Here is a 115343-nt window from a genome sequence, read left to right as displayed (position 1 = left end):
TCGTTTTGAATTCATTCATCAAATACGCAACAGTTCCGGTAATTTCTCTAGAATCCGCTACACGACACCCTTTGCAGAGCTTTGCGGATTTAATTACGATTCGTGAAAACTGGCAAAAACCTCAGAAACCGAAAGTAGTTTTATCTTGGGCACCACATATCAAAGCGCTTCCACAAGCAGTTGGGAACTCTTTCGCGGAATGGATGAACGCTTCGGAAGTCGATTTTTGTATCGCAAATCCGGAAGGTTATGATTTAAGCAAAGAATTTACGGGTGATGTAAAAGTATATCACAATCAGGAAGAAGCGTTAAAGGATGCGGATTTTGTGTATGTGAAAAACTGGTCGTCATTTGATGATTATGGCGCAATGCCTGAAGTAAAAGGAAATTGGCTTTTGGGTGAAGAATTTTTAAAAACCAATCCGGAAACGAAATTCATGCACTGTCTTCCGGTTCGTAGAAATCTGGAAATGAGCGATGCGGTTTTGGATTCTGCCAACTCTTTAATTTATCAACAAGCCAATAACAGAACGCTTTCTGCGCAATTAATCATCAAGAAAATTCTCGAAAATTCGTTGTAAAATGGAAGATTTATTCATCATAAAAATTGGTGGCGAAACCATTAATAATCCTGAAACGCTGAAGATTTGTTTAAAAACAATTGCAACATCGGGAAAAAAAATAATTTTGGTTCACGGTGGCGGAAAAAAAGTAACAGAACTCGCCCAAAAACTGCAGATTCCACAACAAATGGTGGAAGGACGACGCATCACTTCTGCGGAAACTTTGGAACTTTGCACAATGGTTTACGCGGGTTTGATTAATAAAAATATTGTTGCGGGTTTATCGTCAAAAAATCGTGTAGCAATCGGACTTTCCGGCGCTGATTTGAACTGTATTGTTTCAAAAAAAAGAGATGCTTCTATCATTAATTATGGTTTTGTGGGCGATATTGTGAATGTTGATGAAATGGTTTTTGATGATTTTATTTCTAAAAATATCATTCCGGTTGTCAATTCGATCAGCATAAGTGAAGAAAGCGAACTTTTGAATACCAATGCAGATGTAATGGCCGCGGAAATTGCAAAAGCAATGTCGGCTACTTATAAAATGCATCTCATTTATTGTTTTGAAAAAAATGGAGTTTTAAAAGATATTGCCGATGAAAATTCAGTTATTGAAGAAATTTCTAAAGCTGATTTTACGCAAATGAAAGAAACCAAACAAATCGCCGATGGAATGATACCTAAGTTGCAAACGGCTTTCAGAGCGTTGTATCATGGTGTGGAAGAAGCAAGAATTCTAAGAAGTGATGCGCTACAAAGTTATTTTAATCAGGAAAAACCGGGAACAAACATCAGTTTACATTAATGGAAATTTTAAAAAAAGACGCCAAAGATTTTTTGAAGCAACTCATCGAAACGCCTTCTTTAAGTAGAGAAGAGAAAATTACGGCATTAATTATTGAAAAATATTTAAGCGAAAAGAATATTCCGTTTCAGAGAAAAGGAAATAATATCTGGGCAAAAAATCTTTATTTCGATAATAGTTTGCCAACAATTCTGCTGAATTCTCACCACGACACGGTAAAGCCCAATTCGGCGTACACATTGGATCCGTTTAAAGCTGTTGAAAAAGACGGAAAAATTTTCGGTTTAGGAAGCAATGATGCGGGTGCAAGTTTGGTGAGTTTATGGGCGGTTTTCACACATTTTTATGATCAGAAACTCAAGTACAATTTGATTTACGCAGCGACGGCAGAAGAAGAAATTTCCGGCGAAAACGGAGTGAAATCGATTCTTGAAGATTTAGGAAAAATTGATTTCGCGATTGTGGGCGAACCTACGAAAATGGATTTGGCGATTGCTGAAAAAGGCTTGGTGGTTTTGAATTGTGTGGCGAAAGGAACGGCTTCTCATGCGGCTCATATCAATAACGATAATTCGATTTATAAAGCGGTTCGCGATATTCAGAGAATTCAGAATTCAAGTTTTGATAAGGTTTCTGATGTTTTGGGAAAAGTAAAAGCAACGGTAACAATTGTCAATGCCGGATCGCAGCATAATGTGGTTCCGGATCAGTGTCATTTTACGGTGGATGTACGGACGAACGAGCATTATTCAAATTCAGAAATTGTGGAGATTTTCAGAAATGAATTGGAGTCCGAAATTCAGCCCAGATCTTTGGCTTTGAATTCTTCAAGTATTAATTTGGATCATCCTTTCGTGTTGGCAGCGAAGAAAGAAAACTGCGAACTTTACGGCTCGCCAACGGTTTCAGATCAAGCGTTAATGCCTTTCAATTCGGTGAAAATTGGTCCCGGAGATTCCACGCGTTCTCATACCGCGGATGAATTTATTTACGAAAAAGAACTCAACGAAGGCATCGAAAAATACATTAAAATTCTCTCTCATATTCTCTAAAAAATGGAAAATAAAAAATTGTGGGCAAAAGATTCCGCGAATCTAAAACACTTAGAAATCATTGAAAAATTTACCGTTGGTAAAGATAAAGATTTCGATGTTTTATTGGCTCAATACGACATTGTCGGGACGAAAGCGCACTGTAAAATGCTCACCAAAATCGGATTTCTGAAAGAGGAAGAGAATGAATCCATTCAAAAAGAATTGGATGAAATGTATATTTTGGCCAAAGAAAATCAGCTATTTATTAAAGATGGAGTAGAGGATATTCATAGCCAAATTGAGTTTAATTTAACGGAAAAATTAGGCGATGCCGGCAAAAAAATCCATACCGGAAGATCACGAAACGACCAAGTTTTATTGGCAATAAAATTATATTTAGCAGCGGAAATTAAATCGATTGCGCAACTTTCAAAAAATTTATTTGACCAATTAATTTCTCTTTCAGAAACGCATAAATCCGCCTTAATGCCCGGTTATACGCATTTTCAGATCGGAATGCCTTCTTCATTTGGGCTTTGGTTCAGCGCTTTTGCAGAATCTTTATCGGAAGATTTGGAGGTTTTGGCAGCGGCTTTATCGGTGGTTCAAAAAAATCCTTTGGGTTCGGGTGCTGGTTTTGGTTCTTCTTTTCCGCTTGACAGAGAATTTACGACCAAAGAATTGAATCTTGAAAAAATGAACATCAATTCCGTTTATGCGCAAATGACCCGCGGAAAATCAGAGAAAATCACGGCGATGGCGATGAGTACTTTGGCAGCAACTTTTGGAAAATTGGCTTACGATATCTGCATGTTCAGCAATCAGAATTACGGTTTCATCAGCTTTCCGTCGGAACTTACGACCGGAAGCAGTATTATGCCTCACAAAAAAAATCCTGATGTTTTTGAATTGATCCGGGCAAAATCTGCGCGAATCCAAAGTATTCCGAATGAATTGACGCTGCTTACGAATAACCTTCCATCCGGTTACCACAGAGATTTTCAACTGACCAAAGAAATTATTTTCCCTGGAATTCAGGATTTAAAAGATTGTTTAAGTATTTTTGAATTCATGCTGAAACATATCAATGTGAAAGAAGATATTTTAAAGGACGAAAAATATGATTATCTTTTCAGCGTCGAAAAAATCAATGAGTTGGTAATGAATGGGGCGAGTTTTCGGGAAGCCTACCGCGAGGTCGGAAATTCCATTGAAAACGGTACTTATCATTACCGGAACGATGATTTAAAGCACACCCACAAAGGAAGTATTGGGAATTTGTGCCTCGATGAGATTTCTGCTCAGTTTGAAGAAATCTTCCAGAAATTTAAATAATTTATGAAAACTTTAGACAGTACAGACCACAAAATTCTCAATTTCCTGCAGGAAGATTCCACCGTTTCCGTGAAAGATTTGGCGGAAAAAATCGGACTTTCGTTCACCGCGACTTATGAAAGAATAAAATCCCTCAAACATCACGGCATCATCCGGAAAAATGTGGTGCTGATTGACGCTGAACTCGCCGGATTTGAAATTATGGCGTACTGTAATATAGTTTTGAAAGAGCAGTCGAACAATAAACTTCAGGAATTCGAACGGAAAATAAAGTCTGAACCTCAGGTTCTGGAAGTGGTGAGTCTTTCCGGGCAGTACGATTATATGATTAAAGTGGTTGCCAAAAACATCAAGGAATACAATAATTTTATGACGACGGTAGTGGCAAATATCCCTAACATCGGCCAGTATCACAGCAATATTGTGCTTTCGGTGATAAAAAATGACACCAAATTTACTTTTTAAAATCAGGAAATTTCCCTGATTTTTTCTTTAATTTTGAATACATTAAACTCTCAAAAAATTCATCATGTCGAAATATAAAATTCAGAAAAATCCGTTTATTGTCCCAACCACCGATGGCAAACTAATTGAGGAAATCTGGGGAAATTCTACCGGAATTACTGATGTTTCCATTGCGCACATGGTGGCGCCGCCGAACTGGAGCGAGCCGCATCAAACTCCCGAATTTGATGAATATACTTACATCATCAAAGGTAAAAAACAGTTTGAAATTGACGGTGAAATCGTTGTCCTGGAAGCCGGAGAAAGTATAAAAATTAATAAAGGTGCCCGGATCCGTTACAGCAATCCGTTTTCAGAATCGTGCGAATATCTCGCCATTTGTCTGCCAGCTTTTTCGATGGAGTTGGTGAACCGTGAAGATTAAAATATCAGACCCAAACTCTTCAATTCTTTTTCCAGGTTGATTTCTTCGATAATGTGTACAGTTGCGAATCCTAAAGATTTTGCGACTTCAATGTTTTTCGGATTATCGTCGATGAAAACAGATTCTTCAGCCTTTAGATTATACCTTTCGAGGAGTACATGCCAGATTTTCGGATCGGGTTTAATGAGTTTCTCAGTACCTGAAACAACAATTTTACCTTCGAAAATGTCGAAGAAATCATAGTTTTCCAGTGCGTAAGGGAAGGTTTCGGCCGACCAGTTCGTGAGCCCGAACAATTCATAATCCGAATGCTGCAGTTTTCTTAAAACTTCTACATTTTCGGGGATATCTGCTCTCAGCATCCTGGTCCAGTTGTCGTAATAAGCACGGAGTTCCTTTTCCCATTCCGGGAATTTCTGAACCTGTATTTCGGTTCCTTCTGATAAACTTCTTCCGCGGTCCTGCTCGGCATTCCATTCATCGTGAGCAATGTATTTCAGGAAATATTCCATCCGCTCATCATCATTGAAATAATCTTTGAAGAAATAGCGCGGATTCCAGTCCATCACCACGCCTCCAAAATCGAAAATAATATTTTTTATCGTTAAATTTTGCTGCATTTTTTGTTGATTACTTTTTACCAAACAGAATACTGATCAGTGTGAAAATTAAGAGAATGTGGAGATAAAATGAATACTGTACGAGTTCGACATAATTCATTTTAAAACTGCTGAGAGAAATCAGAATAAGAATCTGCGCGCCGTAAGGAATCAGTCCCTGTACATAACACGAAAAAATATCAAGTACCGACGCGCTTTGCTGGGGTTTCAAACCATATTTATCGTTGATTTCTTTGGCAACTTTCCCGGAGATAATAATTGAAATCGTGTTGTTGGCGACACAAAGATTTGCTGCTGTTACCAATCCACCGATCCCCAGTAATGCTGTTTTTTTTGAACTGATGACTTTGCTGATTTTTGCGATAAGAAACGAAATTCCACCGGCTTTTTCAACCAACGCGGCTAAACCGCCTGTAAGAAGCGAGAGCAGGAAAATTTCGGTCATGCTGGTAAAGCCTTCGTAAGTTTTCTTTGCGAAACCAAGAAAATCGAAACTTCCGTAACCAAAACCCAGAAGTCCTGCAAAAATAAGCCCTGCGAACAGTACTACAAATACATTTAAACCCAATAAAGAAAGCACAATTACCAAAATATAGGGCAGCACCAACATCAGATTAAAGTCTTTTGCTGTGGCGGCTGCAGCAGCTGTGTTTTCCTGACTGAAGCCCATTACCGTTAAAATGATAATGGCTGCAACCGCTGCAGGAATCGCGATTTTCGAGTTAAAACGGAATTTGTCTTTCATCTGGCAGCCTAAAGTTTGCGTAGCGGCAATTGTGGTATCGGAAATCAGAGAAAGATTATCACCAAACATGGCACCGGAAAGAAGACACGCACCAATTAACCCTAAAGGTGAGCCGCTTTTTTCAGCCAAAGCAATCACAATCGGACCTAAAGTAACAATGGAGCCCACTGAAGTTCCCGACGCAAAAGAAAGAAACGAAGCAATAACAAAAACTCCCACAGGAAAATATGCGGGTGAAATATAGGTGAGTCCGAGATTAACGATAGAATCGACACTTCCGGTGGCGGCTGTTACCGTTGCAAAAGCTCCTGCCAGAAGGTAAATTATACACATGGTGAGAATTTTCCCGTCGCCGCAGCCTTTCAGGAATGTATCAACTTTGCTGTTGATGCTGCCTTTTAAAAGTACAAATGCTGAGGTGATTCCTAATAGAGCAGCAATGGGCGAAGGCAGCGAGTAAAAATCATCGTAGTAAATCCCGAAACCAAGAAATACAAAAACAAAAATCAGCAGCGGAAAAATTGCTACGAGATTCGGGTTAAGTTTAATCATGATGCAAAATTACTCTTCAAAACGCGAAAACACATAATGATTGTCTGAAAATTTCGCATACACGTGATGCAAACCGTTACTCAGAATAATTTCTTCAGCCCCGATAATGGAATTGTATCTTGCGGTCTGTTCGAAAGTTTTTTGGGTAAGCTTTATTTTGGGAGCTTTACATTCGACCAAGATTTTAGGGACAGTTTTTTCGGTTACCAAAAGATCGATTCGCTTGGTGGTTCCGTTAAGTTCCAGTTTTTTTTCTAAAATCAGCGACGAGAGATTACGGCGTTTTTTTACATGAAAATAATGCACCCAATGTTGCCTTACCCATTCTTCAGGCGTAAGGAGAAGCCAGTTTTTCCGGACCAAATCATAAATAAAAAACCTATCTTTGTCTCTCTTGATTTGCAAATCAAAAGTATCCTCAAAATTCAGTTCCGGAAGTTGCATTTATGAAAGAATTAGATTTAATCCTCAAAAATATTAAAAATAAAGAGTTTCAGCCGATTTATTTTTTTCATGGCGAAGAACCTTTTTTTATGGATGTGGCTGTAAAAGCTTTTGAAAACGACGTTCTGGCAGAAGACGAAAAAGCTTTCAACCAAACGTTGGTTTATGGCAAAGATACTACCTTCAGCGAGGTACTATCTATGGCGCGGCAGTTTCCGATGATGGGCGACAGGCAGGTAATTATCCTTAAAGAAGCTCAGGAAATCCGCATGACAGAAAAAGAAGCAGATGCTTTAAAAATATATGCAGAAAATCCTGTAGAATCTACACTTTTGGTCATCGCTCACAAATATAAAAAAGTTGATTCGCGGAAAAGTTTTGCCAAGATGCTTTCCAAAAACAAGATGCTTTTCGAAAGTCCAAAAATGAAGGATTATGAAGTCCCGAAATGGATCGAGCAGGAGCTTCGCAATGTCGGTCTGAAAACAAAACCAGATATTCCTTTATTACTCTCCGAATACCTCGGAACCGATTTGTCAAGGATTTCCAACGAACTCAGTAAACTCAAAATGATTCTGAAAAGCGATGAACTTCTCGACGAAAAAATCATCGAAACCCACATCGGAATCAGCAAAGATTTTAATGTTTTTGAACTCATCAAAGCAATTGGTAAAAAAGATGAAAGCAACGCGCTGCGGATCGCACATTTCATGGGGAAATCGCCAAAAAACAATTCGTTCCCAATGGTAATCGGCAATTTATACAACTTTTTTTCGAATCTGGTGATTTACCACACCATGGCAGGACAATCGCAGCAGGCGATGGCATCCGCAATGGGCGTACACCCTTATTTTGTCAAAAGTTATACTGAAGCTGCACGTTTTTACAACCTCAAACACTGTACGAGAATTATCTCCATACTGCGCGAAATGGACCTGAAAAACAAAGGTTTAGGCGCCGTAAATATGGAAGAAAGCGAGTTGCTGCGAGAAATGGTATACAAAATTCTGCATGTGGACCGCTTAAAGGTGAAAGTGTGATTTTGGGCGACTGTTTCCGCCCTCCGTTCCCGCTTTTTTGCTTCACTCTGTTACGCAAAAAGAGCTCCACTCAGGTCGGGTCGCGGGATATTTTTCAAAAGGAAAAGCAGTTACTCATTAGAGAAGAATTTAAAATAATAATACACCAGATTTCTGCAATCGAAAAAATTCATCATAACATATACTTCAACCCAAAATAAATAACGATTTTTGAAAACTCAAAATCATAAACATTAAGTAAATAATGGAACAGAATATTTTAGACTGCGTGATCGTAGGTTCCGGACCTTCCGGATTTACCGCAGCAATTTATGCCGCAAGAGCCGATTTGAAACCCGAATTATACACCGGCCTTGAACCTGGCGGACAATTAACCACAACCACCGAAGTTGATAATTTTCCCGGTTATCCCGATGGGGTTACAGGTCCCCAGATGATGATGGATCTGCAGAAACAGGCAGAAAGATTCGATACAAAAGTTCATTACGAACTCATCACAAAAGCAGAATTTTCTACAGAAGTAGGCGGGATTCATAAACTCTGGGCCGGCAATAAAGAGATTTTGGCAAAATCTGTAATTATTTCCACAGGTGCTACGGCAAAATATTTAGGTCTTGATGATGAAAAAAAATATTCAGGGGGAGGCGTTTCGGCGTGTGCAACCTGCGACGGATTTTTCTACAAAGGTAAAGATGTAATCGTGGTAGGAGCGGGCGATACCGCTGCTGAAGAAGCTACATATCTTGCGAAACTCACGAATAAAGTTACGATGTTGGTAAGAAAAGATACCTTCCGCGCCTCGAAGGCGATGATTCACAGGGTAGAAAACACACCGAACATCGAAGTGAAATTCAACCACGAATTAATCGGAATTGAAGGTGAAAATGCTTTGGTCGAAAGAGCAGTGGTGATTAATAATCAAACTCAGGAAATTTCAAAAATAGACGTGCACGGAATTTTTATCGCAATCGGACACAAACCGAATACGGATATTTTTGCAGGACAAATCCATTTGGATGAAAACGGATACATTAAGACAGTTCCAGGTTCTACCTTGACCAATTTGCCAGGAGTTTTCGCAGCGGGCGATGTTCAGGATCACAGATATCGCCAGGCGATTACTGCAGCGGGAAGCGGATGTATGGCTGCCATGGATGCAGAAAAATATCTGGCAGAATTAGCACAGTAAAATACTTATAAAAAAGGATGAGAAACTTGGTCTATATATTTCTTGGCGGTGGTTTCGGAAGCGTTTTGCGCTTTGTTGTTTCCAATTACACCCAGAAATTATGGAACATCAACTCTTTTCCGATGGGAACTTTTGTGGTAAATATTATTGGTTGTTTCTTGATCGGAGTCTTCAGTTCTTATTTCATTAAGATCGATAGTTACCTGAAGTTTCTTTTGATCACAGGTTTTTGCGGCGGATTTACCACATTTTCTACCTTTTCGGCGGAAAATATTTCGATTTGGGAAAATGGAAATTATGCCATGCTGATTTGTTATATTCTTTTGAGTGTAATTGTGGGATTTGGCGCAGTTTATTTAGGATTAAATATTGCTAAGAATTAAATTTTTCCCTTTGAATATTAGGTTTTTAAGATATTTTTCAAAGAAATATTTGGTCGGTATAGAAAAGCTCTTTATATTTGCACCACTGAAAATGAGAAATCATTTTACTGGAGGAATGGCAGAGTGGTCGATTGCGGCAGTCTTGAAAACTGTTGACTGTAACAGGTCCCGGGGTTCGAATCCCTGTTCCTCCGCCTTGTAAATTTCACGGTTTACATTTAAACCCTTTAAAACGTAAGTTTTAAAGGGTTTTTTATTTGATTTTTATTTTAGTTTTTAGGATGGTGTTCCCAGCAAATCAAGAAATTGCTGCTCATCCAGAATTTCGATGATACCGATGTCCTGGGCTTTTTTAAGTTTACTTCCGGCTTTTTCACCAACAACAAGATAATTAAGGTTTTTAGAAACCGCAGAAATGTTTTTCCCGCCGTGTTTTTCAACCATTGCTTCAGCATCGTCGCGTGTGAAAAGTGATAGTTTTCCTGTGAATAGAAAAGTTTTGTTTTCTAGAACATTGCTTAAAACTTCATTCGTACTTTCTCCTTTTTCTAATTGAACTCCGTAAGACTTCAAACGTTCAATCATCAACTGATTTTCCGAATTTTCAAAGAATGCTACAATACTTTCCGCAATTTTTCCGCCGATGTCTTCTACCTGAATCAGTTCTGCTGCGGTAGCTTTTTTCAGTTCATCAATCGATTCAAAATTTTTTGCCAGTTTTTTGGCTACCGTTTCTCCAACGTGCTTAATTCCAATGCCGTAAAGGACTTTCTCGAAAGGTATTTCTTTTGACTTTTCGATGCCGGAAATAATATTCTGGGCAGATTTTTCAGCCATGCGTTCCAGCGGAAGAAGCTGCTCCTTTGTTAATGCATAGAAATCTGCAGGATTTTCTACCAGTTTTTCGCGGTACAATTGTTCGATAGTTTCGCTACCAAGATTTTCAATATTTAAAGCTTTTCTCGATACATAATGAATCATTCGGCCGACAACCTGTGGCGGACAATGCAACTCGTTCGGACAAAAATGTATCGCCTGATCTTCAATTTTCACCAGTTCAGTTCCACATTCAGGGCAAGTTTTGATGTATTGAATTTCCGGATTTTCAGGATCTCTTTTCTCTAAATTAACGCCGACAATCTTTGGAATAATCTCACCGCCTTTTTCCACAAATACAAAATCATGTTCGTGGAGACCCAATTTTTTGATGATGTCTTCGTTGTGCAAACTCGCCCTTTTCACCACAGTTCCTGCCAATAAAACAGGTTTCAGATTGGCGACCGGAGTTATTGCGCCGGTTCTTCCAACTTGGTAAGTTACTTTCTCTAATTCAGTTTCGACTTTTTCAGCTTTGAATTTATACGCCATCGCCCAACGTGGAGATTTCGCCGTGTAGCCTAAAGTCCTCTGCTGCGACAAATCGTTTACCTTTATCACAATGCCGTCGATATCGAAGCCTAACTGATGCCTTGCGGTATCCCAGTGCGTGATGAATGCTTTAACTTCATCCAGTGTTTTACACAGTTTTGCCTGTTCTGAAATATGAAATCCCCAGGATTTTGCTTTCTGAAGCAGCTCCCAGTGTGTTTTTGCCGGAAATTCACTTGATATGTACTGATAAAGAACCGCTGAAAGTCCGCGTTTTCTCACTTCTGCAGAATCCTGAATTTTCAGACTTCCGGAAGCTGTATTTCTGGGATTCATGAAGGGATCTAGACCTTCTTCTTCGCGTCTTTTATTGATTTTATCAAAGTTTTTTCTTGTTAAATAAATTTCGCCCCGGATGAAAAACCGATCCGGATAATCACCGTGAAGCTGCATCGGAATTTCTGAAATTGTTTTCACATTTGGTGTAATTTCGTCACCCTGAAAACCGTCGCCACGGGTTACGGCTTCTTTAAGTTTTCCGTTTTCGTATAAGATTGAAATCGAAGCGCCGTCGTATTTCAGTTCTGCGACAAACTCTACAGGCTCATTTAAGGCTTTCTGAACGCGTTTTTCCCAGTCTTCCAGATCATTGAAATCGTAGGAATTATCCAGGGAATACATCCGGAACTGGTGCTGAACCGTCGGAAAATTTTTGGTGATTTCGCCGCCAACACGTGAAGTAGGAGAGTTACTGTCGTAAAATTCCGGGTGTTTTTCTTCCAGCTCCTGAAGTTCTTTCAGTTTCAGATCGAATTCGAAATCTGAAATTGTAGGTTCATCTAAGGTGTAATAATTATAGTTATGTTGATGAAGTTCTTCGCGCAGATCTTCTATTTTTTTTTGAATATTTTCCGACATTTTGAAGGTAGATTTTTACAAAAATACTAATTCTATAGAAACAATAACTTCAATAGCTAATTTTAAATAAAAATAGATAAAATTAAATTTACTCCTAATTTTATAAGGGTTGTGTTTGTAAATTGTATTAATTTTAAAAATAAATACTAATTTAGCAGGGGTAAAAATAAAAAACTATGAAAATTGAGAAAAGATGGATTGCTTCTTTTGTTGTAATTACAATGATTTCAATCGCGGCATTATTCTGGAAAACTGAAATTCCTGTCCCAAACTCCGGCGAATTCCTCAGCGAAGACCAAATCGTAGGCGCTGATGTTGCCTGGATTTTAGCCGCAGCTGGTTTGGTTTTGTTGATGACTCCCGGCCTTTCGTTTTTCTATGGCGGAATGGTGGGTAGCAAAAACGTGATTTCCACGATGTTGCAGAGTTTTATTGCACTGGGTGTAATTTCCATTCTTTGGGTGGTTGTTGGTTTCAGTCTTTCCTTTGGTGAGAGTTTAGGTTTCACTTTCCATGGCATTCATTACGGAATCATCGGTAATCCATTGAGTTACCCTTTCTTCTCTGGGGTAGGTACACTTCCGCATCATCTAATGGCGCCCACAATTCCTTTTATTTTGTTCGCATTGTTTCAAATGAAATTTGCGGTAATTACGCCCGCTTTAATCACTGGTTCGTTTGCTGAAAGGGTTCGTTTTATTTCCTATCTATTATTTATGGTGCTCTTCAGTTTGTTTATATATACGCCACTTTGCCACATGGTTTGGCATCCGGAAGGTTTGCTGAATAAATTTTTCGGAGTAAAAGATTTCGCCGGAGGAACGGTAGTTCACATGAGTGCAGGTTTCGCAGCACTTGCCGGCGCAATTGTTTTGGGACGAAGAAAAAATCCACATCATCAACCTTCTAATATCCCATTTGTTTTATTAGGAACCGGAATGCTTTGGTTCGGATGGTTTGGTTTCAACGCCGGTTCTGCATTGGCGGCTAATGCAACGGCAGCGATGGCTTTTGGTACTACTACGATAGCATCGGCTTCCGCAATGATCACCTGGATATTTTTCGATCGAATTAATGGACGAAAAGTTTCTGCCTTAGGCGCCTCCATCGGTGCGGTTGTCGGTTTGGTAGCAATTACCCCAGCTGCGGGATTTGTAACAATTGCTGAAAGTCTGTTCATCGGGTTTGTCTCTGCGATTGTTTCTAATTCAATGATGCACTGGAAGAAACTCAAAGAAATAGACGACACTTTGGATGTCTTTGCCTGTCATGGCGTAGGAGGAATTATGGGAATGATTCTTACAGCAATTTTTGCGCATGGCGAAAATGCAAGTTTGTTGCATGGCGGCTGGTCGGTTTTTGGGCATCACATGCTGGCTTTGGTTCTGGTTTCGGCGTTTACATTTTTTGGAGCCATGCTGCTTTACAAAATTACCAATTTCATCATTCCACTACGGGTTTCGGAAGAATCAGAGCGCCTCGGACTTGATCTTTCTCAGCACGATGAATCCAATTGTTTTTAATTTTAATGAAAAAAGCACCGTTTCAATCTCGGTGCTTTTAATATTTTAATGACTTAACATTTCCTTTATTTTCTCAGAAACCTTTTCCGCATTGGGAAGCATCTCTTTTTCTAGAATTAAGTTGATTGGAACTGCAGGTAAATTGAGCGAACCCAGTGTTTCTACCGGAGCATCAAGATTTCTGAAACAGTTTTTGGAAATTCGGTGTGCAAAAGCTTCAGCAAAAGAATTATTGAGCTGCTCTTCGGTAAGAACCAAGCATTTGCTGTGGATTTTTACCCTTTCGAATACTAATTTTTCATCGAGTGGAATTAAGGTTCTCAGGTCGATAATTTCTACTATGCCCGGGAAATTTGCTGCGGCTTCTTTTGCCCAGTAAACGCCCATTCCGTAGGTGACAATGACCATGGTTCGGCCTTTTTCGGTTTCGGTTTTATCGGCTTCTAAAAGGATATTGGATTTGCCGAATGGTAAAATGTAATCTTCCGCAGGCTCAATGGTTTTCGCATCTTCGGTTCCCGGAACTTTGCTCCAGTAAAGCCCTTTATGTTCCAGCATTACCACAGGATTGGGATCATAATAAGCGGCTTTCAGCAAACCTTTGAAATCTGCAGCGTTGCTCGGATAAGCGATTTTGATTCCTTTGATATTTGCGAGAATGCTTTCTACACTTCCGCTGTGATAAGGTCCGCCACCACCATAAGCGCCAATGGGAACGCGGATGATATTGCTCACCGGAAATTTTCCGTTAGATAAATAATTTGATTTTGAAATCTCTGTAATGAGTTGGTTAATTCCGGGATAAATATAGTCGGCAAACTGTACTTCGACAATAGGTTTTAGGCCAACAGCACTCATCCCAACAGTGGATCCGATAATATATGCTTCCTGAATCGCGGTATTGAAAACTCTTTTATTACCGAATTTCTTGCCTAAAGTTACTGCTTCACGGAACACTCCGCCGATTCTTTCACCTACATCCTGTCCGTAAAGCAATGCTTCGGGATGTTTCCACATCAATTCCTGAATGGCATGGATGGCCGCATCTACCATCACAATTTTTTCCTGTCCTTTTGGTTCTCTTTCGCCGGATTCTTCAGTAATTGGGGTCGGAGCAAAAATGTGGTCTGTAACAGTTTCCGGTTTCGGATCTTCAGCTGCAATTGCCTTTTCAAATGCGTGTTCCGCTTCGGTCCTCGCGTTTTTTTCAATCTTGTTCAGAAGATCTTCGAGGATGCCGTCTTCGATTAATCTGTTTCTTAAAATCTTTCCCGGATCTTTTGCACGGTGTTTTGCCAGATCATCCTCATCTCTGTAAAATTCACGCCGAACGCCTGAAGTGTGGTGACCAATGAGAACAGTTTTCGCACAAACAAGCATCGGCTTTCTTTCTGACCGCACAAAATCGACGGCTTTTTTCATGGCTTCGAAACTCTCTATAAAATCGGTTCCGTCCACACGCATTCTGTTTAATCCCACAAAACCCGCAGCATAATCGTACGCATCTGAAGTTCTTGCTTCTTCTTTTGTTACTGAAATTCCCCATTCGTTATCCTGAACAAGAAATATAACGGGCAGCTGATGCAGGGCCGCAAACTGAAATGCTTCAGCAACTTCACCCTCGGTCACAGAATTGTCGCCTAAACTGCAGACAACAACAGGATTTTGGTCATAAGTTTTAAGATTGAATTCCTGAATATATTTAATTCCCTGGGCAATTCCGGTGGTAGGAATCGCCTGCATACCGGTGGCGGAACTTTGTTGAATTATTTTTGGTAAATCTTCTTCGCGACTCGACGGGTGTGAATAATAGGAGCGGCCGCCGGAAAAAGGATCATCGGCTTTAGCTAAAAGCTGGAGCATTAAGCGGAAGGGCTCAAAACCAATTCCAAGCAGTAAACTTTCGTCGCGGTAGTATGGTGAAACCCAGTCGTCCTTTGTTAGCTGGTAAGCTGTAGCCAACTGAATGGCTTCGTGTCCGCGTGAGGTGCTGTGAACATACTTGGTGATATTCCTATTTTCTTCATAAATGTCGGCCATTGCTTTTGCCAGCATCATGTGATTAAAGGCTTTTAATAAGATCTCCTCTGAAACGTGTTTTTTTGTGCCTATTTCCATATAAAACAAATATAAAAATTTTAATGAGAATAATAAAACTACTGTTTGTGGGAACTGGATTAATAACTGAGAAAACTGCTATCTGCAATTATTTCACAAAAGTGGTGTAAACACGATCTATTAATGGCTGAAAATATTATGATTTGATAAAAGAAAATCCAAAAAACTAAATTATTCTAAATTTCATTTATTTATTATATATTTGGAAGACAATTTTAAAATAACGACATATGAAAAAATTATTACTTTCGTGCTTACTTGGTTTAGGAGTTGGTGCTCATGCACAACTAAACTACGTAGGCGATTTTGAAGAAGCCACTAATGTGGGACAGTATGCACAGTTCGGAGGTGGAACAATCGCAGCAGCTGCTGCATGCTCGGGAACATTAGGTGGTCAGTTGGCTATTGGTGGCACCGTTACACAAACCGGATGGATGGTTTTAAATGATGTTCTTGAAGAAGAATTTGGTAAAATCAATAACGGCCAGGAAGCGGCTATAAGTTTTAATTACAAAAAGGCAGCCGGAGTAACCGGAACTTTGTACGCAGCAGTATTTACCTATGTTGCAGCTTCTAACGCATGGAACATCGAATATGTTAGCACGGGCACAGTTTTGGGAAGTGCAGCGATTACCACATGTACTCAAAAAACCGGGATAATACCTGCAGGTAAAATGCAGCCCGGGCAATCTTATGGGTATGGTGCATGGTTTGTTCCATCTGGCTCAACCACGGGGAATGTATTTGTAGATGATTTATCAATAGTTCAACAGTCTGTAACTGCAGTTCCTGCTTGTACAACATTTACGAATCCAACATCGGGAGCTGTTTTGCCGTCAGGAACCAATACCTTCACTTGGCCAGCTGTGGCAACAGCAGTAAATTACATCGTTACGGTAGGTACTACACCTGGTGGAAATGACGTTTTTGGAGGTGTGGTGGCAGGAACCTCTCAGAATGTAGCGCTTGCACCCAATACAACTTATTACGCAACAGTAACACCATGGAATACGGTAGGGGAAGCTGTAGGCTGTACAGGAATTACGTTTACTACTAATAATGTTGTTTCCTATTGTGGTCCGTTAACTTCCAGCGCGCCTACGGCTGTAGCACCTATAAAATCAATGAACTTTGCGGGAACTACCAAGACTTCAGATGCTACAGCAACAACAATTGGGGCATTCCCTGCGTATGAAGATTTTACGACAACAATTTTTGAAGTTAAAGATAATGTAACATCCCTTCCGCTGACAGTATTAGGAACCACTAACGGAAATCCTGTAAATGGCTGGGCAATGTCGGTATTTATTGACTGGAACAGCGATGGTGATTTTGATGACGCAGGTGAGTCTTATTTCAATACTACTGCTACAATGATCAGAAAGGTTAATTTGCCTGATAATCCAATTTCATTAACCGGTAATATTGCAATTCCTGCAGGAACTTCTTATGGACAGAAAAGAATGAGGGTTAAATATAATTTCTCAGGAACAGCAATTCATACCTCATTGGTATCTGCCTGCGCTCAAATGGGTAACGGACAAGCAGAAGATTATACAATCAATTATCAACAATTCCTTGCGGTAGACGATCTAAATAAGTCGAATGTTTCTGTTTATCCAAATCCATTTACCGATGTAGTTAAAATCTCCGATATCAAAGGAGTAAAATCAATCAATATCGTAGATGCATCAGGCCGAACTGTGAAAACCTTGGCACCTGCTGCTGAGCTAAACCTCGGGCATCTGAAATCAGGAATGTATTTCGTGAATTTACAGTATGCTGACGGTTCTGTAAAAACAGTGAAGTCAATTAAAAAATAAGATTTTTAATAATTAATAGAAGGCGGCAGATTTATCTGTCGCTTTTTTTTGCACCTGTTTTATAAGAACTGATATCAATTTTTTATTTTTTAGCAGCTTTTTTCTAAACATATTTTACCCTAATTTTACCAAAATTCTTCTTTATAATGTATTTAATTTTCGATACCGAAACTACAGGTTTACCAAAAAATTTCAGCGCACCACTCACTGATTCCGACAACTGGCCCAGAATGGTTCAGATTGCGTGGCAGCTACATGATAAAAACGGTAATCTTATTGAAAATCAGGATTATGTAATTAAACCTGAAGGATACGATATTCCTTTCAACGCTACCCGGATTCATGGGATTTCTACTAAAATGGCTAAGGAAGAAGGTCGTGATCTCGCAGAGGTTTTGGCGGAATTTCAGGAAGTTTTAAAGAAAACTGAAGTGGTTGTAGGGCACAATATTGATTTCGATTATAATATTGTAGGTGCTGAATTTCACAGAAAAGATTTTGAAAATACACTTGAAAAAATTCCATCTGCAGATACCATGGAGCTTGGAACCGATTTCTGTAAACTCGGCGGTGGAAAAAACGGCAGATATAAATCACCAAAATTAGTTGAACTCTACGAAAAACTCTACAACGAAAAATTCGATGAAGCACACAATGCTGCAGCCGACGTAAACGCAACCGCACAGATTTTCTTCGAAATGATGCGGATTGGTGTTATTCCGGCGGAAAAAATCAAAATGTCCGATTCAGAACTTCAGGATTTCATCAGCAATCATCCGAATCCTTTCCCGCCATTTGGGATTATTATCAGAAGGCAGGTGGCGGCTTCCACAAAGAAGAAAAAAGTTGATTTTGGTGATACTGATGAGATTGAAATCGGCGATTACTTCAATTTTCATAACCACAGTATTTACTCATCACTGCAGGCTTCAACGCATATTTCTGATCTTGTAAAAAAAGCCTTATTCAATAATTTTTCGGCGGTAGGATTGGTTGATTTGGGGAATATGATGGGCGCTTTCAAGTTTGTTTCCGAAGTGGAGAAAGCCAATGCAAACATTAAAAAAACATATAAAGAATACGAAGAAAATAAATTAAAAGCCCAGGAAGAAGGCAGGGAATTTACCGACACCGAACCCAGAAAAGACCCGCTGATTCCGGTAATTGGCTGCGAGTTTTATATTTCCGACCGGCCGGAGCAGAAACAGTTTACCAAAGATGATCCCGACCGCAGGACCAACGTGGTTTTACTTGCGAAAAATTTTAACGGATATAAAAATCTGGCAAAACTTTCGAGTTTAGGTTATGTTAACGGCTTTTATTTTGGTGTTCCGAGGATTTCAAGGCAGATGATTGCGGAATATCGTAAAGATGTTATCGCCCTTACAGCCGGAACTTTGGGAGATATTCCCAATACCGTTCTTGAATTTGGTGAACAGAAAGGAGAGGAAATATTCCGGTGGTGGAAAGATACTTTTGGTGACGATTTTTACGTACAGATCCAGAATCATGAAGTGGAGGAAGAGGAGCATTTAAATGAAGTTTTGCTTGAATTTGCTGAGAGATATGATGTGAAGATTTTGGCACAGAATGAAACATTCTACACCGAAAAAGAAGATGCCAACATTCAGGATATTTTATACTGTATTAAAGATGGGGAGAAGCTTTCTTCGCCTGTAGGTAAGGGTTTTGGCAAAAGACGCGGGCTTCCGTCCAACGAATTCTACATTAAAAACAGTGATGAACTGAAGCTGGCTTTCATCCAGTTCCCTGATGCTTTTGAAGCGTATTCAGAATTTTTGGCAAAGTTTGAACCCTATACTTTAAAACGTGACGTTCTCCTTCCCGAGTTCGATATTCCTGAGGAATTTTTAAGTAAAGAAGATAAAATTGACGGCGGAAAACGCGGAGAAAACGCTTATCTCAGACATTTAACTTATGAAGGCGCAGCAAAAAGATATGGCGAAATTACTGATGAAATAAGGGAGCGGCTGGATTTCGAGCTTGAAGTTATTGCCAACACCGGCTATCCCGGATATTTCCTTATCGTACAGGATTTTTGTAACGAAGCCCGCAAAATGGGCGTTTGGGTTGGCCCTGGGCGTGGTTCTGCTGCAGGATCTGCCGTAGCCTACTGCACAGGAATCACCAATGTTGATCCCATTAAATACGATTTGCTATTTGAGCGTTTTCTGAATCCTGAAAGGATTTCCATGCCGGATATTGATATCGATTTCGATGATGAAGGACGCGACAAAATCATCAAATGGGTGGTTGAAAAATACGGTAAAACGAACGTTGCCCAAATTATCACTTACTCAGTGTTAGGCGGGAAATCAGCAATTAAAGATGCCGGAAGAGTGCTCGATATTTCAATTCCTGAAACCAATAACATTGCAAAACTGATTCCTTCAACGCCGGGGATGAATATCGCAAAAGCTTTTGCAAAATTCGATAAATTAAGTCCTGAAGACAAAGTTCTCGCCCAGGAAATGAAAGATATTCTGGAGAACAAACAGGATTCAAGATTCGGAGTGCTTTCTGCAGCACAGCGTATGGAAGGATGTATAAGAAATACGGGAATTCATGCCTGCGGTGTGATTATTACTCCTGAAGATATTTCTAATCTTGTTCCGATAACGATTGCAGCGAAAGATCCGGATATTTTAGTTTCACAGTTCGATAACTCGGTAGCTGAAAGTGCCGGTTTGCTCAAAATGGACTTTCTGGGTCTGCGTACTTTAACCATCATTAAACATGCCATTAAGCTCATCGAAGAACGACACGGCTTAGACATTAATCCAGATGAAATTCCCCTGGATGATCTCAAAACCTATCAGCTGTTCCAGGAGGGGAGAACCATTGGGATTTTTCAGTATGAAAGTCCCGGAATGCAGAAATACATGCGCGAACTGAAACCTACTCAGTTTGCGGATTTAATTGCCATGAACGCGCTTTACCGTCCCGGACCTATAAAGTACATCCCGAATTTCATCAACCGTAAAAATAAGCTGGAAGAAACGGTGTACGATTTAAAGGAAACCGAAGAATTCCTCGCAGAAACTTACGGAATTACGGTTTATCAGGAACAGGTAATGCTTTTGTCGCAAAAATTGGCGAATTTTACCAAAGGTGAAGCCGATACATTAAGAAAAGCGATGGGTAAGAAAGACCGCGCTACACTCGACAAAATGTATCCGAAGTTTATGGAAGAAGGTGAGAAAAATAATCTTGCTGTTGATAAACTGAATAAAATATGGAAAGACTGGGAGGCATTTGCCGAATACGCTTTCAATAAATCTCACTCCACCTGTTATGCGCTGATCGCCTACCAAACCGCGTATCTGAAAGCCAATTACCCAGCGGAATATATGGCAAGTGTAATGACGAACAACCTAAACAATACCAAGCAAATCACCATGTTTATGGAGGATTGCAAAAGTATTGGCGTGGATGTTTTGGGTCCTTCGGTGAACGAATCGCAGTATGAATTCTCGGTAAACGAAAAAGGCCAGATCCGTTTCGGGTTGGGAGCGATTAAGGGAATTGGTGAAGGACCGAGTGAAGCGATTGTAAATGCAAGAAAACCTGAAAGATTCAAAAATATTTATGACTTTTTTGAAAGAATACCATCGTCACTAATGAACAAAAGAGTGGCAGAGAGTTTGGTGGTTGCAGGCGCATTTGATGAGGTTGATCGCTATCACCGTGCACAGTATTTCGATATCGATATTGCCGGGAAAACCAATATAGAAAAGCTTCTACGCTACGGACAGAGCTTTCAGGATACGAAAAATGAAGTCGAAAACTCCCTTTTTGCCGATTTTGCCGACGAGGTGAAAATTGAGCCTCCAAAAATTAATCCTGCACCGGAATGGCAAAGCATGCATAAACTCAACAAAGAAAAGGAAATTATAGGATTTTATCTGTCTGCGCATCCGCTTGATGAGTACAAATTCCAGTTTCAGTTTATTCAGGGTGCTTTAGGTAAAAAAGAAATCCTCGAAGGCAAGAAAGATGAAGTTGCGGAACTCGAAAAAATTATTCTTCCGGTTGATATTGCCGATACGACAGATTCGGATGACGAACTCATCGATATTCCGGGTGAAATTTTAAGCGGAGATGAAGAAGTTTTAATGGAGGAACCCACAAAAAAAGCAGAACCAAAAGGCAGTTTTAATTTCCTGAATCTGGATGAAATAGAAGCTTTCAAAGACAGCGTGTTTGCCAGCCAACAGCCTGATTTGTTCAATGATGAAAAAATGAGCTGGAAGGAGAAACAGGCCATGAAAAATAATTCACCCGAGTATATGGTTGCCGGATTGGTCACCGAATACACCGTACGCGACGGGAAAAACAGCGGCGAAAAAGTTGCTTTCATCACCCTGGAAGATTACAGCGGAAGTTATGGTTTCCGGCTTGGAGACCGCGACTATATGAGGCTTCGTGACCGGATCGATGTACAGCGGTTTGTCATTTTCAAGATTAAATTTTCGCAGGCAAAAGACGGCAGAGTCTTTGTAAATATTTCGGATGTGATTGATCTGAAAGATGCGTTTGAAAAGTTTGCTAAAAAAATGACAATAGTGGTAAATCTGCAGGATCTTCGCAGAGAAGATATTGAGTTTTTCAAAAATAATTTTTCGGAAAACAAAGGTGAACAGAGGCTTAATTTCTTTGTAAAAAATCCCGAAGACCAATCAACCATCGAACTCATGGCAATGAAAGCGCACATTGAAATTAACGGAGATCTGATCGAAGTAATTCACGATATGCAGAAATATGAGGTATTTCTGAATTAAAATTTCACAATAGATTTTAAGACACTTTTAATAGGTAAAGAGTAGGACAGTATCGAACTTCGGTGCTGTCTTGTTTTTTTAAACAAATGTTAATGAGTTGTTAATTTGCTCATAATTAGTAAGTTTGGGTGATTTTACGGTAATCGGAGAGCAATAAAATCATTATTTTCGTAAAACCAAACACAAATTCTATGAAAACTGAAATTATTCTTTTTGATAATCACTGTCTGTATCTTGAGGCGATGGGTTGTTTGTTGGATAAAAATGGCTTTGGTGAAAAATACAGTTACACCATTACCACCGAAGCCGATGAGCTTGAAAATTTAATTAAAGAAGAATCTCAAATTGCCGTTCTTAATATTTTAGGATTCAGTACCAATGATGCGTTGGCTATGATCGAAAAGTTGATGGGTCTTAACGCTCAGTTAAAAATTATTATTCTTTCGGCCAATATAGATGTTAAAAACATCAAGAAATTTTTCGACCGAGGCATTAAAAGTTTTCTCAGCAAAAGTACCGACACCGCAGAATTCGTGCTTGCATTAAATGAAGTAATCGCGGGCCGGATCTTTCTAAATGAAGAAATAAAAAATATACTTTACAATTTTATCTGTAATCTCGAAAATTCAAATGAGAAAAAAATTGGTTCTTTCGAAGAACTTACCGTACGCGAAAGAGAAGTTCTCGACCTCATTTGTGAAGGTTTCCGGACTAAGGAAATTGCGGATAAGCTATTTATCAGTACACATACAGTAGAAACGCACCGCAGGAAAATTATGTTCAAACTTGACGTTAGAAATTCCTCAATGCTCGTGAAATTCGCGGTGGATAATCATCTTGTTAATTAATGAATTAATTCTGATCATACGTAATCTAAAAAATAAAGATCATAAAAACTCTTTTAAATGCTCTACCGCTTTTAGAATGGTCTCTTCTCTTTTAGCGAAACAAAAACGGATTTTTCCCGAATCCGATGGCTCATGATAAAAAGCAGAAATAGGGATTGTTGCAACTTTTGCTTGTTCGGTAAGCCATACTGCGAATTCCTTTTCAGGCTTTTCTGAAATGTTTCCATAGCTCATAATCTGGAAATAGCCGGCTTCTGCTTTTTCTGTAAATGTGAACGGCAGCTCCTTAAAAGATTCGATAAAGAAATCCCTTTTTTGCTGCATGAATTTGCTGTTTTCTTCTGCATCGAAAATTTCTAAATATTTGGCGATGGCATATTGTGCAGGCGCATTCACACTGAAACTCAAATACTGATGTACCCGCCGGTAAGCCCGCGAAAGTTCCTCGGAAGCCAATACATAACCTACTTTCCAGCCGGTAATGTGAAACATTTTCCCGAACGAAAAAATACTGAAACATTTTTCCTTGAGAACAGGATGCTGAAAGGCGCTGTAAAACCTGCGCTCACCGTAAGTGAGGAGATCATACACTTCATCAGAAATTAAAATAATATCGGTATTGGAAATGAGATTTGCGAGTTGATCCCAGTCTTCTTTTCTCCAGACTTTTCCGGAAGGATTATGGGGTGAATTTACAATGATCGCTTTGGTTTTAAGACTGATGGCTTGCTTGAGTGCATCAAAATCAATTTCAAAATTATCCTTCAGCTTCACATATACCGGGATTCCACCGTTAACTTCTATAGAAGGAACATACGAATCGTAGCAGGGTTCCAGTACGATAACCTCATCACCTGGGCCAAGAATGGCCGCCAAGGCTGTGTAAATTGCGTAGCTTGCGCCGGGAGAAACTGTGATATTTTCCTTCGAAACCGAAATCTTACGTTTCAAATTAAATTCAGATAAATTTTCGACAAGTATTGGCAAGCCTGCCATGGGTGCATATTGGTTGAAATTTTTCTCGGTCCCTTCGCATAGAAGTTTTTTCAGTCTGTCGTCAATATCATAATCCGGAAAACCTTGCGAAAGATTCACAGCGTTATATTTCAGCGCTAAAGCCGACATTTCCGAGAAAATTGTAAGGTCACTTCCTGAATGTTTTCTTTTAATCATACTCAAATTTATCATAATTGTTTCGAAACTTAATCTGAAAAAAAATGCTATTTTTAAACTTTACAAAATAAATTTATGAAAAACATCCTGATTCCGCTGCTTTCGGCAGTTTTGTTAACAAGTTGTGCCACGGTAAATTATACGTATGATGGCAATGCTTTCAAAAAATCTATACGCACGATTACCCAAGATGATTTAAAGAAAAACCTTTATGTAATTGCTTCGGACGAAATGGAAGGTCGCAACACGGGAAGTGCCGGACAGAAAAAAGCAGGCGAATACATCATCAAACAGTACAAGGAAATGGGCGTTCCGTACCCAACGCCGATGAGTTCTTATTACCAGACTGTGCCTGCAGAATTTCTCAACGCGAAAAGAGGTAAAGGCCTGCCTGACTCCGAAAATATTCTGGCATTTATAAAAGGCAGCGAAAAACCAGATGAAATTATTGTAATTTCTGCACATTATGATCATGTAGGAACACAAAACGGTGTTGTTTACAACGGTGCAGATGATGATGGAAGCGGTACAGTTGCTCTCATTGAAATTGCTGAAGCTTTTCAGCATGCTAAAAAGGCTGGTCATGGCCCGAAACGTTCGGTTTTGTTTTTACATGTAACCGGCGAAGAACATGGGCTTTTGGGATCTGATTACTACTCGGAAAATCCGGTTTTTCCATTGGCAAATACAGTAACGAATCTTAATATCGATATGATTGGAAGATGCGATCCCGCGAATTGTGGTAAAGATTATGTGTATGTGATCGGTTCGGAAATGTTGAGTTCTGACCTGAAGAAAATTAATGAGGCGGCCAATAATAAAACTACTAAAATGGAGTTGAATTACAAATACGACGAACCTAATGATCCGCAAAGATTATATTACAGATCAGATCATTATAATTTTGCAAAGCACAATATTCCTGTAGCTTTTTTCTTTGACGGAATTCATGAAGATTACCACAAACCCACTGATGATGCTGATAAAATAGATTACGACGCATTGCAGAAACGCACCCAATTGGTTTTTGCCACCGCCTGGGAACTGGCAAACCGAAAAGACCGCATTGTGGTTGACGGTAAAAATAACAGGTGATTTTTTTTGTGTTAAAAAAATAGATCCGTTGCTTTTGCAGCGGATTTTTGTTTTTGTAAATTTGATTTCCGGCTCCATAGTTCAACGGATAGAATAGAAGTTTCCTAAACTTTAGATCCAAGTTCGATTCTTGGTGGAGTCACTTTCCCGAAATAAGAGAATCCGCCGTTTAGCAGCGGATTCAATAGATAGGGATCTCATTTTTTTTAGTTAGACAACAACAAAAAAGAGAAGCCGACGATGCTTCTCTTAAATTTTTATATCAATTTAATGGTATTTCGCTGTGTATTGAAAAGGATAATTGCGCTCATTTCAATTTATTTTCAGAGTAAATGTAGCAATTATTCTGATACACAATGTAAATTTACTGTTAAAATTCACACGTTATCCACATTTTTTTGTGGATAACTCGCCCATTTAAGTTTTTCCAATAGAAATTTCCCTGTATGAGACTTCTTATTATTAACTAAATCTTCAGGAGTTCCCGCGAAAACAACTTCGCCTCCGTATTTTCCAGCTTCCGGACCAATGTCAATAATAAAGTCTGCAGATTTAATAATATCCGGCTGATGTTCAATAACGATAACCGAATGTCCCAACTCAATCAGCGCCTGAAGTGAAGTAAGCAGCTTGTTGATGTCATGAAAATGTAAGCCCGTAGAAGGTTCATCAAAAATAAACAAGGTTTTTTCGGTTGTAACACCTTTTACGAGGAATGATGCGAGTTTTACACGCTGTGCTTCACCTCCGGAAAGGGTAGAGGAGCTTTGTCCCAACTGCAGATATCCCAAACCTACTTCCTGAAGCGGTTTCAGTTTGGCTACAATTTTCGTTTCATTGTTTTCGGTGAAAAATTCCAGCGCTTCATCTACGGTCATATGCAGTACATCTGAAATGTTTTTTTCATCGAATTTAATTTCAAGAATTTCGTTTTTGAAGCGCGTGCCTTTACAGGTTTCACATTCCAGTTCGATATCAGCCATAAACTGCATGGATACGTTAATTACGCCTTCGCCTTTGCAGTCATCACACCTTCCGCCATCCACGTTGAATGAAAAATGTTTCGGTTTCAGGCCCTGTATTTTTGCCAATTTTTGCTTTGAAAATAAATCCCGGATATCGTCATAAGCTTTTAAATACGTCACAGGATTAGAGCGTGATGATTTGCCGATTGGGTTTTGGTCGATCAGTTCAATGTTTTTAATGAGTTTCTTGGGAAATTCAACCGAATCGTAATCTCCTTTTTTGCCGCCCATTCCCAACTGAACCTGAATTTCGTTCGTAAGAACTTCTTTCATTAAAGTCGATTTGCCGGAACCGGAGACCCCTGATATCACCACCAGATTTTCCAGCGGAATATCTACATCAATGTTTTTTAAATTATTTTGTCTTGCTCCTTTGATTTGTATAAATTCTTTGGCTTTTCTGCGTTTTTCAGGAACTTTAATTTCAAGTTTTCCGGTGAGATATTGCGCGGTAAGCGAGTCTGAATTTTTAAGTTCTTTAAAATTCCCTGCAAAAACCAGTTCGCCGCCAAGATAACCTGCTTCCGGGCCGATATCGATGATATAATCTGCGGCTTTCATCACGTCTTCATCATGTTCTACCACAATCACGGTATTTCCTAAATCTCTAAGGTTTTTCAGTACTTCAATCAGGTTTTCGGTGTCGCGGGAATGCAGTCCAATTGAAGGTTCGTCGAGAATATAAATGGAACCCACAAGTGAACTTCCCAAACTTGTTGCCAAATTAATTCGCTGGCTTTCACCACCTGAAAGCGTGTTCGAAGTTCTGTTGAGCGTTAAATAACCAAGTCCTACTTTTTCAAGAAATTCGAGTCTTGTTGTAATTTCATAAAGCAGTCTTTTTGCAATTTCTGCGTCATGTTTACTGAGTTTCAGTGATTTTATGAGCGGTAAAAGTTCATCCAGAGGCATCTCGATCATCGACTGTATATTGTGTCCGTCGATTTTTACCCATTTTGTTTCTTCACGCAGACGCAACCCTTCGCAGGTCGGGCAAAGTGTTTTTCCTCGGAATCGGGACAGCATCACGCGGTACTGGATTTTGTACAGATTTTCTTCCAGCATTTTGAAGAAACTGTTGATTGATGGGAAGTTTCTGCTATTGTCGCCTTTCCAGAGATAGTTTTTCTGGTCTTTTGTGAGCTGATAATAAGGTTTATGAACCGGAAAATCTTTCGCTTTTTTAATGAAATCTTTTTTCCATTCGCTCATGCTTTCACCTTTCCAGCTTGCTACAGCATCTTCAAAAACCGACAAGTTTTTATTCGGAACTACCAAATCCTCATCAATGCCTATTACTTTCCCGTAACCTTCGCATTCCGGGCAGGCTCCGTACGGATTATTGAAACTGAAAAAGTGAACATTCGGTTCCATGAACTCCATACCGTCGAGCTCAAATTTGTTTGAAAATTCGGTGACTTTTCCGCTTTCTGTGTTTTTAAGAGAACAATATCCATGTCCTTCGTAGAATGCCATCTGGATAGAATCTGCCAATCTTTGCAAAAAACTTTCGTTTTCTTCATAACTGAAACGGTCGATCACGAGAAAGATTTCCATATCTTTTTCCGGAATAAATCCGAAACTTTCCAAATCTTCAATTCCAGCTACGTTTCCATTGATTTCGAGACGGGTAAAACCAGATACTTTCAGTGTTTTAAGATGCTCTGAAAACTTAGAAACCTCAAAATGTAGGGGGCTTCTTAAAAGGAAAATTTGATTCTCTGATTTTTGAATGAAATCAATAACATCGCTTACAGAATCTTTTTTTACTTCGTCGCCTGAAACTGGTGAAAACGTGCGTCCGATTCTGGCAAAAAGAAGTTTCAGGTAATCATAAACTTCGGTTGAAGTACCTACGGTTGACCTCGGATTTGAAGAAATAACTTTTTGCTGAATGGCTATTGACGGTGCAAGACCTTTAATATCATCAACTTTTGGCTTTTCGAGTTTGCCCAAAAACTGCCTTGCGTAAGAACTCAAACTTTCCACATATCTGCGCTGTCCTTCTGCATAAATCGTGTCGAAAGCAAGCGACGATTTTCCGCTTCCCGAAACTCCTGTAATTACAATTAGTTTGTTTTTAGGAAGCAGAACATCAATGTGTTTCAGGTTATTCAGATGTGCGTTTTTTACGAAAATCTGTTTTTTAATATCAATATCTGTAGTTGTGGTCATGACTAAAATTAAAGCTCACAAAATTACGGATTTTTTCACCGAAAATGCTGAGAACATTTTTCTTAAATCATGTTAATTGTATAATAAGAATTCAAATATCAGCACATCTTCCATCGTGCATCTGTTAATTTATATATGAAAAATATTGAATTATCATGATTTTCCTAACTAATATTTGTCATAAATATTGCGTTCTTTTTTTGTTGAGTTGTTATTTATATTTGCCGCTTATTTTACTGTAACTAATCATAAATGCACTGTTTTCTGTTCTTTTTATGATTGTTGTTTTCATTCTAAACCATATCAAAATTTAATAAAAGTGAAAAAAGTAGTTTTAAGTATTTTGCTCGTAGGAAACATTCTGCAGTTTGCTGCCCAATCAAAAGAAAGCGAAATTGACGAAGTAAATATCCAGGGGAAATTTCTTACGCTTCCCGTAAAAAAGGTGAATGAAAACGTAACGGTAATCCGTCGCGAACAAATTATAAACTCGCCAGCCAAAAGTGTTGAAGAAGTTTTGGCTCAGTTTACCGGTTTTGATATCCGCCGAAGAGGCGGTAACGGCGTTCAGGCAGATATTTCTTTGCGTGGCAGCAGTTTCGAGCAGGTTCTTATCTTAGTGAACGGTATCCGGATGAGTGATTCGCAAACCGGACATAACTCAATGAATCTTCCGTTCGATTTGGCTTCAGTAGAAAGGATTGAAGTTATAAAAGGTCCGTCAGCAAGAAGTTTCGGGCAAAATGCGTACGCTGGCGTTGTAAACATTATTACAAAGACAAGCGATGAGGAAAAAGTGATTATTTCCGCTAACGGCGGAGATTTTGGAACCTATTCTTTAGGAGTGGGCGCAAACTTTGGGAGTCCGAAAATTTCCAATTTTATTCAGGTGAATACTTCATCATCGGAAGGTTACCGCTACAATACCGACTACAAGATCAATAACATTTATTACCAGAGCGAAATTGCTCTGCAGAACGGAAATTTGAAATTCCAGGCCGGTATTCAGGAAAAGAAATTTGGGGCGAATGGGTTTTATGCTTCACCAAATGCCAAAGATCAGTATGAGGAAACGCAGGCGTCGATTGTAAGTTTGGGGCTTAACCAGAATTTCAGTAATTTTAAATTAAATTCAAATATCTACTGGAGAAGAGGGCAGGATATGTACGAATATGTCCGCAACAAACCCGAAATCTACAGAAACATGCACATTGGGAACAATATTGGTTTTGAAGCCAACGGAACCTATTATTCAGGCTTGGGAAATACTGGTTTGGGAGTGGAACTGCGCAAAGAATTTTTGGCAAGCAACAATCTTGGACATCGCGAGCGGTTTATTACTCAACTTTTCCTGGAGCATCATTTTTCTTTCATTCAGAATAAACTGAACATTTCTCCCGGAGTTTCGTGGGCCAATTATGCAGAAGAAGGAAACTTTTTCTATCCAGGTTTGGATGTAGGATTTGATATTACAGAAAACCATAAAATCTACGGAAACATCGCTAAAGTCAACAGGATTCCAACTTTTACCGATTTGTATTATGTAAGCAAGACCGAAACAGGAAATCCGGACTTGAAGCCCGAACATGCTTTGGCTGCAGAATTGGGTTACCGATATCAGCAAAATAATTTTGTAGGAAAAATAAGCGGTTTCCTCAGAAATTCAAATAATTCGATCGACTGGGTGAAACAAAATACAAATGACATCTGGAAAGCCGAGAATATCGGCGAAATCGATACAAAAGGTTTTGAGATTGAACTGGGCCAGCATTTCGATTCGTTCGTGAAATCTTATTCATTAGGATATACATTCCTCGAAACTAAAAACAGCCAGCCCGAACATTTGATCTCAAGATACGTGATGGAGAATCTTAAACATCAGTTTGTAGGGAAGCTAGAAAATCGTTTTCTTAAGCATTTCACAAGTCAGCTCATTTACCGGTACAATGAAAGGGTAACAACAGGCAGTTACCAGACTTTAGATGAAAAACTAAGTTATGATTTCCGGAATTTGAATCTGTACGTTTTAATCAACAATATCACCAATTCCGATTATACCGAAACATTCGGGATTCCGATGCCGAAACGCTGGTTTCATGTAGGTTTTACGTACAAAATTGTACTTTAAAGCTTTAAATTTCAGAAGCATGAAATTTGGCAGTCTGTATTATATTTTAATAACATTCAGATAATTATTTTAATTTTGCGGGATGAAAAACAAAGTATATTTCATTATTATTTTTCTTTTATCTTTCTCGGCAAACGCTCAGCAGGAGCATGTTTCGAGTTTTAATGCCTTAACGGTAACCTATAAATTTCATCCGAAATTTTTTCTTTATGCTGAAGGCCAACTGCGCGGGATTGAAGATTTTTCTTATCCCGATTACTATGAGATTAAAGGAGGAGTAGGTTATAATCTTACAAAAAATCACAAGCCGTTTATCGGTATTGGGCGCTACGGAAATTACAAAAACCATGTGATGGATAAAGAAGAATTCCGGGTTTGGCTGCAGGATGTGATCGATCTGAAATCTGGCAAATTCAAATTTGAAAACCGTTTCCGAGCCGAAAAAAGCTGGTTTTATGAGCCGTTGAAAGACGTGCATTCCGACAGAATCAGGCTCAGGTACAGGCTTAATATTTCAGTTCCTCTCAATGCTGATACGGTAAAACCAGGGACTGTTTTTGCAAATGCTTACGACGAAGTTTTCTTTGTAACTACAGAAAAACCTTTGTTTGCAAGAAACAGGGTTTATGGAGGTTTTGGCTACCAGATCGATGAAAATTTCGGGATTGCGACCGGTTACCTCTGGCAAAGGGAATTTGCCCAGTCCGGTAACAAAAATCTGCACTTTCTCTATCTCGCACTGAACATTACGATTGACGGTTCCGACGATAAAGACTATCAATTCCCGGGGGCTGACTAATGTTGATAACTTTTAACAGAATTGCTTCTTAATTACAAAGTTTGTTTCCTTTTTTTGCTTCAAATTCATATATTTGTCAAAATAATTTTTTATATGTAACGCTTGCGTTCCATTTGTCCTTTTTTAAAATAAATATATCCAAATGAAATTTATTGTTGCAAGTGGGGAATTACAGAAAGCATTGAACACCGTAAGTGGAGTGATTTCAAGTTCCCAGTCAAGACCAATTCTTGAAAATTACCTGTTTGAAATCGAAGAAAACAATCTTAAAATAACCGCTTCCGATGGCGAAACCACTTTGGTAACTTCACTGGAAGTAAAATCTGATGATACCGGTAAATTCGCTGTTCCTGCCAAGATTTTTCAGGATTTCGTGAAAACTTATGGTGAGCAGCCTTTAACTTTATCGGTGAAGGATTCCGAAGACGGAAACGGGTCACTGCTTGAAATTTTAGATGAAAAAGACAATTTCGCCGTAGCACTTGATAATGCTGAAGATTACCCGGAATTGCCGGAATTTGATGCTTCGCAAAGTGTGAAGATTTCTGCCGGAGTTCTAAGCGAAGCTCTTACCAACACTCTTTTTGCAACAAGCAACGATTCCCTGAGACCGGTAATGACTGGCGTTCTGTTTCAGTTTAAAGAAGACGAAACCAATTTTGTTTCTACAGATTCTCACCGTTTGGTGGTGTATAAAAGAACAGATTTAATCAATCCTGAACCGATAGAATTCATTATGCCAAAAAAACCTTTGGCAATCTTCAAAAATATTCTTGCGAATTCCAATGAAGATGTTACGATTGAATTCAACGAGAACATGGCGAAATTCACTTTCGGAAACAATACCTGGATCTGTAGACTGATCGATGGTAAATACCCGAATTATACCGCGGTAATTCCGAAAGAGAATCCAAATGTATTGACCATCAATAGAAATCTTTTGCTGAGCTCTATCCGCCGGGCTTCCATCATGTCGAATAAATCGACAAATCAGGTGAGATTCAAACTTTCCGGAAATATTCTTCACCTTCATGCAGAAGATACAGAGTATGCAAACAAGGCAGATATGCAGATTCCGTGTGATTATAATGGTGAGGACATCAACATCGGGTTCAGTTCGAAATTTTTAACTGAAATGCTTTCAGTATTAGTTTCCGATGATATTACCATGAAAATGTCGCAACCCAACAGACCTGGAATCATTGAGCCGGTAGATGGTTTGGATGCTGAAGAAAATATCCTGATGCTTTCAATGCCGGTAATCGGGATGTAAGTTGAAGATAAAAACAATATCAATTGAGATTTGAAATTTTTCAGATCTCAATTTTTTTTTAACCTGCAAAATCACGATATTTGCAAACTTATTGGGGGATAAATTCAATCCCTGAATTTCAAATTATTACCGCATGAAAATTTCGAATAACTGGCTCAAAGATTATATTAAAACCGATTTAAAAACCGATAAAATTGGAGAATATCTTACCGATATCGGACTGGAAGTAGAAGGGATAGAAAAATATGAAGCCGTAAAAGGCAGTCTTGCCGGAATTGTCGTGGGTAAAGTTCTTACCTGCGAGCAACATCCTAATGCTGATAAACTAAAAAAAACTACCGTTGATGTTGGAAACGCAAAAATTCTGAACATTGTTTGTGGTGCACCAAATGTTGCTGCCGGACAGACCGTTCCGGTTGCCGTGGTAGGAACGCCAATATATACAAAAGACGGTAATTCCTTTGAAATAAAAGAAGCAAAAATCCGCGGAGAAGTTTCTCAGGGAATGATTTGCGCCGAAGACGAACTTGGTCTGAGCGATGATCATGGCGGAATTATGATCCTCGATGAAACAAAATACGAAGTAGGGAAGAACTTTGCAGATTACTTCGATCTTGCTACGGACGAAGTTTATGAAATCGGTTTAACGCCAAACCGAACCGATGCAATGTCGCACTACGGAGTTGCAAGAGATTTAAATGCTTTTTTGACTTCAAATCAAATGAAAGCTGATTTCGCAAAAGTAGCCTCAAAACCATTGGATATTGAAGGAAGTACCGATTTTCAGCTCGAAGTTGAGGATTCGGCATTATGTCCGAGGTATATTGGCGCTGTAATCGAAAATGTACAGGTTGCCGACTCGCCGCAGTGGTTACAACACCGCCTTAAAGCGATAGGGTTAAGTCCAATTAATAATATTGTTGATATTACAAATTACATTCTCCACGGTTTCGGCCAGCCACTGCACGCCTTTGATGCCGGTAAAATTACCGGTAAAAAAGTGAAGGTTGGAGTAAATCCTGAAGGAACCAAATTCACCACTTTAGACGGTGTAGAAAGAACTTTGAATGGTTCCGAAATCATGATTAAAGACGGCGAAAACAACCCGATGTGCATTGCGGGAGTTTTTGGCGGCCAGAATTCGGGAGTTTCTGAGAAGACCACCACAATATTTTTGGAAAGTGCATATTTTAATCCGGTTGCGGTTAGGAAAGGTGCCAAATTCCATGGTCTTAATACCGACGCTTCCTTCCGTTTCGAACGTGGCGTGGATCCCAACAATACCCAAACTGCGATGACTCATGCCATTAAAATGATTGAAGAAATTGCTGGTGGAAAATTAAGTGGCGTACTCCTGGAACATTATCCGGAAAAAATTGAAAATAACTATGTGATTTTAAGATTTTCCAAAGTCGATCAGATTTTGGGAACCATTATGCACAGAGAAAAAATTAAAGAAATTCTCAAATCATTAGAAATTGAAGTTTTAAATGAAATTCAAAACGGTCTGGAGATTTCCGTTCCTGCTTACAGAGCTGATGTTACAAGAGAAATTGATGTGATTGAAGAGATTCTGAGAATCTACGGTTATAATAAAATCGATTCTCCGCAGAAGATATCTTTTACGCCTGTAAAACTTAGTTTCGATGATCAGGATGCTTTGGAAAATTCATGGGCGAGAACTTTACAGAGTAATGGCTTCAACGAAGTAATGAACAATTCGCTGACTTCTGTTAAAGACGAAACCGATGCAGTAAAACTCCTCAATCCACTGAGCGGTGATTTGGCGTTTATGAGGAAATCATTATTGGAAGGACTTCTGGAGAATGCCGACTACAACATCAAAAGAAAAAATCAGGACATCAAATTCTTTGAACTGGGCAAGATTTATCATAAAAAAGAAAAATACGAGGAAAGAAAGCAGCTGGCAATATTGGTTTCGGGAAGAAATTCCGCCGAAAACTGGTTACAGCCAAAATCTGCTACAGATTTCTATTATCTTAAATCTTACGTAAAAATTCTTTTTGATAAACTGAATCTTGATATCGAAGAGAAACCTTTGGAAGATTCGCGATTTTCTGATGCGCTGGAACTGGCTTCAAACGGCAGAATTCTTGCCAGAGTAGGCAAAGTTTCTCCGGAATTGCTGAAAGATGCCGACATCAGTCAGGAGTGTTTTTACGCAGAAATAGAGTTGGAGACTTGCCAGGAACTTCGTTCGAAAGGCAATCTGAAATTTGTAGACATTCCAAAATTCAATAAAATAAGAAGAGATTTGGCGTTGCTGATTGATAAAGAAATATCTTACGCCGAACTTTACAAAGCAGCGAAGAAAAATCCGTCGAAATATCTGAGAAACATCAATCTTTTTGATGTGTATGAAGGTAAAAATCTTCCGGAAAACAAGAAATCTTATGCGATGAGTTTCGAACTTTTAAATGAAGAAAAAACTTTGGAAGAGAAAGATATTACAGAGGTGATGAATTCGCTGATCAAGACTTTCCAGAAAGAATTCTCAGCAGAATTAAGATCTTAAAGAATTATCAAAATTAGATAAAAGCATCTCTTTTTAGATGCTTTTTTTATGCTTCAGAAACAATAATTCTTCTTTATAGAGGTTAAATAAATATTATTTACTTAAATTTGATAAAATAAATAAAGAAGATGAAGCATGTTTTTTTAGCAATATTTGCTGCTGCAGTAATGGGTTCCTGCTCTACAATGTCGAGTTCGAAGGTTGGGAGTTCGCAGGTAAATATCGCGAATACAAAATGGACTTTGGCGGAGCAGGTAAAAGGCAAAACTCCAACCCTGAATGTAGAATCAAATAAAATTACGGGAAACGGCGGCTGCAACAGCTATTTCGGAGAACTTTCACTGGATCCAACTGCAGGAAATTTCGTGGTGAAAAATGTAGGAGCTACCAAAATGGCCTGCCAGAATATGGAAGTTGAAGATAATTACTTCCGGATGCTGAATGAAGCTACAAAGTATGTTGTGAACGGCAATACGCTGGAACTTTATAAAGGAGATCTTCTTCTGATGAAGTTCAATAAACAGTAAATTAATTTCGAAAGACAATAAAAAAAGGAACTCAAATCGGGTTCCTTTTTTATTTCTTATTTATTCTTCGTCTTCTTCTTCATCGTATTTTGCGAGTTCTTCATCGCACCATTTGAAGGCCGCTTCTACAACTTTGGTAGCTTCATCTGCCATTGTTTCCTCATCGTCACCTTCCAAATCATCCAACCATTCAACTTCTTCCTCTTCTACATTCAGGATAAATCTTGGATATTCTGTATGAACAACAAATAAATCTTCAGGAAAATCTGAATTGTCGGCTAATAAAAATTTTGGTACTTTCATAATAATTAATTTAACTACTCAAAAATAGTAAAAATTATTGGAACTGGTTGGTATCGATCTTTATTTTTTGCAAAACTTTATATTGTGTTAACGTGTTCTTTTTCAAGGTATCTTCTGTCTTGAAAGTTACATTAACTCTTGGGTTTACGGTGCTGATGAGTTCGGCGATCTGTATTTTATCAAGTTCTTTTTCATTTTCCATATAGAACTTCAACGGAATGTCTTCCATCTTTTCAGATTTCAGGAATTTAGTAATTTCCCGGCGGTTTTCCAGATAATTTCCTCTCGATAACCAGGTGAAAACAAAGCCGGTCATTAAACTTAAAACCGTAATTCCGTAGGTGAATTTTCCTAAAACCGAATAAAGTTTTCTGAAATAAACAAGCCAGATCGGAAATGAAAATGGCGCCATAAGCCGGTAATCAATCGCATTCACCGAATAAAAATACTGCACGAAGTAAGAGCAGATAATTCCGCTAACTCCTATAAATACAAGAAACTTTTCGGTCTCGGATAAATTGTTTTTAATGAAAAGTAAACTCAGCAGCAAAATATTAAGCAAACCAATTCCATAAATCCCGTAGTTGATGATTCCGCCGGCCGGATTGGCAATATGGATAAAGGGATTGAAGGTTGTTGTCATTCCCTGGAAAAGTTCTACCAAAAGCTTTGAGGTAGGATGAAGTCCGATATTCAAAAACTGTTCAACGTACGTTTCATTAAAATAATCGATGAATAGGAATTTATACAGCACTACGAAAATAAGTCCGGTAATCCCTGAAAAGATAAAGGTTTTGCCGTAATGCTTTCTGAAATTTAAAAGACCGTACAGCAGAACTCCACCGATGATGAACAGCGCCGGATAACGGATATTGTACAGAAGAATAAGCATTAAACTGAGATAAACAAATGCTTTTGCGCCCTTAATCTGTCCAATGATAATTTGTCTCGCCACATAAAGAAATACAAAAACAAAAGGCAGCATCAGCGATTCGCTCATCGTATACGAAAAAATAGAAACAAAACTGAAAAGTCCGCCAACCAGAATGGTTTCTTTTAGGTAAAATTTCTTTTTCCAGGCGAAGTAAACAATAAAAAAATAGGCCAGAAGTCCGATGATTTTACTCGCCCAGAATTCATCAAACCCGAAGAACGTGAAGAGTTTTAAACTCAGCGGATAACCCAGTGGTGTCGTGGTATTATCAATAACGGGAAACACCTTGGAAGTCCGCATAAAACGGATGGAATCAGGATTAGTGCGGCCTTTTTCATTCAGCAGAAAACGAAGAATGGTCATCACAACAGTTGCAATGACCAAAAAAATCTGTATCCTGTTTTCGAATAATTTTCTACGCATTTATCTTGTTTTTAATGCATCAAAATTTACTTAGAAAACATTTTCGATACTTTTTCTGCTTTTTTACTTTCGGAATAATCATAGAATCCTTCGCCGGATTTTATGCCTAATTTCCCTGCGGTTACCATATTTACTAAAAGTGGATTGGGAGCGTATTTCGGATTTTTAAAACCGTCATACATCACATTCAGAATCGCAAGGCAAACATCAAGACCAATGAAATCTGCCAGCTGCAGCGGTCCCATCGGGTGCGCCATTCCCAGTTTCATTACCGTATCGATTTCTTCAACGCCGGCAACGCCGTTATATAAAGTCTCAATGGATTCGTTAATCATCGGCATCAGAATTCTGTTCGCCACAAAACCCGGATAATCGTTTACTTCAACCGGAACTTTTCCTAAAGTTTTGCTCATTTCATAAACTGCATCGAAAGTTTCTTTAGAAGTCGAGTAGCCTTTGATGATTTCCACGAGTTTCATAATCGGAACTGGATTCATAAAATGCATACCGATTACTTTTTCCGGTCTTTGGGTAACCGACGCAATTTTTGTGATTGAAATTGACGAAGTATTGGTTGCCAGGATGCAGTTTTCAGGCGCCAGTTCATCCATCTGACGGAAAATTTTCAGTTTTAGATCGATGTTTTCTGTCGCAGCTTCCACAATCAAATCTGCATGTTTTGCGGCATCTTCAAGTTGAGTGAATGTGGATATGTTATTTAAAGTTTCGTTTTTCTGCTCTTCGGTCAGGTTGCCTTTCGCAACAATTCTGTCGAGATTGGTAGTGATGCTTTTCATACCTTTTTCCAGTGCTTCAGCTGAAACATCAACGAGGTTTACAGTGAATCCTGTTTGTGCAAAAGTGTGTGCGATTCCGTTGCCCATTGTTCCGGCGCCGATAACTACGATATTCTTCATAAAAATTTATTTTTTTAGGTCTTAAATCCTGCTTATTAATCGTTTCTGGTATAAGTTTTTCCTTCCTCCAGCAGAATTCCTTCGCCCTGGGAAGTTTTAAATTTTGTCTTGATAAATGTTCTGGAGCCATCAATTCTGTTGATGAAGACGCCAAAATGTAAATGCGGCCCACTTGAAAAGCCTGTGTTACCGCTGTAACCGATAAGCTGACCTTTTTTTATTTCGTCACCTTTTTTTACGGCAACACCTTTATATTTCAGATGTGCATAGTCAGCAAAAGTACCGTCGCTGTGCATGATCAGAACTTTATTATTGAATTTTGCACAGGAAATCGTAGGACAACCATGGTGGTTAGAATCTTCGGTGAGAACAACAGTTCCTTCTCGGGCAGCGTAAACAGGGTCTCCTATTTTTAGATCAAAATCCAGGGCGGCATCTTTCTGGTGCGAAAATTTTCCGTAATAGCCCTGGAATATCAAATGTGTTTTTCCTTTCGCAAAGGGCAGGGCATAAAGATAATCTTCATCAAAATCTTCCTGAATCGCATTCCCAAAATTAAATGTTGTGGTATATGAAAACCGATTGCCTTCGCTGGGATTTACAGGCGTAATTTTTGCCACGAAAAATCTTTTCGTATTGGCTGGAACTAAGATAATTTTGTCGTTTGCAAGTGAGCTTTTAAGATTAGTCATTTTAAAACTGAACTTTACCGACATAGGCATAACTTCGCTGTTATCAGCGTAAATTACATATTCGCTGCCGACAAGTTCGTTATAGAATTTAAGGTCCCATTTTTTCTGCGACAAAACTAAAACAGAAAAGAAAAACAGGAATAGTGCGAAAATCTTCTTCATCAAAAGTATTTTTTGCTAAAATAATCAAAAACTATTTTAGAAATATCTGCAATCATTTTAGTGTTTGTGGCTTCGCTTTCCATGGAATCGGAAACAAAAACGCTGATGGCGTAGTGCCTTCCATCCGGAAGGGTTACAATTCCGATGTCGTTTTCAGCGATAGTTAAACCTTTTTCATTTTTTCCCGAAGAGCCGGTTTTGTGGGCAACAGGAATATTTTCAGGAAGTTGGGCAACGATTTTATTTCTTCCTGTGGAAGTTTCCAGCAGGGTGGTCATAAGAAAGTCCGTGGAAGTTTTCGAAACAATCTTTTTATTGAAAAAATCTTGCAGCAATTGATTTGCGGAATTGGTCGTTGTGGCATTCAGATACATGAATTCAAAACCTTTGTGCATTTGTTCCTCATTCACTTTAATGGTGAAATTTCTGATGCCTTTGCTGTTGATGAATTTCTGAACGGTTTCCGTTCCGCCGATTAATCTAAGTAAGATATCGCAACCGTTATTATCGCTTTCTGCTACGGTATATTTGATGAGTAAACCTAAAGGCATTTCGATATCTCCTTCCGGAAATCGTTCCCGGATCGGACTCCAGGTATTTTCTAAGAGATCTGATTTTTTTATGAAAATGTTCTTGTCCAGACTTAGTTTTCCTTGGTCAACTTCATTTAAAACCGCCAGAGCGATGTGAAATTTAAAGACACTGAGCATCGGAAGTTTGGCGTTTCCTCTGATGTGCACCGATTTATTATTGTCAAAATCGAGTACGGAGACAGCTACGGTAGCGTTTTTACCTTTGGTGATCTGGAGAATTTCCTTTTTTAAATTTTGTGAGAAACAAAACCCCGAAACTAAGATTATGGTGAGTAAAAGATATTTCCTCATGGTTTATAGGTTGGTATAAGTATGTTTTTCCGAAAGGTAAACAGGCGTACTGCTTTCAGCTACTTTAAATTTGGTTTTTAAATACTTTCGGGTACCGTCAATATTATTTATGTATACGGAAAAATGAAGGTGGGGGCCTTTAGACCATCCTGTGTTACCACTGTAACCAATAAGCTGACCAGTGGCTACATCTTCCCCAGGTTTAACGACGGATCCGCCGTACTTTAAATGTACATATTCTGCTAACGTTCCATCATCATGAAGGATTACAATTCTGTTGTTATATTTTGCGCATTCTTTGGTCAGGCAGTTTTTAGAGTTTGCTGTCAGTACCGATACCACTTTACCTCCTCTTGCAGCGTTCACCTTTTCACCATCCTTTAAACTGAAATCGAGAGAAAATGCCTTATGATGAGAAAAAAGACCGTTGTAACCTTGGTATATAATATGTTTTTTGTTTTTGTCTAACGGAAGAGAATACACAAAGTCGTGGGTAGCCGCAGTTGTATTTACATCACCAAGTACAAAATAAACATCATAGTTGAATTTTGTACCCATGTTGGGATCTACTGCTTTTAATTCGGTTATCTGATGTCTCTTCTTACCTGCAGGAATTACCAAAAGACTTTTATCTGCAAGGGAAGAACTCATGTTTTCTGAGGTAAAAGTGTACTCGAGTGAAACCGGAGCAAACTCTTCATTATCGGCGTACAGGTAGTAGGTTTTCCCTATGTTTTCCCTATAAATTTTTAAATTAATGGAGTCCTGTGCAAAAGATGTTGTATAAAAAACAGCCAATAGGATAAAGAATATTTTCCTCATTTTTCTCAATTTCAAGGTTATGAAATCAATTTTACAATTTCCAGTGCGACTTTCAGGGCTTCAGTACCGTCTTCCAGGGAAACTTCTACATTTTTATTTTCAGTAATGGCGTCAGCAAAACTTTCGAGCTCGTCTAAAATAGCGTTATTGGCCTGGATGTTTGGATACTCAAAAATAATCTGGTTTTTTTCGCCTTCAGCATTTTCAATGATCATATCGAAATCGGTAGGATGTTCGGGCGCTTCTTTCATGCGGATAACCTCCGCTTTTTTCTCCAGAAAATCTACAGAAATATAAGCGTCTTTCTGGAAAAATCTGGACTTGCGCATCGATTTCATTGATATTCTGGAGGTCGTTAAATTTGCTACACAGCCGTTCTCGAACTCAATTCTTGCGTTACAGATATCGGGAGAGTTTGATACTACTGCAACTCCGGACGCATGAATGTTTTTCACCTTAGATTTTACGATGGACAGCAGAATATCCAAATCATGAATCATTAAATCCAGAACTACAGAAACATCAGTTCCGCGCGGATTGAACTCCGCCAAACGGTGGATTTCGATAAACATTGGGTTGTGAATGTAGTCCCGTGAACCGATGAAAGCAGGATTGTATCTTTCAACATGCCCAACCTGAGCCTTGATGCCGAATTCGCGGCATTTGTACAAAATCTCTTCTGCCTGCTTAAGGGTTTGGGTCACGGGTTTTTCGATGAAGAAATGTTTGTGGTTTTCAATCGCTTTCATCGCATAATCATAATGATATAGCGTAGGAGTTACGATATCGAGCATATCGATTTCCTGGAGAAGCTCCTCAAACCGTTCGAAATATTTATAACCGAACTCTGCTTCGATTTTTTTTCCGTTTTCAGCGTCGGCATCATGAAAACCTACGAGTTCATATTTTTCCGACTGATTTAATAATCTTAAATGAATTTTACCGAGATGTCCGGCACCCACTAAACCTGCTTTAAGCATAGAAAATAAATTTTGGTAAAGATAATAATTAGATGGCAGATATCTGAATGCGGCGTTCTGTTTTATCAAATCTATTCAGTATTTTTGTGCGATGCAGGATTCATTTTTACATAAAGGAAAACGAAAAATTTTAGTAGAATATCTCCGGGACAAAATTGGGATTAGTGATATAAACGTGTTGAAAGCGATGAACGAAGTCCCGCGGCATCTCTTTCTTGAAAGCATCTTTGAAGACTTTGCGTACCAAGACCGCGCATTTCCGATTCTTGCCCAGCAAACCATTTCTCACCCTTCCACGGTAGCTGAACAGACGGAACTTCTGGAACTTCAGGAAAAAGAAAAAGTCTTGGAAATTGGCACCGGAAGCGGTTACCAGACTGCAGTGCTGGTTGCCATGAATACCTGGGTTTACACGGTAGAACGCCAAAAAGACCTGCATGATTTTGCGCATAAAAAATTACGCGAACTCCATTTGCGCCCGAAATTCCAGAGTTTTGGTGATGGTTTTGCGGGATTACCGACTTTTGCTCCATTCGATAAAATTTTAGTAACCTGCGGTGCCGAGATTTTGCCTACCGAACTTCTGCATCAGTTAAAAGTAGGCGGAAAAATGGTAATTCCTTTAGGAAAAACCGACGAGCAGATTCTTACAAGGTTCACAAAAAAATCTGAAAAGGAATTCGAAAAAGAAGAATTCGGAGCTTACAAATTTGTCCCGATGCTTAACAGTACGAATCAATAAATCACAGTGAAAAAGACAGTAAAGTGCTGTGTTTTTGTGTGAAAAAAATAATTTAACCTGACAAAAAACATATCCCAGATTCGCTATTTCAGAATTTTGAATGTATTTTTGCAGCTATTTGAACTTATATAAATCTGATAGTTTCTTAAAATGAAAAAAATCCAAAGTATTCTTATTTCTACCCGTACAATGGCGGTTCTGTTGCTGGTTTATGCCTTTGCCATGGCCTACGCGACCTTTCTCGAAAACGACTACGGCACCCCTACCGCGAAAGCGTTGATCTACGAAGCGAAATGGTTTGAAGCAATAATGTTGCTGCTGATTCTTAACTTCATCGGGAATATTTCAAGATACCGGCTTTGGAAGAGAGAAAAATGGCCTGTTTTGGTATTTCACCTTTCATTTATTTTAATTTTCATCGGTGGTGCAATTACCAGATATATAAGCTACGAAGGAATTATGCACATTCGCGAAGGCGAAACTTCCAACGAAGTAATTACGGATAAAAATTTCTTTAAAATTCAGATCGAGGAAAAGGGTGATATTCTGAATTATCAGGATGTTCCTTACCTCATGTCGCCGCTTCACAAAAACTTCAAAGCAACTTACGATTACCACGGCAAGCAGATTTCTGTAAAAGCGGTTGATTTTATTCAGAGAAAAAAAGACAGTTTAATTGTGGGAAATACCGGAACCGAATATCTGCATGTAGTTTCCACAGGACAGTCGGGCCGCGAAAATATTTATATTAAATCCGGCGAATCCAAATCGATCAACGGAACATTGGTGACCTTTAACCGCCCAATCGAAGGTGCGGTGGAATTCAGCAACACGAACGGAAATTTAATGATTAAAACACCAGTCGACGCTGAATATATGACGATGGCAACCCAGGCAACAGGAACCACCAAAAAAGATGAAGCACAGCCTTTGGTTCTTAGAAGTCTATACACGGTAAATGACTTGAAACTGGTTGTTCCGGAAGGTCTGAAGAAAGGCAAACTTATCGCCTATGAAGGCGACCGGAAAAAAGACAAGGATGCGGCTGACCAGCTTACCGTAGAAGTACAGGGACCCAAAACCAAAATTCTGGTAGATTTACCGGTAGAAAAGGGAAATCCCAACGCTTTTAAGCAAATTTCTTTGGATGGGATGAATATGATCCTCGGTTTTGGGCCTAAGATATATAACACGCCATTCTCACTAAAATTAGATGATTTCGTGATGGAAACTTATCCGGGAAGTTCGTCCCCAAGTGCCTACGAAAGCCATGTTCAGATTATTGACGGTGGCAAACAGACTCCTTACAAAATTTATATGAATAACGTTTTAAATCACGGCGGATACCGATTTTTCCAGGCAAGTTTCGATCCGGACAGACAGGGAACCGTGCTTTCGGTTAACCACGATTTCTGGGGAACGCTGATTACTTATATCGGATATTTCTTCCTGTTTTTGGGTATGTTTGTGATTTTCTTCTGGAAAGGAACTCATTTTTGGAAGCTTAATAAAATGCTGAAAGATGTAAACCGGAAAAGAAGTGCAATGGTAATTCTGTTGCTGTTGAGTTTAAATCTTTCTGCACAGAAAATCGATACCCACGGCACGGATGGAGCGCCTAAAACCACCCATTCCGCAAACGATGGACATAACCACGGCAGCGATGCAGATTTGCTTTTAGAAGAACCAACTCCGAAAAAACAGCAGAATTCTTTAGCTTTAAGATCGCCGCGCCCGATTACGGCCGATGAAATTATTGCCAGAAACACGATTAGTAAAGAACATGCAGATAAATTCGCCTATCTTTTAGTTCAGAATTACGAAGGACGTATTGTTCCAATGAACACGCAGGCGCTTGATGTTTTAAGAAAACTTTACAAAAAAGACGCTTTCCGCGGAACTGATGGCAAGCATTTAACGGCAAACCAGTGGTTTTTATCAATTAATACCGATACCGCAAGCTGGACAATGGTTCCTATCATTAAAGTTGGTACAAAAGGCGGCGACGAACTGAAGAAAAAAACCAAAGCCAATGAAGACGGCTATACCACATTGATGTCGCTGTTCCCGGCCGATCCGCAGGGAAATCTGCATTACGTTTTAGAGCAGGATTATCAGGAAGCTTTCCGAAAAAAACCTGCTGAGCAGTCGAATTACGATAAAGAGGTAATTGCCGTTAACGACCGTGTGCAGGCATTTAACGAGTTTTTCAGCGGGCAGTTTATGCGTATTGTTCCGGTACAAAACGACCCGAACAACACTTGGCATTCATGGCTTGACCAAAATTTCGAACCGGATATGGAATCCCAGAAAGTGATGGGTCCGTATTTCTCCGAAGTGCTGGCCGCGCAAAAATCCGGAAACTGGAGTAAAGCTGATGCCGAACTTCAGAAGCTTTCACAATACCAGCAGACATGGGGTAAAAACGTAGTCCCTTCAAAATCTAAAGTTGATCTGGAGGTGTTCATGAACAAAGTGAATATCAATTTTCACTTGTTGATTTTCTATACCATAATTGGAGGTTTACTACTTGTTTTAGGATTTATTGAGTTATTCAGACCAAACAAAATTTTCAGCAAGATCATCAAAGGTCTTATTCTAATAGGTCTTGTAGGATATTTCTTCCAGTTTTTAGGTTTGGTGGCAAGATGGTATATTTCAGGACACGCACCGTGGAGTAACGGTTACGAAGCGATTATCTTCATCTCATGGGTCGGAATTACTGCAGGTTTGATGCTTTACAGAAATTCCAACGCACTTATTCCGGCAGCCGGATTTATGGTAGCGGTAATTATGATGGGCTTTGCGCATGGCGGTTCGGCGCTTGATCCGCAGATTACGCCTTTGGTTCCTGTACTTAAATCGTACTGGCTTATTATTCACGTTGCGATTATTACAGCGAGTTACGGATTCTTCGGACTTTCCATGGTTATCGCGATTATTGTTTTGATGTTTTATATTTTTTCTAACAAAAAAGTGTACAAAACTCATAATGATACTACGATTAAAGAGCTTACGATTGTATCTGAAATGTCGCTTACCATTGGTCTTTACGCCTTAACTGTAGGTACATTTTTAGGTGGAATATGGGCAAACGAATCCTGGGGCCGTTACTGGAGCTGGGATCCTAAAGAAACCTGGGCATTTATCTCGGTAATGGTTTACGCATTTGTACTTCACATGCGATTGGTTCCGGGGCTGCGCGGTAGATGGGCTTTCCATGTAGCAGCACTTTTCTCCATCAGTACGATTGTAATGACCTATTTTGGAGTGAATTATTACCTGAGCGGTCTGCATTCGTATGCTGCTGGTGATCCGGTTCCAGTTCCGGCCTGGGTATATATCGGTACAGCGTTTATGTTTACCCTTGCGGCGGTTTCTTATTTCCGTTTCAAGAAGATAGAAAAATCTTAGCAATAATTTTAATATCAAAATCCCGGAATTATTTCCGGGATTTTTTTATGAATTTTAAAAAAGTAAATTGTTCATAAATCCGCTGGCCATTCTGTTTTCATTTGGTGAAAAATCACCAAATAATCATTAGATTTGTACTTCTGAAATTCGAAAACTAATATCTATTCACAGTTTTGAGCACCTATCTTACTATTCTCGGCTTTAATTCGGCAATTCCTACAGTGAATTCCGCGCCTACAGCACAGTTTCTGGAAATGGAAGAACGTGCTTTTTTAATTGATTGTGGTGAAGGTACGCAGGTTCAGCTCCGCAAAGCGAAAGCGAGATTTTCTAAGATCAACCATATTTTTATTTCGCACCTTCATGGCGACCACTGTTTTGGGTTGCCCGGACTTATCGCCTCTTTCAGGCTTCTTGGAAGGGAAACACCACTGCATATTTATGGTCCCAAAGGCATAAAGGAAATGCTGGAAACCATCTTCAGAATTACCGAAACACACAAAGGTTTTGAACTTGTATATCATGAGCTTGAAAGCAAAAAATCTGTTAAAATTTTTGAAGACAGCAGGATCGAAGTCTTTACGATTCCACTCAACCACAGGATTTATTGTAACGGTTACCTTTTCCGGGAGAAAGTAAAAGAGCGTCATCTTAACATGAAGGAAATCGCAAAATATCCCGAAATCGAAACCTGCGATTACCATAATTTAAAACTCGGTAAAGATTTTATTTTAAGCGACGGTTATGTTTTAAAAAATGAGGTGTTGACCACAGAACCTTCAAAGTCTGTATCATACGCCTTTTGCAGCGATACACGATATCACGAATCTATTCTGCCCATTATCGAAAATGTAGATGTACTTTATCACGAAGCTACTTTTCTGCATGAACTTAAAGAAATGGCTGATTACACCGGACATACAACTGCGTTGGAAGCTGCAAGAATTGCGAGAAAAGCCAACGTCGGGAAATTAATTCTCGGTCATTTTTCCAACAGATATCACGATTTGAATGTATTTACAGACGAAGCGCGTGAAGTTTTTGCAAATACCTTTCTTCCAAAAGCGCTGGAAGCAGTTAAAATAGGATAAGAATGACTTTTTCAGAATTAAAGAGTTTTCTGGATGAAAAAGCAGATTTTTACAATGCTCCTGAATTCATAGATAACGATCCTGTCCAGATTCCGCACCGTTTTTCTCTAAAACAGGATATCGAAATTGCCGGTTTTTTAACAGCAACCATTTCGTGGGGAAACCGTAAAGCAATCATCAACGATGCAGAGAAAATGCTCGATTTTATGGAGCAAACACCTTATGATTTTATCCGAAACGTTTCTTTGAAAGAACTGCAGACCTTAGAAAACAGAAGTATTCATCGTACATTTAATGGTGAAGATTTTAAAGAATTTATTCTCAATCTTAAGAGGATTTATAACGAAAATGAAAGTCTGGAGCATCTTTTTTTAGTTGAGGAAAACGAAGGAAATTTCTACCATGCGCTCGAACGCTTCAGACAGAATTTTATTGGAAATGTTCAGCACCGCAGTCACAAACATGTGAGTTCAACCTATAAAAATTCTTCCGCAAAAAGGCTGATGATGTTTCTCCGTTGGATGGTAAGAAAAGACAGAAAAGGCGTGGATTTCGGCATTTGGAAAGATATTGATCCCAAAAATTTATCTGTTCCTCTGGATGTGCATACCGGAAATATATCGCGCAAACTCAACCTGATCCAGCGGAAACAAAACGACTGGAAAACGGTGGAAGAACTCGATACGGTATTAAGGAAATTTAATGCGGTTGATCCTGCAAAGTACGATTTCGCGCTTTTTGGTTTGGGTGTTTCAAAGGATTTTTAAGTAAATTTGCTCAAAATTCATGAGATGGGCAGAAAAGAAGAACGCGAAAAGAAAATTCAGTTTCTGGAAAAAGTAACCGATGGCGTGATGTGGTGGATTGGCTCTATTCCTTCGCTTCTCGTACATTCCTTAGTTTTTCTTACTGCATTTTTGCTGCCGGTTTTTGGAATCGTAAGCGTTGATAAAATGCTGCTCGTTTTAACAACCGTTCTTTCTCTGGAAGCTATTTACCTCGCTATTTTCATTCAGATGTCGGTGAACAGAAGTCAGGAACATATTGATGATATCCGCGAAGATATTGAAGAAATTCAGGACGATATCGAAGAAATCAGCGAAGATATTGAGGAGATCAGCGAAGATATTGATGATATTCAGGAAGATATCGAGGACATCGCCGAAGAAGAAGACGATGAGGATCACAACGAACGGGCGAAAAATGTAATGCTGAAAAGCAACGTTTCTTCAAATAAAAACGACATCAAAGCTTTAAAGGAAATGATTGCCAGTCTTCAGTTGCAGCTCGAAAGTCTAAAAAAAGAAGATGAAGCATTAAACAATGGAGAAAAAACGCCTGAGAATTAAGCGTTTTTCCATTCGTTTGTAAATGAAATAAAATCCTGAACAGATAGTTCTTCCGCACGTTTTTCAAGAAAAGGATGATTTTGCAGCGCTTCAGGAATCTCCAGAACTTTCAGCGAATTCGAAAGTTTCTTTCTCCGCTGGTTAAACCCGGCTTTTACAATCTTTTTGAAAAGAACTTCGTTACCCGCCAAACCTTCTTTTGGATTTCTTGTAAGTTTTATAACACCGGATTTTACTTTTGGCGGCGGATTAAAAACGTTTTCGTGAACCGTGAAAAGATATTTTACATCGTAAAGCGCCTGCACCAAAACCGAGAGAATTCCGTAATCTTTAGTGCGCGGAATTGCAGCCGTTCTTTCGGCAACTTCTTTCTGAAACATGCCCACCATTTCCGGAACATCATCATAGAAATCGATTATTTTAAATAAAATCTGTGAAGAAATATTGTAAGGAAAATTCCCGATAACAGCCACCTGATCCTTGAAAACGTCGGTGATATTGATTTTAAGAAAATCTCCGGTAAAATGCTGGTCTTCGAGTTTTGGGTAATGGTTTTTAAGGTAATCGATAGATTCTCGGTCGATCTCAGCAACGAAAATTTCAGCCTTTTTATCCAAAAGATATTTGGTCAGCACGCCCATTCCGGGACCTACTTCCAGTACTTTACTGTAATTTTCCAGACTTAGTGCGTCTACAATATTTTTTGCAATATTTTCGTCGGTAAGGAAATGCTGCCCTAGATGTTTCTTAGCTCTTACGCTCATAAAATCGTTATTCTTAAACTGAATTCCGGTGCTGAAAAGACTTTCTTTATGTTTTTTTTAACACCGATTTTCTTGGATTCTCCGCAAATTACGGAAGTTTTTTTCTATTTTAGCAGAAATTTTTTATTTAATGGCAAAGACAGTTGAGGATTTTAACAAAAGACGCCTGCGCTCCAGCAATATTACCGTTGTCGTGAGTATTGCACTGGTTTTATTTTTGTTGGGATTAATGGGATTGATTTTGATTAACGCTCAGAAATATTCCGATTACATTAAGGAACAGCTTGTGGTAAACGCTTATTTTGATGAAAATTTTGATGTGAAAGATTCTGCAAAAACTGTAAAAAGAGAACAGGAAACTTTTAAAAAAATTCAGGCGTTGGGTCCTGTAAAAAGAGCAACCTATATCACCCGTGAAATGGCTGCTCAGGAAGCGAAAAAGAGTATGGGTATTGAGTCCAGCGCACTTTTTGAAGAAAATATTTTTCCATCCTCTGTGGAAGTTGCGTTAAAACCGGAATATGTAGACCCTGCGAAAATTGATGAAGCCATAAAACAGATTAAAGCAACTCCCGGAATTGTGGATGTGAAGAACAACAGCACACTGATGGTAGAAGTTTATAATAACCTTAACAATATTCTTAAGTGGATTTTAGGATTTTCAATCCTCTTCTTAATTTTGGCGGTAGTTCTTATTAATAATTCCATACGCCTTAAGATTTTCTCTAAGCGTTTCATTATCAAAACAATGCAGCTTGTGGGAGCAAAACGCAGATTTATTTTAAAGCCTTTTATTCTCGAAGCTGTAATTTTAGGTGTTATAGGTGCAGTGCTCGGTTTGGTCGTACTTTTCGGTGCCTGGTATTACTTTATCACCCAAATCGGAACTCCTTTCGCACAGGATAATAATCAACTTGTTATTTTAGTGGCCGGGATTTTCTTATTGGGTGTTCTCATCACCGTTCTAAGTACGATTTTTGCCACCTGGAGATTCCTAAGATCAAATGTTGATGATTTATACTATTCTTAAAAAATGAGTAAAAAAAATAAAAATTTCTCAGCAGAAGCTTTCGGCAAAAAAGAAGCTGATCTTCCACAGGAAAATTCCTTTTATTTCGGTCCGCAAAATTACAAACTCATGCTCATCGGATTAGCGCTGATAGTAGTTGGTTTTTTGCTGATGATGGGAGCTGATGCCAATACGGTGGACGGAAAATACGATCCGAATTCCTGGAACGAGGGAATTTTTTCCATCCGAAGAATCCGTATTGCACCTTTGCTGGTGATCGCGGGTTTTGCAGTTGAGGTGTACGCGATTTTGAAAAGAAACAAATAATATTTACAACAATACATATCAGACTTTGTCAAAGCTTTTTTTGTAGCCTTTGACAAAGTTTTTTAATTAAAAGTTTACCTATTTCATGGATTTAATCAGAGCAATTCTTATTGCAATTATCGAGGGATTAACCGAGTATCTACCGGTTTCCTCAACTGCACACATGATTTTCACCAGTTCAATTTTCGGTATTCAGGAAGATGAATTTGTGAAGATGTTTCAGGTTTCCATTCAGTTTGGAGCCATTCTGGCGGTTGTTTTTCTTTACTGGAAAAAGTTTTTCAATTTCAAGAATATTAATTTCTATTTAAAACTTGCCGTTGCGGTAATACCAGCCTTGGTTTTGGGAAAACTTTTCGATGATAAAATCGAAGCCGTTCTCGGCGATCCGGTTCCCATTGCCATTGTTTTAATTCTTGGCGGAGTTGTTCTTCTTTTCATCGACAAACTCTTCAAAGTACACGTCATTGATGATGAGAAAGATGTTTCATATAAAAGTGCTTTGATTATCGGGTTTTGGCAGTGTCTGGCAATGATGCCGGGAACAAGCCGAAGTGCCGCATCAATCATCGGTGGAATGCAACAGCAGCTTACCCGTAAAGCTGCGGCAGAATTCTCCTTTTTTCTTGCCGTGCCTACGATGCTTGCAGTTTCTGTATATTCAATATTCCTGAAAGACTGGAATCACAAAGGTCTGGAGCAAAAAGGTTACGAAATGATCATGCAGGGCGATAATCTGATGTATTTTCTGGTAGGAAACGTAGTGGCATTTGTGGTTGCGGTTATTGCCATTAAATTTTTCATCGGCGTTTTAACAAAGTATGGTTTCAAACCGTGGGGCTGGTACCGCATCGTTGTAGGAATTGTGTTGCTGATTTATTTTACACAGTTTCAGTAGCATTTTAAACCAGTTTTAGTTATTAAATGACATCAGAAGATTTTCTTGAAGGACAAATCATATTACTCGACAAACCTTTGGATTGGACGAGTTTTCAGGCGGTGAACAAACTCAAGTATAAACTGAAAAACGAATTTAATCTTCCGAAAAAATTCAAAATCGGTCACGCAGGAACTTTAGATCCGCGTGCTACCGGTCTGCTGATTGTGTGTACCGGAAAATTCACCAAGAAAATTCAGGAAATCCAGGATGCACCGAAAGAATATTTAACCGAAATAAAAATCGGTGTGCAAACCGAATCTTACGATACCGAGAAACCCGAAATTCTCCATCAGGATTATTCACATATTACAGAAGATTTTATCCATGAAACACTGAGCAAATTCGTTGGCGAAATCGACCAGAAACCACCGGTTTTTTCAGCAATTAAAATCGACGGAAACCGTGCGTACGATCTTGCCCGAAAAGGAGAGGAGGTAGAAATGAAATCCCGTAAAACAACAATTCATTATCTTAAAGACATCGAAATCGACTTGCCTTTTGTGCGCTTCACCGTGGGCTGTTCGAAAGGTACTTATATCCGAAGTCTGGCCCACGATATTGGTCAGGAATTAGGTGTCGGAGCTTATCTTACCAATTTAAGGAGGACAAAAATCGGTGATTATTCGATTGAACATGCTTCTTCACAATATTTGGAAAATGAATTTAGCTTTAAAGAAAATTTATAGATGAAGAATTTTTATCTTTTGTTTTTAATTTTTCCGTTTCTTAGTTTTGGTCAGGAAAAAGCCGCAAAACTGGGGACTTTCAGTACACTTGAAATCAATATCGGTTTAGACCTGGCACAAATGATACGGGATGGCAGAGCAAAAACCGATTACGAAAAGAGCCAGCTACCGCCTGGTAAATATAATTATGGTTTTACTGCACAGATTGGTGTTCAGCCATTGAATTGGTTTGCCCTTGGAGGTGGTTTACGCTACAGTTATATTGATCCTAATTATCATCTTCTGTATGCGATGGTACAGCCGAAATTTTTCCTTGGCGATCCACGGGATGAGGAATTTTTCTATTTATTTGGAAGCATGGGAACAAAAATCAACCGAACTGCTGCTGATAATGCAGGTTTTGTGGGTATCGGAGCCGGGATGGTTGAACCGTTAAGCAAAAGATTTGGGCATCTGTTCAGTGTCGCTGTAGAAGATCAGATTCTGGATGGTGAGGGCAGTATATTTATCAGTCTGTCCTATGGAATCATTATTTTTAGCAACAAAAATCTTTAAGTTTTGGAAAAAACACGCATCAATAAATATCTTTCTGAAGTTGGATTCTGTTCCCGCCGTGAAGCCGATAAAATGCTGGAGCAGGGAAGGATCACAGTGAACGGCACAATTCCTGAAATCGGAACGAAAGTTTCGGAAGAAGATGAAATTCTTGTCGACGGAATTTCCATCCGGAAGCCTGAAGAAGAACATGTGTACATCGCGCTGAACAAGCCTGTTGGGATTGTCTGTACTACCGATACCAAACGCGAAAGAAATAATATTGTAGAATTCATCAATCATCCGAAAAGGATTTTCCCTATCGGTCGGCTCGATAAACCGAGTGAAGGGCTCATTTTACTGACTTCCGATGGCGATATCGTGAATAAAATCCTCCGCGCGAGAAATAACCACGAAAAAGAATATATCGTTCGGGTAGATAAACCCATTACGCCTCAGTTTCTGCATAAAATGAGAAACGGAATCCCGATTTTGGGAACCGTGACCAATAAATGTGAGGTGGAACAGATCGATACACTCTCCTTCAGAATTATCCTTACTCAGGGATTGAACCGCCAGATCCGAAGAATGTGCGAATATCTGGGTTACGAAGTAAAGAAACTGAAGCGCATAAGAATCATGAACATTAAACTGGATTTACCGGTGGGTAAGTGGCGTGATCTTACCTCAGCTGAGATGAAAGAACTCGAGGATTTACTCGGAGATTCCGAAAAAACGGTGGATTAATATTTTTCCTTTAGATAGAGATAAGCTGTAAGGTATTTGTTCAGTCTTTTCGCATCTTTCTCTGTCAGTGGTTTTGTAAACCTTGTTAAATCCATATTGTCGCGCAGATCATTCAGCTTTACCGCCACAGCAAGCGCAGATTTCTCGGTCTGTTTAATAAATTCTGTATAATCCTGATCGGTCGGATTTTTGGTAAGGCATTCTATCGCAAAAACAATCTCATTCGGAAAACCTTCCTGCAGAAGATAGTCGTAGGTGATTTTTGGGCAGTCTTCAATTACGTCATGCAACACACCCACAATTTTTTCATCATACGTTTTTCCGTAATTCATAACGCGGATGATGTGGCCGATATACGGTGTGTCAACCTTATCCGTTTGTCCGCGATGTGCTTTTTCGGCTATTCTTATGGCTTTGTTTAAAAGTTCTTCTTTGCTCATCATTAGATTTCGATGTTCAGTTTTTCAATTTTCTTTCGGTTTCCTACGACCCATACAATATCATCAACCTGAAGAATTTCAGATGAATCCGGATTCAGGATTCTTTCATCGCCACGCCGTATCGCGATTACCAGACCATCGGTTTTATCGCGGATGCCAGATTCCCGGATGCTAAGACCCTTTTTCGGTGAATGGTGGTTGATGAGAATTTTGCCGAGTTTAATGTGATTAATGTCTTCTTCAACAACAATTTCCTGGCTGTCGAAAACAGGTTTGAAGATCTGGAGCTGGTCATCGGTTGCAATAATTCCCACTTTATCGTAAGGCATCAGCACTTCCGACCGGCCGGGCGTGTGAATAAGCTTTTCGCCTCTTTTAATGTAGCCTATGTTCACTCCGTATTTTTCTCTCCACTGCAGATCCACAAGGGTTTTTCCGATATATTCTGCCAGCGGTTTCACTTCGAGTTCCACAATATGTACATCCCAGGCAGCCAGGTTATTGGTGACTTCAGAATTGCCAGCAAGGCGGGTAATGGCTTCGCTCTGTTGGTTGTCGGACCTGTCATTAAGGTTGGTGATGAATCTTTTTTCAATTCTGTTATAGAATTTGTTGATTCTTTTAGAAAATACAACCATAAGAATGATGGCGACCGGAATCGTAATAAAGAAGGAAATGGTGGTGGAGGCAAACCGGTCCAGGAAAAAGCCCAGAATTCCAATACCTAAGATAATTCTTATAATTTCGATAATAAGCAGCGGTCCGCGGTTATATTTAGTTTTTGTCCAAAGTTCTTTATACGCTACCGAACTTGGTCTTTTTACCATTAAAGCCCACAGGAACGGAAGAATAAAGAGAACCGGAAGTGCGTTCCCAATGATATTTTTAATACCGTTACTTTCCAGATTTTCATTGATGGCCGGAATTATAAAACGGGCGAAGAGGAGATAAATCGCAATGATGATGATACCGTTGATCAAAACGATTCTGCCGTAATTCTTCAGAATAGTCTGCCAGCTGGTTTCAGCCTGAATGTTCTGGGTATTGGTAGAATATTTATTGATTTTGGCAATGTATTTTGGCGGAACCACCTTCACAAGCCAGTTGTAGAAAGGCTCAGACAGTTTGATGAGATAAGGCGTAGTAAACGTAGTTATTGCCGAAACACCTACCGCCACAGGGAACAAGAAATCTGAAATTACCCCCAAAGATAGCCCAAGCGTAGCCACAATAAACGCAAATTCCCCGATCTGAGCCATACTCATTCCCACCTGAACCGACTGTTTCAGCGGCTGCCCCGAAATCAGCGCTCCTAAAGTTGAACTGAAAAGCTTGCCGAATAAGGTGAGCAGCGTAACAGCAAGAATAGGCCATGCATAGGTGATCATTGCATCGTAATCGATCATCATCCCCACCGATACGAAAAACACGGCAGCAAAAAGATCCTTCACCGATTTGAGTGTATGTTCTACTTTTTCAGCCATGGTAGTTTCCGCGATGATGGATCCCATTACAAATGCACCGAGTTCTGCAGAGAAGCCCGCATTTACAGCAATCAGAACCATACCAAGACACAGCCCGATCGATAAAACGAGTAGGATTTCTTCGTCGATTAAGGGTTTTAATTTCTTAAGTAAAGTCGGCAAAAGGAAGATTCCCAGCAGGAACCACAGGATAAGGAAAAACAGCAGCTTAGCCACCGTAAACAGGATTTGTGTACCTTCAAATTCTTTGGTGACAGCAATGGTCGAGAGTAAAACCATGAGGAGAATCACCACAATATCTTCCACCACCAGAACACCAAATACAATTTTTGCGAAGTTTTTCGTCTTTACACCCAATTCGTCGAACGCGCGGATGATAATGGTGGTAGAGGAACTGGCGAGCATACCGCCCAGGAACATACTGTCCATGGTACTCCAGCCGAGCATGCGGCCGGTGTAATAGCCGGCAATGGTGATGAAAATAATCTCCACAAAAGCGGTAATCGATGCCGAACCGCCCACATTCATGAGTTTCTTAAAACTGAATTCGAGACCCAGACTGAAGAGCAGGAAGATGACCCCGATTTCGGCCAGCGTCTTAATATTGGTCATATCAACCACCGAAGGAAAGATTTTGAAATTGGGGCTTACCAGAAAACCAGCAATAATATATCCCAGAACCAGCGGTTGCTTGATTTTTCTAAAAATCAAAACAACAAAAGCTGCTACGATTAATATTAATGCCAGATCCTCAATTAACTTTGGTAAATGTCCCATAATGCGTGTTTCGTGGTTTTTCCCAAAAATAAAGAAATGCTTTAATTATTCAAAGCATTTCTAATTTAATTTCTATTCTTTTTCCTCTTCCACTGTGGCGTCGGGGGCGTTTTTTTTCACGGATTCTATTCCGTTTTCCATTCCCGCGGTCGATTCGTACATTTCACTCGAGCCAATGATCTGGTTGTTGCCGGCTTTCAGGTTGAAGTGGAACTTGCCGCCTGCTGATTCTTTTCTTTCGTACTTCGAGTCGTCGGATGCGTTTTTCTTTACCGATTCTACACCGTTTTCGCAGGCGGCTTTGGTGGAATATCCTTCACTTGCCAAAATGGTCTGTCCGTTTCCGGCTTTCAGATTAAATTGAAATTCGCCGTTTTTCCTTTTTGAAATTACAAATTTGCCCATAGTAAGTATTTTTAAGTTCCTTAAAATTAAGAAAATTATTGATATGCAGGTAACGTTTAACTTTAATTTTCAATGATCTGCTGTCGGATCTTTATTGCCCGTTACCTAGAAAACTTCCCGGTAAAACGTAACCCGAAACTTGCCGAACTGGAAAAAAAAGTGGAGATTTTGAGGGGTTTGTTGAGGAGATAGTGGATTTATAGGTTTCCACGCGAAACGATTGGTGTGGTAGAGGAGGGAAGTATTTTATTTTCTTATTTTTCATTTGATTTTCGAATAAGTTCTTCTACCAATTTTGTTCTTTCTGTTTTTCGTTGCTTTTCAATTTCATCCAACGCATTTAGAACGTATCTCAAGTTTGAATGAGCTGAATTTCCCATTTCAAATTCATAGTGAGTATCAAAGACTTCAGTGTAAATATGAAATATTATATTTTGACAGAGATCGAAAAGTTCTTCTGTTTCATCAAGAGTGATATCATTTACTATTCCTTCATTATTAGAATCCTCATGAGCAAAGATTTTATCTCTCTGTAATTTAATATCATCAATTAACTTTTTTTTAGCAGTAATTCTACTCAATTCGTTATTGAAAAATTCTTGACTAATATTTAGTGATTTATAGTAGCCACCTTTTTTACAATTTTCAAGTATTTTAATAATATTAAATTCTTCTCTTTCAATAAATAATTTTGAAAGTTGAAGAATGATTATTCTCCAGTAGTTAACTTTGGTTAAAGTAAAAAAACTACCCTTAAATTTTAAATCTATTAGATATTCTGAGCAATCATTTACTTTATACAATTCTCTTAACACCAAGTATGATTCCTTACCTAAGAAGAAAATTTTTACAATTTTTTCCAGGTGAGTTTTAAATTGATTTCTTTTTGACATATCGATTGTGCAAACTTGTTACTATCGGAAAGAGGTTTTATCTAAGTGTAAATGTAATAGTTTATCATTCTTATTATTCGCTTACTTTCCGGAGTCTATTCCCAGGGATAATCTTGTATAACCTTTATATCCCCAATTAATCCTTTTTTTGTTTCACTTAGCTCTGTGATTCCTATACATATACTATTAGTATTCAATTTATCAATATGTTTGGTTGAAATTAATTGTGTGACTTGAGAATCATCTTCAAATGCGATATTATTTAAACAATCCAAAATACTTTTTGCTAAATTATCGACATCAACCTCTTTGAATCTCTTTTCTGTTTTTGTAGAAATGCTTATGTAAACCTCTACATGATTTGGTTTATAGATTTTTTTTATTTTTTTATCAGCAAAATGGTCTTTTATAATTTTATCAAGCATTTTTACTGAAACTTTATCGTCCTTCTTATATATAAATTTTCTAATACCAAATCCTCCTCACTTTGTTCATTTTTTAAAACTACATTATCCAACTTCGAAAATTTGTCTTGTTTTGTAGGAACATCATCAATATTAAAATATATCATTAAATAATCAATTTTAGGATTTTTATAAAATATTTCTTCCATTAATATTTAGTTGTGAGAATTGTTTAAAATTTCGATTGACTCTCAAATATACGCAAGTTTATTAGTTATAATATTTACATCAAAAAAAAACGCCCGGGTTTCCCGAGGCGTTTTAAGTGCAGTTTAAAAACTGTGTTTAGTAATGACCTTTCTCTACATAATGCGCTGCGATTTTCTCGGTAAGTGCAATGATGTTCGGCTGGTTGGTGTATTTCGTAAATCTTCGGAGGCCTGAAAGCATCATGCGCTGCTCGTCGCCTTCCGCGAAAGAAATAATTCCTTCTTTGGCCGCTGCGATGATTTTTTCAACGGCTTTGTACAGGTTCAGCTGAGCCATGGCAACTTCCACAGAATCTGCGCTGAAATGTTTCTCTGCTCTTAAAATTGCAGATTCAGCCATATAGATTTGGTTCAGGATTTCTGAAGCGTTTAATAATAAGTGCTGCTGTTTCTCCATTTCCATCATGTATTTCTGAAGCGCAGCTCCGGAAACCATTAAGAATACTTTTTTCAGGTTCGCAATTATGGCTTTTTCTTCGCTTAACAGTTCAGAATAATCGGGCACATCGAAAGACGGAATTCCCATCAGTTCTTTTCCTACTGCCATGGCTGGTTTCAGAAGATCAAGCTGGCCTTTCATGGTTTTCTTGATCAGCATTCCTACCGCAAGAAGACGGTTGATTTCGTTGGTACCTTCGTAGATTCTGCCGATTCTGGAGTCTCTCCACGCTGCTTCCATAGGTGCGTCTGCAGAGAATCCCATACCACCGTAAATCTGAATTCCTTCATCGGCAGTATTCTGCGTTAAATCTGAAACAAAAACTTTAAGGATGGATGCTTCTACCGCAAATTCTTCAACGCCTTTTAGTTCAGCTTCCTGATGGTTCATTCCGCCTGCAACAAGCTCGTCAATTTTATCCTGAACATCTTTCGCGGCACGGTAAGAACCGGCTTCTGAAACGAAAATTCCGGTCGCCATTTCAGCAATTTTTTTTCTGATCGCTCCGAAAGTAGAGATTGCTACACCGAACTGTTTTCTTTCGTTGGCGTATTTTGTTGCGTGAGCTAAGATTCTTCTCTGTCCGTCAAGGTTTGCTGCAGCCAGTTTAATACGGCCAACATTCAGGGAATTTAAAGCGATTTTGAAACCGTTGTTTCTTTCGCCTAAAAGATTTTCCACAGGAACCTTCATGTCGTTGAAGAAAACCTGGCGGGTAGAAGAGGAACGGATGCCGAGTTTGTGCTCTTCTTCGCCGAAAGTTAAACCTTCGGTATCTCTTTCTACGATAAATCCGGTGATGTTTTTGTCGTCATCAATTTTCGCGAAAACGATGAAAATCTCTGCAAAACCTGCATTCGAAATCCACATTTTCTGTCCGTTGATGATGTAGTGTTTGCCGTCTTCGGAAAGTTTGGCTTTGGTTTTCCCCGAGTTTGCGTCTGAACCTGCATCCGGCTCAGTTAAACAGTAAGCGCCAAATTTGGTTCCTGTAGCTAAATCCGGAAGGTATTTATTTTTTTGTTCTTCAGTTCCGTAAAGCAGGATCGGAAGAGTTCCGATTCCTGTGTGGGCACCGTATGCAGTCGCCAATGAACCGTTACCGCCGGAAAGATAATCGCACGCCAACATGGTGGTTACGAAACCCATCCCAAGACCGCCGTACTGTTCAGGCACTGTTACGCCGAGGAAGCCCATTTCGCCTAGCTTGCGCATGGTTTCTTCGGTTAATGCGTAATCTTTGCTTTCGAATCTTTCGTGGTGCGGAACCACTTCTCTGTCGATGAATTCTTTCGCAGAATCGCGCATCATCTTTTGTTCTTCAGACAGCTCTTCAAGCGTGAAGATGTCTTTTGCAGGAGTTTCTGTAATCAGGAAGTCTCCCCCGATAAGTGTTTTTTGTGTTGTATCGCTCATGATTTTGGTTTTTAATTTAAAGTAATTCAAAAATTGAAGCAGCTCCCTGACCTGTTCCTACGCACATGGAAACCATTCCGTATTTGTTGCCGCGTTTTCGCATCTCGTCTAGAAGCTGAACTGTTAATTTGGTTCCTGTACAGCCGAGTGGGTGACCTAATGCGATTGCACCACCGTTAACATTAAGAATATCTGGATTTAGATTTAATTCTTTTTTTATCGCAACGGATTGTGAAGCGAACGCTTCGTTAAGTTCTATCAAATCGATGTCTTTAAGTTCCAGACCTGCCTGTTTCAAAGCTTTTGGGATGGCATAGATTGGTCCCATTCCCATGATTCTCGGTTCTAAACCTGCAGCTGCATAAGCTACTAATCTTGCTTCCGGTTCCAGACCTAGTTCCTTTACCATTTCTTCGGACATTACAATCACGAATGCCGCGCCGTCACTCATCTGGGATGAGTTTCCTGCTGTTACCGAACCTCCGTTTGCGAAAACCGGACGAAGTTTTGCCAAACCTTCAATCGAAGTATCTTTTCTTGGCCCTTCATCAACATTGAAATCGAATTTTTTGGTCTGCATTTTCTGGTTTTCGTCCAGGAAATTATACTCTACAGGGATGGAAACAATCTGGTTTGCGAATTTACCTTCTTCATTGGCTTTTAAAGCTTTCATATGAGATTCGTAAGCAAACTGATCCTGCTCCTCACGGGAGATTTTGTACTGATTGGCCACTTCTTCCGCGGTATAACCCATTCCCCAATAGTAATCAGGGTTTGTTTTTGCGATTTCAGTTTCAGGAACCGGTTTGTAGCCGCCCATTGGGATATAACTCATGGATTCTGTTCCACCTGCAATGATACAGTCGGCCATTCCTGCTTGTATTTTTGCTGATGCAATGGCGATGGCTTCAGAACCTGAGGCACAATAACGGTTTACGGTAACTCCGGGAACTTTGTCGGTATTTAATCCCATTAATGAAATTAAACGGGCAACATTCAGTCCCTGTTCGGCTTCCGGCATTGCGTTCCCTACAATAAGGTCATCAATCCTGTCTTTATCGAGTTGTGGAACAGCAGCCATTAATTTCTCAATAACTGTTGCAGCCAGAACATCTGGTCTTGTAAATCTCAGACTGCCTTTTGGCGCTTTGCCTACGGCGGTTCTGAAACCTTTAATGATATATGCTTGTCTCATTTAGATTATAGATTTTTAGACAAGAGACATTAGACTCTTGCGTTGTTAATTATTTTTTATTTACATTTTCTTTAAACACGTAAATCATTTTTTGAATTTCATCCAATTTGCTTAAGATTGGCTCATTTACCTCTTTAGTGATAAAGTTTAACCGTTCAGAAATTATGAGTTGAGTCTGGAGTTCGTAAGATGAACCAAACGCAATATTTAGAAATTGATTAAACTGAGGGGACGAATCTCTACCAGCTCCTTCAGCAATATTTGATGGAATTGACACAGCAGATCTTTTTATCTGTGATGATAAACCATATCGCTCATCATTAGGCATGTTCGCTACTGCTTCGTAAACTTCAACACATAAATCAATGGAAGCGTTCCAGATTTTTAATTTTCCAATATTATGCATGTTTGTTGAATTTTAATTTTGTGATTCTATCTCTAAGTCTAATATCTCTAAGTCTCCAGTCTAATTCCTCAACGGTTTTCCGTTTTGTAGCATGTACTGAATTCTTTCCAAAGTCTTTCTTTCGCCGCAAAGCTGTAAGAATGTTTCTCTTTCAAGATTCAATAAATATTGTTCTGTGACAACAGTTGGTTCAGAAAGATTTCCTCCGACCAAAACGTTGGCTAATTTGTCGGCAATCAGTTTGTCGTGTGCGGAGATGAATTTTCCGGTCAGCATCTGATCGGTTCCAACGTAGAACATACCCAATGCATCTTTACCTAAAACTTTCACTTTCTGTTCAATCGGTTGCGTGTAACCTTGGTCAGCCATCAGTTTTGCTACTTTTTTAGCTTCAAGAATCTGCGTGTTTTTGTTTACTACTACAATGTCTTTATGGTTTTCTAAAATTCCCATATCGTAAGCTTCGTACGCTGAAGTCGCCACTTTACCCATCGCGATATTCATGAAAGCATCACGAAGACGGTTATTCTTAACATCGTCACTGTGGAATTCTCTTGAAGTTCTTAATGCAAACTCTTTAGTACCACCACCACCAGGAATTACTCCAACGCCGGTTTCAACAAGACCGATGTAAGTTTCAGCTGCTGCAACTACTTTATCAGCGTGCATGGTCATTTCGCAACCACCGCCCAAAGTCATACCGTGCGGAGCAACTACAACAGGAATTGAAGAGTAACGAACTCTCATCATGGATTTCTGGAAGTAAGCAATTGCCATATTCAAATCGTCCCAATCCTGTTCGATCGCCATCATTAGAATCATGGCTAAATTTGCTCCAACAGAGAAATTAGCTCCCTGATTACCAATTACCAAACCGTCGTATTCTTTCTCAGCCAAGTCGATTGCTCTGTTCAGACCATCTAAAACTTCACCGCCTAAGGAATTCATTTTGGAACGGATCTCGAAATTGATAATTCCGTCGCCTAAATCCTGAATGGCAGAACCTGAATTGCTCCAAAGCGTTTTGTTTTTTCTGATATTATCAAGAATGATAAATGCTTCTTGTCCCGGAATATTGCTGTAGTTTCCTGAGTTTTTGTCAAAGAAAATACTCTGCCCTTCGTCATTAACTTTATAGAACGTTTCAACATTTTTAACCCAGTCAGAAACTTCATAACCAGCTTCTTTAGCCAGTTCGATTCCTTTCTGAACACCAACCGCATCCCAAATTTCGAACGGACCGTTTTCCCAGCCGAAACCGGCGCGCATTGCATCGTCGATTTTATATACTTCGTCAGAAATTTCCGGAACTTTATGAGAAACGTACGCAAACAAAGCACCTAAGGATTTTCGGTACAATTCACCTGCTTTGTCTTTTCCGCCAATCAGCACTTTGAAACGGTCGATCGGTTTGTCGATGTTTTTAGTCAGTTCAAGGGTAGGGAAGCTTGATTTACCCTGAAGCTCGTACTCCATGGTATTGAGGTTCAGGCCGTGGATTTCGGATTTTCCTTCTGCATTTTTAACTTTCTTGTAGAAACCCTGCTGAGATTTGGAACCCAACCAGTTATTATCCACCATTTTCTGGATGTATTCCGGAAGTGAAAATACGTTGTTGAAATCATTGGCTTCAACACCGCTTTCGCGGACACCGTTTGCCACGTGAACCAAAGTATCCAAACCAACCACATCTGCAGTTCTGAAGGTTGCAGATTTCGGACGGCCGATTACCGGACCTGTCAGTTTATCGATATCGGTAACATTTAAACCTAACTCTTTTACTTCATGCAAAAGGTTCATCATGGAGAAAACACCGATTCTGTTGGCGATAAATGCAGGTGTGTCTTTTGCTAAAACTGTAGTCTTCCCAAGAAATTTAGCCCCAAAATCCATATAGAATTTAGCGATTTCCGGATCTGTTTCCGGAGTTGGAATCACTTCCAGCAGCGGTAAATATCGCACTGGATTGAAAAAGTGCGTTCCCGCGAAATGTTTCTTGAAATCCTCGCTTCTTCCTTCAATTAAGAAGTGGATGGGAATTCCGGAAGTGTTGGAAGATACCAGTGTTCCGGGTTTTCTGAACTGTTCGATTTTTTCGTAAACTGATTTTTTGATGTCGAGTCTTTCAACCACCACTTCAATAATCCAATCGGTGTTTTTGATTTTTTTAAGATCATCATCGAAGTTTCCTACGGTGATCCGGTCGGCAAATTTCGGGGAGTAGAGTAGTGCCGGGCTTGCTTTCTTCAATTTCTCGAAATTTTCAGCGGCAATCCTGTTTCTTACGGCTTTGTCTTCTTTGGTTAAGCCTTTTTTCTGTTCAGCTTCCGTAAGTTCAAAGGGAACAATATCGAGCAGAAGCACTTCAACACCAATATTGGCAAAGTGTGCTGCAATACCCGAACCCATTATTCCTGAACCAAGAACCGTAACATGTTTGATTCTTCTTTTCATCTCTAAAATTTTAATTATTTTTTATTGATGCAACCTTTTGGTTTTATCCTTTATTTTTATTGTTTAATTCGTTTGCGATTTTCAGAATATCCTGCATTACTTCCTTGAAAATTTCCATTTTCTCTGAAGAAATTTTTTCAACTACTTTTTTATTGAAATTCATCACCACTTCTTTTGAAAGGTTTCTGCTGTTCAGCCCTTTATCGGTTAGTTTGATGATGACCTCTCTTTTATCGGTTGGAGTTTTTTCTTTGTAGATATAGCCGTTATCTTCTAAAAGTTTGATGATTCTGGTTAAAGAAGTAGGCTCTATAGCCATTTTAGGTCCAAGATTTGTGCTTCGGGTTCCTTCTTTTGGATCGATTTTTAAAAGTGTAAGTGCCTGAACAGCAGTAGCATCGTGATCCTGTGCAAATTCAGAGTACATTTTTGAAACTGCGAGCCAGGTAGACTTTAAAATCAGGTCAATATTTTCAACTCTTTCAATATTTTTTTGTTCCATTGTGTTATAAGTTGTGATTTAGACAAATATAACAAAAAATACTATGCATGCATAGTATTTTCGCCTGTTTCTGTAATTGATTGTAAATCAGTTTAATAATTAATATGAAAAGCATAATACTATGCATGCATAGTAATTTAAACAGATGCTGTAAATATCGAATTATCCGATGTTTGCAATTAAATCTGATACTTCGTTAAAGGAAAAGCATTTTTGTTGAAAATTGTCACCGGAAATCAACCAAAATCCATCTTTAAATTCAAATTTTATAGATGAAAGGTTTTTTGAAGTGTTTTTTTGGAGAAAAGAATAGAGCATTTCTTTCTGTAAAATAGGTGCAATGATTTGTGGCGGGACAAAACTGTCGGTAAAATGAAAAATTTTGGGATTCAGTAATTCGTCATGTTTTAATAAAATATCTTCCGTAATTCCGGCATCCAGTGTTTCTTCGTTTATAAGCCAGATCCGGTCAGCAAATTCTTTTGCTAAGCGCCAGTCGTGCGACGAAAACAGGATAAGTTTATTCCGTGTTTTGGCTAGTTTCCGGAGTAATTTCAGAATGACGATTTTATTTTCCTCATCCAAATGTGTGGTTGGCTCATCGAGAATAATCATCGGTGAATTTTGCGCCAAAGCCCTTCCAATAAAAGCTTTTTGAAGATTTCCGTCCGAGAGTTTCTGCAGAGGAAAATGTCGGTATTGGTTTAGATGTAAACTTTCGATGATTTCGTCAACTTCATTCTGATCCTGGGCATTCAGTTCGAAATAATAAGGATAATGTATATATTTTCCCAAAGAGACAAGGTCTGTAAGCGTATAGTTTGCAGGAATCTGCGATTTGGAAAAAACCACTGCGACGCGTTCGGCGATTTCTTTATTGCTGAGGGTTTTTATGTTTTTTCCGTCAAGTAAAATATCCCCCGAAATTAGAGATGTTTGATTTAAAATGCTTTTAATTAAAGTGGTTTTCCCAACACCGTTGTTTCCGATGAGTAGACAGATTTCGCCTAAATCCAAATCGGTTTCAATTCCTCTTATTAAAGGTGTTTTGTATCCGACTGCTGTATTTTTAAGCTCCAGAAACATTTTAAGCAATTTTTTTATTCTTCATCATCATTGCCAGAATTACCGGAATTCCGAAAAGTGAAGTAATTACATTTAGTGGAAACTGTGTAGTTTCGGAAATAACAGAGAAAAATTCCATGATGAAAATTCCTAAAATCATGTTCAGAATCCACTGTTGCCAAAGTTTTGCAGGATTATAAATAATTCTGCAGAAATGCGGAACTACAATACCGATAAAGAGAATAGGTCCTAAAAATGCCGTTACAGAAGCCGATAGTATAGAAGAGGCTACAATAACGAAAAGTTTCAGTTGATTAAGATTTACACCCAGGCTTTGTGCGTAAGCTGCTCCCAGAGAGTTTCCGATGAGAGGCTTTATTGATTTAAAGCTCAAAAATATTCCAATCAAAACAATTATTGTCAACACCCAAACCTGATTTGTAGAAACCTGATTGTTCGCACCGAAACTCCAGAGAATATAATTTTTCAGACTCTGGTTTTCTGCATAAAACTGCAGAATCGAAACAATTGCGCCCGCCAAAGCCGATACCAGAAATCCAAAAATAATCAGGAAAGATTTATCCTGAAATCTGTTTGAAAATGCCAGTAAAATAAGCATCAGGATCAAGCTTCCGCCAATTGCCGAAATGCTCAGGAAGCTGTTCTGTAAAACTTCGGGAAGTACGAGATTCTGTGCAAAAAAAATGTAAAAAGCAACACTTAAACTCGCCACCGAAGTAATTCCCAAAACCGAAGGCCCGGCCAATGGATTCTGAAAATATTCCTGTAAAAGAAAACCAGAAGTGGGAATTGAAATTCCTGCCAAAGCCATCGCCAAAACCCTGTTGATCCTTAGCTGCGCGATTTGAGAATTATCCGTATCCGAAACAAAAAAATCGGCAAAATTCAGTTTCATAAAACCAATATTCAGGTTTACAGCAACCGAAATCATAATTCCGACCGTGATGAAAAAGGCAATGATCTTGAATTTTTTGGACATTATACTAAGCCCTGAAGCTTTTAACCTTCGAATTATTTAAATGAATTAATCTTTTCGTCCAACATTTCTTTGCTCATCATTCCTATGGTTTCGTCGGTTTTATCGCCTTTTCTCATGAACGTAAAAGGAATTGAGCCACCGTCCCACTGTTTGAAGTTTTTAGGAAAAAATTCAGGCGTAAGTTTTTGTCCGTCAACCAGAACAATATGTTTTGAGAGGTTGTTTTCTTCAGCAAAAGCCTTTACTTTGGTTTCCCAGTCTTCTTTCGGATCCAAACCTACAAAAGTAAATTTCACCGGCTGCGATTCCATTTCTTTTATTTTTTCTTTAAAATGCGGCATCTCGCGCATGCACGGTCCGCACCAAGTTGCGAAAAAGTTGGTAACATATAAAGTGTCGTTATCTTTTTTGGCAAGGATTTCCGAAGTTTCTTGGGGGCTTAATTCGATCTGTTTGAAAGGAATAATGGCTTCAGAAATCTCATTGGATTCCGGAACAGTGACAGAATCACCAGTCGTACTTTCAGTATTTTCAGTGATTATACTTTCTTTTTTACATGCAGTGACTGCAACCAGAATCATCGCGCTCAGAAGGAGTTTTTTCATTTTATTTTTATTATTTTTGAAGGATATTTGATATGGAAAAACGATTACCCAAAGCGAAGCAAGGAGAATTTCACCGGCTAAAATTAACGAAAAAGCAGCAACTTACCAAAAACACATTTGCACTGGAGTTTGAAATTCCGGAAGCTTTAAAATTAAATTATGAGTTTGAAGCCGGCCAATATGTAACGATAAGATACCCTTCAAAACGAGGGGTTTTTCAGAACGATTTTTCAATGACGTCCGCGCCGTATGAGGAGAAGATTGCGCTTGGTATAAAGATCAATAACGAAGAAAGTTCCACAAAAGATTTAATCAATGACTTCGAAGTTGGTGATGAAGTAGAAATTTCTGAACCGAAAGGAAGATTTACGCTGGTTTCAAAACCTCACGAATTTCGCACAATTATTGGTTTTGCGGGCGGAATTGGGATTACTCCGCTGCTCAGTCATTTTAAAAATATTCTTCATAAAGAACCAAGAACCAGACTTTTTATGTTTTACGGCAACCGCAAATCTGAAGAAATTGCTTTTAAAAATGAATTGGACAGTTTAGCGAAAAAATATGCCGACCGGCTTCAGATTTTCTATTTCTTTTCGCAGGAACCAACGTCAGATAACTTATTTCACGGGCGTTTAGATGAGAGAAAACTAAAATTAATCATCAACCAGATTCTTCATTTGGATGATACCGATGAAGAAAACACCATTTGGGATGCGGTGGATGAAGTGTTGATTTGTGGAAAAGGTGAGATGATAAAATCACTGGCAAATGCCTGCTACAATAGCGGAATTCCCAAAAAAAATATTCATTTCGAACTTTTCGAAGAATATAATGAAGATATTTATCCCGTAGAAAAAGATTTTCCGCGTGTGGAGAATATTGAAGTTGATTTTAAACTGTTCAACAAAAATTATTCAACAACGTTAAAGAACAATGAAGTAAAACTCCTGCAGCAACTTTTAATCCAGGGGTTTCCTGTGCCTTATTCCTGTAAATCAGGCATTTGTGGCAGCTGCGAGTGTGTGCTGGAAGAAGGTGAAGTTGAACTTCTTGAAAACGAATATTTAACAGAAAAAGAAGAAGCCTCAGGAAAAATCCTTGCCTGCATGTCGGTAATGCTAAGTAAGAAAATAAAAGTTAATTTTGATCTTGTTTAAGTAAGGTTTGAAAAGAATTTTAAACATATTAAAATCTTTTTTTACGCTGGTAGAAATTGGTGTTTTGCTGATGATTTTGGCAAATGTGTGGGTGTATGCATTAACTAATGGACGTACCTACACCAGAATTTCTAAGATTCCGCCGCGGGAAACAGCATTGGTCCTGGGAACTTCCCCGAAGATGAAATCCGGACTCTCAAACCCCTATTTTACTTCTCGGATGGATGCTACCGCTTTGCTTTACCATCACGGAAAAATCAAAAAAATTATTGTGAGTGGCGAAAAAAGTCCGGGTTACGATGAGCCTTTTGCTATGAAAAATTATCTGGTTTATCAGGAAGGAGTGCCGGAACGTATCATTATTGAAGACCCCAAAGGTTTTAAAACCCAGGCCAGCATCAGCAATTGCAAAAATATATACCAGCAGAACGATGTGATTATTGTTTCGCAGGGTTTTCATAACCTTCGTGCGCTTTTTTATGCGCGGAATAATGATATGAATGCGCTGGGATTTGATGCGCAGGATGTTTTAAGCAACCAGAGTTATTACCGCAATCAGTCGCGGGAATTTTTGGCCCGTGTGCTGGCGGTGGTTTATTATGTGTTTGGAATTGAAAGAAAAGGGTGATTTTCCCGGAAAATTGTGTAAATTCATAACTTTAATTTTTATTAAAACCCATACATAATCTTATATTTGCAGAAATTATAATTTATGCTCGTTATCGGAATTGCAGGAGGTACAGGCTCCGGGAAAACTACCGTTGTAAACAAAATTCTTCAGCAACTGAATGCTGAAGGTGTAAACGTTCTGTCTCAGGATAATTATTATCATGATAACCAGCAGCTTACATTGGCAGAACGCGAAGTTTTGAATTACGATCACCCAAAGTCCATCGATTTCGAACTTTTGATTTCACATGTTAAATCTTTGAAAAATGGGGAAGCGATCGAGCAGCCAATTTATTCGTTTGTAACCCATTCCAGAACCGGTGATCATGTACAGATTGAGCCAAAAAATGTACTGATTGTTGAGGGAATTCTTGTACTGACAAACCCTGAACTTTTAAAGGAATATGATCTTAAAGTTTTTGTTCATGCAGATTCCGACGAAAGGTTGATCAGAAGAATTCGCCGCGACACTCAGGAACGGGGCCGCGATCTGCAGGAAGTTCTGCACCGTTACCAAACCACGCTGAAACCCATGCACATGGAATTTATAGAACCATCGAAAAACGAAGCTGATCTTATCGTTCCCAACATGAAACAAAATACAGTGGCGATTGATTTCCTTTCAACGGTAATCAACAATACGCTGAAAAAAACACATTAATTATGAAAGAATTAATTAAAGACATCAAGCCGAAAACGCCTGCTTTAAAATTCATTCAAAAATACGTTCTGAATAAATATTTCATTACCATTTTCCTTTTTTTGGTTTGGATGGTCTTTTTCGACAGCACTTCATTTCTCGTAATCAACGAAATGAACGGAGAAATAAACAAGTACGAAAAGCAACTGGCTTATTACAAAGAAGAGTACCAAAAGAACGATGCTTTCTACAAAAAGCTCATGAACAACAAATCTGAAAAGGAAAAATTTGCCCGCGAAAATTATTTCATGAAGAAGCCCAATGAAGAAATTTTTATTTTAGTGGTAGATAGTACGAATATTACGAAAACACAGTAAAAAATGTTCACAAAGACCACACTTTCCGATTGGGAAAATCTCGTTCAGAAACAGCTGAAAACCGAAAATATTTACGAAATTCTTTCAAAAGAAAATCTCGAAGGAATCATTGTGAAGCCTTTTTACGCCTCAGTAGAAAAACCGCTGGAGAATTTACCCAAAATTGAGGAATCTGCCCAGTTGGTTGCAAAATACCGCGAAGATCTTGAAGAAAATGTTTTTGCTTTTCTCCTGAACGAAAACGTAGAAAATCTTGAAGAAAAAGTACTGTTCATCAATAACAAAGACCTTGCTGAACATATTTCTGCCGATGAAAATAACCGCTGTCTTTCGCTCATTGACATTTTTTCTGAAGAAAACGGTGAACTTAATGAACAGCTGGGAAAAGAACTTCTGGCCAAAGATTTCGAAAGAAATATCTGCATTGACGTAGCCTTTCAGCAAAATTCCGGTGCATCAATTGTACAGCAGCTTGCTTTTGCACTGGCCAAAACGAAAGACCTAACGGAATTTTTCGGTGCAGAAATCTTAAACAAGCTCGTTTTCAGATTTGCGGTAGGCGCGAATTATTTCTTTGAACTGGCTAAAATCCGCGCATTTAAACTTCTTTTTATTCAGCTTTCAAAAGAATTCGGTAAAAATGAAGTTCCCTATATTTTTGCTGAAACTTCTCTGAGAAACAAATCAAAAAATGAACCTGAAAACAACCTGATTCGTTCTACATTAGAGCTTTCCGCGGCAATGATTGGCGGTGCAGATGCAGTTTTCAGCAATGATTTCAGACTTGAAAATGCTACTGCGCTTTCCGAAGAAATTTCGTTCAAACAGCAGATCGTTCTGGCTTACGAAAGTATTATCAATGTTTTTGAAGACGGCGGAAACGGCAGTTATTATATTGAAAACATCACGCAGCAGTTTGCAGAAAACGCCTGGAAATTATTTTTGGAAATAGAAAATAACGGTGGTTACTGCGAAAATCTAAAAGCTGGCAAAATTCAGCAAATGATTTATGAGCAGGCTGTTAAAGAACAGAGTTGGGTTGAAACAGGTAAGATAAAACTCATCGGCATAAATCTTTATCCGAAACACGAAAAAACAAAATCGGTGGAAGAGCTTTATGATTCGTCAGTGATTAAACCGGTGCGCTGGGCTGAAATGTTTGAATAATATGAGATGAAAACAGGCATAAACCCTTCAATTCTTACTGAAGAAATTCAAAATTATATCAATGCAAATCTCACGGCTGATTTGCATTCTTTGTTACTGAAAAAGTCGCCGTTTCCGGACGTTTCGATGCACGAAATTGCGCAGCAGATTAAAGGAAAAAAAGTTGCACAGAAAAAGTTTCCGTTTCTGCTTCGGGATGGCATTATTTTTCCGCCAAATCTTAATCTGGAACAGGCTTCGTCGCAATCAACAGCAGAATTTAAAGCCAAAAATTTAAAAGGGAAAAATTTTCTTGATCTCACTTCAGGATTTGGAATTGATGCGTATTTTTTATCTCAGAATTTTGATGAAGTTACGCTTGTTGAACAGAATACCGAACTCCTGGAAACAGTAAAACACAACTGGAAAATTCTCGGCAGAACCGCAAATTTTCTCAATCAAAATTTGGAGGATTTCCTTACTAAAAACACCAATAAATTTGATTTAATATATCTTGATCCGGCGCGGCGCGATGCTAAGAAAAACAAAAAATTCCTTCTGGAAGACCTATCGCCGAATTTGCTCGAAATTCAGGAAAAATTGGGAGAGATTTCAGATGAAATCATCATTAAACTTTCACCGCTCATCGACATTTCATATCTGCTTTCTGTTGTAAAAAATGTTTCGAAAATTGAAATTATAGCGGTGAAAAATGAGGTGAAGGAACTTCTAGTTTTTATAAACAGGAAAAATTCCCACACCGATACAGAAATTAAATGTGTAAATCTTGAAAGTACAGATCCGGATTTTGTTTTTGTTTTTAATGATGAAAAAAATGCGGTTGCAGAATATTCTGATCCGCATAATTTCTTTTATTTACCGAACAATGCGGTTTTAAAATCGGGGGCTTTCAATACTGTTGCAAAAAAGTTTAAACTTTTAAAGCTTCATGCGAACACCCATTTTTATACATCGGATGAGGTGGTTGAAGATTTTCCGGGAAGAGTGCTGAAGGTTGGTGTTACTGCGCCAAAACAGATTCTAAAAGGCGAAAAATTTAATATTATTTCGAAGAATTATCCGCTTTCACCCGATGAAATTAAGAAAAAATATAAGATTTCAGATGGCGGAAAAACCTATTTAATTTTTACCCAAAGCCAGAAAGGGAGAATTATTTTAAGATCTGTTGAATAATCTTTTAAATATTTGGGGCAAATCGTAATATTTCTTACTTTTGGCCAATCAAAAAGTTGATCTGGGATCGCCATGGTTCATAATGCATATTCAGCGGTTGCATAAGACTTTATAAAAAAATAGAAATTACTTATGAAAAAAATTATTTTAGTTTTTGCATGTGCAAGTTTTGTGGTGAGCTGTAAAAAAATTCAGGCAGGTTCCAATAAGGGAGTTCTGAAAATGGAAGAAGGTGCAGAAAGATATTCTGATGATGTAAAAGGCACTTATATTGAAGCTCCTGCCGATAACGTTGCCGAATCTGCAGTGGCTCAGGATTCAGTGAGAACTGCTGAAGTAAAAGAAGTACAAATTACGGCAGACAGTACAAAAACAGCTGTAAAATAGTACACCGTATTATATAAAAAGAAGAAGATGTCTTGCTTATGCAGGACATTTTTTTTATTTTTACAAGATTCGATTTTTAATAATTTAAGTAAAAATAAAATGCAAGAAACCCTAAATTACATCAACGAAAATAAACAGCGGTATGTTGATGAACTCTTTGAACTGCTGAAGATTGCATCGATTTCTGCAGATCCTGCATACAAAGACGAAGTGCTGAAATGCGCTGATGAAGTTGCCAAACACCTGAATAATGCAGGTGCAGATCATGTGGAAGTTTGTCCAACCGAAGGTTATCCTATTGTTTATGGGGAAAAAATCTTAGATAAAAATTTACCAACTGTTCTTGTGTACGGTCACTACGATGTGCAGCCGCCGGATCCGCTGGAATTATGGACAAAACCACCATTTGAACCTTATATCGAAAAAACGGCACTCCATCCGGAAGGCGCTATTTTTGCCAGAGGGGCAGCGGATGATAAGGGCCAGTTTTTCATGCATGTTAAGGCGTTTGAAGCCATGATGAAAACCAGTACTTTGCCATGCAACGTGAAATTTATATTAGAAGGTGAAGAAGAAGTAGGCTCTAAAAGTCTGGAAGGTTTCGTGAAACAAAACACCGAGAAACTTGCCTGCGACACGATTTTGATTTCCGATACGCATATTTATTCGAACGAACAGCCTACAGTAACTACCGGTTTGCGCGGTTTGAGTTATGTTGAAGTGGAAGTAGAAGGACCAAACAGAGATCTCCATTCCGGACTTTATGGCGGTGCGGTTCCAAATCCAATTCATGTGCTTTCCCGAATGATCGCCAATTTAATTGACGAAAACGGACACATTACCATCGACGGATTTTACGATAACGTAGATGTGGTTTCCCAGGAAGAAAGAGCAGAAATGAACAAGCTGAAAGATGATCCCGAAGGTTTCAAAAAATCAATCGGATTGAACGGAGTAGAAGGGGAAACAGGTTATACGACTTTAGAAAGAACTTCGATCCGCCCAACTTTAGACTGTAACGGAATTTGGGGTGGCTACACCGGCGAAGGTGCGAAAACAGTAATTCCAAGCAAAGCTTTTGCGAAAATTTCCATGCGTTTGGTTCCTTACCAAACTCCGGAAGAAATCACGGAAAAATTCACCAAATATTTTGAAAAAATTGCTCCTGCCAACGTAAAAGTAAAAGTGAATCCACATCACGGCGGAATGCCATACGTTTTACCAAGCGATACCAAAGAATTTCTGGCAGCGAAAAAAGCGATGGAAACGGCTTTCGGTAAAGAAGTTTTACCGTACAGAAGTGGCGGAAGTATCCCCATTACAGCGATGTTTGAGCAGGTTTTGGGATCTAAATCTGTTTTGATGGGATTCGGTTTAGATTCCGATGCAATCCACTCGCCGAATGAGCATTATGGATTATTTAATTTCTATAAAGGAATCGAAAGTATTCCGCTTTTCTTTGAAAATTACGCGAAAGCATAACATTATAATGCCTCATTTTGAGGCATTTTTTTAACAATTAAAAATCAGAAAAAGATGAAAGATAAAGTAGCGTACATTACAGGAGGAACCAAAGGAATCGGTTTCGGAATTGCCCAGGTTTTACTGAAACACGGAATTAAAGTCGCGGTTTCCGGCAGAAAACAGGAAGACGCGGAAGAAGCAGCAAGAATATTATCGGAAGATGATACAAAAGTTTTTGGCATTGCCTCTGACGTTAAAAATTTTGAGGACGAAAAAACTGCAGTTTCAGAAATTGTTAAAAAATTCGGCAGATTAGATTATGTGATCGCAAATGCAGGTCTCGGAATTTTCAAACCTGTTGACGAACTTTCGTTAGAGGAATGGAATGATATGATCGATACTAACCTTAGTGGTGTTTTTCATACGCTGAAAGCCTCGGTGGATGAAGTCAAAAAATCTGAGGGTTATTTCATCAGTATTTCAAGCTTGGCCGGAGCCAATTTCTTTGAAAATGGTAGCGGATACAACGCTTCTAAATTCGGAGTTGTAGGCTTCACGCAGGCTGCAATGATCGATTTGCGTAAATACAACATCAAAGTTTCAACCATTATGCCTGGTTCGGTTTCCACTTATTTTAATGGTAATGACCCTTCTGATAAAGATGCATGGAAGATTCAGCCTGAAGACCTGGGCGAACTGGTTGTTGATATTTTCAAAATGAATCCACGTGCTTTGCCAAGTAAGATCGAGATCAGACCTTCCAAACCAAACAGTTAATTATGTATAAAATATCAAATTTTTGCTAAATGCTATGCATGCATAATATATTATTTTTATCTTAGCGAAAATTACAACCGTATATTTTATTAAAAAACTTAGGCTTAAAAACCAAAAATCAAAAATAATAAACACATGAAAATATTAGTTTGTATCAGTAGTGTTCCGGATACTACTTCAAAAATTAATTTTACAGCAGATAAATCTGCGTTCGACAAAAACGGAATTCAGTGGGTAATTAATCCTCTTGACGAATTCTCTTTAACAAAAGCTGTTAAGCTACAGGAATCTCAGGGAGCTACGGTTACAGTTGTGAATGTAGGAGACGCTACAACAGAGGCTGTTATCAGAAAAGCACTGGCTATTGGAGCAAATGATGCCATCAGAGTAAATACCGATGCGAAAGACAGTTTTTCGGTGGCGACAGAGATTGCGAATATTGCTAAAAATGGCGGCTACGATTTAATTCTTTGCGGTAAAGAATCTATTGATTACAATGGTGGAGCGGTACCGGGAATGGTAGCGCAGATTCTGGATCAGGTTTTCGTAAATGCATGTGTAGGTCTTGAGGTAAATGGTTCTGAGGTAAACGCAGTAAGAGAAATTGAAGGTGGAAAAGAAACTATTTCTGTAAAATTACCGGCGGTAATCGCAGGACAGAAAGGATTGGTTGATGAAAAAGATTTAATCATCCCGAACATGAGAGGAATTATGTCGGCAAGAACAAAGCCATTGCATATTCAGGAGCCGGTAGGTTCTGAAGTTAAAGTAGAAGGTGTTTCTTACGATGCTGTGCCGGCAAGAGCCGCTGTGAAAATGGTTGCTGCGGATAATATCGACGAATTGGTGAGGCTGCTTCACGAAGAGGCAAAAGTGATTTAATCTAATTTCAACATTTAAAATTCAAAAAAAATGGCAGTATTCGTATACGCAGAAAATATAAACGGAATTTACAAGAAAGCGGCTTTCGAGGCGGTTTCTTATGCAAAAACAGTAGCTGGTCAGCTTGGTGAAACAGTGACTGCAATTTCCGTGAACCCTACAGATTCATCAGACCTTTTGTATAAATATGGTGCAGATAAAGTCATCAATATCAAGGATGAAGGGTTGAAAAACTTCAGTGCAAAAGCTTACGCAAAAGCAGTAAGTGAAGTTGCTGACGGAAATATCATTGTGTTTCCTCACACGACCGACGCTTCTTCTGTTGCACCCATGTTGGCGATTATGAAGAATTATTCTTTAATTACCAATGTTTTAGAAGCTCCGGAAAGCGTTACGCCTTTCCAGGTAAAGAGAAGAGCATTTTCAGGAAAAGGATTTATGCATGCTAAAGCTGATGCGTCGGGCGTTATTGTAACCGTTTCACAGAATGCTTTTGGTGTGAAAGAAAATCCTGCTTCAGGAACTGAGGAAGTAAAAAATCTGACCATCGAAAATGAAGATACCAAAGTACTTTCTCACGAACAAAGTTCAGGAAAACTTGATCTTAAAGAAGCTGAAGTAGTAGTTTCTGCCGGACGTGGAATGAAAGGACCGGAAAACTGGGGAATGATTGAAGATCTTGCAGCGACTTTAGGTGCAGCAACTGCATGTTCGAAACCTGTTTCGGATATCGGTTGGAGACCGCATTCTGAGCACGTTGGGCAAACCGGAAAAGCAATTGCTCCGAATCTTTACATCGCAGTAGGTATTTCGGGTGCAATTCAGCATTTGGCGGGAGTTAACTCTTCTAAAACCATTGTTGTAATCAACAGCGATCCCGAAGCGCCGTTCTTCAAGTCAGCAGATTACGGAATTGTTGGCGATGCGTTCCAGATTATTCCGGAACTTACTCAGAAAATTAAAGCATTGAAAGGTTAATTTAAGCCTCAATAGTTGTTACTGAAAACGCTGAAATTTTTTCAGCGTTTTTTTTGTGTTCATGAAAGTAATTTCTTAAAGATTATTTTTTAACATATTCCTCATCAAAAAATAAGTAAATTTACTTTCAAAAGAGATTTCAGGTTAACAATTATCAGGATGGAAGTGTTTGTTTGGAACATGGCTATATCTTTCCAATTGCTGTTCATTATTGTCAGTGGAGTGATCTTTTTGTACCTGCGCGACAAGAGTTTCAAGTATTACGGACTTTATAATATTTTTCTTATTATTTATGTGCTGAGCCGCTCCGATACAGTCTACTACGGATTTGAAGACCTCTTAAAACCAATTTTCGGCAGCGAGGACGCTGAGATGATTACGACCATTCTTAACTTCCTTGTTCCAATCATTTTTTACACCTTTTATTCAATCTTTGCATTTTATTTCCTGGATTTTGATAAGAATGCCAAGAAATATTTTAAACGTACAAAGTGGGTTGTTAACTTTATGGCTTATCTGTTCGTCGGATTCGCTGCATTGTGTATGGCGATGCGGAATGCCGAATTGTTTGTTACGCTTTACCTTTATATTTATGTACCGGTAATGCTTGTTATCTTTGTTCTTACTCTTTTGCGGGCGATACAGCGTTCCGGAGAGCACAAATTCTTTTTTCTAATTGGTGTTGTGGTATTTGTTCTCTGTGCTTTAATAGCGCTGGCCGGAAGTTTTATTCCGTCGCTCGGTATGGAAAATCCAATCACATTTTTCTTCATCGGAAATATTATTGAAACTATTTTTTTCAGCCTTGGTTTGGCCCACAAAGTAAAACTGATAAATGAAGAAAGAAACCGCATTAATGTTAGCGTAACAAAACACCGGCATCAGCAGCAAATCAGCAAACTCCAGGGACTGCTGGAAGGTGAAGAGAAAGAAAGAAAAAGAATGGCAGAGGAACTGCATGATGGTATTGCCGGGGATTTATCGGCGATAAAATATAACCTGGCCTATCTGAAACTCAGCAACAAAAACCCCGAAAATGAAGAGATCCTCCGGGATGTAACACAGATAATCGATAAATCCTGTATCCAGATCAGGGAAATTTCGCATAACCTTTCGCCATCTTCTATTACCAATTTTGGCTTGATTACCGCCCTGCAGAATTTCTGTATGAAAATTGAAAATATTTATGGGATTCCGATAAAATTTACTTCTACGGGGGAACGTATTGAACTTGATAAGGTCATAGAAACTCACATTTACAGAATTGTGCAGGAATTGGTAAACAATATCATCAAACATGCAGAAGCCAAAACTGCTGAAGTAATGATTACGCACCGGCATCCTCATATCACAGTATCAGTGAAAGATAACGGCAAAGGTTTCGTCATGCGGAAAAACAATAAAGGAATAGGATTTGGAAATATCGATTCGCGTATTCGTTTTATGAATGCTAAATTCAGTAAAACAAAGAGCGAAACCGGCAGTTCGTTCCTCATCGAAATCAATATTGATAATCTCCCCCAAACCTGATGAAAAATGCTGTTTTTAATCAAGTATTTCAATAAATATTTTTAAACTAATTTCAAATCTAAAAATTCAATTATATTTGTAGCTATGGATTATAAAAGATTAATCATACGCGGAATTTCTTACAGCCAAACCCAGTCCGGTGCTTATGCTCTGCTTTTGGAGCATGAGGAAACCAAAGTAAAATTGCCTGTAGTGATAGGAAATTTCGAGGCACAGTCGATTTCTTTGGGATTAGAGAAAGATATTCATCCGCCGAGACCTTTAACTCACGATTTATTCGCCAAATTTGTGTCGATCACCAATTATGAACTGGTTTCTGTGATCATTTACCAAATTATCGACGGCGTGTTTTTTTCAAATATCAATTTCAAGAACAAAGCCAATAACGAAGAGCTGATCATGGATGCACGGACTTCTGATGCTGTGGCCATGGCAGTACGTTTCGATGCGCCTATTTATACAACTCCTCAGGTATTGAACGAAGCCGGAATCCTTCTGGAACTTGAAGAGCCTGCACAGCAAGACAGCGATTCAGAACAAATATCTGCAGAAGGAGATTTGGCTTCGCTCACTTTACAGGATCTTCAGAAACTTCTCGAAGAAGCGGTGAAAGATGAAGATTTCGATGCCGCGATGGAACTGCAGCAGGAAATTAAAAAGAGAAACAAGAAGATTGAATAATATTGATAATTAAACTATGAATTTAAAATTAAGACTTACCATTGTTAGCTTTCTGCAGTTTTTTGTGTGGGGAGCTTGGCTTACGACCTTAGGAACTTATGGTTTTGCTTATAAACAATGGAGTGGGGCTGAGTTTGGTGCCGTTTTTTCAACTTTAGGAATAGCTTCCATCTTTATGCCTGCATTAATGGGAATTATTGCAGACAAATGGATTAATGCTGAAAAACTTTACGGAGCTCTCCACATTTTGTATGGTGTCACGCTTTTTCTTTTGGCTAAAACAGACGATCCTACAACCTTTTTTTGGATTTTATTAATAGGAATGTGTTTTTATATGCCGACGCTTTCACTCTCGAACTCGATTTCCTATAAACTTTTAAAAGACAGTCATTATGACGTGGTAAAAGTGTTTCCGCCTATTCGGGTTTGGGGTACAATCGGCTTTATTGCCGCCATGTGGACTACCAATATTTTTAGTGATGAACAATCATTTTCTGATTTTGGAATCAGCGTAGGTTATTCAATTGCCAATATTTTTGGAAACTCACTGAATGCAAACCAATTTTATCTTGCGGGAATTTTTGCCATCATATTAGGAATTTTTGCTTTCTTTCTACCTAAATGTCCGCCGCCAAGATTGATAAGTCAAAATGCTACACTTACCCAGAAGCTTGGTCTGGACGCGTTCAGTCTTTTTAAGCAGAGAAAAATGGCGCTCTTCTTTATTTTTTCAATGTTCTTGGGTGCAGCGCTTCAGCTGACCAATATGTACGGAGACACCTTCCTGAAAGATTTCGGTAGTGTGGAAGCATTTAAAGACTCTGCAGTGGTGCAGTATTCTACGATGATAATTTCGATTTCGCAGATTTCAGAAACCTTATTTATCCTTGCAATTCCGTTCTTCCTTTATAAATTTGGAATTAAGAAAGTAATGCTGATCTCGATGTTTGCATGGGTTCTTCGTTTTGGATTTTTCTCAGCGGGAGCTCCGGAAGGGTTCGGTTTGTTGTTAATTATTCTATCCAATATTATCTACGGGATGGCATTTGATTTCTTTAATATTTCAGGCTCTTTATTTGTTGAGAGTACTACCGACAGTAAGATACGTTCCTCTGCTCAAGGTCTGTTTATGATGATGACCAATGGTTTCGGAGCAATCCTTGGAAGTGCTGTGAGTGGTTGGGCTATTTCAAGCTTCTTTACTACTCAAGATGGTGGAAAAGCTTGGCACGAAATCTGGCTTGTTTTTGCCATCTACGCTTTTGTCGTTGCGATATTATTTGCAATATTGTTCAAACACAAACATAATCCGGAAGTTTTAGCCGACGTAAAACATTAAAATTTCGCCCTGAAATAAAGCAAAACACACTTTTTTTAAAGTGTGTTTTTTTTTGTAATTTGCCGTATTAAAATTTTAAAAATTACACATGCAAGAAGTATTCATCGTATCGGCAGTTCGTACGCCAATGGGCAGTTTTCTGGGCAGTTTATCAACCGTTCCCGCAACAAAATTAGGTTCGGCGGCTATTAAAGGAGCGTTAGAAAAAATTAATCTTGATCCGAAAATGGTTCAGGAAGTATATATGGGGAATGTTCTTCAGGCAGGCGAAGGACAGGCGCCGGCACGCCAGGCAGCTTTGGGAGCAGGTTTGTCTAATGAAACGCCTTCTACAACAATCAATAAAGTTTGTGCTTCCGGGATGAAAGCGGTAATGATGGCTGCACAGTCTATTAAAGCTGGAGATCAGGATGTAATCGTAGCAGGTGGAATGGAAAATATGTCTTCAGTCCCACATTATTTTAACGCACGTAATTCAACCAAATTAGGAGATGTTAAAATGCAGGACGGTTTGGTTTTCGATGGTTTGACAGATGTTTACAACAAGGTTCACATGGGTGTTTGTGCAGAAAAATGTGCAGCAGAATACGAAATAACAAGAGAAGACCAGGATAACTTCGCGGTTGAATCATACAAGCGTTCGGCAAAAGCGTGGAGCGAAGGTAAATTTAATGATGAAGTAGTTCCGGTTGAAATTCCGCAGAGAAAAGGGGAGCCGCTTATTTTTTCAGAAGATGAGGAGTACAAATCAGTAAACTTCGACAGAATCGGTACTTTACCAACAGTGTTCCAAAAAGAAAATGGAACCGTAACTGCGGCAAACGCTTCAACATTAAACGACGGTGCTTCGGCTTTAGTTCTTATGTCTAAAGAAAAAATGGAGGAATTAGGTTTAAAACCTTTGGCGAGAATTGTTTCATACGCTGATGCCGCGCACCAACCGGAATGGTTTACCACAGCTCCGTCAAAAGCTTTACCAATTGCGCTTAAAAAAGCAGGTCTTGAAATTTCAGATATTGATTTCTTTGAGTTTAATGAGGCTTTTTCGGTTGTAGGCTTGGCAAACAATAAAATTTTGGGACTGGATGCTGAGAAAGTAAATGTAAACGGAGGTGCGGTTTCGCTGGGTCATCCGCTCGGAAGTTCAGGATCGAGAATTATTGTTACTCTAATCAACGTTCTTAAACAAAACAACGGAAAATATGGTGCCGCCGCAATATGCAACGGTGGCGGCGGTGCAAGTGCGATGGTGATCGAGAATCTATAAACTGTAATCTGCACATTCGCTTTAATAATGAAGCCATTAAGAATTATTAATGAATTTTTTCATCAGATTCTTAATGGTTTTTCTATTTTTGTTCATTAATAAACTATTCCGATGCCCGATAACGATAATCTTACGAACCAAAACATTAAGAATAATCCCAAAATCATGAAAGCCTGGGCTTATTATGACTGGGCCAATTCCGTATATTCTTTGGTAATAACTTCTACCATTTTTCCGATTTATTATTCGATTCTTACCACTGCGACAGAAAAAAGCGAATATGTTGCAGAAACCGGGCAGTGGATAAAAGTTCCGGTAAGACATATGATTACGTTATTTGGTAAGCAATACCAGCCAGATGCGATTTACGGCTATTCGCTTACGATTTCGTTTCTGATTGTAGTTTTGCTTTCACCAATTCTCTCTTCTCTTGCCGATACCATCGGGAACAAAAAATCTTTTCTGCAGTTTTTCTGTTATTTAGGTGCAACTTCCTGTATGGGATTGGCCATGTTTACAGGTATGCAGAATGTTTTTCTCGGACTGCTGTTCAGTATTACGGCGAGCGTAGGTTTTTGGGGCAGTTTGGTATTTTATAACTCATTTCTCCCCGATATTGCAACACCGGACAAACAGGATGCGCTTTCTGCCAAAGGATATGTTTACGGATATTTAGGATCTGTAGTATTGGTCGTAATATGTCTTGTTTTGATTCAGGTTTTCGCAAAAACTCCGGAGGAAGCTAAAATGTACACCCGCATTTCTTTCCTTCTTACAGGAGCCTGGTGGTTTGGGTTTGCACAGTACACCTTCAAGCATCTGCCACAGTTCGGGAATGTAAAAGACCAGTTGCCGAAAGATCTGGTGTTGCTCAATTATAAAAATATCTTTAAAAAACACGAAGAACAGGGCGGTTTCTGGGAAGTTTTAAAAGACAATATCGATTTCTATATTGATATTGCGCGACAGAGTTTCCGCGAACTCTTTAAAGTCGGAAGATCTTTGTTTGCAGACCGCAATCTGAAATTTTTCCTTTCCAGTTTTTTCTTTTACAGTGTCGGTATGCAGACGATTTTTTTAATGGCTACGCTCTTCGGCAAAAGTGAAATTAATCTTAAACAAGACAAATTAATTCTTACATTGTTAATAATTCAGATCGAAGCGATCTTTGGTGCTCTGTTCTTCTCATGGTTATCAAGAAAAATCGGAAATAAAAATGTAATATCAATAGCAATTATTCTGTGGATTGTTGCATGTTTATCCGCTTATTATCTTAACAAGGAAAACCCGAATGTTGAATATCAGTTTTTCGGAATTGCCGGAATTATCGGGCTTGTAATGGGTGGTTTACAAGCAATGTCCCGATCTACCTATTCAAAATTACTGCCGGAAGATTCCATGGATAACACTACCTTTTTCAGCTTTTACGATGTTTTGGAAAAACTGGCGATCATTTTAGGAACTTTCATTTTTGCGACAATGATCGAGAAGTACCATAATATGAGGTTTGCAGCCCTCTCAATGTCGATATTTTTCTTTGCAGGATTAGTACTGATTCGCTTTTTAAAGGTTAAAATGGTAAAAGAAAAATAAGTATTTGATTGTTTAAAAATATTGCAGTATTCTGGCGCTATTTTTGAATATCACACAATATATTTCTAAAGATATTTTTTGTAAATTTGCAACTGAAAATCAACGGATTAAATTAAAGAATGACAAATCCACTTTTTTACGCTAAAATCCTTTTGTTCGGTGAGTATGGTATTATCGAAGATTCTCAGGGTCTTACGGTACCTTATAGTTTCTATAAAGGAACGTTGAAGTTTTCTGATTTAAGCAGCGAATTCGAAAGAAAATCGAATTTATCCCTTAAAAAATATTCAGATTATCTAATGAATATTGAGTTGGATGAAAAATTTAAACTCAACATCGCTGATTTTCAAAAAGACATTGCTGGTGGACTTTTCTTCGATTCGAATATTCCACAGGGATATGGCGTTGGAAGTTCAGGTGCTTTAGTCGCTGCAATTTTCGAAAAATATTCTTTCATAAAATATACACCCGAAAGTATTTCCAAAAGTGAACTAAAGGAACTTAAAAAAGTTTTTGGAGTCTTAGAAAGTTATTTTCATGGTAAAAGTTCAGGCATCGATCCTTTAATTTGCTACATGAATCTTCCGATTCTTATCGAAAATAAAGAAAATGTTGACCGGGTTTCTATTCCGAAAAGTGAAGAGGGCAAAGGCGCGATTTTTTTAATCGATTCCGGAATGACTGGCGAAACGGGACCCATGGTTCAGATTTTCTTTGAAAAAATGAAAACCGAGGGCTTCCGTAAAACCATGAAAGAAGAATTTATCCGCTACAACAATGCCTGCATCGATGCTTTCCTGAAAAAAGAAATGAATCCGTTTTTCAGAAATCTTAAAAATTTATCGGTTTGGGCTTATGAACATTTCAAACCAATGATTCCGGAAAGCATTTATAAAGCCTGGAAAAAAGGCCTCGATACCAACGCTTATTATCTTAAACTTTGTGGCAGCGGTGGCGGTGGTTATATTTTGGGTTTCACCAAAGATTACGCAAAGGCGGAAAAAATGCTGGAAGGATATCAGAAAGAAGTCATCTACAGATTCTAAATTTCACACCGTAAAAAATAATTGTTTTTATCTGAAGCGGGCTTAAATGAAGAAAAAACCTATTTTTTACAGAATATCGCAGCTTGTTGGCTTTCTCCTCGGGGCACGTATTTTCGTCGCGGTATTACTTACGTTTGCATTATACGTTTCCACCTTTTTTCTTTTTAATCAGGAAGAGAGTCTGAGGGATTTTGTTTTCGATTTCAAAGTTCACGGGATTATTTTCTGCACCGTTTTAAGCATTTTGGCGGGCGGAATTATCAACCAGTTCTACGACCGTGAAAAAGATCAACTTACAAAGCCTTTCCGAACTAAGATTCAGAATTTCTTAAAGCAGAAATATTTTCTTTATGCCTATTTAATTTTAGTCGCAATTTCGCTTACCACGGCGTTTCTTATTTCGCAGCGGGTTTTCTACTTTTTCCTGATTTATCAGTTTTTTATGTGGTTTTACAGCCATAAACTTAGTAAAATTCTTATACTGAATAACATCACTTTTGTAAGTTTAACACTTTATCCTTTCTTTGGGATGATGGTTTATTACCATACATTTTCGGGAAAAGTATTTCTTATGGCAGTTTTTCTGTTTGTGATGCTTTTGATGATCGATATCGTGAAAGATATTTTAACCAAAAATGCGGATAAAATTTTTGCTTATACGACGATTCCCAATACTTTTGGAACGCACAATGCAGTGAATGTTGTGGTGGCTCTTTCCGTCCTGTTATTTACTGTTTCAATGCTGATTATCAACAATACCGGAATTCACAGCATTTTGCCACTTTATTTTGCCGCCGGGTTATTTGTAATCATTTTGTCGGTTTATCTTCTCTTAAGTTCAGTGAAAAAGTCGAATTTTATTGTACTCAATATTTTTAGGATCTGGGTTTTTGTAGGAATTATTGCCATGCTGCTGGATGGTATCATTGAAAGATTTTAAAAAAAATTACTTCTCTTTAAATGTATTTATTTCAATACTTAATGGTTGAATCTGAGCCGTTTAAAAAGAATTGTCGATATATCAGCGAATTAGTTTTATCTTTGCAAAAATTTTTCAGACAATGAGCCGAGACAGAAACAGCAACAACAAACCCAAAAAAGTAAGAATTTCTAAAATTTCCAACTCTGGAAGTTCCAGACCAGCTCCTTCACGTGCCCGCGTCTCAAAGCCTGAAAATACTGAGGATAGAAAACCTGCAAAAGAACCTAAGAAACCTAGAGAACCGCGACTGATGTCACAATCTGAGGCGAAATCTTTCGAAAAAACATTTGATAAACCCGCCTCCCGCAAACAGGCAGGAAAAAGGTCCGGAAAATCATTCGATACCCGCGATAAATACGAAAAAGGAGACCGGAAATCTGGAACTAAACTTTTCAAAAATTACGAGAGACCACAGGGTGAAAACGAGAAAACCAGATCTTTTGTTCAGAAAAGAAGATTCGATAAACTCGCCAAAGAAACGCCAAAAGAAAGCATCCGTTTAAATAAATATATCGCCAATTCCGGAATATGCTCCAGAAGAGAAGCCGATGAACTGATCACCCAGGGATTGGTTCAGGTGAACGGAAAAGTAGTCACAGAAATGGGCTATCAGGTTCAAAAAACCGATAAGGTGATTTTCGACGGACAGGGAATTACACCGGAGAAACCCGTGTATGTACTTTTAAATAAGCCAAAAGGTTACATTTCAACTACAAAAGATGAAAAAGCCAGAAAAACAGTAATGGATTTGGTGGCAAATGCCTCACCGTACAGACTTTTTCCTGTGGGTAGGCTCGACCGTTCTACCACCGGAGTTATTCTGTTGACCAACGACGGACACATGACCAAAAAATTAACGCATCCTTCCTTCAACATGAAGAAAATTTATCATGTTACTTTAGACAGAAAACTCGACAGAGCCGATCTTAACGCCATTGCAGAAGGAATCCGTTTGGAAGAAGGTGTCGCTGAAGTCGACAGTATTTCCTACATCGAAGGAAAACCGAAAAACGAAGTGGGAATTGAAATCCACATCGGCTGGAACAGGGTAGTGCGAAGAATTTTCCAAAGGTTAGGTTACGAAGTTGAAGCACTCGACAGGGTAATGTTCGCAGGATTAACCAAGAAAAATATTAAGCGCGGACACTGGAGAATTCTTACCGATCTCGAAGTGAACAATCTTAAGATGATGTAATATTCTAATGATTGATTACTAATTACAAAGCCTTTCTGTTGTTTGCAGAAAGGTTTTTTTTTCGTTCCCGCAGAATATTTCTGTAACAAATATTTTAAATTGCTACTTACTTCACAGATTACTTAATGATGCCAACACTGGAAAAAGAATTTTTAGAGAGAATAGAAAAACACAAAGGGGTGATTTTCAAGATTTCTAAGATGTATATGGATAATTTCGACGACCAGAAAGATCTTTTCCAGGAAATTACATTCCAGGTTTGGAAGGCTTATCCATCTTTCGAAGGCAGAAGCGCTTTTTCTACCTGGCTTTACAGGATCGCGCTGAATACCGCAATTGTATTTTTAAAGTCTGAAAAGAAAAGAAGTTTCATTAAAAACGATGAAGTCGCAGATTTTAAAATAAAACATGAAGATTTTAACGATGAAGAGGAACTGAAACTCCAGAAAATGTACCGTGCGATTAACCAGCTTAATACCATCGATAAAGCCCTGATTTTTTATTACCTGGAAAACTATTCCGGAAAAGAAATGGCCGAACAGCTCGGGATTTCCGAAGTAAATGCAAGAGTAAAACTGAACCGCGCCAAAGAAAAACTAAAAGAACTCATTAATCACTAAGGTTATGGAATTAAATCACTTAAAACAACTGTGGAGCAACGAAAATATCGCTGAAACTCCCGAAATTTCAACCGAAAAACAAAACGAAATACATCTTCCGCTTGAAAAAATACGGAAGAATATGCGACAAGAGTTTTACTGGACCGCAGTAATTTTTGTACTCATAATTCTGTTCTTTCTGCTGGTCGATATGCATTTTTTCAAATTCAAAGTCTATATTATCACTTTGGTGGCCACCATGATGCTGATTACAAGTTTCTATTTCTTTAAATTCTTTCAGCTTTATAAAAATATCAGTACCATTAACCTGAACACATGGGATGCACTCAAGGATTTAAAATACCAGTTTAAGCTTAATGAGCAATATTATATGGCTTTTTATATTGCGTTTGCACCGTTTGTGGTGTGCGAGATGCTGTTGGTTTTTGAATATTCGCCGCCTCTGAAGGAGATTACAGGTCTGAGATTTATCCTTACGTTTCTGGCCACCTGCATCGGGACATTAGGTGCGCTGTATTTTTTCGGTAAGTTTTGGTTTCAACGGTATTATGGAAAATATTTCAACCAGATTTATAAAATCATTGATGAGCTGAAATAAAAAAAAACTTCCCGGAAATTCGGGAAGTTTTTATTTTGAGTCTGAGGCAATTAAATGGCCAAACTTATATTGTTTTGATGATCTCGTTCAATGTTGCGCTTGGCCTCATCGCTGCATCGGTTTTGCCGAAATCTGGCTTGTAGTATCCACCGATGTCCTGTGGTTTACCCTGAGCTCCGATTAGTTCTTCATTGATTTTAGCTTCGTTTTCAAACATCGCTTTTGCAATTGGTTGGAAAATTGCAGCCATCTCAGCATTTTTAGTCTGGTTGGCTAAAGCCTCTGCCCAGTACATCGCCAGATAGAAGTGTGAACCTCTGTTGTCGATAGATCCCACTTTTCTTGCCGGAGATTTGTCTTCCGCAAGGAATTTTTCGTTCGCTACATCCAGTGAATCTGCTAAAATCTGTGCTTTTTCATTGTTTTGAGTCTGTGCTAAATGCTCTAAACTCGCTTGTAAAGCCATAAATTCACCCAGAGAATCCCAACGTAAATAACCTTCTTCGATAAACTGCTCGACGTGTTTCGGTGCAGAACCTCCGGCTCCGGTTTCGAAAAGTCCGCCGCCATTCATCAACGGAACAATAGAAAGCATTTTTGCGGATGTTCCAAGCTCAAGAATAGGGAAAAGATCGGTCAAATAATCTCTTAATACATTTCCTGAAACAGAAATCGTATCCAAACCTTTTCTGATTCTTTCTAAAGTTAAAGTCATGGCGTCAACAACGCTCAAAATCTGAATATCGAGGCCTGTGGTATCGTAATCTTTTAAGTATTTCTCAACTTTTTTAATCATTTCGCGGTCGTGCGCTCTCTGATCATCAAGCCAGAAAATTGCCGGAGTGTCGGAAAGTCTTGCTCTGTTTACGGCAAGTTTCACCCAATCCTGAATTGGTGCATCTTTCACCTGGCACATTCTGAAAATATCACCTTTCTGAACATCCTGTTCCATGAAAATATTTCCGTCCGCGTCAGAAACTTTTACTTTTCCGTCCGCGGTCATCTGGAAGGTTTTATCGTGAGAACCGTATTCTTCAGCTTTCTGCGCCATTAAACCAACATTCGGAACCGAACCCATGGTGCGCGGGTCGAGTGCTCCGTTTTTCTTCATATCGTCAATTGCAGCCTGATAGAATCCGGCGTAATTACGGTCCGGAATCATGGCGATGGTATCTTCTTCCTTGCCTTCTTTATTCCACATTTTACCGCCACCTCTGATGAGTGCGGCCATAGAAGCATCTACAATAATATCGGAAGGTACGTGGAAGTTGGTAATTCCTTTATCCGAATTTACCATCGCTACAGCCGGTCCGTTAGCCAAAGCTTTTTCGATGTCGGCCTTAATTTCAGCTTCCTGAGAATTGCCTGCGATTTTATCAAATAGATCCTGAAGTCCGTTATTCGGATTGATATCAAGTTCATTGAACAGGTCTGCATATTTTGTGAAAACGTAGTTAAAGAAAACCTGAACCATCGCTCCGAAGATAATTGGATCAGAAATCTTCATCATGGTCGCCTTTAAATGTCCTGAAAGTAATACGTTAGCTGCTTTGGCTTCAGCAATTGTATCTGCAACGAAACTTTTCAGCGCTGAAAGATTCATTACGGAAGTGTCGATGATTTCTCCCGCTTTCAAAGGCGAAAGTCCTTTCAATTCTTTCACAGAACCATCGTTTCCAAAAAATTCGATTTTGAACTGAGAATCGTTTTCTACAGTTACCGATTTTTCTGTTCCGTAAAAATCGCCGCTGTTCATATGGGCAACTTTCGTTTTAGAATCTGCTGTCCACATTCCCATTCTGTGTGGGTTGGCTTTTGCGTAATTTTTTACTGCTTTTGGTGCTCTTCTGTCAGAATTTCCTTCTCTCAGTACGGGATTTACCGCACTTCCTAAAACCTTTGCGTATTTAGCTTTAATGGCTTCTTCTTCTGTATTTTTAGGCTCAGCCGGATAATTCGGAACCGCAAAACCCTGCTTCTGCAATTCTGCAATTGCTTCATCAAGTTGTGGTGCTGATGCTGAAATATTCGGAAGTTTAATAATATTTGCTTCCGGCGTTGTTGCTAATTTACCAAGTTCTGCCAAAGCGTCTTCAACCTTTTGTCCGTCATTCAGAAATTCCGGGAAATTGGCTAAAATTCTTCCTGAAAGTGAAATGTCTTTGGGCGAAATTTCAATATCTGCAGTTTTAGTAAAAGCTTCAACAATCGGTAAAAAAGAATGGGTGGCCAACATCGGCGCTTCATCGGTCCAGGTGTAGACGATTTTGGATTTTTCTGACATTATGCTAGTATTTATTATTTAATTTAAGAAACACAAATTTAAGGAATTTTAAAGGAGTACGAAAGTGCGCACGAGTGAACTTTAAGATTAATTTAACCTTTGTTTCAAATATTTTTAAGCTTAATATCGCTATTTTTGAGAAACAAAAAAATAATATTATGGCACAGATTACATTAAAAGGAAATACGGTACACACCATCGGCGATTTGCCTGAAAATGGATTGACAGTGAAAGATTTTGCTTTGGTAAATGATAAACTCGAGGTAAAAGTATTATCTGATTACGACGGAAAAAAGAAAATCTTTAATATTTTCCCAAGTATTGATACAGGGATTTGCGCAGCGTCTGCAAGAAAATTCAACGAGAGCGCCGGCGCTTTGGAAAATACCGTGGTAATCAATGTCTCCAAAGATTTACCTTTCGCACTTGGAAGATTCTGTGCAGCTGAAGGTTTGGATCATGTAGAAACGCTATCAGATTTCCGCGGAAGTTTTGGTGATGATTTCGGCGTAACAATTACCGACGGACCAATGAAAGGCCTGCTAAGCCGTGCAGTGATTGTAACCGATGAAAACAATCATGTTATTTATTCCGAACAGGTTCCTGAAATCACAACCGAACCTGATTACGATGCTGCGTTAAACGCGGTAAAGTAACCTTTCGACTAAATTTATGCTTAGAAATCAAAGATTTTCTCCCTGAGAATCTTTGATTTTTTGTCTACGCAAAAAGCGAGATGAGAATTAAACCACCAAACAAATAAAATGAAACGCTCCGGTTCAGCAGATTTGCCGCTTCATTATGGCTATGTTCCGCAATGGCTGTACGAACGCATGTCTAAACTTGGGCTCGCTGTTTTCGAGGTAATTCTTGCCGACTATGGGAAAAATGAAATCATTCGCCGGATGAGTGATCCGTTTTGGTTTCAGAGTCTGGGAGCGGTGATGGGCATGGACTGGCATTCATCGGGGGTCACGACTTCGGTGATGGGCGCGCTAAAAAGAGCAATTAATCCAAATTCCAAAGAACTAGGCATCTACATCGCCGGAGGAAAAGGAAAATTTTCCAAAGAAACCCCAAACGAACTGTTGAAAATTGCACATCTTACCGGCCTTAATGGAAATGAGCTGGTAAAAGCAAGCAAACTGTCTGCTAAAGTCGATAATACTGCAATACAAGACAGTTACCAACTTTATACACACAATTTTATTCTTAATGATGAAGGCAGTTGGACGGTCGTGCAGCAGGGAATGAGCGGAAAAGATAAAACCGCACGCCGGTATCACTGGCATTCTGAAAATTTAAAATCTTTTGTAGATAAACCACACTCGGGGATTTGTGGTAAAAACCAGGGGATTATTCTCGATTTGACTGCCAAATCTGCAGTTGAAAACCGAAAAGGCATCATCGAAATCTCTCACGAGCCTCCAGAAAAAATCATGAAGGAAGTTTCGCTGATTCTTCCTGCCCATCATGATGTGCAGGCCTCGGATGTAAATTTAAAACGTCTCGGGGCAATCCTGTCCATGACCCGCGAAATGCAGCCCGAAAATTTCGAAGATTTACTTTTGCTTAAAGGTGTTGGTCCGCGAACGATGCAAAGTCTGGCCTTGGTTTCCGAAGTAATTCATGGTGCACCGTCCAGATTTCAGGATCCTGCGAGGTTTTCCTTCGCTCATGGTGGGAAAGACGGACATCCTTTTCCGGTTCCTACCAAGATTTATGATGAAACGCTGGATATTTTAAGAACCGGAATCGAAAGATCAAAACTGGGAAATTCAGATAAAATGCAGGCCTTCAAAAAACTTCACGAAATTAATGTCAAGCTGGAGGAAAACTTTACGCCGGATTTTGATATTCAAGAAGTAATTGAAGAAGAACGGAACAATTCCTGGCGTTATGGCGGCAAAACTGTTTTTGGCGATGCGAAACCGCCAGGCAACAGAAAACCTGATGGCGGAATTCAACTGTCGTTGTTTTAAACAAAAGTTCAATAAATCAATAAGAAATCATGGCAAAAACATTCGAAAAAGCAACAGTTCTTAATTTCAATGAAATGATTGATTACGCGCAGGGTGGCGTAGTCAGCAAACAGGTGCTGAAAAACTCAGCCGGGAATATCACACTATTTTCGTTTGATAAGCACGAAGGGCTCAGTGAGCATAGCACTCCCTATGATGCGTTGGTAGAAGTAATTGAAGGAGTGGTAGAAATTACCATTGGTGGTGAAAAATTCACGCTTTCCGAAGGTGATTCTGTCATTATGCCCGCAACGGTTCCTCATTCACTACACGGCGTGGAGAGATTCAAAATGCTGCTGACGATGATTAAAGGATAATTATTCTGGAATATTTACCTTTAAATTTTAATTAATGTTTTTATTCTTTAAAGAAACTTATTAAAAATAAATTATGGAACCTATAAAAATAGATATCGCAATTTTAGCACCTGTACAGAAAGTCTGGGATTATTTCAATAAGCCTGAGCATATTGTGAACTGGAATTTTGCAAGTGAAGACTGGCACTGTCCAAGAGCCTCAAATGATTTACGCGTTGGCGGTAAACTTGAAACCAGAATGGAAGCCAAGGACGGGAGTTTCGGATTCGATTTTGTGGGAATTTACGATGAAATTATCCCGCTGCAACTCATCCGGTATTATTTGGAAGACGGCAGAAAAGTTGAAGTCTATTTTCAGGAAATTGATGCCAATACCACGAAGGTTACAGAAGTTTTCGATCCTGAAGCGGCCAACTCTGCAGAAATGCAGCGCGAAGGTTGGTATGCGATCCTCGATAACTTCCATAAGTATGTAGAGAATAATTGATTTGTAATATTTTATACAAAGATATTTCTGTTATTGATGCAGTCATGATTTTAGCAGGTAGGGGCTCGGTCATCATATGGAAATTATTCCTTAATTTTAGGAAAATTAAAAAATCATGACTTATCCGATTACCATTAAAATTACCATTTTGCAACCTGTACATAAAGTCTGGGATTACTTTTATAATCCTAAACATATCGTAAAATGGAATTTCCCGACAACCAATTGGCAATGCACCAAAGCGCTGAGTGATTTCCGAGAAGGTGGGCGTTTCGATTACCGCCTCGATTATAAAGACAAAAGTTTCGGGTATAGTTTTTCAGGCTATATCGATGAAATAAAACTTTTGCAATACGTAAAAAGCCACCTTGATGATGGCAGAAAAATTGAAGTTCTATTTAATAAAATTGATGAAAATACTACTGAAATTATCGAGATCTTCGAGCCGGAACTGCACAATTCCATCGAAATGCAGCGCGTGGGCTGGTACGCCATTCTCGACCGTTTCCATAAATATGTGGAGAAAAACTAAACGCGTTTTTCCAGTCTTATTCCTGATTTTACTCTTGTCTGCATGCAGTAAGAAATCTGAACATCAGGATGCTAAATCTTTACCCCAAAAGGATGCTGTGCCAGCAAAACCAGCACCCGAAGAGCCGCCAATTTCTTATAAAAAATATAAAGGAGCATGGTTTGACATAGCGTATCCCTTTTCATTCAAAGCAGAAAATTCTCAAAAATCTTCAACCAGTATTAACGGTTTCGACAGCGCTGTTTTCACTTCCGCCGATGGCAGCGTTCAGTTTTACATATTCTCGCCTCAATGGAGCGGTGACGCAAAAGATATCGCTCTGAAGTCCAACGAAATAAAAACCGATTCGTCAACTGAAATTATAAACGGATTAACTGTTAGAAGATGGACAATTCAGGCGAAAGACGGCAGCTATTTCCGGTCGTATGAATCAACTTCAGAAACTGAAAGTAAAATCAACAAGATTTTCGGGATTAAATATTCTTCGCAGAAAGAACTTGATCGATACAGGCAGGCTTATCTGCATTTCAAAAATTCATTGCAGCAATATGCGGACTAAATATGAACGAAACAGAAAAATATATCGCCCAGTTTCCGGAAAATGTGCAGGATATTTTAAATGAAATCCGGCAGATTATTCTGGAAGAGGCTCCCGAAGCCACAGAAAAAATTGCTTACGGAATGCCGGGTTTTTATTTAAATAAAAAACCTTTGGTGTATTTTGCAGCCTACAAAAACCATATCGGATTTTATGCAACTCCTACGGGCCATGAAGAATTTAAAAAAGAACTTTCAGTCTATAAACAGGGAAAAGGTTCAGCACAGTTTCCTTTAAAAGATGAAATACCTTATCAGCTGATTCGTAAAATAGTGAAATTCAGAAAAATATAAATCTCAAAAATCATAAAAAAACAACATATTAAAAATGAAAAATAACATATTCCCATGTCTCTGGTTTGATGCAACCGGCAACGAAGCTGCAAAATTTTATACCGATGTTTTCGGAGGAAAAATCACAGCAGATACACCGGTAGTCATCAATTTCGAACTTTTTGGGCAGAAATTCATGATCCTCAATGCCGGTCCGCAGTTTGAAAAAAACGCTTCAGTATCATTCATGGTTCTTTGCGAAACAGAAAATGAGGTTGAAAAATACTGGAAACCGCTTTCTGATGGCGGAATCGTACTAATGGAACTCGGCGAGTATCCCTGGAGCAAAAAATACGGTTGGGTACGCGACAAATACGGTGTTACGTGGCAGGTTTACCTGGGGGAAAAACAGGGCGCGCAGAAAGTAATTCCGACGCTGATGTACATTCACCAGAATAATGGTAAGGCAATGGAAGCGATGGAATTGTACACAAAAATTTTCCCGGATTCAAAGATTGGCAGCGTCCTGAAATATGGAGAAGGCGTAGGAAACGAAAGCCATGAAGTTCCGGAAAATATTCAGCACGCGCATTTCGAAATCGACGGTTACAGTTTTTTCTGTATGGATAATTCTTATGACCATAAATTTGACTTCAACGAAGCGATTTCTATCGTCGTGATGACCAATGACCAGGAAGAAACAGATCATTTGTGGGACTCACTGATTGGCGATGGCGGAAGAGCAAGTATGTGTGGTTGGCTGAAGGATAAATTCGGTATGAGCTGGCAGATTGTTCCTAAAAAACTTATTGAACTTATGAACGATTCGGATCCCTTTAAATCACAAAAAGTAATGCAGTCGATGATGACGATGCAGAAAATTGTAATTTCAGATCTGGAAAAGGCATATCAATCTTAATAAAAGTCATGAAAATACTCGAATTTAAAACTCAGATTAATGCACCCGCTGAAAAAGTATGGAAGGTGCTTTTTACCCAGGACGCAAACAAAAACTGGTCCTCTGCGGTTAATGAGGGCACTTATTTTGAAGGAACCTGGGAAGAAGGCAGTGTGATGAGGTTTCTGGATGATGAGAACAATGGAATGTACAACAGCGTAGAAAAAAACATTCCCAACAGAGAACTCACCATGAAACATCTGGGCTGGATTTATGATGGCGAACTCAGTCCTCAGGATTGGGAAGATTCTACGGTAACTTATCTTCTTGAATCCAACGAAAACGGCACACTTCTTACTGGAAAAATAAATGCTTTGGATGAATTTGTGGATTTCTTTAATTCTAAATATCCTTCAAATTTCGAAAAGTAAAAAAACTATCAGAATCATTAACTTAAACTCCTAAATCATGGAAACACTTAGTTATAAAACCACAGTAAAAGCACCCATTCAGAAGGTTTGGGATATGCTTTGGTCACCGGAAACTTATACCGAGTGGACCCAGTTTTTTTCACCAGGCTGCCAGTTGAAAACAGACTGGGAAATCAATGGGAAAACCTATTTTCTTGATGGTACCGGAAACGGAATGGTGTCTACCATAAAAAGTATAAACCCTCCTTTTGAAGTGGTTTTCAGTCATTTAGGAACATTTAATAATGGGATAGAAGATACCCAAAGCCGCGAAGTAAAGCAATGGAGCGGTGCAGAAGAACAGTATTTCCTGCGTGCTATGGATGAAAATACTACAGAGATTCAGGCGATTGTACACGCAGAACAGAAATATGAGGACCATATGAGCAACGGTTTTACCAAAGGTTTCGAAGTGCTCAGGAAATTAGCAGAACAGTAGTCAGCAACAAAACGGAAACAGAAAATTTCCGTTTTTTCATGAAGAACTGTTTTTTTTAAATCCTTACTTTTACAGCCCAAAACCGAATCCGGTATCTTATAATGAAGAATTACTATTATTTTCTGAGCGTAAAGGAAAATGCTTCTGAAGAAGACATTAAAAAAGCCTACAGGAAATTATCCCTAAAATATCATCCCGATAAAAATCCCAATGACGAGTTCTTTGCGCACCGGTTCATGGAGATTCAGGAAGCTTATGAAACGCTGGGTGATAAAGAAAAAAGAAGAATTTACGATGATAATTTAAGCCATCAGCAAAGAACATTTCGTCCCAACCTCCCGCCGGTGATTAAATCTTTTGCAGTAAACAAAGTGAATGTGCAGAAAGGCGAAGAAATAATTATCACGTGGCAGACTCAGCATGCAGATGTGGTAAAAGTGTTGCCATTCGGGCTCGAAAAAAGTTATGGCGAGAAAAAAATTAAGATTACCGAATTCAAGGAGGGCAAATTTCAGCTGCTGCTGCACGCAACCAATACGCTGCTGAATAAAACCGTAGTCCGCGGCATCACCGTGAATCAGGTTTTCGAAACGGATAAAGAAAAATTCAGAAATGAGGTAGAAGAACTTTTCAAGCCTCAGCGACCGTCGCCTACAAATCCCGGTGGGCAGCCCAAAGCATTAAAGATTGTTTTGGCGGTTATCTTTCTTGTAGTTGCGATCCTTCTTTTAGTGAAAACTTTTGGTGGGTAATTTTTCAGAAACGTAAAACTTTTCATTAAAATATTAAGCCATTTTAAGCCTTCCAGGACATTTTTTACAGCGCTTTCCTTTCTTAAATTTCTTACAGCACTTTTTCTTATCACAGAACATTTCTTCTGTTTGATGGTAAAACGGAGTTAAAGGCGCAATTTTGAAAGGGATGATTGGTGAATTCATGGTGCAAATGTAATTCTAATTTAGAATAAATCAAAATAACATGAGGTATTTTTTATGGTCTGCACATGAAAATTATCAATTGTACTGTTCATCAAAAAATTGTATTTTTACGAACCTTTATTTCTAAATAAATCCAGTAAAAATAATGAACACTACACAGTTTGTAAACCGCCACATTTCTTTAAACGAAGCCGATAAACAGGCAATGTTACAGGAAATTGGTGTTTCGGGTATTGATGAACTAATTGCCCAAACCATTCCAGATTCTATCCGTTTAAAAGAAGAATTAAACATTTCACCTGCACTTTCGGAGTACGAAATGTTGGCACATTCTAAAGAATTGGCAGCCAAAAACTCCCTTTTCGATAACTACATCGGATTCGGTTATCACAATACCATTTTGCCGAGCGCAATTCAGCGTAATATTCTCGAAAATCCATCCTGGTACACCGCTTACACTCCTTATCAGGCAGAAATCGCGCAGGGAAGACTGGAAGCGCTGCTCAACTTCCAAACGGTTGTTTGCGATTTAACAGGTTTCAAACTGGCAAATGCTTCTCTCTTGGATGAATCTACTGCGGCCGCGGAAGCAATGCACATGTTCTTCGAAAGCCGAACCAAAGACCAGAGAAAATCTGAAGCCAAAAAATTCTTCGTTTCAGATTTGGTACTTCCTCAAACGGTTGCTGTTTTGAAAACTAAAGCTGAAGGGCTGGGAATCGAGATCGTTGAAGGTGATCATGAGAATCATAATTTTGATGAATCTTATTTCGGAGTTTTGCTGCAGTATCCGGGTAAAAACGGAATTGTACTCGATTACACCGAAAATATTAAGAAATATAAAGAAATCAACCTGCAGGTTGTAGTTGCCAGCGATCCAATGGCGTTGGTAAAACTGAAGTCTCCTGCTGAGATGGGCGCTGACTGTGCTGTGGGAACAACCCAACGTTTCGGTATTCCGATGGGTTATGGTGGTCCACACGCTGCATTTTTTGCCTGTAAAGAAGATTATAAGAGAGATATTCCGGGAAGAATCATTGGTGTTTCCCAAGATGCGTACGGCAAACGTGCGCTGAGAATGGCACTTCAAACCCGTGAACAGCACATCAAAAGAGAAAAAGCCACCTCGAATATCTGTACAGCACAGGTGCTTTTAGCCGTAATGGCCGGAATGTACGCCGTATATCACGGTCCGAAAGGTCTTAATTTCATCGCAGACCAAATCCATTTCAAAGCCAATGCACTTAATGCAGGCTTGAAAGCTTTAGGTTATGATATTGTAGAAGAGCCGGTTTTCGACACCGTAAAGTTCAGAATGAGCGAAGAAGAGAAAAAATCTTTGATGTTTCTGATGCTTGATCGTAAAATCAATCTTAATTATTTCACCGATGGATTTGTGAGCATCGCCTTAAATGAAACCACAACTTTAGAGAAACTGCAGTCGCTGTTTGATGCTTTTGCGCAGTTTAAAGACAAGCAGAGCTTCAAACTTACGCTTAAAGAAGAAATTCTGATTCCTGAACAGTCTTTAAGAAATGATGAAATTCTGAAAGAAGATGTTTTCAATAAATATCATACAGAAACCGAGCTGATGCGTTACATTAAACGTTTAGAAAGAAGAGATCTTTCTTTAACACATTCGATGATTTCTTTAGGTTCTTGTACCATGAAACTGAATGCCGCTACACAAATGTTGCCGATTTCCTGGCCCGAGTGGGGCAATGTACATCCGTTTGTTCCTACAGAACAGGCCGGTGGATATCAGCTTCTAATTAAAGAACTGGAAAAAGATCTTGCCGAAATTACAGGTTTTGCCGGAACTTCGCTGCAACCTAACTCAGGCGCTCAGGGCGAATATGCTGGATTGATGGTGATTCGTGAATACCACAAATCCCGTGGAGAAAGCCACAGAAACATCGTTCTTATTCCCCAGTCTGCACACGGAACCAATCCAGCTTCAGCGGTAATTGCCGGAATGAAAGTAGTAGTGGTAAAAAATCTTGAAAGCGGAGAAATCGATTTCGAAGATTTGAAAGCCAAAGCAGAGCAGCACGCGGAAAATCTTTCTGCGGCAATGATTACTTATCCGTCAACTTATGGATTCTTTGATGATAACATTAAAGAAATCACAAAACTGATCCACGACAACGGCGGTCAGGTTTATATGGACGGCGCGAACATGAATGCGCAGGTAGGTTTCACTTCTCCGGGAAATATCGGGGCAGATGTTTGTCACCTCAATCTACACAAAACCTTTGCTATTCCTCACGGTGGTGGTGGTCCGGGTGTTGGCCCGATTTGCGTTGCGGAACATTTGGTGAAGTTTTTACCATCAAACCCTAACATTAAAATCGGTGATAAAGAAGCCATCGACGCTATTTCTGCTGCGCCTTACGGGTCATCACTGGTTTTAAATATTTCGTACGCCTACATTAAAATGCTGGGAACTGAAGGATTGAAAAAATCTACAGAGCACGCAATCCTGAACGCCAATTACCTGAAAGAAGTTTTGGCAGAACATTTCCCAATTTTGTACGCCAATGCAGCGGGAAGAGTTGCTCACGAATGTATCGTAGATTTCCGACAGTTTAAACCGCTTGGAATTGAAGTTGCTGACGTCGCAAAACGTTTGATGGATTATGGATTCCATGCGCCTACAGTGAGTTTCCCTGTTGCCGGAACCCTGATGATTGAGCCAACAGAATCTGAAAGCAAAAGAGAAATCGACCGTTTTGCAGAAGCATTGATTTCCATTAAAAAAGAAATCGAAGAAATCGCCGAAGGAACTGCCGATGCCGCAAATAATGTATTGAAAAATGCTCCTCATACCGAACAGGTAGTGATTTCAGACGCGTGGGACAAACCTTACAGCCGTGAAAAAGCTGCGTATCCTCTGGAATGGGTGAGAGATCACAAATTCTTCGCAACGGTTTCCCGTGTTGATGAAGCTTACGGTGACAGAAACTTAATCTGTACCTGCGCACCAATTGAATCATATATGTAAACCTTCATTTATAAATAACGAATCCCCTTCAAAACTGAAGGGGATTTTTTGATTAAAATAGATTGTTCAATGGGCTTTCGTTTATTGTCATGCACACAAACAGAAACGAGGCTGGGCCGAACGGAGCGAATCTGAAGCTTAATTATTAGCTGCAGTCTTTTTTTCTCCAATTAAATAACATTAATCTTTTTCGATTGTCAATATCATTAATTTTAAAACCGGTAATATCTTCAATTTTGTATAACGCGTTTCCTTCATCTTCTCCAAGTGAACCAATTAATTTGATAACAAAATTACTCTCATCCGTATCTTCTATGAATCCACAAAAATATTCATCATTAATTTCTACGCTTGTAATTATTTCTGTTCTATGTTTCAATTGATTTAAAAGAATAGTTTTCCAATTTTCACTTTCAAAATAGTCAAATTTGAATTCATTTTCTCTTGCCAATTCTTCGGAGTTCTCAATAATAAAAGTCATTGCTTTTCCATAATTATCATTAAAATCTATGCTAATTATTTCGGAGATTTTTGTAACAATGATTCCATCTTTCTTTCCATATTTTGTATAATGTTGAATGAAAACCAATTCATCATTAAAATCCAATACTTGTCCAAACCAAAACTTATCGTCATCATTGTAAGTCCAAAAACTTAAAAACGATTTATTTTCTTTTGATTGTACTAATAATTTTGTTGTTAAATCCATTACTATCGGTAGTTTTGATAAGATTGCAGGTAACTTACTTGTATATTACAGTAATATATACCAAGATCGGGGATATAGCTCTCATTAATGTGACAAGTTGTTGATCATTCAAATATAACATTTATCTTCTTATCATAAATCTATTTCATGATTTTTACTAATGAACGTTTGGGTTGGCTTCCGTTTTTATCTTTTCGAGATCTTTCATCAGTAATAAAAAATTCCCAAACTTCAGTTCGGGAATTTTCTGTCATATTTTAGATCATTCAGGCTAATTATTCTTTAATAAATTTAGAAGAATAAGAAATTCCTTTCGTACTGTTAACGGTAATAATATAGGTGCCGGCTTTCAGATTCTCAAGATTTAGAGTGGCATCTGATGTGTTTTTTGTGAATACATTCTGGCCTACCATATTATAAATCTGGATGGTTGAAACTTTTTCACCATTCGGAAGATTGAAGTGCAGATTGGTTTTTACAGGATTAGGATAAACCGCAAGGTTTCCTTTTTTCACATTGCTCACCGCCATATTTGCTTCATTGATTTTAATGTTGTCAATATAGGCATCACCACCGAAATTATCATGTAGGAAATTCATCCCTTCCAGATTGATCTGTGTGAAGTTTGGAGTCGTATAAATTAATGTCCCGTCAATGAAATACTTGATTTCATTTGCAGATACTTTTACCGTTACCTTGTACCATTGGTTAGGCTGCCACGAAATCCCCGTGTCTTCCATGTCGTAATCTATGCTGGTGATAACATGTAGAGTACCGGAATAATCAAAAGCTAAATCAAATACCGGATAGTATTCTTCATCAGCACTGATTCCGTAGGCTGACATTTCAAAAATTGAACCGTCAGTTTCTGTAACCAAAACATCAAAAGAGATGGTAGTGTCATTATAATCTAATGGCTGATCAAAACTTTTCTGTGCACCAATAATCGGGAACATCTGTCCACCATATGCATCGGTATATCCATTTTTAAATGAGTAGATTCCTGCACTGAATTTTTCAGCAGAAACTACCTGGTTTTCAACAAAATTACCTTCGCCATCATCAGTGATTTGCCAGGAATTCTGTCCGTTCAAACTTCCCAACTGGTAACCTTCAGAAGTTTCGAATGAAATTTGGTTTTGTGCAGAAATACTGCTGCAAAAAAACGCAGCAGCAAGAAAATATAAATTCTTCATAAATAATTTTTTGCAATGATAGAACAACAATGTTGCACATGCAAATGGGAAATCAAAGAAAATTTCCGTATGTAAGTGGTGTTTGATGCCATAAACATGGAATTTAATAAACCACGATTAGTCATTTTACGAATAAAGTTTCTGGTCTTTTATGCAAAAGAACTACGCTTTTACTGAAATATAAATCATTTTATCTACACAATAAAAAATGTATTTTTGAAGGATGGATTTAAACCGTATTTTTACCCACCAACGCACCGGGAACCTTGCTGCAACTTCAGCTTCCAGAACCGATTTTCAAAGAGATTTCGACCGTATTATTTTCTCGGCAGCATTTCGCAGGCTGCAGAATAAAACCCAGGTTTTTCCGCTCCCCGGAAGTGTTTTTGTTCATAACCGTTTAACGCATTCACTCGAGGTTTCTTCTGTAGGACGCAGTTTAGGAAGTGCCGCAGGTGAATTTATTTTTACGCAGTTCGCTAATGATCTGGATGATCAGGCGAAAGTTTTTTACCAGCACAATCTGCAGAACGTAATTGCCGCGGCATGCCTCTGTCATGATGTTGGGAATCCTGCTTTCGGGCATTCCGGTGAAGATGCCATTGCCAGTTATTTCGAAAAAAACGAAAACGATTTAAAAACGAAATTTACAGAAAAAGAATGGGCAGATCTGGTGAATTTTGAAGGAAATGCCAATGCAATAAGGGTTTTAACCCATCAGCAGAACGGCAAAGATGAAGGCGGAACCCAGCTTACTTTTACCACGCTGGCAAGCATCGCCAAATATCCCTGCGAAGCCATCGCCAAGAAAAAAGGAATCATCCACAGAAAAAAGTTCGGGTTTTTTCAGAATGAAAAAAATACATTTCTGGAGATTGCCAAAGGCGTGAATTTAATCCCGGAAAATGAAGAACCTTCCATCTTTAAAAGACATCCATTCGTTTGGCTGGTTGAAGCTGCCGATGATATCTGCTACAACATTATCGATATGGAAGACGCGCACCGGCTGGGGATTGTATCGACTTCAGACTGTGAAGATCTTTTTCTGGACCTCATTAAATCTGAAAATCAAAATATCGGAAGGGTAGAAGACAAACTCACGATCCTGACCAATTCGAACGAAAGAATTTCCTATTTAAGAGCGAAAGTCATCAACGCACTCATCAATAAATCCATTGAGCTTTATCAGCAGAACTTTTCTAAAATTTTAGACGGCAGTCTAGACAGGGCTTTGCTCGATATTTATAAATCAGATAATCCTGCTTTACAGGAAATTGAAGATTTTTCGATCGCTAAAATTTACAACCACAAAAATGTCATCGAGATTGAAAACGCAGGTTACAATGTAATGTATGAATTACTGAATCATTTTATACCACCGGTTTTAAAACCAAAAGATCAGCGGAAATCTTATGATAAAATGGCGCTGAAGCTTTTGCCGCAACAGTTTGTGTATGATGAAGAGACAGATTACCAGAAAGTATTGGGCGTTATAGATTTTGTATCGGGGATGACCGATAATTTTGCGACCGATCTTTACCGTAAAATTAAAGGAATAGATATTGGCATGACCGTGTAGTTTCGGTAAAATTTACTATCTTTCAGAAGTTCTTTATTAACCATAAAAAAATTAAACAATGACATTTTTTGGCGTACTTATTTTTCTGGGCCTCGTGGTCCTTTTCGCATCATTTTTTACCGTCAAGCAGGCCACAGCGGCCATTGTAGAACGCTTGGGGAAATTTCATTCTGTCCGCCATGCCGGACTCCACCTAAAAATTCCCTTTATCGATCAGGTGGCTAAAAGAATGAACCTGAGGATTCAGCAACTCGATGTAATTATTGATACCAAAACACTCGATAACGTGTTTATCAGAATGAAAGTTTCTGTGCAGTATCAGGTAATCAAAGAACAGGTAGCGGATTCTTTTTATAAGCTTGAAAATCCCGAAAACCAAATTACATCATACGTTTTCGACGTGGTAAGAGCTGAGGTTCCAAAACTGAAACTTGATGATGTCTTTGTGCGTAAAGATGATATTGCAATTGCCGTGAAAGGTGAACTTCAGGAAGCGATGCAGAGTTACGGATACGATATCATTAAAGCCCTTGTAACAGATATTGATCCTGATGAACAGGTGAAACACGCCATGAACAGAATTAATGCTGCCGAACGCGAAAAAACCGCCGCCGAGTACGAATCTGAAGCTCAGAAAATCAGAATTGTTGCGGTAGCAAAAGCAGAAGCAGAATCTAAAAAACTTCAGGGGATGGGTATTGCCGACCAAAGAAGAGAAATTGCCAAAGGTTTGGAAGAATCGGTAAAAATGCTGAACGAAGCTGGAATAAGCTCTCAGGAAGCATCTGCACTGATTGTTGTAACCCAGCATTACGATACGTTACATTCAATTGGAGCCAATAACAGAAGCAATTTGGTGCTCCTTCCTAACTCCCCAAGCGCAGCAAGTTCTATGCTGAATGATCTGGTGGTTTCAATGGCCGCCACCCAGAAAATGGAAGAAACGGGCAAGGGCGATTATCCGCCAACTGGTAAGCATTTGCATTAAAAATCAAATTCCCGAAATCAAATTTCGGGAATTTTTTTATTTTAAATCTTTCGTTTTATACGGAAATCGAACTGCTGCCGCTTTCATCAGTGAGTTGGTGAGTTTTTCTGCTGATACAAATGTTCCACCCGTTTGCCAGTTATAATTCCAGAACATTTTTCCGCTTACTTTGTCGGTTAGTGATAAATCTACAGTTGTAATTTTTGATGGAGCAGCGTAGCCCGTAAGCAGACTGGTGAAAAAGGCTTCTCCATTGGTAAGTGGCTTAGCCAGGGAAACTCTGGAACTTACCACCGCATCAACTCCCAATAAAACGGCCAGATCCTGATAGCTTCTGCCTGCTAAACTGGTGACATTATTATCTGTGAGAATCTTATTGGTTTCCTCGGGATTCTGTGTCTTAATGAAGATTTTATTGTTAATTTGGTTAGCATTAAGATAGTTTACCAATGCACTCTGAAACCTCTCGCTTTCAATTACCTCCTGTTTTTTAATAGCGGCCGCTTCTTTTGCTGATTTAATCTCAATAATTACCTTCGGCGGAAGCACTGCAATAAGGCGGTGTGTGTTGGCGGTCTGTTGAAAGTTTGTAGCCTTATACACAGGTTCACAGCTTGTTAGGGCAAGGATGCCTACAAGTAAAAAAGGTAATATTTTCTTCATTAATTATTTTTATCAAAAGTAATTTAATTTCTCAGAAATTTATATATTTAGCAAAAATAATTATATGACAAAACTGCTTACTTTCTTATCCCTCACGGCTTTTGCTTTAGGATTTTCCCAAAATTTTAATCCAGCACAATATCCGAAAGGAGTTTACGAGACCTATGAAGATTTCAGAACCAAAACACCAAGTGCCAGCCCAAATCTTTCTTCAGCAATTACTGATGATCAGATTGCGTTCCGCTTCAATAATTTAGATGATAAAGGAAAGAAACTGAAAAAAGCTTTTGCAGTATCCGATGGGCAGAATGTTTATATCCACGTAGTAAACCTTATTAAAAAGTTTAATTCTGAAGATAAAGGACAGGGTTACGATGGTGGGATTTACTACCTCAAAGCTGAAAACAAAGGCGGTTATTTATTTGTAAGAGATTATTTTACAAGTAACAGCGCAGCCATGTGGGGTGGAATAATTGCTGCTGCCGCGGCAAGAAGAACCAAAGGCGTAATTTATGACGAAGAGAAAGAATCCTTCAATCTATTCAAAAATATTGAGGAGTTTAAGACTTTTATGCAAGTTAATCACCCTAACATAGTCCTCGATCTTGAAAAAGGAAAAGGAGATGCTAAACTTGATGAAGGTGAAATTGAAGCTAAAAACCTTGAACTTATTAAAAGCGCTTAAAACCACATTAAACTCCCGATCGGGAGTTTTTTTATTCGTAAAATTTCAACTTTCCGGTAAGCAGTTCAAAGAACATCTTAAAGTCGGCAATCAATGTAAACAAAGGATTAGTAAAACTGGTAGGTTTATTCTTTTCAAAAACGTAATGACTGAAGGCTGAAATACCCCACCCGAAAATCGGGATATACCAAAGAAACCGTTCCTTTCCCGATTGCAGTACATAAATAATTACAGCAAAAACCAAGAACGTAGCCGCAAAATGAAATATGCGGGTTACTTTTTTATTGTGTTGACTTAGATAATAAGGATAAAATTCTTTGAAGGTTTTTATTCGCTCGCGCATTTTTTTTAATTTAAATCTCCGTTCAGGTCGTTATTCAGTTTACTGTTTTTGAACCCGTAAGAGAAATAAATAATCATGCCAATGGCAAACCACAGCAGAAACCAAAACCAGTTGTTATGCGTCATTCCCGTAAGCAGATAAAGGCATGAACTGAGACCGATAAGCGGAATAAGCGATAAATTCCTTACAAACGCCAGAACGCATAAAACCAGGTTAATCAGAATATAAACAATAATCGAAATACGGAATTCACCTTCTGCTGGATCATGCCAATCGGTTAGGTTATGGAAGAATTCCGGCTGCCACCAGTAGAAGAAAAACAGGCCTCCAAGGAAGGTTACCGGAAATATGAATCGCGCATTAATATAAGGCATATGGAATCTTCCTTTCAGTTTTTCTTTCGCCGGAAGTAGCAATACGCCGCCGCAGACCAGAACGAAAGCGAAAATTGTCCCGATACTCGTGAAATCCAGGATAAACGATTTATCGGTAAAAAGAATCGGAACTCCAACCACGAGCCCTGTAACGATGGTAGCGTAAGACGGTGTTTTATGTTTCGGGTGAATAGTCATGAATTTCTTTGGCATCAGTCCGTCGCGGCTCATGGCGTACCAGATTCGCGGCTGCCCCATCTGGAATACGAGTAAAACAGTGGTAATCGCAATAATGGCTCCCAGAGACACTACAAACTCCATCCATGGAACATTAGCATTTGAACCAGCGAAAATAAAAGCCAGCGGATCGCCGATACCGTCAAATTTGCGGTAATCTACCATTCCGGTGAGTACCAAAGTCAGAAGAATATAAATTACCGTGCACAATACCAGCGAGATAATCATTCCGCGGGGCAGATTTTTCTGAGGATTTTTAGTTTCTTCAGATAAAACACTTAAAGCATCAAAACCGATATAAGCAAAGAAGACTCCCGAAACGGCGCTCATAACTCCGGTAAAACCATTAGGCATAAATGAAGGAACTCCAGTGTCAGCACTTGCCGGAAACCAGTTATCGGTGTTAAGATAAGCGACGCCCACCGCAATCACGAGCAGGATGATAAAAAGCTTGAGAAGAACAAAAATATTATTAAAATTTTTAGATTCCTTCACGCCGACATAACACAGCCATGTAATCAAACCATTGATGACCAATGCTGGAACATCCACAATAAATTTCAGGTTACCTATGAGTGGCGCACTTTTCCAGGCATTCAGAAGTTCCTGATTTTCAGAACCACCGAAAAAGGCTTTTTTGGCTTCGGTATAGGAGCAGGTTAAATAATCAGGAATGTGAATCCCGATTCTTTCCATAAAGCTCGTGAAATAATCGCTCCAGGAAAAGGCAACATAAATGTTTCCGAAAGAATATTCCATAATTAAAGCCCATCCGATAATCCAGGCAATCAATTCACCGAAACTCGCGTAGGCATACGTGTACGCAGAGCCGGCCTGGGGAATCCGGCTGGCAAATTCGGCATAGCAGAGTGCTGTAAAACCGCAGGCAAAACCGCAGATGACATAAAGGATAATCACGCCGGGCCCGCCACGGAAAACCGCTTCGCCCAAACTGCTGAAACTTCCTGCACCAATGATGGCCGCAATTCCGAAGAATACAATATCCCAAACTCCCAAAACACGCAGCAACCCCGATGAGTGCTCGCTTTCACTGTACTGTTTTCTTCTGAAAAGCTGATTCATAAAAAAGATAATTTACACAAATGTAAAAGAAAATTCTAAAAATCATATTTTTTTTGTTTCAGGATAATAAAAATGGTAAATTTTTGGTTCTTAATAATGTCGTAATTTTGACCAAACATTTTTTTGATGCGGAAGATTTATTTTTTACTCTTTATTTTATCATTTGTCTCAGGCTTTACCCAATCTGTAAATCTTATTAATCTTGCGGATAATGCAGCATATCCTGCGCAGCAGTATTTCTGTACCGGGGAAAGTTTTGATCTGAAGGTTGATGCAATAGCTACTTCTACGGGGGATTATAGCATTTCACCAGTTACAGGTTTTAATGTACCTGCGGCAAGCATTAATGTTCCTTTTTCAAATAAAGTAGGGAATGATCATTTTAGTGAACCGATTACCATTCCTTTTACATTCGATTTCTATGGTAAGCAATATTCTAAATTGGTAGTTGGCTCAAATGGAAGACTGCTTTTTGGATCTGGAACCGATTTTGATAATTTGCATACCTCTCAATATGTAGATAAAATACATAGTGGAAATGATAGTAGTTCTACCAATATTAAACTTCCCAATACCGCTTATAACCAGATTGATTCTGCCGATCCTTCAAGAATATTGAACTTTGCTCAGATTTTCTTTGGTTATACGGATATTGGTTATTATAACACTAATTATTATAACAAATTAACTTACGGACTTATAACCTACTTAGGAAAGCAAGGCTTACTTATTAATTTTAATCAAGTTTCAGAAAGAACCGTTTCCGACGGTTATAGTTCTGCCATTACCAGTCAGGTGCTTATTTTAGAAGATCATAAAATCTACATTAAAGTTACAAAAACCAATAACACAGGAAAGGCAATCATTGGTTTACAAAACGAAACCGGAGATCAAGCAAAATGGCCAGTCAATTCAGAAACAACTTCAATCTATAACAATGGCCAATGGAGCAACACCGGAAATCAAACTTGGCTCTTCACGCCCAGCCAAAATCTCACTCCAAAATTCAAATGGTATCAAAATTCAACTTTATTGAGTGAAACTAGCAATACCTTAAACAATTTTTCTCCGAATGACGGTGAAATTCTGAAAGTGGAAGTCACTTTTTATGATCCGTCAGGAGCTCAGGTTGGTGCAGCGGTTACGGATCAGGTAACTTTTAAAAAGGTGAATACACCGGTAATTGAAGCTACTTTGGATTGTTCTTATGAAATGAAAGTTTCTGCTGCTACTTTTGACCCTGCTTTAAAATATACTTGGTACAAAGTAGGAGATCCAACGCCTATAAGGACTGATCGGGTTCTTCCAATTCATCGTACTACACAAACAACTGGAGATTATTATGTGAAAGTCGCTAAGACGGATGGTTCACCAATTTGTTCTTCCGGTGATGAAAGTAACCGATTGACCTATGACAAACAACGTTTCCCTGAATTTATAAACACTAGCTATATTTTATGTGATAATACAGGATTAACTTCGAAAACCATTAATTTATATGATATTTATTACCCGAAATATAAACCGGCTACGGGTAGAGAACCTTATATCATTAAATTCTATACGAGCATAGGTGGCGGTACAGGAGTAGAAGTTGCTGATCCAGAGAATTTTGTACTTCCAGCCAATAGCAATATGTATTTGGGATTTTCGGTTTTCGAAGGTTCCGGTATCAATAGTTGCCATTCCGGGCCTTTGACCATTGGTTTTCTGAGCATGCCTGCTACTGAAAATATTTCACTCTGTGCATCAGCGACGACCTTCGATTTGAAAGCGTATTTCCAAAAACCTTCGTATCCGTTTTACTCTTATCAATACAATTATGCGGCCGGAAGCACTGTAAGCGATCCGAGTGCGGTAGATGTAAACAAACAAGTTGTAGTAAAAACTACAATTCCCGGTGGATGTTCGGTAAATACTACCGTGAGTTTCACCCGAGGAGCAGCCACTGTTTTGCCAACTGTACCAATGCAAGAGCGTTGCGCAGGTGCCGATAATAATACGAACCGTTTTGATTTTAATGCCATCAAATCTATTTTAGATCCAACCGACCAATTTGATATTAAATTTTATAAAAAGTCGGACAATACTGAAATTATTCCAGGAGCATCAGGAGGCGCAAATCTGAACACATATGGCTACTTTTGGACAGGAACGACAGGTGATTATTTCGTTTACGCAAAAGCATTTAACAAAGTTGATCCTAGCTGCTTTGCCGTATCCGATGATATTGTTTTAAGAGTTTATTTAAAACCCGCCAAAAGCAATTCTGCTGATTCATTTTTAAATAAAATAGCATGTGGAATTAGTTCGATAGACCTTACCATAAATAATGTTTTTGATGTAATTAATTCGAATACTGTTGGTCAGATTCCATCCATGAAATATTTCGATGCAAGTGGAGTAGAACTTGCAGGTACTGAGATCACCAGTTACCCAATCAGCAGAGGAATCCCTTATCTTGAAATCCAAAATGGTGTTTGTTTGCCACCATTAAAATTAAATTATAACATCGTAAGTCAGCCATTTCCATTAATGAATCCCGCTAATGAAACCATTTGTGATGATAACGACGGAAATGCGGATGGAAAAGTTTCTATCAATATTGCGGCGGATAATTTTAAGCAAAAATTTACTTCTAATATTAGCAATGCTACTTTCAAATTTTATGATGGTGCAACGCTAATTTACAGCAGTACTAACACCGGAGATACTTTCAATTATTCGGTTTCCAATAACAAAACGATTACAGTTTCGGTTTCTAGCGCAACTTATTGTCCGGCAAATGCGGAGATTACCTATTTTGTAAATACCCCAAATTCGATACAGTTTTCCGGCAATACTGACCTTTGTTTTGGAGATGACCTGAATTTTACCATCGAAAATTTCAGTGATTTTTCGTCGGTTAAACTCCTTTCTCCTGACGGAACTGAAATTCCTATTAACTCGAATCATACAATTCCTTATTCGGAAGTTCGTTTTGGAGAAACTTATACCTTAAAAGCGGAAAATAGTTTAGGTTGTGTATCGGAATTCTCATTTAAACCTTCCGACAGCAATCAGCCTAAAATAGAAGTGGTAAACCAAACCAACAGTTCCATTGAAGTCATCGCAAATGGCGGTGTGAAACCCTATAAATATTATTTCAATGGTGTTGCGCAGTCTTCAAATATTTTGATGAATCCAACCGCTGCTTCTTACGAAATACAGGTGGAATCCGCGACCGGCTGCCTTGGAGAACCCAAAACCATCTATTTTATTAAAATCAACAATGCATTCAGTCCAAATGCTGATGGAATTAATGATGTCTGGAAAATTGATAATCTTGACAAAATGGAAAGTGTTTCCGTAATCATTGTAGACCGGTACGGAAATAAAGTTTTCGAATCAACGGATAATAGAACTGTAGAGTGGGATGGTAAGTTTTCGGGCCGTTCGCTGCCAACTTCAACGTATTGGTATACGGCGACATGGTTCGATCCGGTGACGCAAAAATCTGAACAGCGGCAAGGCTGGATTCTGATGAAAAACCGTAATTAAGACGATTGTTTTTTAACTCATTTTCAATAGACTCCGGTTAAAAAATATAGTTATCCACATTTCCACAATATGTAATTTATGTTGTGCAGGCAATAAGTTTTCCTTATTTTCGTTGACTAAATGTGGAAAGCGGTAAGGATCCTCTTATCCTTTAAACAAAGCTCCCGATTCAATTCAACACCTTTCTGAAAACCAGGATTAAATGAATTCAAAAAAAATTATTATTGCGGCAGCCATTTTCTATTACGGATTATCTGATGCCCAGCAATCCCAATATTTCAGCGACCGCGAAAATTACCGTTTCAGTTTCGCCGAAAATCTTTACCAGAACAAAATCTACAGCGCTTCTCAGTTCGAATATGCCCGCCAGTATTTCTACAACGGCGCACTTTCTAAATCAAGAAAAGAAGCCTCGCAGTTTTTTGACAATGTGATTGGGGTGATTTTAAGAAAAAATCATGCAGAACAGGGCCTGGAAGCTTTTATTAAAGAATATCCGAACTCCGCTTATTTTGCGCAGGCAAACCTACCGCTGGCAGATTATTATCTGGCGCAAAAAGATTTTGATAAAGCACTGGAAACATTAAATAACGTTAACCAGTACCAGCTTTCGAAAGACGAAAATACGCAGTATATCATGAAACTCGGTTATGCAAAATTCATGACCGGAGATTCTGCAGGTGCCATTGAAGCTCTGGAAGAAGCTTATAAAAATGCAGAAGACACCGACAAATCTGATATTGCGTATATGCTCGGCCACCTTTATTATGCTGACGGGCAGAATGATGAAGCTTTCACTTTTTTTGATCAGATTAAAGACCACGAAAAATATGCACGTTTGGTAAAACCGTATTACGTGCAAATGTACTTCAACGAAAAAAATTACGAAAAAGCTATTGAAGAGGGAAATTATCTGCTGAGAGAACCAATTTCAGAAGATTATAAAAGCGAAGTCCACAAAATTATCGGCGAGAGTTATTTCATGAAAGGCGATTACGCATCGGCTTATCCGCATCTTAAAAATTATCTGGAAAGCAAACCAAACCCTTCAGAAAGCGATTTGTACGAAATGGGATTTGTGTCGGCGCAGCTTAAAAAATACGACGAAGCAGTTTCTTACTATAACCAGCTCATCAACAGCAATTCTGCCACTTCTCAGAACGCGTATTATCAATTGGGTAACGCTTACCTTGAAGTCGGTAAAAAGCAGGAAGCACTTTCTGCGTTCCGTTCGGCGTACCAGATGAGTTACGATCCGAAAGTTCAGCAGCTCGCTCATGTGCAGTATGCAAAACTTAGTTATGATATTGGAAATCCGTTCGAATCTGCGCCCGTAGTGATTCAGAGTTACATCAATAAATACCCAAGAAGTTCAGAAACCGAGGAAATGAAATCACTTTTAGTGAAATCTTACCTTTACTCCGGCGATTACAGAGGAACTTTGAGCGCCATCGATAAAATGCCGAATTCCACCCGGGAACTCAATAAAATTGATCAGGAAGTGTCATTCTTATTGGGAACAGAAGAATTCAACAAAGGCAATTTCGATGAGGCCGAGAACTATTTAATGCGAAGTCTGGAATTTAATATCAATAAAGAGTTCAATACCCGCGCGACGTATTGGTTAGCCCAGACGTATTACCAGAAAGGGAATTATCCTTCAGCAATTGTACGCTACGAAAAACTTCTGAATCAGGATTTCCCTGAAAAACAGCAACTGACCTATGATTTGGGTTATGCTTATTTCAAGTCAAAAAAATTCGATAAAGCGAAACAGTATTTTACAGAATACCTGAAAAACCCGAAATCAGATTTTAAAAATGATGCAGAATTGCGTTTGGCGGATACGTATTATGCAGACAATCAGCTGAATGAAGCAATCGCAATTTATGACAAGGCGGAAAATGCAGACGATTATACCTTATTCCAAAAAGCCATGGCGCTTGGTTTTAAAGGCGATACTGAAGCGAAAATTTCTTCACTTAAAAAGCTGATTTCGCAGTATAAAAACTCTGAATATATTGATGACGCGCAGTACGAAATCGCTACAGCGTATGCTGCAAACGACGATTACAACAGCTCCAACGATTATTTTTCACAGGTGATCCGTAACAGTTCTGATAAAGATTTGGTTGCCAACGCACAAATTTACCGCGCACAGAATTATATCGATCTCAACCAGAACGACAAAGCGCTTTCTGAATTAAAATCACTCGGAAACCAGTACAGAAACACGGCTTATGCCAGTAAGATTGTTCAGGCTTCGCGTCCAATTTACGTGAAAGACGGTGATACTGCAGGTTATGAAAACTTTGCGCGAAGTTTAGGAGTGAAGATTGATGCTTCCGAACTTGATGAAATCAACCTGAATAGTGCCAAAAACTATTACGCAGCCAAAGATTACAAAAAGGCAATTCCACTTTACGAAAAATATTTAACCCAGAATCCTACGGGAGATGGCCTTTACCAGGCACAGTACGAGCTGGGAGAAAGTTATTACCAGACTGCAAACGCTGCTAAAGCACTTTTGGTGCTGCAGGAAGTGGCGACTGTACAGAACGATTATCAGGAAGATGCGCAAACAAGACTTGCACAGATTTATCTGGAACAGAATAATACCAACGAAGCCAAAAAATATCTGGAGCCACTTTCGAATTCCACCAACGTGAATCTGAAAAACTTCGCGAATCTGGAACTGATGAAAATTTTTGCGGCAGAGAAAAACTTCACCAAAGCAGAAGTTTTTGCGGATTTGGTGCTTGCCAATTCCAAAAATCCAGCATCTGTGACCGAACAAGCCAAAGTGATTAAAGCAAGAAGTCTGATGAACAGAGGGAAAGACAGTGAAGCTAAGTCGGCTTACACAGCCCTTGAAAAATCATCGAATACCGAAGTTGCCGCGGAAGCTTTGTATGCAAAAGCATTTTACCAGAACAAAGCCAAAGCCTTTAAATCATCCAACGAAACCATCTTTAAACTGGCCAACAACTATGCTTCCGAAGAATATTGGGGTGCAAAATCGCTGGTTCTGATGGCCAAAAACTACATCGGTCTGAAAGATAATTACCAGGCGAGTTATACGGTCGATCAGATTATCGCAAACTATCAGGATTTCCCTGAAATTGTTGCCGAGGCCAAAGAAGTGAAAAGTCAGATTAAAAAATAATACTAAACTCAAAAGGTTTTAAAACAGTCAATATGAATTTAAGAATTCAAAATATATTTTTATTGGGAATGTTGGTTTCTTCTACCGCTGTTTTTTCGCAGATTAAAGAAGAAAAACTCATTCTGGACCGCAAACGCGAACCTGAAGTGAAGAAAATCGAAAAGAAAAAAACTTCAGTGGAAGCCGAGAAAAATTATCCGCCAAAAGAAAAGAAAACCCAGGATTCGCTGAACCTGAAATACAATATTACCAACGTTCCGGCTGCTTCAGATTTTAAAACTTCAACCATTCAGGGCGAAGATATTTCACCGAAATTCGATGCGAGTTATCAGGACAATTATTTTCAGATCGGAATGGGGAATTTCGGGAAAATTCTGGCCGACGGTAATATTTCTACAACGCTTGAGAACGATATTCAGGTTGGTGCTGATCTCCATTTTCTTTCAACCAAAGGACTTACGAAAGAATACGACTGGACTTCAAAACAAAACACCGGAAACTTTGGCCTTTATTTAAATTCTTATGGCGACAAAGGAAAAATCAACGTGAATGCTGATTACGGGCTGAATGATTATAATTATTACGGAATTTATGCCCTAAAACCTGCTTCAGATATCGATATTAAACAGAAAACCAATCGTTTCAAAGTCAACGGATATTACGATTTTTATTCCAATGAAATCCTGAACGACATCCGTATCAAATCATCTTTTCTTGGCGATCAGTTCGATGCTAAGGAAACCCAGGCAGAAATTTTGCTAAATCTTGCGAAACATGGAGTAGAGCTGCCC

104 protein-coding genes and 2 tRNA genes (2 of these 106 only partly in view) are annotated in these 115343 nt (G+C 38.8%); 71 read left to right on the top strand and 35 right to left on the bottom strand.

Annotated features, from left to right (window positions below; genetic code table 11):
- From OK344_RS10535 to OK344_RS10510, 6 genes are all read left to right on the top strand, one after another.
- Positions 1-581: the 3' portion of a Rossmann-fold NAD(P)-binding domain-containing protein gene (locus OK344_RS10535; protein WP_088468870.1), read on the top strand. Its footprint begins 373 nt before the window's first position; only the last 581 of its 954 coding nucleotides appear in the window; its start codon lies off the left edge, out of view; the stop codon is at positions 579-581.
- Between the two features lies 1 nt (position 582).
- Positions 583-1371, top strand: a complete 789-nt coding sequence (argB, locus tag OK344_RS10530) for an acetylglutamate kinase (protein WP_265144746.1) — start codon at positions 583-585, stop codon at positions 1369-1371.
- Positions 1371-2423 carry a M20 family metallo-hydrolase gene (locus OK344_RS10525; protein WP_265144745.1) on the top strand — a complete coding sequence of 351 codons (1053 nt, stop codon included), beginning with the start codon at positions 1371-1373 and terminating at the stop codon, positions 2421-2423. Before argB ends, OK344_RS10525 begins: the two co-directional genes overlap by 1 nt.
- Positions 2424-2426: 3 nt before the next feature.
- Positions 2427-3740, top strand: a complete 1314-nt coding sequence (gene argH, locus OK344_RS10520) for an argininosuccinate lyase (protein ID WP_265144744.1) — start codon at positions 2427-2429, stop codon at positions 3738-3740.
- Positions 3741-3743: 3 nt separating this feature from the next.
- Positions 3744-4205, top strand: coding sequence for an Lrp/AsnC family transcriptional regulator (locus OK344_RS10515; RefSeq protein ID WP_088468874.1), 462 nt, complete (start codon positions 3744-3746; stop codon positions 4203-4205).
- 64 nt (positions 4206-4269) lie between these two features.
- A complete protein-coding gene (locus OK344_RS10510; protein ID WP_265144743.1) occupies positions 4270-4629 on the top strand; it encodes a cupin domain-containing protein in 360 nt (119 codons plus the stop codon).
- On the opposite strand, the gene OK344_RS10505 is transcribed toward OK344_RS10510, so the two are convergent.
- The 3 genes from OK344_RS10505 to OK344_RS10495 are packed head-to-tail and all read right to left on the bottom strand — an operon-like array spanning position 4626 to position 6990.
- Entirely contained in the window at positions 4626-5249 is a 624-nt protein-coding gene (locus tag OK344_RS10505; RefSeq protein WP_265144742.1) for an HAD family hydrolase, read from the bottom strand. The genes OK344_RS10510 and OK344_RS10505 overlap by 4 nt on opposite strands.
- 10 nt (positions 5250-5259) lie before the next feature.
- Positions 5260-6546 carry a Na+/H+ antiporter NhaC family protein gene (locus OK344_RS10500; RefSeq protein WP_265144741.1) on the bottom strand — a complete coding sequence of 429 codons (1287 nt, stop codon included), beginning with the start codon at positions 6544-6546 and terminating at the stop codon, positions 5260-5262.
- Positions 6547-6555: 9 nt separating this feature from the next.
- Positions 6556-6990, bottom strand: a complete 435-nt coding sequence (locus tag OK344_RS10495) for a type I restriction enzyme HsdR N-terminal domain-containing protein (protein ID WP_265144740.1) — start codon at positions 6988-6990, stop codon at positions 6556-6558.
- Positions 6991-6992: 2 nt separating this feature from the next.
- Here OK344_RS10495 and holA point away from each other — a divergent pair, with 2 nt between their 5' ends.
- From holA to OK344_RS10475, 4 genes are all read left to right on the top strand, one after another.
- Positions 6993-8030, top strand: coding sequence for a DNA polymerase III subunit delta (gene holA / locus OK344_RS10490; protein ID WP_265144739.1), 1038 nt, complete (start codon positions 6993-6995; stop codon positions 8028-8030).
- 244 nt (positions 8031-8274) lie between these two features.
- Positions 8275-9219, top strand: coding sequence for a thioredoxin-disulfide reductase (trxB, locus tag OK344_RS10485; protein WP_088468879.1), 945 nt, complete (start codon positions 8275-8277; stop codon positions 9217-9219).
- Between the two features lie 17 nt (positions 9220-9236).
- Entirely contained in the window at positions 9237-9602 is a 366-nt protein-coding gene (gene crcB / locus OK344_RS10480) for a fluoride efflux transporter CrcB (RefSeq protein WP_265144737.1), read from the top strand.
- Positions 9603-9711: 109 nt separating this feature from the next.
- Positions 9712-9796, top strand: a tRNA-Ser gene (locus OK344_RS10475).
- Between the two features lie 82 nt (positions 9797-9878).
- Here the strand turns inward: OK344_RS10475 and ligA are convergent.
- On the bottom strand, positions 9879-11888 hold the full coding sequence (gene ligA, locus OK344_RS10470; protein WP_265144736.1) for an NAD-dependent DNA ligase LigA: 2010 nt from the start codon (positions 11886-11888) through the stop codon (positions 9879-9881).
- Positions 11889-12064: 176 nt separating this feature from the next.
- On the opposite strand from ligA, the gene OK344_RS10465 reads away from it, so the two are divergent.
- Positions 12065-13411 (top strand): ammonium transporter, encoded by a 1347-nt coding sequence (locus OK344_RS10465; protein ID WP_265144735.1) that lies wholly within the window; start codon positions 12065-12067, stop codon positions 13409-13411.
- Between the two features lie 45 nt (positions 13412-13456).
- On the opposite strand, the gene OK344_RS10460 is transcribed toward OK344_RS10465, so the two are convergent.
- Positions 13457-15529 (bottom strand): alpha-ketoacid dehydrogenase subunit alpha/beta, encoded by a 2073-nt coding sequence (locus OK344_RS10460; protein ID WP_265144734.1) that lies wholly within the window; start codon positions 15527-15529, stop codon positions 13457-13459.
- Between the two features lie 230 nt (positions 15530-15759).
- Between OK344_RS10460 and OK344_RS10455 the strand changes: the two genes are divergently transcribed.
- The 3 genes from OK344_RS10455 to OK344_RS10445 all read left to right on the top strand — a co-directional run bounded on the left by OK344_RS10455 (position 15760) and on the right by OK344_RS10445 (position 23002).
- Entirely contained in the window at positions 15760-17352 is a 1593-nt protein-coding gene (locus OK344_RS10455) for a T9SS type A sorting domain-containing protein (RefSeq protein WP_265144733.1), read from the top strand.
- Between the two features lie 146 nt (positions 17353-17498).
- A complete protein-coding gene (dnaE, locus tag OK344_RS10450) occupies positions 17499-22154 on the top strand; it encodes a DNA polymerase III subunit alpha (RefSeq protein ID WP_265144732.1) in 4656 nt (1551 codons plus the stop codon).
- 191 nt (positions 22155-22345) lie between these two features.
- Positions 22346-23002, top strand: coding sequence for a response regulator transcription factor (locus tag OK344_RS10445; RefSeq protein WP_265144731.1), 657 nt, complete (start codon positions 22346-22348; stop codon positions 23000-23002).
- Between the two features lie 39 nt (positions 23003-23041).
- On the opposite strand, the gene OK344_RS10440 is transcribed toward OK344_RS10445, so the two are convergent.
- The gene (locus OK344_RS10440) at positions 23042-24175 is read right to left on the bottom strand and encodes a methionine aminotransferase (RefSeq protein WP_265144730.1); all 1134 of its coding nucleotides are present in this window, start codon (positions 24173-24175) and stop codon (positions 23042-23044) included.
- A gap of 75 nt (positions 24176-24250) precedes the next feature.
- On the opposite strand from OK344_RS10440, the gene OK344_RS10435 reads away from it, so the two are divergent.
- Positions 24251-25270: a M28 family metallopeptidase gene (locus tag OK344_RS10435; protein WP_265144729.1), complete on the top strand. Its 1020-nt coding sequence runs from the start codon at positions 24251-24253 to the stop codon at positions 25268-25270.
- A 70-nt stretch (positions 25271-25340) separates the two neighbouring features.
- Positions 25341-25412 (top strand) — tRNA-Arg (locus OK344_RS10430).
- A gap of 235 nt (positions 25413-25647) precedes the next feature.
- On the opposite strand, the gene uvrA is transcribed toward OK344_RS10430, so the two are convergent.
- On the bottom strand, positions 25648-28470 hold the full coding sequence (uvrA, locus tag OK344_RS10425; protein ID WP_265144728.1) for an excinuclease ABC subunit UvrA: 2823 nt from the start codon (positions 28468-28470) through the stop codon (positions 25648-25650).
- 319 nt (positions 28471-28789) lie between these two features.
- Here uvrA and OK344_RS10420 point away from each other — a divergent pair, with 319 nt between their 5' ends.
- From OK344_RS10420 to OK344_RS10400, 5 genes are all read left to right on the top strand, one after another.
- A complete protein-coding gene (locus OK344_RS10420; protein ID WP_265144727.1) occupies positions 28790-30598 on the top strand; it encodes a TonB-dependent receptor plug domain-containing protein in 1809 nt (602 codons plus the stop codon).
- Positions 30599-30680: 82 nt separating this feature from the next.
- On the top strand, positions 30681-31397 hold the full coding sequence (locus OK344_RS10415; RefSeq protein WP_265144726.1) for a DUF2490 domain-containing protein: 717 nt from the start codon (positions 30681-30683) through the stop codon (positions 31395-31397).
- 142 nt (positions 31398-31539) lie between these two features.
- Positions 31540-32670 (top strand): DNA polymerase III subunit beta, encoded by a 1131-nt coding sequence (gene dnaN, locus OK344_RS10410; protein WP_265144725.1) that lies wholly within the window; start codon positions 31540-31542, stop codon positions 32668-32670.
- Positions 32671-32803: 133 nt separating this feature from the next.
- Positions 32804-35206, top strand: coding sequence for a phenylalanine--tRNA ligase subunit beta (gene pheT, locus OK344_RS10405; RefSeq protein WP_265144724.1), 2403 nt, complete (start codon positions 32804-32806; stop codon positions 35204-35206).
- Between the two features lie 128 nt (positions 35207-35334).
- Positions 35335-35733, top strand: a complete 399-nt coding sequence (locus OK344_RS10400; RefSeq protein WP_265144723.1) for an META domain-containing protein — start codon at positions 35335-35337, stop codon at positions 35731-35733.
- Between the two features lie 60 nt (positions 35734-35793).
- Here OK344_RS10400 and OK344_RS10395 read toward each other — a convergent pair whose 3' ends face one another.
- The 7 genes from OK344_RS10395 to OK344_RS10365 are packed head-to-tail and all read right to left on the bottom strand — an operon-like array spanning position 35794 to position 41850.
- Entirely contained in the window at positions 35794-36036 is a 243-nt protein-coding gene (locus OK344_RS10395) for a DUF8828 family protein (RefSeq protein ID WP_088468896.1), read from the bottom strand.
- 34 nt (positions 36037-36070) lie between these two features.
- Positions 36071-37393, bottom strand: a complete 1323-nt coding sequence (locus tag OK344_RS10390) for a hypothetical protein (RefSeq protein WP_265144722.1) — start codon at positions 37391-37393, stop codon at positions 36071-36073.
- 26 nt (positions 37394-37419) lie between these two features.
- A complete protein-coding gene (locus OK344_RS10385; RefSeq protein WP_265144721.1) occupies positions 37420-38310 on the bottom strand; it encodes a 3-hydroxyacyl-CoA dehydrogenase family protein in 891 nt (296 codons plus the stop codon).
- 35 nt (positions 38311-38345) lie between these two features.
- Positions 38346-39164 (bottom strand): M23 family metallopeptidase, encoded by an 819-nt coding sequence (locus OK344_RS10380; protein WP_306400494.1) that lies wholly within the window; start codon positions 39162-39164, stop codon positions 38346-38348.
- Positions 39164-40048, bottom strand: a complete 885-nt coding sequence (gene bla, locus OK344_RS10375) for a class A beta-lactamase, subclass A2 (RefSeq protein WP_265144720.1) — start codon at positions 40046-40048, stop codon at positions 39164-39166. The genes OK344_RS10380 and bla overlap by 1 nt, the downstream gene beginning before the upstream one ends.
- A 3-nt stretch (positions 40049-40051) precedes the next feature.
- On the bottom strand, positions 40052-40870 hold the full coding sequence (locus tag OK344_RS10370) for a M23 family metallopeptidase (RefSeq protein ID WP_306400492.1): 819 nt from the start codon (positions 40868-40870) through the stop codon (positions 40052-40054).
- A 17-nt stretch (positions 40871-40887) separates the two neighbouring features.
- Complete coding sequence (locus OK344_RS10365) at positions 40888-41850, bottom strand: Gfo/Idh/MocA family protein (protein WP_265144719.1); 963 nt, start codon at positions 41848-41850, stop codon at positions 40888-40890.
- 91 nt (positions 41851-41941) lie between these two features.
- On the opposite strand from OK344_RS10365, the gene OK344_RS10360 reads away from it, so the two are divergent.
- The 5 genes from OK344_RS10360 (at position 41942) to OK344_RS10340 (ending at position 48446) form a co-directional block, all read left to right on the top strand.
- Entirely contained in the window at positions 41942-42592 is a 651-nt protein-coding gene (locus tag OK344_RS10360; protein WP_265144718.1) for a protein-L-isoaspartate(D-aspartate) O-methyltransferase, read from the top strand.
- A gap of 150 nt (positions 42593-42742) precedes the next feature.
- The gene (gene ccsB, locus OK344_RS10355; protein ID WP_265144717.1) at positions 42743-46006 is read left to right on the top strand and encodes a c-type cytochrome biogenesis protein CcsB; all 3264 of its coding nucleotides are present in this window, start codon (positions 42743-42745) and stop codon (positions 46004-46006) included.
- Positions 46007-46179: 173 nt separating this feature from the next.
- Positions 46180-47097 (top strand): ribonuclease Z, encoded by a 918-nt coding sequence (locus tag OK344_RS10350; protein WP_265144716.1) that lies wholly within the window; start codon positions 46180-46182, stop codon positions 47095-47097.
- A gap of 2 nt (positions 47098-47099) precedes the next feature.
- Positions 47100-47864: a TIGR02757 family protein gene (locus OK344_RS10345; RefSeq protein WP_265144715.1), complete on the top strand. Its 765-nt coding sequence runs from the start codon at positions 47100-47102 to the stop codon at positions 47862-47864.
- 24 nt (positions 47865-47888) lie between these two features.
- Positions 47889-48446, top strand: a complete 558-nt coding sequence (locus OK344_RS10340) for a DUF1003 domain-containing protein (RefSeq protein WP_265144714.1) — start codon at positions 47889-47891, stop codon at positions 48444-48446.
- Here the strand turns inward: OK344_RS10340 and rsmA are convergent.
- Positions 48443-49210, bottom strand: coding sequence for a 16S rRNA (adenine(1518)-N(6)/adenine(1519)-N(6))-dimethyltransferase RsmA (gene rsmA, locus OK344_RS10335; protein WP_265144713.1), 768 nt, complete (start codon positions 49208-49210; stop codon positions 48443-48445). The genes OK344_RS10340 and rsmA overlap by 4 nt on opposite strands.
- A gap of 130 nt (positions 49211-49340) precedes the next feature.
- Between rsmA and OK344_RS10330 the strand changes: the two genes are divergently transcribed.
- From OK344_RS10330 to rluF, 6 genes are all read left to right on the top strand, one after another.
- The gene (locus OK344_RS10330) at positions 49341-50240 is read left to right on the top strand and encodes a cell division protein FtsX (protein WP_265144712.1); all 900 of its coding nucleotides are present in this window, start codon (positions 49341-49343) and stop codon (positions 50238-50240) included.
- 3 nt (positions 50241-50243) lie between these two features.
- Positions 50244-50546, top strand: a complete 303-nt coding sequence (locus tag OK344_RS10325; RefSeq protein ID WP_088468909.1) for a DUF3098 domain-containing protein — start codon at positions 50244-50246, stop codon at positions 50544-50546.
- An 85-nt stretch (positions 50547-50631) separates the two neighbouring features.
- Positions 50632-51444 (top strand): undecaprenyl-diphosphate phosphatase, encoded by an 813-nt coding sequence (locus OK344_RS10320; protein WP_088468910.1) that lies wholly within the window; start codon positions 50632-50634, stop codon positions 51442-51444.
- Between the two features lie 26 nt (positions 51445-51470).
- Positions 51471-52172: a tRNA pseudouridine(55) synthase TruB gene (gene truB, locus OK344_RS10315; protein ID WP_265144711.1), complete on the top strand. Its 702-nt coding sequence runs from the start codon at positions 51471-51473 to the stop codon at positions 52170-52172.
- The gene (locus OK344_RS10310) at positions 52173-52727 is read left to right on the top strand and encodes a hypothetical protein (protein WP_265144710.1); all 555 of its coding nucleotides are present in this window, start codon (positions 52173-52175) and stop codon (positions 52725-52727) included.
- A 3-nt stretch (positions 52728-52730) separates the two neighbouring features.
- Entirely contained in the window at positions 52731-53453 is a 723-nt protein-coding gene (gene rluF / locus OK344_RS10305; protein ID WP_265144709.1) for a 23S rRNA pseudouridine(2604) synthase RluF, read from the top strand.
- Here rluF and OK344_RS10300 read toward each other — a convergent pair.
- From OK344_RS10300 to OK344_RS10235, 14 genes are all read right to left on the bottom strand, one after another.
- Positions 53450-53893: a phosphohydrolase gene (locus OK344_RS10300; RefSeq protein ID WP_265144872.1), complete on the bottom strand. Its 444-nt coding sequence runs from the start codon at positions 53891-53893 to the stop codon at positions 53450-53452. The two genes, rluF and OK344_RS10300, sit on opposite strands and share 4 nt — an antisense overlap.
- 2 nt (positions 53894-53895) lie before the next feature.
- Complete coding sequence (locus OK344_RS10295; protein WP_265144708.1) at positions 53896-56154, bottom strand: monovalent cation:proton antiporter family protein; 2259 nt, start codon at positions 56152-56154, stop codon at positions 53896-53898.
- A 72-nt stretch (positions 56155-56226) separates the two neighbouring features.
- Positions 56227-56559, bottom strand: coding sequence for a YegP family protein (locus OK344_RS10290; RefSeq protein ID WP_265144707.1), 333 nt, complete (start codon positions 56557-56559; stop codon positions 56227-56229).
- Between the two features lie 254 nt (positions 56560-56813).
- The gene (locus OK344_RS10285; RefSeq protein WP_265144706.1) at positions 56814-57452 is read right to left on the bottom strand and encodes an AbiU2 domain-containing protein; all 639 of its coding nucleotides are present in this window, start codon (positions 57450-57452) and stop codon (positions 56814-56816) included.
- 95 nt (positions 57453-57547) lie between these two features.
- Positions 57548-57877 (bottom strand): RusA family crossover junction endodeoxyribonuclease, encoded by a 330-nt coding sequence (locus OK344_RS10280; RefSeq protein WP_265144705.1) that lies wholly within the window; start codon positions 57875-57877, stop codon positions 57548-57550.
- A 2-nt stretch (positions 57878-57879) separates the two neighbouring features.
- A complete protein-coding gene (locus OK344_RS10275; protein ID WP_265144704.1) occupies positions 57880-58065 on the bottom strand; it encodes a hypothetical protein in 186 nt (61 codons plus the stop codon).
- A gap of 136 nt (positions 58066-58201) precedes the next feature.
- Positions 58202-59980: an acyl-CoA dehydrogenase FadE gene (locus OK344_RS10270; RefSeq protein ID WP_088468917.1), complete on the bottom strand. Its 1779-nt coding sequence runs from the start codon at positions 59978-59980 to the stop codon at positions 58202-58204.
- A 16-nt stretch (positions 59981-59996) separates the two neighbouring features.
- Positions 59997-61175, bottom strand: coding sequence for a thiolase family protein (locus OK344_RS10265; protein ID WP_265144703.1), 1179 nt, complete (start codon positions 61173-61175; stop codon positions 59997-59999).
- 49 nt (positions 61176-61224) lie between these two features.
- Complete coding sequence (locus OK344_RS10260) at positions 61225-61581, bottom strand: four helix bundle protein (protein WP_265144702.1); 357 nt, start codon at positions 61579-61581, stop codon at positions 61225-61227.
- A gap of 60 nt (positions 61582-61641) precedes the next feature.
- Positions 61642-64035, bottom strand: coding sequence for a 3-hydroxyacyl-CoA dehydrogenase/enoyl-CoA hydratase family protein (locus tag OK344_RS10255; protein ID WP_265144701.1), 2394 nt, complete (start codon positions 64033-64035; stop codon positions 61642-61644).
- 43 nt (positions 64036-64078) lie between these two features.
- On the bottom strand, positions 64079-64537 hold the full coding sequence (locus OK344_RS10250; RefSeq protein WP_265144700.1) for a MarR family winged helix-turn-helix transcriptional regulator: 459 nt from the start codon (positions 64535-64537) through the stop codon (positions 64079-64081).
- A 162-nt stretch (positions 64538-64699) separates the two neighbouring features.
- Positions 64700-65623, bottom strand: a complete 924-nt coding sequence (locus OK344_RS10245) for an ABC transporter ATP-binding protein (protein WP_265144699.1) — start codon at positions 65621-65623, stop codon at positions 64700-64702.
- A 1-nt stretch (position 65624) separates the two neighbouring features.
- The gene (locus tag OK344_RS10240; RefSeq protein WP_265144698.1) at positions 65625-66602 is read right to left on the bottom strand and encodes an iron chelate uptake ABC transporter family permease subunit; all 978 of its coding nucleotides are present in this window, start codon (positions 66600-66602) and stop codon (positions 65625-65627) included.
- A gap of 32 nt (positions 66603-66634) precedes the next feature.
- Positions 66635-67207, bottom strand: a complete 573-nt coding sequence (locus tag OK344_RS10235) for a TlpA family protein disulfide reductase (RefSeq protein ID WP_265144697.1) — start codon at positions 67205-67207, stop codon at positions 66635-66637.
- Between the two features lie 32 nt (positions 67208-67239).
- Here OK344_RS10235 and OK344_RS10230 point away from each other — a divergent pair, with 32 nt between their 5' ends.
- The 21 genes from OK344_RS10230 to OK344_RS10130 all read left to right on the top strand — a co-directional run bounded on the left by OK344_RS10230 (position 67240) and on the right by OK344_RS10130 (position 87729).
- Positions 67240-68364 carry a 2Fe-2S iron-sulfur cluster-binding protein gene (locus OK344_RS10230; RefSeq protein ID WP_265144696.1) on the top strand — a complete coding sequence of 375 codons (1125 nt, stop codon included), beginning with the start codon at positions 67240-67242 and terminating at the stop codon, positions 68362-68364.
- Between the two features lie 70 nt (positions 68365-68434).
- On the top strand, positions 68435-68992 hold the full coding sequence (locus OK344_RS10225) for a SanA/YdcF family protein (RefSeq protein WP_088469527.1): 558 nt from the start codon (positions 68435-68437) through the stop codon (positions 68990-68992).
- A gap of 84 nt (positions 68993-69076) precedes the next feature.
- The gene (udk, locus tag OK344_RS10220) at positions 69077-69694 is read left to right on the top strand and encodes a uridine kinase (protein WP_088468926.1); all 618 of its coding nucleotides are present in this window, start codon (positions 69077-69079) and stop codon (positions 69692-69694) included.
- 2 nt (positions 69695-69696) lie between these two features.
- Positions 69697-70050: an FtsB family cell division protein gene (locus OK344_RS10215; protein ID WP_088468927.1), complete on the top strand. Its 354-nt coding sequence runs from the start codon at positions 69697-69699 to the stop codon at positions 70048-70050.
- A gap of 3 nt (positions 70051-70053) precedes the next feature.
- Complete coding sequence (locus tag OK344_RS10210; RefSeq protein ID WP_265144695.1) at positions 70054-71217, top strand: methylmalonyl-CoA mutase family protein; 1164 nt, start codon at positions 70054-70056, stop codon at positions 71215-71217.
- 6 nt (positions 71218-71223) lie between these two features.
- Positions 71224-72390: a class I SAM-dependent methyltransferase gene (locus OK344_RS10205; RefSeq protein ID WP_265144694.1), complete on the top strand. Its 1167-nt coding sequence runs from the start codon at positions 71224-71226 to the stop codon at positions 72388-72390.
- Positions 72391-72522: 132 nt separating this feature from the next.
- Positions 72523-72777 (top strand): hypothetical protein, encoded by a 255-nt coding sequence (locus OK344_RS10200; RefSeq protein ID WP_265144692.1) that lies wholly within the window; start codon positions 72523-72525, stop codon positions 72775-72777.
- A gap of 99 nt (positions 72778-72876) precedes the next feature.
- On the top strand, positions 72877-74259 hold the full coding sequence (locus OK344_RS10195; RefSeq protein WP_265144691.1) for a dipeptidase: 1383 nt from the start codon (positions 72877-72879) through the stop codon (positions 74257-74259).
- A gap of 54 nt (positions 74260-74313) precedes the next feature.
- Positions 74314-75018: an SDR family oxidoreductase gene (locus OK344_RS10190; RefSeq protein WP_265144690.1), complete on the top strand. Its 705-nt coding sequence runs from the start codon at positions 74314-74316 to the stop codon at positions 75016-75018.
- A 135-nt stretch (positions 75019-75153) separates the two neighbouring features.
- A complete protein-coding gene (locus tag OK344_RS10185; protein WP_265144689.1) occupies positions 75154-75900 on the top strand; it encodes an electron transfer flavoprotein subunit beta/FixA family protein in 747 nt (248 codons plus the stop codon).
- Positions 75901-75930: 30 nt separating this feature from the next.
- Entirely contained in the window at positions 75931-76878 is a 948-nt protein-coding gene (locus tag OK344_RS10180; protein WP_088468934.1) for an electron transfer flavoprotein subunit alpha/FixB family protein, read from the top strand.
- A 159-nt stretch (positions 76879-77037) separates the two neighbouring features.
- Positions 77038-78408, top strand: coding sequence for a sensor histidine kinase (locus tag OK344_RS10175; protein ID WP_265144688.1), 1371 nt, complete (start codon positions 77038-77040; stop codon positions 78406-78408).
- Between the two features lie 84 nt (positions 78409-78492).
- Positions 78493-79089 carry a bifunctional nuclease family protein gene (locus OK344_RS10170; RefSeq protein WP_265144687.1) on the top strand — a complete coding sequence of 199 codons (597 nt, stop codon included), beginning with the start codon at positions 78493-78495 and terminating at the stop codon, positions 79087-79089.
- 16 nt (positions 79090-79105) lie between these two features.
- Entirely contained in the window at positions 79106-80428 is a 1323-nt protein-coding gene (locus OK344_RS10165) for a nucleoside permease (protein ID WP_265144686.1), read from the top strand.
- Positions 80429-80516: 88 nt separating this feature from the next.
- Positions 80517-81695, top strand: a complete 1179-nt coding sequence (locus tag OK344_RS10160; RefSeq protein WP_265144685.1) for an acetyl-CoA C-acyltransferase — start codon at positions 80517-80519, stop codon at positions 81693-81695.
- A gap of 111 nt (positions 81696-81806) precedes the next feature.
- Positions 81807-83288 carry an MFS transporter gene (locus OK344_RS10155; RefSeq protein WP_265144684.1) on the top strand — a complete coding sequence of 494 codons (1482 nt, stop codon included), beginning with the start codon at positions 81807-81809 and terminating at the stop codon, positions 83286-83288.
- Between the two features lie 119 nt (positions 83289-83407).
- Positions 83408-84334, top strand: a complete 927-nt coding sequence (locus OK344_RS10150; protein ID WP_265144683.1) for a mevalonate kinase family protein — start codon at positions 83408-83410, stop codon at positions 84332-84334.
- Between the two features lie 46 nt (positions 84335-84380).
- Positions 84381-85274 (top strand): UbiA family prenyltransferase, encoded by an 894-nt coding sequence (locus OK344_RS10145; protein WP_265144682.1) that lies wholly within the window; start codon positions 84381-84383, stop codon positions 85272-85274.
- 121 nt (positions 85275-85395) lie between these two features.
- A complete protein-coding gene (locus OK344_RS10140) occupies positions 85396-86511 on the top strand; it encodes a pseudouridine synthase (RefSeq protein WP_265144681.1) in 1116 nt (371 codons plus the stop codon).
- Between the two features lie 128 nt (positions 86512-86639).
- The gene (locus OK344_RS10135) at positions 86640-87131 is read left to right on the top strand and encodes an RNA polymerase sigma factor (RefSeq protein WP_265144871.1); all 492 of its coding nucleotides are present in this window, start codon (positions 86640-86642) and stop codon (positions 87129-87131) included.
- Between the two features lie 4 nt (positions 87132-87135).
- Positions 87136-87729 carry a hypothetical protein gene (locus OK344_RS10130; RefSeq protein ID WP_088468942.1) on the top strand — a complete coding sequence of 198 codons (594 nt, stop codon included), beginning with the start codon at positions 87136-87138 and terminating at the stop codon, positions 87727-87729.
- 64 nt (positions 87730-87793) lie between these two features.
- Here the strand turns inward: OK344_RS10130 and OK344_RS10125 are convergent, their stop codons facing one another.
- Entirely contained in the window at positions 87794-90013 is a 2220-nt protein-coding gene (locus OK344_RS10125; protein ID WP_265144680.1) for an NADP-dependent isocitrate dehydrogenase, read from the bottom strand.
- A gap of 158 nt (positions 90014-90171) precedes the next feature.
- Between OK344_RS10125 and tpx the strand changes: the two genes are divergently transcribed.
- From tpx to gcvP, 12 genes are all read left to right on the top strand, one after another.
- Positions 90172-90669 carry a thiol peroxidase gene (gene tpx / locus OK344_RS10120; protein ID WP_265144679.1) on the top strand — a complete coding sequence of 166 codons (498 nt, stop codon included), beginning with the start codon at positions 90172-90174 and terminating at the stop codon, positions 90667-90669.
- Positions 90670-90777: 108 nt separating this feature from the next.
- Positions 90778-91995: a DUF763 domain-containing protein gene (locus OK344_RS10115; protein WP_265144678.1), complete on the top strand. Its 1218-nt coding sequence runs from the start codon at positions 90778-90780 to the stop codon at positions 91993-91995.
- A 29-nt stretch (positions 91996-92024) separates the two neighbouring features.
- Positions 92025-92351: a cupin domain-containing protein gene (locus OK344_RS10110; protein WP_265144677.1), complete on the top strand. Its 327-nt coding sequence runs from the start codon at positions 92025-92027 to the stop codon at positions 92349-92351.
- A 73-nt stretch (positions 92352-92424) separates the two neighbouring features.
- The gene (locus tag OK344_RS10105) at positions 92425-92838 is read left to right on the top strand and encodes an SRPBCC family protein (protein WP_265144676.1); all 414 of its coding nucleotides are present in this window, start codon (positions 92425-92427) and stop codon (positions 92836-92838) included.
- Positions 92839-92953: 115 nt separating this feature from the next.
- On the top strand, positions 92954-93370 hold the full coding sequence (locus OK344_RS10100; RefSeq protein WP_265144675.1) for an SRPBCC domain-containing protein: 417 nt from the start codon (positions 92954-92956) through the stop codon (positions 93368-93370).
- Positions 93354-93929, top strand: a complete 576-nt coding sequence (locus OK344_RS10095; RefSeq protein WP_265144674.1) for a hypothetical protein — start codon at positions 93354-93356, stop codon at positions 93927-93929. Before OK344_RS10100 ends, OK344_RS10095 begins: the two co-directional genes overlap by 17 nt.
- Positions 93930-93931: 2 nt before the next feature.
- Positions 93932-94261, top strand: coding sequence for an iron chaperone (locus tag OK344_RS10090; RefSeq protein ID WP_265144673.1), 330 nt, complete (start codon positions 93932-93934; stop codon positions 94259-94261).
- Between the two features lie 34 nt (positions 94262-94295).
- Positions 94296-95159, top strand: coding sequence for a VOC family protein (locus tag OK344_RS10085; RefSeq protein ID WP_265144672.1), 864 nt, complete (start codon positions 94296-94298; stop codon positions 95157-95159).
- 8 nt (positions 95160-95167) lie between these two features.
- Positions 95168-95569 carry an SRPBCC family protein gene (locus OK344_RS10080; RefSeq protein ID WP_265144671.1) on the top strand — a complete coding sequence of 134 codons (402 nt, stop codon included), beginning with the start codon at positions 95168-95170 and terminating at the stop codon, positions 95567-95569.
- Between the two features lie 37 nt (positions 95570-95606).
- Positions 95607-96047, top strand: coding sequence for an SRPBCC family protein (locus OK344_RS10075; RefSeq protein ID WP_265144670.1), 441 nt, complete (start codon positions 95607-95609; stop codon positions 96045-96047).
- A 101-nt stretch (positions 96048-96148) separates the two neighbouring features.
- Entirely contained in the window at positions 96149-96799 is a 651-nt protein-coding gene (locus OK344_RS10070; protein ID WP_265144669.1) for a J domain-containing protein, read from the top strand.
- Positions 96800-97130: 331 nt separating this feature from the next.
- Positions 97131-99989, top strand: coding sequence for an aminomethyl-transferring glycine dehydrogenase (gcvP, locus tag OK344_RS10065; protein ID WP_265144668.1), 2859 nt, complete (start codon positions 97131-97133; stop codon positions 99987-99989).
- Between the two features lie 145 nt (positions 99990-100134).
- Here gcvP and OK344_RS10060 read toward each other — a convergent pair whose 3' ends face one another.
- Both OK344_RS10060 and OK344_RS10055 read right to left on the bottom strand, forming a co-directional pair.
- Positions 100135-100698, bottom strand: coding sequence for a hypothetical protein (locus OK344_RS10060; RefSeq protein ID WP_265144667.1), 564 nt, complete (start codon positions 100696-100698; stop codon positions 100135-100137).
- A 275-nt stretch (positions 100699-100973) separates the two neighbouring features.
- Positions 100974-101894, bottom strand: coding sequence for a T9SS type A sorting domain-containing protein (locus tag OK344_RS10055; RefSeq protein ID WP_265144666.1), 921 nt, complete (start codon positions 101892-101894; stop codon positions 100974-100976).
- Between the two features lie 223 nt (positions 101895-102117).
- Here OK344_RS10055 and dgt point away from each other — a divergent pair, with 223 nt between their 5' ends.
- A complete protein-coding gene (gene dgt / locus OK344_RS10050; RefSeq protein WP_265144665.1) occupies positions 102118-103473 on the top strand; it encodes a dGTP triphosphohydrolase in 1356 nt (451 codons plus the stop codon).
- Between the two features lie 58 nt (positions 103474-103531).
- On the top strand, positions 103532-104461 hold the full coding sequence (locus OK344_RS10045; RefSeq protein WP_088468957.1) for an SPFH domain-containing protein: 930 nt from the start codon (positions 103532-103534) through the stop codon (positions 104459-104461).
- 36 nt (positions 104462-104497) lie between these two features.
- Here OK344_RS10045 and OK344_RS10040 read toward each other — a convergent pair whose 3' ends face one another.
- Positions 104498-105124: a hypothetical protein gene (locus OK344_RS10040; protein ID WP_265144664.1), complete on the bottom strand. Its 627-nt coding sequence runs from the start codon at positions 105122-105124 to the stop codon at positions 104498-104500.
- Between the two features lie 64 nt (positions 105125-105188).
- Here OK344_RS10040 and OK344_RS10035 point away from each other — a divergent pair, with 64 nt between their 5' ends.
- On the top strand, positions 105189-105809 hold the full coding sequence (locus OK344_RS10035; RefSeq protein ID WP_265144663.1) for a DUF6563 family protein: 621 nt from the start codon (positions 105189-105191) through the stop codon (positions 105807-105809).
- A 31-nt stretch (positions 105810-105840) separates the two neighbouring features.
- Here OK344_RS10035 and OK344_RS10030 read toward each other — a convergent pair whose 3' ends face one another.
- Entirely contained in the window at positions 105841-106152 is a 312-nt protein-coding gene (locus OK344_RS10030; RefSeq protein WP_265144662.1) for an Mpo1-like protein, read from the bottom strand.
- Between the two features lie 5 nt (positions 106153-106157).
- Entirely contained in the window at positions 106158-107846 is a 1689-nt protein-coding gene (locus OK344_RS10025) for an APC family permease (protein WP_265144661.1), read from the bottom strand.
- 126 nt (positions 107847-107972) lie between these two features.
- Here OK344_RS10025 and OK344_RS10020 point away from each other — a divergent pair, with 126 nt between their 5' ends.
- From OK344_RS10020 to OK344_RS10010, 3 genes are all read left to right on the top strand, one after another.
- Complete coding sequence (locus OK344_RS10020; RefSeq protein WP_265144660.1) at positions 107973-111386, top strand: T9SS type B sorting domain-containing protein; 3414 nt, start codon at positions 107973-107975, stop codon at positions 111384-111386.
- 202 nt (positions 111387-111588) lie between these two features.
- Positions 111589-114552, top strand: a complete 2964-nt coding sequence (locus tag OK344_RS10015) for a tetratricopeptide repeat protein (protein ID WP_265144659.1) — start codon at positions 111589-111591, stop codon at positions 114550-114552.
- A 32-nt stretch (positions 114553-114584) separates the two neighbouring features.
- On the top strand, positions 114585-115343 hold the 5' end (the start) of the coding sequence (locus OK344_RS10010; protein WP_265144658.1) for a TonB-dependent receptor. Its footprint extends 1023 nt past the window's final position; only the first 759 of its 1782 coding nucleotides appear in the window; it begins with the start codon at positions 114585-114587; its stop codon lies off the right edge, out of view.

The sequence above is a fragment of the Kaistella yananensis genome (assembly GCF_026107505.2).
Classification (GTDB): Bacteria; Bacteroidota; Bacteroidia; order Flavobacteriales; family Weeksellaceae; genus Kaistella; species Kaistella yananensis.
The sequence above is the reverse complement of the archived record's forward strand: the minus strand, read 5'-3'. Positions and strand labels throughout refer to the sequence as shown.

Excerpts from the sequence above, each read along its gene's own strand:
- argB (WP_265144746.1), top strand. The coding sequence starts at position 583 with ATGGAAGATTTATTCATCATAAAAATTGGTGGCGAAACCATTAATAAT.
- OK344_RS10525 (WP_265144745.1), top strand. The coding sequence starts at position 1,371 with ATGGAAATTTTAAAAAAAGACGCCAAAGATTTTTTGAAGCAACTCATC.
- argH (WP_265144744.1), top strand. The coding sequence starts at position 2,427 with ATGGAAAATAAAAAATTGTGGGCAAAAGATTCCGCGAATCTAAAACAC.
- OK344_RS10515 (WP_088468874.1), top strand. The coding sequence starts at position 3,744 with ATGAAAACTTTAGACAGTACAGACCACAAAATTCTCAATTTCCTGCAG.
- OK344_RS10510 (WP_265144743.1), top strand. The coding sequence starts at position 4,270 with ATGTCGAAATATAAAATTCAGAAAAATCCGTTTATTGTCCCAACCACC.
- OK344_RS10505 (WP_265144742.1), bottom strand. The coding sequence starts at position 5,249 with ATGCAGCAAAATTTAACGATAAAAAATATTATTTTCGATTTTGGAGGC.
- OK344_RS10500 (WP_265144741.1), bottom strand. The coding sequence starts at position 6,546 with ATGATTAAACTTAACCCGAATCTCGTAGCAATTTTTCCGCTGCTGATT.
- OK344_RS10495 (WP_265144740.1), bottom strand. The coding sequence starts at position 6,990 with ATGCAACTTCCGGAACTGAATTTTGAGGATACTTTTGATTTGCAAATC.
- holA (WP_265144739.1), top strand. The coding sequence starts at position 6,993 with ATGAAAGAATTAGATTTAATCCTCAAAAATATTAAAAATAAAGAGTTT.
- trxB (WP_088468879.1), top strand. The coding sequence starts at position 8,275 with ATGGAACAGAATATTTTAGACTGCGTGATCGTAGGTTCCGGACCTTCC.
- crcB (WP_265144737.1), top strand. The coding sequence starts at position 9,237 with ATGAGAAACTTGGTCTATATATTTCTTGGCGGTGGTTTCGGAAGCGTT.
- ligA (WP_265144736.1), bottom strand. The coding sequence starts at position 11,888 with ATGTCGGAAAATATTCAAAAAAAAATAGAAGATCTGCGCGAAGAACTT.
- OK344_RS10465 (WP_265144735.1), top strand. The coding sequence starts at position 12,065 with ATGAAAATTGAGAAAAGATGGATTGCTTCTTTTGTTGTAATTACAATG.
- OK344_RS10460 (WP_265144734.1), bottom strand. The coding sequence starts at position 15,529 with ATGGAAATAGGCACAAAAAAACACGTTTCAGAGGAGATCTTATTAAAA.
- OK344_RS10455 (WP_265144733.1), top strand. The coding sequence starts at position 15,760 with ATGAAAAAATTATTACTTTCGTGCTTACTTGGTTTAGGAGTTGGTGCT.
- dnaE (WP_265144732.1), top strand. The coding sequence starts at position 17,499 with ATGTATTTAATTTTCGATACCGAAACTACAGGTTTACCAAAAAATTTC.
- OK344_RS10445 (WP_265144731.1), top strand. The coding sequence starts at position 22,346 with ATGAAAACTGAAATTATTCTTTTTGATAATCACTGTCTGTATCTTGAG.
- OK344_RS10440 (WP_265144730.1), bottom strand. The coding sequence starts at position 24,175 with ATGATTAAAAGAAAACATTCAGGAAGTGACCTTACAATTTTCTCGGAA.
- OK344_RS10435 (WP_265144729.1), top strand. The coding sequence starts at position 24,251 with ATGAAAAACATCCTGATTCCGCTGCTTTCGGCAGTTTTGTTAACAAGT.
- uvrA (WP_265144728.1), bottom strand. The coding sequence starts at position 28,470 with ATGACCACAACTACAGATATTGATATTAAAAAACAGATTTTCGTAAAA.
- OK344_RS10415 (WP_265144726.1), top strand. The coding sequence starts at position 30,681 with ATGAAAAACAAAGTATATTTCATTATTATTTTTCTTTTATCTTTCTCG.
- dnaN (WP_265144725.1), top strand. The coding sequence starts at position 31,540 with ATGAAATTTATTGTTGCAAGTGGGGAATTACAGAAAGCATTGAACACC.
- pheT (WP_265144724.1), top strand. The coding sequence starts at position 32,804 with ATGAAAATTTCGAATAACTGGCTCAAAGATTATATTAAAACCGATTTA.
- OK344_RS10400 (WP_265144723.1), top strand. The coding sequence starts at position 35,335 with ATGAAGCATGTTTTTTTAGCAATATTTGCTGCTGCAGTAATGGGTTCC.
- OK344_RS10395 (WP_088468896.1), bottom strand. The coding sequence starts at position 36,036 with ATGAAAGTACCAAAATTTTTATTAGCCGACAATTCAGATTTTCCTGAA.
- OK344_RS10390 (WP_265144722.1), bottom strand. The coding sequence starts at position 37,393 with ATGCGTAGAAAATTATTCGAAAACAGGATACAGATTTTTTTGGTCATT.
- OK344_RS10385 (WP_265144721.1), bottom strand. The coding sequence starts at position 38,310 with ATGAAGAATATCGTAGTTATCGGCGCCGGAACAATGGGCAACGGAATC.
- OK344_RS10380 (WP_306400494.1), bottom strand. The coding sequence starts at position 39,164 with ATGAAGAAGATTTTCGCACTATTCCTGTTTTTCTTTTCTGTTTTAGTT.
- bla (WP_265144720.1), bottom strand. The coding sequence starts at position 40,048 with ATGAGGAAATATCTTTTACTCACCATAATCTTAGTTTCGGGGTTTTGT.
- OK344_RS10370 (WP_306400492.1), bottom strand. The coding sequence starts at position 40,870 with ATGAGGAAAATATTCTTTATCCTATTGGCTGTTTTTTATACAACATCT.
- OK344_RS10365 (WP_265144719.1), bottom strand. The coding sequence starts at position 41,850 with ATGCTTAAAGCAGGTTTAGTGGGTGCCGGACATCTCGGTAAAATTCAT.
- OK344_RS10360 (WP_265144718.1), top strand. The coding sequence starts at position 41,942 with ATGCAGGATTCATTTTTACATAAAGGAAAACGAAAAATTTTAGTAGAA.
- ccsB (WP_265144717.1), top strand. The coding sequence starts at position 42,743 with ATGAAAAAAATCCAAAGTATTCTTATTTCTACCCGTACAATGGCGGTT.
- OK344_RS10345 (WP_265144715.1), top strand. The coding sequence starts at position 47,100 with ATGACTTTTTCAGAATTAAAGAGTTTTCTGGATGAAAAAGCAGATTTT.
- OK344_RS10340 (WP_265144714.1), top strand. The coding sequence starts at position 47,889 with ATGGGCAGAAAAGAAGAACGCGAAAAGAAAATTCAGTTTCTGGAAAAA.
- rsmA (WP_265144713.1), bottom strand. The coding sequence starts at position 49,210 with ATGAGCGTAAGAGCTAAGAAACATCTAGGGCAGCATTTCCTTACCGAC.
- OK344_RS10330 (WP_265144712.1), top strand. The coding sequence starts at position 49,341 with ATGGCAAAGACAGTTGAGGATTTTAACAAAAGACGCCTGCGCTCCAGC.
- OK344_RS10325 (WP_088468909.1), top strand. The coding sequence starts at position 50,244 with ATGAGTAAAAAAAATAAAAATTTCTCAGCAGAAGCTTTCGGCAAAAAA.
- OK344_RS10320 (WP_088468910.1), top strand. The coding sequence starts at position 50,632 with ATGGATTTAATCAGAGCAATTCTTATTGCAATTATCGAGGGATTAACC.
- truB (WP_265144711.1), top strand. The coding sequence starts at position 51,471 with ATGACATCAGAAGATTTTCTTGAAGGACAAATCATATTACTCGACAAA.
- OK344_RS10310 (WP_265144710.1), top strand. The coding sequence starts at position 52,173 with ATGAAGAATTTTTATCTTTTGTTTTTAATTTTTCCGTTTCTTAGTTTT.
- OK344_RS10300 (WP_265144872.1), bottom strand. The coding sequence starts at position 53,893 with ATGAGCAAAGAAGAACTTTTAAACAAAGCCATAAGAATAGCCGAAAAA.
- OK344_RS10295 (WP_265144708.1), bottom strand. The coding sequence starts at position 56,154 with ATGGGACATTTACCAAAGTTAATTGAGGATCTGGCATTAATATTAATC.
- OK344_RS10290 (WP_265144707.1), bottom strand. The coding sequence starts at position 56,559 with ATGGGCAAATTTGTAATTTCAAAAAGGAAAAACGGCGAATTTCAATTT.
- OK344_RS10285 (WP_265144706.1), bottom strand. The coding sequence starts at position 57,452 with ATGTCAAAAAGAAATCAATTTAAAACTCACCTGGAAAAAATTGTAAAA.
- OK344_RS10280 (WP_265144705.1), bottom strand. The coding sequence starts at position 57,877 with ATGCTTGATAAAATTATAAAAGACCATTTTGCTGATAAAAAAATAAAA.
- OK344_RS10275 (WP_265144704.1), bottom strand. The coding sequence starts at position 58,065 with ATGGAAGAAATATTTTATAAAAATCCTAAAATTGATTATTTAATGATA.
- OK344_RS10270 (WP_088468917.1), bottom strand. The coding sequence starts at position 59,980 with ATGAGCGATACAACACAAAAAACACTTATCGGGGGAGACTTCCTGATT.
- OK344_RS10265 (WP_265144703.1), bottom strand. The coding sequence starts at position 61,175 with ATGAGACAAGCATATATCATTAAAGGTTTCAGAACCGCCGTAGGCAAA.
- OK344_RS10260 (WP_265144702.1), bottom strand. The coding sequence starts at position 61,581 with ATGCATAATATTGGAAAATTAAAAATCTGGAACGCTTCCATTGATTTA.
- OK344_RS10255 (WP_265144701.1), bottom strand. The coding sequence starts at position 64,035 with ATGAAAAGAAGAATCAAACATGTTACGGTTCTTGGTTCAGGAATAATG.
- OK344_RS10250 (WP_265144700.1), bottom strand. The coding sequence starts at position 64,537 with ATGGAACAAAAAAATATTGAAAGAGTTGAAAATATTGACCTGATTTTA.
- OK344_RS10245 (WP_265144699.1), bottom strand. The coding sequence starts at position 65,623 with ATGTTTCTGGAGCTTAAAAATACAGCAGTCGGATACAAAACACCTTTA.
- OK344_RS10240 (WP_265144698.1), bottom strand. The coding sequence starts at position 66,602 with ATGTCCAAAAAATTCAAGATCATTGCCTTTTTCATCACGGTCGGAATT.
- OK344_RS10235 (WP_265144697.1), bottom strand. The coding sequence starts at position 67,207 with ATGAAAAAACTCCTTCTGAGCGCGATGATTCTGGTTGCAGTCACTGCA.
- OK344_RS10230 (WP_265144696.1), top strand. The coding sequence starts at position 67,240 with ATGGAAAAACGATTACCCAAAGCGAAGCAAGGAGAATTTCACCGGCTA.
- OK344_RS10225 (WP_088469527.1), top strand. The coding sequence starts at position 68,435 with ATGATTTTGGCAAATGTGTGGGTGTATGCATTAACTAATGGACGTACC.
- udk (WP_088468926.1), top strand. The coding sequence starts at position 69,077 with ATGCTCGTTATCGGAATTGCAGGAGGTACAGGCTCCGGGAAAACTACC.
- OK344_RS10215 (WP_088468927.1), top strand. The coding sequence starts at position 69,697 with ATGAAAGAATTAATTAAAGACATCAAGCCGAAAACGCCTGCTTTAAAA.
- OK344_RS10210 (WP_265144695.1), top strand. The coding sequence starts at position 70,054 with ATGTTCACAAAGACCACACTTTCCGATTGGGAAAATCTCGTTCAGAAA.
- OK344_RS10205 (WP_265144694.1), top strand. The coding sequence starts at position 71,224 with ATGAAAACAGGCATAAACCCTTCAATTCTTACTGAAGAAATTCAAAAT.
- OK344_RS10200 (WP_265144692.1), top strand. The coding sequence starts at position 72,523 with ATGAAAAAAATTATTTTAGTTTTTGCATGTGCAAGTTTTGTGGTGAGC.
- OK344_RS10195 (WP_265144691.1), top strand. The coding sequence starts at position 72,877 with ATGCAAGAAACCCTAAATTACATCAACGAAAATAAACAGCGGTATGTT.
- OK344_RS10190 (WP_265144690.1), top strand. The coding sequence starts at position 74,314 with ATGAAAGATAAAGTAGCGTACATTACAGGAGGAACCAAAGGAATCGGT.
- OK344_RS10185 (WP_265144689.1), top strand. The coding sequence starts at position 75,154 with ATGAAAATATTAGTTTGTATCAGTAGTGTTCCGGATACTACTTCAAAA.
- OK344_RS10180 (WP_088468934.1), top strand. The coding sequence starts at position 75,931 with ATGGCAGTATTCGTATACGCAGAAAATATAAACGGAATTTACAAGAAA.
- OK344_RS10175 (WP_265144688.1), top strand. The coding sequence starts at position 77,038 with ATGGAAGTGTTTGTTTGGAACATGGCTATATCTTTCCAATTGCTGTTC.
- OK344_RS10170 (WP_265144687.1), top strand. The coding sequence starts at position 78,493 with ATGGATTATAAAAGATTAATCATACGCGGAATTTCTTACAGCCAAACC.
- OK344_RS10165 (WP_265144686.1), top strand. The coding sequence starts at position 79,106 with ATGAATTTAAAATTAAGACTTACCATTGTTAGCTTTCTGCAGTTTTTT.
- OK344_RS10160 (WP_265144685.1), top strand. The coding sequence starts at position 80,517 with ATGCAAGAAGTATTCATCGTATCGGCAGTTCGTACGCCAATGGGCAGT.
- OK344_RS10155 (WP_265144684.1), top strand. The coding sequence starts at position 81,807 with ATGCCCGATAACGATAATCTTACGAACCAAAACATTAAGAATAATCCC.
- OK344_RS10150 (WP_265144683.1), top strand. The coding sequence starts at position 83,408 with ATGACAAATCCACTTTTTTACGCTAAAATCCTTTTGTTCGGTGAGTAT.
- OK344_RS10145 (WP_265144682.1), top strand. The coding sequence starts at position 84,381 with ATGAAGAAAAAACCTATTTTTTACAGAATATCGCAGCTTGTTGGCTTT.
- OK344_RS10140 (WP_265144681.1), top strand. The coding sequence starts at position 85,396 with ATGAGCCGAGACAGAAACAGCAACAACAAACCCAAAAAAGTAAGAATT.
- OK344_RS10135 (WP_265144871.1), top strand. The coding sequence starts at position 86,640 with ATGCCAACACTGGAAAAAGAATTTTTAGAGAGAATAGAAAAACACAAA.
- OK344_RS10130 (WP_088468942.1), top strand. The coding sequence starts at position 87,136 with ATGGAATTAAATCACTTAAAACAACTGTGGAGCAACGAAAATATCGCT.
- OK344_RS10125 (WP_265144680.1), bottom strand. The coding sequence starts at position 90,013 with ATGTCAGAAAAATCCAAAATCGTCTACACCTGGACCGATGAAGCGCCG.
- tpx (WP_265144679.1), top strand. The coding sequence starts at position 90,172 with ATGGCACAGATTACATTAAAAGGAAATACGGTACACACCATCGGCGAT.
- OK344_RS10115 (WP_265144678.1), top strand. The coding sequence starts at position 90,778 with ATGAAACGCTCCGGTTCAGCAGATTTGCCGCTTCATTATGGCTATGTT.
- OK344_RS10110 (WP_265144677.1), top strand. The coding sequence starts at position 92,025 with ATGGCAAAAACATTCGAAAAAGCAACAGTTCTTAATTTCAATGAAATG.
- OK344_RS10105 (WP_265144676.1), top strand. The coding sequence starts at position 92,425 with ATGGAACCTATAAAAATAGATATCGCAATTTTAGCACCTGTACAGAAA.
- OK344_RS10100 (WP_265144675.1), top strand. The coding sequence starts at position 92,954 with ATGACTTATCCGATTACCATTAAAATTACCATTTTGCAACCTGTACAT.
- OK344_RS10095 (WP_265144674.1), top strand. The coding sequence starts at position 93,354 with ATGTGGAGAAAAACTAAACGCGTTTTTCCAGTCTTATTCCTGATTTTA.
- OK344_RS10090 (WP_265144673.1), top strand. The coding sequence starts at position 93,932 with ATGAACGAAACAGAAAAATATATCGCCCAGTTTCCGGAAAATGTGCAG.
- OK344_RS10085 (WP_265144672.1), top strand. The coding sequence starts at position 94,296 with ATGAAAAATAACATATTCCCATGTCTCTGGTTTGATGCAACCGGCAAC.
- OK344_RS10080 (WP_265144671.1), top strand. The coding sequence starts at position 95,168 with ATGAAAATACTCGAATTTAAAACTCAGATTAATGCACCCGCTGAAAAA.
- OK344_RS10075 (WP_265144670.1), top strand. The coding sequence starts at position 95,607 with ATGGAAACACTTAGTTATAAAACCACAGTAAAAGCACCCATTCAGAAG.
- OK344_RS10070 (WP_265144669.1), top strand. The coding sequence starts at position 96,149 with ATGAAGAATTACTATTATTTTCTGAGCGTAAAGGAAAATGCTTCTGAA.
- gcvP (WP_265144668.1), top strand. The coding sequence starts at position 97,131 with ATGAACACTACACAGTTTGTAAACCGCCACATTTCTTTAAACGAAGCC.
- OK344_RS10060 (WP_265144667.1), bottom strand. The coding sequence starts at position 100,698 with ATGGATTTAACAACAAAATTATTAGTACAATCAAAAGAAAATAAATCG.
- OK344_RS10055 (WP_265144666.1), bottom strand. The coding sequence starts at position 101,894 with ATGAAGAATTTATATTTTCTTGCTGCTGCGTTTTTTTGCAGCAGTATT.
- dgt (WP_265144665.1), top strand. The coding sequence starts at position 102,118 with ATGGATTTAAACCGTATTTTTACCCACCAACGCACCGGGAACCTTGCT.
- OK344_RS10045 (WP_088468957.1), top strand. The coding sequence starts at position 103,532 with ATGACATTTTTTGGCGTACTTATTTTTCTGGGCCTCGTGGTCCTTTTC.
- OK344_RS10040 (WP_265144664.1), bottom strand. The coding sequence starts at position 105,124 with ATGAAGAAAATATTACCTTTTTTACTTGTAGGCATCCTTGCCCTAACA.
- OK344_RS10035 (WP_265144663.1), top strand. The coding sequence starts at position 105,189 with ATGACAAAACTGCTTACTTTCTTATCCCTCACGGCTTTTGCTTTAGGA.
- OK344_RS10030 (WP_265144662.1), bottom strand. The coding sequence starts at position 106,152 with ATGCGCGAGCGAATAAAAACCTTCAAAGAATTTTATCCTTATTATCTA.
- OK344_RS10025 (WP_265144661.1), bottom strand. The coding sequence starts at position 107,846 with ATGAATCAGCTTTTCAGAAGAAAACAGTACAGTGAAAGCGAGCACTCA.
- OK344_RS10020 (WP_265144660.1), top strand. The coding sequence starts at position 107,973 with ATGCGGAAGATTTATTTTTTACTCTTTATTTTATCATTTGTCTCAGGC.
- OK344_RS10015 (WP_265144659.1), top strand. The coding sequence starts at position 111,589 with ATGAATTCAAAAAAAATTATTATTGCGGCAGCCATTTTCTATTACGGA.